This window comes from Mesorhizobium sp. Root157 (genome assembly GCF_001427385.1).
GTDB lineage: Bacteria > Pseudomonadota > Alphaproteobacteria > Rhizobiales > Rhizobiaceae > Mesorhizobium.
In genome coordinates this window covers 1-113,185 of the sequence record NZ_LMGJ01000004.1, presented here as the reverse complement: position 1 = coordinate 113,185, position 113,185 = coordinate 1, and the positions used below count along the sequence as shown (strand labels likewise).

General features: G+C 61.1%; 108 protein-coding genes, 4 tRNA genes, 2 pseudogenes and 1 riboswitch (1 of these 115 cut by a window edge). Of the genes and pseudogenes, 48 read left to right on the top strand and 66 right to left on the bottom strand.

Translation table 11 applies throughout. The features are described 5' to 3' along the window. Window positions 1-81, top strand: part of the annotated coding region (gene ruvX / locus ASD64_RS20460; protein WP_244480716.1) for a Holliday junction resolvase RuvX (this coding region is incomplete at its 5' end). The annotated region extends 297 nt beyond the left edge of the window; 81 of its 378 annotated nt are in view. Window positions 82-150: 69 nt separating this feature from the next. Here the strand turns inward: ruvX and ASD64_RS05430 are convergent. Both ASD64_RS05430 and ASD64_RS05425 read right to left on the bottom strand, forming a co-directional pair. Continuing rightward, window positions 151-369: pseudogene (locus ASD64_RS05430) on the bottom strand (DUF6105 family protein); the annotation flags it as partial. Between the two features lie 242 nt (window positions 370-611). Beyond that, on the bottom strand, window positions 612-2,270 hold the full coding sequence (locus ASD64_RS05425) for a DNA alkylation response protein (RefSeq protein ID WP_200957800.1): 1,659 nt from the start codon (window positions 2,268-2,270) through the stop codon (window positions 612-614). Window positions 2,271-2,417: 147 nt separating this feature from the next. Here ASD64_RS05425 and ASD64_RS05420 point away from each other — a divergent pair, with 147 nt between their 5' ends. The 4 genes from ASD64_RS05420 to dprA are packed head-to-tail and all read left to right on the top strand — an operon-like array spanning window position 2,418 to window position 6,417. Further along, window positions 2,418-3,377 carry an aspartate carbamoyltransferase catalytic subunit gene (locus ASD64_RS05420; RefSeq protein WP_056101953.1) on the top strand — a complete coding sequence of 320 codons (960 nt, stop codon included), beginning with the start codon at window positions 2,418-2,420 and terminating at the stop codon, window positions 3,375-3,377. Further along, window positions 3,377-4,663 (top strand): dihydroorotase, encoded by a 1,287-nt coding sequence (locus ASD64_RS05415; RefSeq protein WP_056101888.1) that lies wholly within the window; start codon window positions 3,377-3,379, stop codon window positions 4,661-4,663. The genes ASD64_RS05420 and ASD64_RS05415 overlap by 1 nt, the downstream gene beginning before the upstream one ends. A 33-nt stretch (window positions 4,664-4,696) precedes the next feature. After that, a complete protein-coding gene (plsY, locus tag ASD64_RS05410; RefSeq protein WP_056101885.1) occupies window positions 4,697-5,284 on the top strand; it encodes a glycerol-3-phosphate 1-O-acyltransferase PlsY in 588 nt (195 codons plus the stop codon). Continuing rightward, window positions 5,281-6,417, top strand: coding sequence for a DNA-processing protein DprA (gene dprA, locus ASD64_RS05405; protein WP_056101882.1), 1,137 nt, complete (start codon window positions 5,281-5,283; stop codon window positions 6,415-6,417). The genes plsY and dprA overlap by 4 nt, the downstream gene beginning before the upstream one ends. 46 nt (window positions 6,418-6,463) lie before the next feature. Here the strand turns inward: dprA and ASD64_RS05400 are convergent. Further along, window positions 6,464-6,538, bottom strand: a tRNA-Lys gene (locus ASD64_RS05400). Between the two features lie 372 nt (window positions 6,539-6,910). On the opposite strand from ASD64_RS05400, the gene ASD64_RS05395 reads away from it, so the two are divergent. Next, window positions 6,911-7,354: a BA14K family protein gene (locus ASD64_RS05395; protein WP_056101879.1), complete on the top strand. Its 444-nt coding sequence runs from the start codon at window positions 6,911-6,913 to the stop codon at window positions 7,352-7,354. 109 nt (window positions 7,355-7,463) lie between these two features. Here the strand turns inward: ASD64_RS05395 and ASD64_RS05390 are convergent, their stop codons facing one another. From ASD64_RS05390 to ASD64_RS05335, 12 genes are all read right to left on the bottom strand, one after another. Beyond that, entirely contained in the window at window positions 7,464-9,605 is a 2,142-nt protein-coding gene (locus ASD64_RS05390) for a sodium-translocating pyrophosphatase (protein WP_056101877.1), read from the bottom strand. A 248-nt stretch (window positions 9,606-9,853) separates the two neighbouring features. Continuing rightward, on the bottom strand, window positions 9,854-11,065 hold the full coding sequence (locus tag ASD64_RS05385; RefSeq protein WP_056101874.1) for an MFS transporter: 1,212 nt from the start codon (window positions 11,063-11,065) through the stop codon (window positions 9,854-9,856). After that, entirely contained in the window at window positions 11,062-11,556 is a 495-nt protein-coding gene (gene nusB, locus ASD64_RS05380; protein ID WP_413813580.1) for a transcription antitermination factor NusB, read from the bottom strand. Before nusB ends, ASD64_RS05385 begins: the two co-directional genes overlap by 4 nt. A gap of 17 nt (window positions 11,557-11,573) precedes the next feature. Next, complete coding sequence (locus ASD64_RS05375; RefSeq protein WP_056101869.1) at window positions 11,574-12,029, bottom strand: 6,7-dimethyl-8-ribityllumazine synthase; 456 nt, start codon at window positions 12,027-12,029, stop codon at window positions 11,574-11,576. 96 nt (window positions 12,030-12,125) lie between these two features. Beyond that, complete coding sequence (locus ASD64_RS05370) at window positions 12,126-12,743, bottom strand: riboflavin synthase (RefSeq protein ID WP_056101867.1); 618 nt, start codon at window positions 12,741-12,743, stop codon at window positions 12,126-12,128. Next, window positions 12,743-13,867: a bifunctional diaminohydroxyphosphoribosylaminopyrimidine deaminase/5-amino-6-(5-phosphoribosylamino)uracil reductase RibD gene (gene ribD / locus ASD64_RS05365; RefSeq protein WP_056101864.1), complete on the bottom strand. Its 1,125-nt coding sequence runs from the start codon at window positions 13,865-13,867 to the stop codon at window positions 12,743-12,745. The genes ASD64_RS05370 and ribD overlap by 1 nt, the downstream gene beginning before the upstream one ends. Before the next feature lie 3 nt (window positions 13,868-13,870). Continuing rightward, window positions 13,871-14,335, bottom strand: coding sequence for a transcriptional regulator NrdR (gene nrdR, locus ASD64_RS05360; RefSeq protein WP_056101860.1), 465 nt, complete (start codon window positions 14,333-14,335; stop codon window positions 13,871-13,873). Window positions 14,336-14,460: 125 nt separating this feature from the next. Next, window positions 14,461-15,774 carry a serine hydroxymethyltransferase gene (gene glyA, locus ASD64_RS05355; RefSeq protein ID WP_056101857.1) on the bottom strand — a complete coding sequence of 438 codons (1,314 nt, stop codon included), beginning with the start codon at window positions 15,772-15,774 and terminating at the stop codon, window positions 14,461-14,463. Between the two features lie 171 nt (window positions 15,775-15,945). Beyond that, entirely contained in the window at window positions 15,946-17,199 is a 1,254-nt protein-coding gene (locus ASD64_RS05350; RefSeq protein WP_056101855.1) for a L,D-transpeptidase family protein, read from the bottom strand. Window positions 17,200-17,512: 313 nt separating this feature from the next. After that, window positions 17,513-18,028, bottom strand: a complete 516-nt coding sequence (ldtR, locus tag ASD64_RS05345) for a transcriptional regulator LdtR (protein WP_056101852.1) — start codon at window positions 18,026-18,028, stop codon at window positions 17,513-17,515. A gap of 202 nt (window positions 18,029-18,230) precedes the next feature. After that, entirely contained in the window at window positions 18,231-18,653 is a 423-nt protein-coding gene (locus ASD64_RS05340; RefSeq protein WP_056101850.1) for a DUF6163 family protein, read from the bottom strand. Beyond that, window positions 18,650-19,693 carry an enoyl-CoA hydratase/isomerase family protein gene (locus ASD64_RS05335; protein ID WP_056101848.1) on the bottom strand — a complete coding sequence of 348 codons (1,044 nt, stop codon included), beginning with the start codon at window positions 19,691-19,693 and terminating at the stop codon, window positions 18,650-18,652. Before ASD64_RS05335 ends, ASD64_RS05340 begins: the two co-directional genes overlap by 4 nt. Before the next feature lie 220 nt (window positions 19,694-19,913). Here ASD64_RS05335 and hemB point away from each other — a divergent pair, with 220 nt between their 5' ends. The 8 genes from hemB to ASD64_RS05295 all read left to right on the top strand — a co-directional run bounded on the left by hemB (window position 19,914) and on the right by ASD64_RS05295 (window position 26,717). Beyond that, entirely contained in the window at window positions 19,914-20,945 is a 1,032-nt protein-coding gene (hemB, locus tag ASD64_RS05330) for a porphobilinogen synthase (RefSeq protein WP_056101844.1), read from the top strand. Window positions 20,946-21,073: 128 nt separating this feature from the next. Then, complete coding sequence (locus ASD64_RS05325) at window positions 21,074-22,123, top strand: aldo/keto reductase (RefSeq protein WP_056101842.1); 1,050 nt, start codon at window positions 21,074-21,076, stop codon at window positions 22,121-22,123. Window positions 22,124-22,135: 12 nt separating this feature from the next. Beyond that, window positions 22,136-23,380: an MFS transporter gene (locus ASD64_RS05320; RefSeq protein WP_056101839.1), complete on the top strand. Its 1,245-nt coding sequence runs from the start codon at window positions 22,136-22,138 to the stop codon at window positions 23,378-23,380. Then, window positions 23,377-23,721 (top strand): DUF423 domain-containing protein, encoded by a 345-nt coding sequence (locus tag ASD64_RS05315; protein ID WP_056101837.1) that lies wholly within the window; start codon window positions 23,377-23,379, stop codon window positions 23,719-23,721. Before ASD64_RS05320 ends, ASD64_RS05315 begins: the two co-directional genes overlap by 4 nt. Before the next feature lie 90 nt (window positions 23,722-23,811). After that, entirely contained in the window at window positions 23,812-24,291 is a 480-nt protein-coding gene (locus ASD64_RS05310) for an RDD family protein (RefSeq protein ID WP_056101835.1), read from the top strand. Window positions 24,292-24,314: 23 nt separating this feature from the next. Further along, a riboswitch (Fluoride riboswitch) is annotated at window positions 24,315-24,377 on the top strand. A gap of 77 nt (window positions 24,378-24,454) precedes the next feature. Continuing rightward, entirely contained in the window at window positions 24,455-24,907 is a 453-nt protein-coding gene (gene crcB, locus ASD64_RS05305; RefSeq protein ID WP_056101831.1) for a fluoride efflux transporter CrcB, read from the top strand. Window positions 24,908-24,962: 55 nt separating this feature from the next. Next, a complete protein-coding gene (locus ASD64_RS05300) occupies window positions 24,963-25,715 on the top strand; it encodes an arginyltransferase (RefSeq protein WP_056101828.1) in 753 nt (250 codons plus the stop codon). A 159-nt stretch (window positions 25,716-25,874) separates the two neighbouring features. Beyond that, the gene (locus tag ASD64_RS05295; protein WP_413813579.1) at window positions 25,875-26,717 is read left to right on the top strand and encodes a DMT family transporter; all 843 of its coding nucleotides are present in this window, start codon (window positions 25,875-25,877) and stop codon (window positions 26,715-26,717) included. Here ASD64_RS05295 and ASD64_RS05290 read toward each other — a convergent pair. Beyond that, window positions 26,705-27,919 carry an AI-2E family transporter gene (locus ASD64_RS05290; protein WP_244480715.1) on the bottom strand — a complete coding sequence of 405 codons (1,215 nt, stop codon included), beginning with the start codon at window positions 27,917-27,919 and terminating at the stop codon, window positions 26,705-26,707. The two genes, ASD64_RS05295 and ASD64_RS05290, sit on opposite strands and share 13 nt — an antisense overlap. A 137-nt stretch (window positions 27,920-28,056) precedes the next feature. Then, window positions 28,057-30,315, bottom strand: a complete 2,259-nt coding sequence (gene parC / locus ASD64_RS05285) for a DNA topoisomerase IV subunit A (RefSeq protein ID WP_056101823.1) — start codon at window positions 30,313-30,315, stop codon at window positions 28,057-28,059. Window positions 30,316-30,573: 258 nt separating this feature from the next. On the opposite strand from parC, the gene ASD64_RS05280 reads away from it, so the two are divergent. Further along, window positions 30,574-31,767, top strand: a complete 1,194-nt coding sequence (locus ASD64_RS05280) for a hypothetical protein (protein WP_056101819.1) — start codon at window positions 30,574-30,576, stop codon at window positions 31,765-31,767. A gap of 68 nt (window positions 31,768-31,835) precedes the next feature. On the opposite strand, the gene ASD64_RS05275 is transcribed toward ASD64_RS05280, so the two are convergent. Further along, window positions 31,836-32,387, bottom strand: a complete 552-nt coding sequence (locus ASD64_RS05275) for a GNAT family N-acetyltransferase (RefSeq protein ID WP_156460021.1) — start codon at window positions 32,385-32,387, stop codon at window positions 31,836-31,838. Between the two features lie 276 nt (window positions 32,388-32,663). Between ASD64_RS05275 and rirA the strand changes: the two genes are divergently transcribed. After that, window positions 32,664-33,125: an iron-responsive transcriptional regulator RirA gene (rirA, locus tag ASD64_RS05270; protein ID WP_056101945.1), complete on the top strand. Its 462-nt coding sequence runs from the start codon at window positions 32,664-32,666 to the stop codon at window positions 33,123-33,125. A gap of 108 nt (window positions 33,126-33,233) precedes the next feature. Here the strand turns inward: rirA and ASD64_RS05265 are convergent, their stop codons facing one another. The 5 genes from ASD64_RS05265 to hemP are packed head-to-tail and all read right to left on the bottom strand — an operon-like array spanning window position 33,234 to window position 37,354. Continuing rightward, window positions 33,234-34,022: a heme ABC transporter ATP-binding protein gene (locus tag ASD64_RS05265; protein ID WP_056101812.1), complete on the bottom strand. Its 789-nt coding sequence runs from the start codon at window positions 34,020-34,022 to the stop codon at window positions 33,234-33,236. Window positions 34,023-34,029: 7 nt separating this feature from the next. After that, a complete protein-coding gene (locus tag ASD64_RS05260; protein ID WP_056101808.1) occupies window positions 34,030-35,133 on the bottom strand; it encodes a FecCD family ABC transporter permease in 1,104 nt (367 codons plus the stop codon). A gap of 13 nt (window positions 35,134-35,146) precedes the next feature. Next, window positions 35,147-36,040 (bottom strand): heme/hemin ABC transporter substrate-binding protein, encoded by an 894-nt coding sequence (locus ASD64_RS05255; protein ID WP_056101804.1) that lies wholly within the window; start codon window positions 36,038-36,040, stop codon window positions 35,147-35,149. A gap of 10 nt (window positions 36,041-36,050) precedes the next feature. Beyond that, a complete protein-coding gene (locus tag ASD64_RS05250; protein ID WP_056101799.1) occupies window positions 36,051-37,109 on the bottom strand; it encodes a hemin-degrading factor in 1,059 nt (352 codons plus the stop codon). 35 nt (window positions 37,110-37,144) lie between these two features. Beyond that, window positions 37,145-37,354 carry a hemin uptake protein HemP gene (gene hemP, locus ASD64_RS05245; protein ID WP_056101796.1) on the bottom strand — a complete coding sequence of 70 codons (210 nt, stop codon included), beginning with the start codon at window positions 37,352-37,354 and terminating at the stop codon, window positions 37,145-37,147. A gap of 199 nt (window positions 37,355-37,553) precedes the next feature. On the opposite strand from hemP, the gene ASD64_RS05240 reads away from it, so the two are divergent. From ASD64_RS05240 to ASD64_RS05220, 5 genes are all read left to right on the top strand, one after another. Continuing rightward, a complete protein-coding gene (locus tag ASD64_RS05240) occupies window positions 37,554-39,743 on the top strand; it encodes a TonB-dependent receptor domain-containing protein (RefSeq protein WP_056101794.1) in 2,190 nt (729 codons plus the stop codon). 4 nt (window positions 39,744-39,747) lie between these two features. Continuing rightward, window positions 39,748-40,155, top strand: a complete 408-nt coding sequence (locus tag ASD64_RS05235; RefSeq protein WP_056101792.1) for a hypothetical protein — start codon at window positions 39,748-39,750, stop codon at window positions 40,153-40,155. A gap of 90 nt (window positions 40,156-40,245) precedes the next feature. Then, window positions 40,246-41,502, top strand: coding sequence for a TonB family protein (locus tag ASD64_RS05230; RefSeq protein WP_056101789.1), 1,257 nt, complete (start codon window positions 40,246-40,248; stop codon window positions 41,500-41,502). Window positions 41,503-41,550: 48 nt separating this feature from the next. Continuing rightward, window positions 41,551-41,865 (top strand): antibiotic biosynthesis monooxygenase family protein, encoded by a 315-nt coding sequence (locus ASD64_RS05225; RefSeq protein WP_056101786.1) that lies wholly within the window; start codon window positions 41,551-41,553, stop codon window positions 41,863-41,865. Between the two features lie 1,541 nt (window positions 41,866-43,406). Further along, window positions 43,407-45,290: an ABC transporter ATP-binding protein/permease gene (locus ASD64_RS05220; protein ID WP_056101782.1), complete on the top strand. Its 1,884-nt coding sequence runs from the start codon at window positions 43,407-43,409 to the stop codon at window positions 45,288-45,290. Window positions 45,291-45,570: 280 nt separating this feature from the next. On the opposite strand, the gene ASD64_RS05215 is transcribed toward ASD64_RS05220, so the two are convergent. The 4 genes from ASD64_RS05215 to rpiA all read right to left on the bottom strand — a co-directional run bounded on the left by ASD64_RS05215 (window position 45,571) and on the right by rpiA (window position 49,113). After that, entirely contained in the window at window positions 45,571-46,014 is a 444-nt protein-coding gene (locus tag ASD64_RS05215) for a MarR family winged helix-turn-helix transcriptional regulator (RefSeq protein ID WP_056101777.1), read from the bottom strand. Between the two features lie 192 nt (window positions 46,015-46,206). After that, entirely contained in the window at window positions 46,207-47,598 is a 1,392-nt protein-coding gene (gene gor / locus ASD64_RS05210) for a glutathione-disulfide reductase (RefSeq protein WP_056101774.1), read from the bottom strand. 214 nt (window positions 47,599-47,812) lie between these two features. Further along, complete coding sequence (locus tag ASD64_RS05205) at window positions 47,813-48,394, bottom strand: DUF2059 domain-containing protein (protein WP_056101770.1); 582 nt, start codon at window positions 48,392-48,394, stop codon at window positions 47,813-47,815. 20 nt (window positions 48,395-48,414) lie between these two features. Then, the gene (gene rpiA, locus ASD64_RS05200; RefSeq protein WP_056101769.1) at window positions 48,415-49,113 is read right to left on the bottom strand and encodes a ribose-5-phosphate isomerase RpiA; all 699 of its coding nucleotides are present in this window, start codon (window positions 49,111-49,113) and stop codon (window positions 48,415-48,417) included. Between the two features lie 153 nt (window positions 49,114-49,266). Between rpiA and ASD64_RS05195 the strand changes: the two genes are divergently transcribed. The 3 genes from ASD64_RS05195 (at window position 49,267) to ASD64_RS05185 (ending at window position 50,338) form a co-directional block, all read left to right on the top strand. Beyond that, window positions 49,267-49,947 (top strand): phosphoglycolate phosphatase, encoded by a 681-nt coding sequence (locus tag ASD64_RS05195; RefSeq protein WP_056101767.1) that lies wholly within the window; start codon window positions 49,267-49,269, stop codon window positions 49,945-49,947. A 104-nt stretch (window positions 49,948-50,051) separates the two neighbouring features. After that, a tRNA-Val gene (locus tag ASD64_RS05190) sits at window positions 50,052-50,126 on the top strand. Window positions 50,127-50,264: 138 nt separating this feature from the next. Continuing rightward, window positions 50,265-50,338 (top strand) — tRNA-Gln (locus ASD64_RS05185). Here the strand turns inward: ASD64_RS05185 and ASD64_RS05180 are convergent. Continuing rightward, window positions 50,339-51,154 (bottom strand): class I SAM-dependent methyltransferase, encoded by an 816-nt coding sequence (locus ASD64_RS05180; protein ID WP_056101765.1) that lies wholly within the window; start codon window positions 51,152-51,154, stop codon window positions 50,339-50,341. A gap of 372 nt (window positions 51,155-51,526) precedes the next feature. Here ASD64_RS05180 and ASD64_RS05175 point away from each other — a divergent pair, with 372 nt between their 5' ends. The 4 genes from ASD64_RS05175 (at window position 51,527) to ASD64_RS05160 (ending at window position 53,411) form a co-directional block, all read left to right on the top strand. Further along, a complete protein-coding gene (locus ASD64_RS05175; RefSeq protein WP_056101762.1) occupies window positions 51,527-51,715 on the top strand; it encodes a hypothetical protein in 189 nt (62 codons plus the stop codon). A 96-nt stretch (window positions 51,716-51,811) separates the two neighbouring features. Continuing rightward, complete coding sequence (locus ASD64_RS05170; protein WP_056101759.1) at window positions 51,812-51,997, top strand: hypothetical protein; 186 nt, start codon at window positions 51,812-51,814, stop codon at window positions 51,995-51,997. Window positions 51,998-52,638: 641 nt separating this feature from the next. Continuing rightward, complete coding sequence (locus tag ASD64_RS05165) at window positions 52,639-52,929, top strand: hypothetical protein (protein WP_056101756.1); 291 nt, start codon at window positions 52,639-52,641, stop codon at window positions 52,927-52,929. Window positions 52,930-53,216: 287 nt separating this feature from the next. Further along, a complete protein-coding gene (locus ASD64_RS05160; RefSeq protein ID WP_056101751.1) occupies window positions 53,217-53,411 on the top strand; it encodes a hypothetical protein in 195 nt (64 codons plus the stop codon). A 31-nt stretch (window positions 53,412-53,442) separates the two neighbouring features. Here the strand turns inward: ASD64_RS05160 and ASD64_RS05155 are convergent, their stop codons facing one another. Beyond that, the gene (locus ASD64_RS05155; protein WP_056101748.1) at window positions 53,443-55,299 is read right to left on the bottom strand and encodes a L,D-transpeptidase family protein; all 1,857 of its coding nucleotides are present in this window, start codon (window positions 55,297-55,299) and stop codon (window positions 53,443-53,445) included. 250 nt (window positions 55,300-55,549) lie between these two features. On the opposite strand from ASD64_RS05155, the gene ASD64_RS05150 reads away from it, so the two are divergent. Then, entirely contained in the window at window positions 55,550-55,942 is a 393-nt protein-coding gene (locus ASD64_RS05150; RefSeq protein ID WP_056101746.1) for a rhodanese-like domain-containing protein, read from the top strand. 4 nt (window positions 55,943-55,946) lie between these two features. On the opposite strand, the gene ASD64_RS05145 is transcribed toward ASD64_RS05150, so the two are convergent. After that, window positions 55,947-56,855, bottom strand: a complete 909-nt coding sequence (locus ASD64_RS05145) for an alpha/beta hydrolase (protein ID WP_056101744.1) — start codon at window positions 56,853-56,855, stop codon at window positions 55,947-55,949. A 48-nt stretch (window positions 56,856-56,903) separates the two neighbouring features. Between ASD64_RS05145 and ASD64_RS05140 the strand changes: the two genes are divergently transcribed. After that, window positions 56,904-57,356 (top strand): MarR family winged helix-turn-helix transcriptional regulator, encoded by a 453-nt coding sequence (locus tag ASD64_RS05140; protein ID WP_056101742.1) that lies wholly within the window; start codon window positions 56,904-56,906, stop codon window positions 57,354-57,356. A 74-nt stretch (window positions 57,357-57,430) separates the two neighbouring features. On the opposite strand, the gene ASD64_RS05135 is transcribed toward ASD64_RS05140, so the two are convergent. Beyond that, window positions 57,431-57,784 (bottom strand): gamma-butyrobetaine hydroxylase-like domain-containing protein, encoded by a 354-nt coding sequence (locus tag ASD64_RS05135; RefSeq protein WP_056101739.1) that lies wholly within the window; start codon window positions 57,782-57,784, stop codon window positions 57,431-57,433. A gap of 206 nt (window positions 57,785-57,990) precedes the next feature. Between ASD64_RS05135 and moaA the strand changes: the two genes are divergently transcribed. From moaA to ASD64_RS05100, 7 genes are all read left to right on the top strand, one after another. Further along, entirely contained in the window at window positions 57,991-58,995 is a 1,005-nt protein-coding gene (gene moaA / locus ASD64_RS05130) for a GTP 3',8-cyclase MoaA (protein WP_056101736.1), read from the top strand. A gap of 112 nt (window positions 58,996-59,107) precedes the next feature. Continuing rightward, window positions 59,108-60,028 (top strand): DMT family transporter, encoded by a 921-nt coding sequence (locus ASD64_RS05125; protein WP_056101734.1) that lies wholly within the window; start codon window positions 59,108-59,110, stop codon window positions 60,026-60,028. Window positions 60,029-60,080: 52 nt separating this feature from the next. Next, window positions 60,081-60,602 (top strand): molybdopterin-guanine dinucleotide biosynthesis protein B, encoded by a 522-nt coding sequence (gene mobB / locus ASD64_RS05120; protein WP_056101942.1) that lies wholly within the window; start codon window positions 60,081-60,083, stop codon window positions 60,600-60,602. Window positions 60,603-60,804: 202 nt separating this feature from the next. Further along, on the top strand, window positions 60,805-61,581 hold the full coding sequence (locus ASD64_RS05115; protein WP_056101730.1) for an ABC transporter substrate-binding protein: 777 nt from the start codon (window positions 60,805-60,807) through the stop codon (window positions 61,579-61,581). Window positions 61,582-61,696: 115 nt separating this feature from the next. Next, complete coding sequence (locus tag ASD64_RS05110) at window positions 61,697-62,410, top strand: ABC transporter permease (RefSeq protein ID WP_056101727.1); 714 nt, start codon at window positions 61,697-61,699, stop codon at window positions 62,408-62,410. Then, entirely contained in the window at window positions 62,407-63,237 is an 831-nt protein-coding gene (locus ASD64_RS05105) for an ABC transporter permease (protein ID WP_056101724.1), read from the top strand. The genes ASD64_RS05110 and ASD64_RS05105 overlap by 4 nt, the downstream gene beginning before the upstream one ends. A 78-nt stretch (window positions 63,238-63,315) precedes the next feature. Then, complete coding sequence (locus ASD64_RS05100) at window positions 63,316-64,212, top strand: NAD(P)-dependent oxidoreductase (protein WP_274533353.1); 897 nt, start codon at window positions 63,316-63,318, stop codon at window positions 64,210-64,212. Between the two features lie 46 nt (window positions 64,213-64,258). On the opposite strand, the gene dusA is transcribed toward ASD64_RS05100, so the two are convergent. Next, a complete protein-coding gene (dusA, locus tag ASD64_RS05095) occupies window positions 64,259-65,347 on the bottom strand; it encodes a tRNA dihydrouridine(20/20a) synthase DusA (protein WP_056101939.1) in 1,089 nt (362 codons plus the stop codon). 206 nt (window positions 65,348-65,553) lie between these two features. On the opposite strand from dusA, the gene ASD64_RS05090 reads away from it, so the two are divergent. Both ASD64_RS05090 and ASD64_RS05085 read left to right on the top strand, forming a co-directional pair. Then, window positions 65,554-66,312 carry a copper homeostasis protein CutC gene (locus ASD64_RS05090; protein WP_156460019.1) on the top strand — a complete coding sequence of 253 codons (759 nt, stop codon included), beginning with the start codon at window positions 65,554-65,556 and terminating at the stop codon, window positions 66,310-66,312. Further along, entirely contained in the window at window positions 66,309-66,812 is a 504-nt protein-coding gene (locus ASD64_RS05085) for a GNAT family N-acetyltransferase (RefSeq protein ID WP_056101718.1), read from the top strand. Before ASD64_RS05090 ends, ASD64_RS05085 begins: the two co-directional genes overlap by 4 nt. A 29-nt stretch (window positions 66,813-66,841) precedes the next feature. On the opposite strand, the gene ASD64_RS05080 is transcribed toward ASD64_RS05085, so the two are convergent. From ASD64_RS05080 to ASD64_RS05015, 15 genes are all read right to left on the bottom strand, one after another. Then, window positions 66,842-67,159 (bottom strand): DMT family transporter, encoded by a 318-nt coding sequence (locus tag ASD64_RS05080; RefSeq protein ID WP_056101715.1) that lies wholly within the window; start codon window positions 67,157-67,159, stop codon window positions 66,842-66,844. 238 nt (window positions 67,160-67,397) lie between these two features. Beyond that, window positions 67,398-67,520 (bottom strand): MFS transporter small subunit, encoded by a 123-nt coding sequence (locus ASD64_RS21790; RefSeq protein WP_274533352.1) that lies wholly within the window; start codon window positions 67,518-67,520, stop codon window positions 67,398-67,400. Window positions 67,521-67,539: 19 nt separating this feature from the next. Then, window positions 67,540-68,922 (bottom strand): OFA family MFS transporter, encoded by a 1,383-nt coding sequence (locus tag ASD64_RS05075; protein ID WP_056101712.1) that lies wholly within the window; start codon window positions 68,920-68,922, stop codon window positions 67,540-67,542. Window positions 68,923-69,149: 227 nt separating this feature from the next. After that, entirely contained in the window at window positions 69,150-69,944 is a 795-nt protein-coding gene (locus ASD64_RS05070) for an FAD binding domain-containing protein (protein ID WP_056101709.1), read from the bottom strand. Between the two features lie 14 nt (window positions 69,945-69,958). Further along, a complete protein-coding gene (locus ASD64_RS05065) occupies window positions 69,959-72,310 on the bottom strand; it encodes a xanthine dehydrogenase family protein molybdopterin-binding subunit (RefSeq protein WP_056101707.1) in 2,352 nt (783 codons plus the stop codon). A gap of 123 nt (window positions 72,311-72,433) precedes the next feature. Next, entirely contained in the window at window positions 72,434-72,934 is a 501-nt protein-coding gene (locus ASD64_RS05060; RefSeq protein ID WP_056101704.1) for a (2Fe-2S)-binding protein, read from the bottom strand. Window positions 72,935-73,112: 178 nt separating this feature from the next. Continuing rightward, window positions 73,113-73,970, bottom strand: a complete 858-nt coding sequence (gene tatC, locus ASD64_RS05055) for a twin-arginine translocase subunit TatC (RefSeq protein ID WP_056101700.1) — start codon at window positions 73,968-73,970, stop codon at window positions 73,113-73,115. Then, window positions 73,967-74,713, bottom strand: coding sequence for a Sec-independent protein translocase protein TatB (gene tatB / locus ASD64_RS05050; protein ID WP_056101696.1), 747 nt, complete (start codon window positions 74,711-74,713; stop codon window positions 73,967-73,969). Before tatB ends, tatC begins: the two co-directional genes overlap by 4 nt. A 32-nt stretch (window positions 74,714-74,745) precedes the next feature. Then, window positions 74,746-74,967: a twin-arginine translocase TatA/TatE family subunit gene (locus tag ASD64_RS05045; RefSeq protein WP_056101694.1), complete on the bottom strand. Its 222-nt coding sequence runs from the start codon at window positions 74,965-74,967 to the stop codon at window positions 74,746-74,748. A 167-nt stretch (window positions 74,968-75,134) separates the two neighbouring features. Next, window positions 75,135-75,878: an SMC-Scp complex subunit ScpB gene (scpB, locus tag ASD64_RS05040; protein WP_056101691.1), complete on the bottom strand. Its 744-nt coding sequence runs from the start codon at window positions 75,876-75,878 to the stop codon at window positions 75,135-75,137. Further along, window positions 75,878-76,675 (bottom strand): segregation and condensation protein A, encoded by a 798-nt coding sequence (locus tag ASD64_RS05035; protein ID WP_056101931.1) that lies wholly within the window; start codon window positions 76,673-76,675, stop codon window positions 75,878-75,880. Before ASD64_RS05035 ends, scpB begins: the two co-directional genes overlap by 1 nt. 165 nt (window positions 76,676-76,840) lie before the next feature. Then, window positions 76,841-77,860, bottom strand: a complete 1,020-nt coding sequence (nagZ, locus tag ASD64_RS05030; protein ID WP_056101689.1) for a beta-N-acetylhexosaminidase — start codon at window positions 77,858-77,860, stop codon at window positions 76,841-76,843. 123 nt (window positions 77,861-77,983) lie between these two features. Then, the gene (locus ASD64_RS05025; protein ID WP_056101686.1) at window positions 77,984-81,007 is read right to left on the bottom strand and encodes an SPOR domain-containing protein; all 3,024 of its coding nucleotides are present in this window, start codon (window positions 81,005-81,007) and stop codon (window positions 77,984-77,986) included. A gap of 103 nt (window positions 81,008-81,110) precedes the next feature. Next, entirely contained in the window at window positions 81,111-82,868 is a 1,758-nt protein-coding gene (argS, locus tag ASD64_RS05020; RefSeq protein WP_056101683.1) for an arginine--tRNA ligase, read from the bottom strand. Window positions 82,869-82,929: 61 nt separating this feature from the next. Next, window positions 82,930-84,159, bottom strand: coding sequence for a deoxyguanosinetriphosphate triphosphohydrolase (locus ASD64_RS05015; protein WP_056101928.1), 1,230 nt, complete (start codon window positions 84,157-84,159; stop codon window positions 82,930-82,932). 95 nt (window positions 84,160-84,254) lie between these two features. Between ASD64_RS05015 and erpA the strand changes: the two genes are divergently transcribed. Then, on the top strand, window positions 84,255-84,602 hold the full coding sequence (erpA, locus tag ASD64_RS05010) for an iron-sulfur cluster insertion protein ErpA (RefSeq protein ID WP_056101925.1): 348 nt from the start codon (window positions 84,255-84,257) through the stop codon (window positions 84,600-84,602). A 2-nt stretch (window positions 84,603-84,604) separates the two neighbouring features. After that, window positions 84,605-84,988 carry a VOC family protein gene (locus tag ASD64_RS05005; RefSeq protein WP_056101682.1) on the top strand — a complete coding sequence of 128 codons (384 nt, stop codon included), beginning with the start codon at window positions 84,605-84,607 and terminating at the stop codon, window positions 84,986-84,988. 49 nt (window positions 84,989-85,037) lie between these two features. Here ASD64_RS05005 and ASD64_RS05000 read toward each other — a convergent pair whose 3' ends face one another. Beyond that, window positions 85,038-86,522: a nucleobase:cation symporter-2 family protein gene (locus tag ASD64_RS05000; protein ID WP_056101679.1), complete on the bottom strand. Its 1,485-nt coding sequence runs from the start codon at window positions 86,520-86,522 to the stop codon at window positions 85,038-85,040. Window positions 86,523-86,648: 126 nt separating this feature from the next. On the opposite strand from ASD64_RS05000, the gene xth reads away from it, so the two are divergent. Further along, window positions 86,649-87,443: an exodeoxyribonuclease III gene (xth, locus tag ASD64_RS04995; protein WP_056101676.1), complete on the top strand. Its 795-nt coding sequence runs from the start codon at window positions 86,649-86,651 to the stop codon at window positions 87,441-87,443. Window positions 87,444-87,502: 59 nt separating this feature from the next. Here the strand turns inward: xth and nirK are convergent, their stop codons facing one another. The 5 genes from nirK to ASD64_RS04970 all read right to left on the bottom strand — a co-directional run bounded on the left by nirK (window position 87,503) and on the right by ASD64_RS04970 (window position 96,542). Beyond that, on the bottom strand, window positions 87,503-88,987 hold the full coding sequence (nirK, locus tag ASD64_RS04990; RefSeq protein WP_244480714.1) for a copper-containing nitrite reductase: 1,485 nt from the start codon (window positions 88,985-88,987) through the stop codon (window positions 87,503-87,505). 249 nt (window positions 88,988-89,236) lie between these two features. Beyond that, window positions 89,237-90,028 (bottom strand): tetratricopeptide repeat protein, encoded by a 792-nt coding sequence (locus ASD64_RS04985; RefSeq protein ID WP_056101922.1) that lies wholly within the window; start codon window positions 90,026-90,028, stop codon window positions 89,237-89,239. Window positions 90,029-90,451: 423 nt separating this feature from the next. Continuing rightward, window positions 90,452-91,693, bottom strand: a complete 1,242-nt coding sequence (locus ASD64_RS04980; RefSeq protein WP_056101671.1) for an OmpP1/FadL family transporter — start codon at window positions 91,691-91,693, stop codon at window positions 90,452-90,454. A 358-nt stretch (window positions 91,694-92,051) separates the two neighbouring features. Beyond that, a complete protein-coding gene (locus ASD64_RS04975) occupies window positions 92,052-94,958 on the bottom strand; it encodes a valine--tRNA ligase (RefSeq protein WP_056101668.1) in 2,907 nt (968 codons plus the stop codon). 63 nt (window positions 94,959-95,021) lie between these two features. Then, window positions 95,022-96,542 (bottom strand): bifunctional ADP-dependent NAD(P)H-hydrate dehydratase/NAD(P)H-hydrate epimerase, encoded by a 1,521-nt coding sequence (locus ASD64_RS04970; protein WP_056101919.1) that lies wholly within the window; start codon window positions 96,540-96,542, stop codon window positions 95,022-95,024. A gap of 369 nt (window positions 96,543-96,911) precedes the next feature. Here ASD64_RS04970 and ASD64_RS04965 point away from each other — a divergent pair, with 369 nt between their 5' ends. The 3 genes from ASD64_RS04965 (at window position 96,912) to ASD64_RS04955 (ending at window position 99,136) form a co-directional block, all read left to right on the top strand. Next, on the top strand, window positions 96,912-97,250 hold the full coding sequence (locus tag ASD64_RS04965; RefSeq protein ID WP_056101665.1) for a P-II family nitrogen regulator: 339 nt from the start codon (window positions 96,912-96,914) through the stop codon (window positions 97,248-97,250). A gap of 49 nt (window positions 97,251-97,299) precedes the next feature. Next, on the top strand, window positions 97,300-98,709 hold the full coding sequence (gene glnA, locus ASD64_RS04960; protein WP_056101662.1) for a type I glutamate--ammonia ligase: 1,410 nt from the start codon (window positions 97,300-97,302) through the stop codon (window positions 98,707-98,709). A 337-nt stretch (window positions 98,710-99,046) separates the two neighbouring features. Continuing rightward, a tRNA-Ser gene (locus tag ASD64_RS04955) sits at window positions 99,047-99,136 on the top strand. Between the two features lie 656 nt (window positions 99,137-99,792). On the opposite strand, the gene ASD64_RS20905 is transcribed toward ASD64_RS04955, so the two are convergent. Together ASD64_RS20905 and ASD64_RS04945 are read right to left on the bottom strand one after the other, a co-directional pair. Next, window positions 99,793-99,957 (bottom strand): hypothetical protein, encoded by a 165-nt coding sequence (locus tag ASD64_RS20905; RefSeq protein ID WP_156460018.1) that lies wholly within the window; start codon window positions 99,955-99,957, stop codon window positions 99,793-99,795. Beyond that, the gene (locus tag ASD64_RS04945) at window positions 99,954-100,241 is read right to left on the bottom strand and encodes a hypothetical protein (protein WP_156460017.1); all 288 of its coding nucleotides are present in this window, start codon (window positions 100,239-100,241) and stop codon (window positions 99,954-99,956) included. The genes ASD64_RS20905 and ASD64_RS04945 overlap by 4 nt, the downstream gene beginning before the upstream one ends. 498 nt (window positions 100,242-100,739) lie before the next feature. On the opposite strand from ASD64_RS04945, the gene ASD64_RS20900 reads away from it, so the two are divergent. Together ASD64_RS20900 and ASD64_RS04930 are read left to right on the top strand one after the other, a co-directional pair. Further along, window positions 100,740-100,976 carry a hypothetical protein gene (locus ASD64_RS20900; protein WP_156460016.1) on the top strand — a complete coding sequence of 79 codons (237 nt, stop codon included), beginning with the start codon at window positions 100,740-100,742 and terminating at the stop codon, window positions 100,974-100,976. 52 nt (window positions 100,977-101,028) lie between these two features. Further along, window positions 101,029-101,679, top strand: coding sequence for an exonuclease domain-containing protein (locus ASD64_RS04930; protein ID WP_056101915.1), 651 nt, complete (start codon window positions 101,029-101,031; stop codon window positions 101,677-101,679). A gap of 129 nt (window positions 101,680-101,808) precedes the next feature. On the opposite strand, the gene ASD64_RS04925 is transcribed toward ASD64_RS04930, so the two are convergent. Next, complete coding sequence (locus tag ASD64_RS04925) at window positions 101,809-102,273, bottom strand: hypothetical protein (RefSeq protein WP_056101647.1); 465 nt, start codon at window positions 102,271-102,273, stop codon at window positions 101,809-101,811. On the opposite strand from ASD64_RS04925, the gene ASD64_RS04915 reads away from it, so the two are divergent. Next, window positions 102,272-103,407 (top strand): IS3 family transposase gene (locus ASD64_RS04915; RefSeq protein ID WP_413813576.1). Its coding sequence is split into 2 segments (ribosomal slippage): window positions 102,272-102,542 and window positions 102,542-103,407, totalling 1,137 coding nucleotides; the frame shifts between segments, so codons are not numbered across the junction. The genes ASD64_RS04925 and ASD64_RS04915 overlap by 2 nt on opposite strands. Before the next feature lie 58 nt (window positions 103,408-103,465). Here ASD64_RS04915 and ASD64_RS21950 read toward each other — a convergent pair. The 10 genes and pseudogenes from ASD64_RS21950 to ASD64_RS04870 all read right to left on the bottom strand — a co-directional run bounded on the left by ASD64_RS21950 (window position 103,466) and on the right by ASD64_RS04870 (window position 113,147). Beyond that, window positions 103,466-104,476, bottom strand: coding sequence for an AAA family ATPase (locus ASD64_RS21950; RefSeq protein ID WP_413813578.1), 1,011 nt, complete (start codon window positions 104,474-104,476; stop codon window positions 103,466-103,468). Window positions 104,477-105,271: 795 nt separating this feature from the next. After that, window positions 105,272-105,423, bottom strand: a 152-nt coding sequence (locus ASD64_RS21575; RefSeq protein WP_413813577.1) for a DNA-primase RepB domain-containing protein, incomplete at its 3' end; no start/stop codon positions are given. Between the two features lie 157 nt (window positions 105,424-105,580). Then, window positions 105,581-105,901 (bottom strand): annotated as a pseudogene (locus tag ASD64_RS21470) (hypothetical protein); the annotation flags it as partial. Next, on the bottom strand, window positions 105,882-106,136 hold the full coding sequence (locus ASD64_RS04895; protein WP_056101621.1) for a hypothetical protein: 255 nt from the start codon (window positions 106,134-106,136) through the stop codon (window positions 105,882-105,884). The gene ASD64_RS04895 and the pseudogene ASD64_RS21470, both read right to left, overlap by 20 nt. A gap of 61 nt (window positions 106,137-106,197) precedes the next feature. After that, complete coding sequence (locus tag ASD64_RS04890; RefSeq protein ID WP_056101620.1) at window positions 106,198-107,415, bottom strand: DNA N-6-adenine-methyltransferase; 1,218 nt, start codon at window positions 107,413-107,415, stop codon at window positions 106,198-106,200. After that, complete coding sequence (locus tag ASD64_RS20450; RefSeq protein WP_082549858.1) at window positions 107,412-107,621, bottom strand: helix-turn-helix transcriptional regulator; 210 nt, start codon at window positions 107,619-107,621, stop codon at window positions 107,412-107,414. The genes ASD64_RS04890 and ASD64_RS20450 overlap by 4 nt, the downstream gene beginning before the upstream one ends. A gap of 214 nt (window positions 107,622-107,835) precedes the next feature. Further along, a complete protein-coding gene (locus ASD64_RS04885) occupies window positions 107,836-109,002 on the bottom strand; it encodes a tyrosine-type recombinase/integrase (RefSeq protein WP_244480712.1) in 1,167 nt (388 codons plus the stop codon). Between the two features lie 511 nt (window positions 109,003-109,513). Then, complete coding sequence (locus ASD64_RS04880; protein ID WP_056101613.1) at window positions 109,514-111,469, bottom strand: ATP-binding protein; 1,956 nt, start codon at window positions 111,467-111,469, stop codon at window positions 109,514-109,516. A 245-nt stretch (window positions 111,470-111,714) separates the two neighbouring features. Continuing rightward, window positions 111,715-112,104, bottom strand: coding sequence for a hypothetical protein (locus ASD64_RS04875; RefSeq protein ID WP_056101610.1), 390 nt, complete (start codon window positions 112,102-112,104; stop codon window positions 111,715-111,717). Beyond that, window positions 112,101-113,147 carry a recombinase family protein gene (locus ASD64_RS04870; RefSeq protein WP_156460013.1) on the bottom strand — a complete coding sequence of 349 codons (1,047 nt, stop codon included), beginning with the start codon at window positions 113,145-113,147 and terminating at the stop codon, window positions 112,101-112,103. The genes ASD64_RS04875 and ASD64_RS04870 overlap by 4 nt, the downstream gene beginning before the upstream one ends. Between the last annotated feature and the right edge of the window lie 38 nt (window positions 113,148-113,185).

The window sequence follows — 113,185 nt, the reverse complement described above, 5'->3', positions numbered from 1 at the left end:
GGCAAGATCGATTCGGCCGCCGCCGCCTTTATCCTGCAAGGCGCTCTCGACAGGCTCCGCCAGTTGCGGGTCCAGCCCTGACGAACCGGTCCCGTCCCGCTTGGCCTTGATCCAGGCCATGATCGCCTTGCGGCGGCGGAACGCCCAGAAGGCGAGCAGCAGCAACGTATCGACGATGCAAGCCTTGGCGACCATGCCCGGGATGATCGTGGGATCGATGCCGAGAATCTGGCCGTATATCTGAAACAGGAAATCGTGGAACTGCCGGCTCAGCATGACGTAGCCGAAGTTCATGTCGTTCAGCGAGACGAAAAACCATCCCCAGAACAGGACGAGCGGCGCAGCCCACAGCGCGAAAATGTAGCGCATCAGCAAGCCCCTTCCCGGAGGCTTCCACTGGCGTTCATTCGACGAATCCCGGGCAGTCGACAAACCCCGGGTGCCGAACGCTTGCACGATGAGATCGGGGATGAATGATGCCGGGTCAGCATGACGGTGTCCGTTCGAATAGCGTTAACACTGATCCTTGCCGATCGACGCTGCAATGGAAACCATTCGTTAAGGTTAACGCATATTCACAGGCCGCCCCACCCGCGCCTGCGTAGTTGTGGTCAGTTGGTTTGTGGATAAAGCGTGTCAACTATGAGGCGCGCATCGTGGCGGGAATCAAGCATGCCATAGGTCGTACGCCACTGACCGGCGAGACGCGTCTCCACGAATGCATCGGCGATTCGCCCAGCCCCCAGCCTGCGCAATTCGGCGGCGGCGGCTGCAAGCGCCAACTGCTCCGTAAGCAGCCGTGCCGAGCCTTCGTCGGTCGACGCAACTTGCATGGCAGCTTTCAGGACGCCGATGGTTCCCCTTGCGCTCGCACCCAGATCGCGTTCGATGCCGGACAGGACCTCGTCGAACAGGCCTGGAGCGCGATCGAGCACGCGCAGCACATCCAGCGCCATCACATTGCCCGAGCCTTCCCAGATCGCGTTGACCGGCGCCTCGCGATAGTAGCGCGCAAGGGGCGCCTCTTCGACGTAGCCGTTGCCGCCCAGGCATTCCATGGCTTCATAGAGCAAGCCAGGCGCGATCTTGCAGACCCAATATTTCACAACCGGCGTCATTGCTCGGGCAAAAGCCGCCTCGCCGCGGTCGCCGGCGGCCTCGTCGAACGAACGAGCCAAGCGGAACGAGAGTGCGGTGGCGGCGGCAACGTCGAGCGCCATATCGGCAAGAACGCGCTGCATCAGCGGCTGGTCGATCAGCTTTGCGCCGAACACCTGTCGATGGCGGACGTGATGGACGGCTTCCGCCAGTCCCGTGCGCATGAGGGCCGACGACGCGACGGCGCAATCGAGCCGCGTCAGCGTCACCATATCCATGATCGTCTTGATGCCGGCGCCGGGTTCTCCCACCATCTCGCCAATAGCGCCGTCGAATTCCACTTCAGAGGAGGCATTCGACCGGTTGCCGAGCTTGTCCTTCAGGCGCTGGAAGCGGAAGCCGTTCCCGGTTCCGTCACCCAGAATGCGGGGCACGAGGAAGCAGGACAGGCCTTCGGCGGCTTGCGCCAGTACGAGGAAGGCGTCCGACATCGGCGCCGACATGAACCATTTGTGGCCGCTCAGCCGATAAAAGCCGGTTGACCCGGCGCGCTCGGCGCGCGTGATGTTGGCGCGAACATCGGTGCCGCCCTGCTTTTCGGTCATGCCCATGCCGAGCGTTAGCCCGGTCTTCTCGACCGGCGGCTTCTGCCCCTGGTCGTATTTGCGCGTGGTGACGCGCGGCGCCCATTCGCGAAACAGCTTGCCATTGGCCATCAAGGCCGCGAGCGACGCACTGGTCATGGTGATCGGGCACAAGTGGCCGGCCTCGAGCTGCGCGGTCAGAAAGAAGCGGGCAGCTCGCACCTGATGCCGCCGGCCGATTTCGGCATCGCCGTTTTCCCAGATCGAGGAGTGCAGACCGTTGGCTACCGAACGGCGCATCAAGGCATGGTAAGCCGGATGATACTCGACCTGATCGAGCCGCCGCCCCTGCCTGTCATAGGTGCGAAGCTTCGGCGTCTCGGCATTGGCGAGCCGCGCAAGCTCTTGCGCCTCGTGCGTCAGCACGAAACGGCCAAGTCCATCAAGATCCTTGCGCACAGGCTCGGAAAACTGTTCGGCCAATTGAATGAGCAAGGGATCGCCCCGCCAGGCATTGGTGCCGGTCAGCGGCGGCGGCTGGTTCGTCACGTCGTCGGTCACGCGCTGTCCTTGTGATCTGCCCGCCATGGTCGAATCCACGGCAACAGCGGCTTTATAGACCATGGCGGCATGGGAACGCGACGAAAATACCGGGGAGAACCGGCACTGTCCAAAGGCAGTGCTTGCGGGGCCGATGCGTGCGCCCTATAGCACCGGCCAGAGATGGTCCAGCCGATGACAGACACCTCCCTGCCAATCTATCCGCACCGCCATTTGCTTGGCATAAGAGACCTTTCCTCGCCAGACATAGAGATATTGCTCGACCGCGCTGACCGCGCGGTGGCGATTTCGCGGCAATCGGAAAAGAAGACCTCGACGCTACGCGGGCGCACGCAGATCAATCTGTTCTACGAAGCCTCGACGCGGACGCAGTCGTCGTTCGAACTGGCCGGCAAGCGGCTTGGCGCCGACGTCATGAACATGTCGGTGGCAAGCTCGTCGGTCAAAAAGGGCGAAACGCTGATCGATACGGCGATGACGCTGAACGCCATGCGCCCCGACATCCTCATCATCCGCCATCAGTCGGCGGGTGCTGCGGCGCTGCTGGCACAGAAAGTCGGCTGTTCTGTCGTCAATGCCGGCGACGGCACGCACGAGCATCCAACGCAAGCATTGCTTGACGCACTGACCATCCGCCGCGCCAAGGGGCCACTGGACAAACTGATCGTGGCGATCTGCGGCGACATCCTGCATTCGCGCGTGGCGCGTTCCAATATCATCCTGCTCAACGCGCTTGGTGCGCAGGTGCGGGTCGTTGCCCCATCCACGCTGCTGCCGTCCGGTATCGAGCGCATGGGCGTCATCGTGGCGCGTTCGATGGCCGAAGGCCTGAAAGACGCCGACGTGGTGATGATGCTGCGCTTGCAGCGCGAACGCATGGCCGGCAGTTTCGTACCTTCGGTGCGAGAGTATTTTCGCTATTTCGGCCTCGATGCCGAAAAGCTGAAGGCCGCGAAGGACGACGCGCTGGTGATGCACCCCGGCCCGATGAACCGAGGCGTGGAGATCGCATCGGAGATCGCCGACGGGCCGCAAAGCGTGATCCAGGAACAGGTCGAGATGGGTGTTGCCGTGCGCATGGCGGTGATGGAAGCGCTGCTCGACCCGCGCCGCAACCCGGAGGGGCGCGGCTGATGGCCACGACAGTTTTCAGCCACGCGCGCATCGTCGATCCTTCGCGCGGCATCGATGAAATCGGCTCGGTGGTTGTCTATGGCAGGAAAATCGCAGCCGCCGGCAAGGACGCCCTGAACCAGGGCGCGCCCGAGGGTGCGACCGTCATCAACTGCGCCGGCAAGACCATCATTCCGGGACTGGTCGACAGCCGCGTCTTCATTGGCGAACCGGGTGGCGAACACCGCGAAACCATTGCTTCGGCCAGTGCTGCCGCCGCGGTCGGCGGCGTGACCTCGATCGTGATGATGCCGGACACCGACCCGGTGATCGACAATGTGGCGCTGGTGGAGTTCGTGTTGCGCACGGCGAAGGACACCGCAAGCGTCAATGTCTTTCCTGCGGCAGCCATCACCAAAGGCCTCGAAGGCCGCGAGATGACCGAGTTCGGCCTGCTGCGCGAGGCGGGAGCGGTGGCCTTCACCGACGGCCGTCATAGCCTCGCCAACTCATTGGTCATGCGCCGGGCATTGACGTATGCGCGCGACTTCGGCGCGGTGATTGCCCATGAAACGCAGGATGCCAACCTCGCCTCCGCAGGCGTGATGAACGAGGGGCTTTACGCAAGCTGGCTGGGTCTTCCAGGCATTCCGCGCGAGGCCGAGACGATCCCGCTCGAACGCGACCTCGCACTGGCGCGGCTGACACGCGGCTCCTATCACGCCGCCAAAATCTCGACCGCGATGGCGGCGGATGCCGTCAGTCGGGCCAAGGGCGACGGTGCAAACGTCACTGCCGGCGTCGCCATTCACAATCTTGCGCTCAATGAAAACGATGTCGGCGAATACCGCACCTTCTTCCGCCTGGCCCCACCGTTGCGGGCCGAGGAAGACCGGGTGGCGATGATCGAGGCGATCAAGGACGGCACGGTCGATCTTGTCGTTTCCTCGCACGATCCGCAGGATGTCGATACCAAGCGGCTGCCTTTTGCCGATGCTGCTGCCGGGGCGATCGGGCTGGAAACGCTGTTGGCGGTGGCGCTGCGGCTTCATCACAATGACGAAGTCCCGCTGCTCAGGCTTGTCGAAACGCTGTCGACGGCCCCTGCCCGGCTGTTCGGCCTGCCGGGAGGTTCGCTGAGGCCCGGCGCGCCGGCTGATCTTGCAGTGGTGGACCTTGATGCGCCATGGCTGGTAGCCGAAAGCGACATCCGCTCGCGCTGCAAGAATACCTGTTTCGAAGGCGCGCGCCTGCAAGGCAAGGTCTTGCAAACCATGGTTGCGGGCCGCACAGTATTTTCGGCCTAGATCGGTCGCCAAAACCGGTCGAGGGGGGGAAACATGACTTACCTTGCCATCACAGCGCTCGTCTTCGGCTACCTGTTGGGATCGATCCCGTTTGGGCTGCTTTTGACCCGCGCCGCCGGCCTGGGCGACGTGCGTTCCATCGGCTCGGGCAATATCGGTGCGACAAACGTGCTGCGCACCGGCAACAAGAAGCTTGCCGCCGCCACCCTGCTGCTGGATGCGTTGAAGGGCACTGCCGCAGTGCTGGTCGCCGGACACTATGGAGCGGAGTTCGGGCTTTACGCCGGCTTCGGCGCCTTTCTCGGCCATTTGTTTCCGATCTGGCTGGGGTTCAAGGGCGGCAAGGGTGTTGCAACCTATCTTGGCGTGCTGATCGGACTGGTGTGGCAGGTAGCGCTGATTTTTGCCGCCGTCTGGCTGGTGATGGCGATCCTATTCCGCTACTCATCGCTGGCAGCTCTAACGGCTGCGGTTATCGTTCCGATCGCGCTGTGGTTTGTCGCGACACCGGCAATTGCCGGCCTGTTTGCGGTGATGAGCGCCATCCTGTTCTTCAAGCATCGCGCCAACATCTCGCGTCTCATGGCCGGCACGGAAGGTCGGATCGGGGCCAAGGGGTGACACAGGCGCAGCCTGGGCCAAGGCTGAGCGAGCGCCAACGGCTCGCCTGGCTTCGGCTGATCCGTACGCCCAATGTCGGACCAGTCTCGTTTCGCGATCTCGTCAACAGATTCGGCTCGGCAGAAGCAGCGCTTGGAATGCTGCCTGAGTTGATGGCATCGGGCGGCGCCAGGCGAACGGTGCGCATTCCAAGCATCGCAGATGCGCAAGCGGAGATGGACTCTGCGAGCCGATTTGGCGCGCGGTTCGTCTGCATCGGCGAACCCGACTATCCGCCGCTTCTCAAAGTCATCGACCATCCGCCGCCATTGCTGGCAATTGTCGGCGATGCGTCGGTTTTCAGGCTGCCGGCAATCGCCATCGTCGGGGCGCGCAATGCCTCTCTGGCCGGCATCAAGATGGCAAGGACGCTTGCCGGCGAGATTGGCCGCGAAGGCTACAGCGTCGTATCCGGCCTCGCTCGGGGTATCGACACGGCCGCGCATCAGGGAAGCCTCGCGACGGGAACCATCGGCGTGCTCGCCGGGGGACTTGATATGCCCTATCCTCCGGAAAACACCGGCCTCTGCCGCGAGATCGCAGAGCATGGCGGCGCCGTCGTTTCGGAGATGCCGTTCGGCTGGCAACCACGCGCGCAGGATTTTCCCCGGCGCAACCGGCTCGTTGCCGGGATGACTCTCGGGCTTGTCGTGGTCGAAGCGGCGAAACGCTCAGGCTCGCTGATCAGCGCAAGATTGGCCGGAGAAATGGGTCGGCTGGTGTTCGCCGTGCCCGGCTCGCCGCTTGATCCGCGCGCCGGGGGGACCAACGGATTGCTGAAAGACGGCGCGACCCTTGTCACGGAAGCTGCGGACGTGCTTGGCGCGGTAGCCCCTCTTTCCGCCCGGCCGAGGTCGCCCGACCTGCCGCTCGAAGAGCCGCCCGACCTGTCAATCGGCCCGCCTCACGGTGACGACGAGCGCGGCCTGATCATCGAAGCGCTGGGGCCAGTTCCGGTCGAAATCGATGAGATTATTGCACATACCGGCCTACATGCGGCGCAGGTCGCGATGGTGCTCCTGGAACTCGACCTTGCCGGTCGTCTCGAGCGCCACACCGGCGGTAGCGTATCGCTGGTTTTTCCAGATCCGTAGAAACCGATTGACACGCGCTTCGGCCGTCATTCAACGACCAACTGGATGGTGAGCCGGGAGGGGATCGAACCCTCGACCACATGATTAAAAGTCACGTGCTCTACCGCTGAGCTACCGGCCCATCCAGACACTTCGGACCTCGGTCCAAAACGCCCTACCCTTCGGGTCTTTCCAAAGGAGACTTGCGTCGCGCGGACCAAGACACGACCGCAGCGCTTCAGAGGCGCGATGAGCCCCCGAATTGCGGCGGAACATAGGGAGGGAGTTCCAACCGGTCAACCGGAAAAAAGGGATGATCTCAACCTGTCCTTGTTTCATGGCAGGCGGACCGGCCGTCCCGATTCTCAGGCCCCCCAATACCCGCTCGGAATGGGCTGAAAGAACCCATCCCGACCTTTGCAGGCAGGTATGCCGATACTCTCGAATGGAACAATTTTGCCGAATTTTCGTTGGGCAACCAAAGGGACATGGCTCGTTACATTAGGAGAAGATCATGAAAAGGATTCTTACAGCTCTGCTGGCTTCGGTTCTGTCGGCGTCATTTATGGCGGCGGAGCTTCTGCCAGCTACCGCAGCGCCAGTTTACTTGCCTCAAGCTCAATCTGTTCCTTCCCAGGTTCAAGATATCGACTACAAACCCTGGCTGAGACGCGGCGTCCATCGGCGCGATGGCGCTGTCTACTACAACGGCCATCGCGGCTATCGCGAATACCGCCGTGGCTATCGGCGTCACGGCGACTTCTGGTTCCCGCTGGCTGCGTTTGCGGCAGGCGCGATTATTTCAGGCGCGATAGCCAATGATAGGCCCCCGGCCTATGCCAGCGGAAACGCACATGTGAGTTGGTGCTATGACCGTTATCGCAGCTACCGTGCCTACGACAACACCTTCCAGCCGTATAACGGTCCGCGCCGCCAGTGCTACTCGCCCTATCGTTAAGGTGAAACAGCAAACCATCGAGGCCTGACTGGCAAAGAAAAACCCGCGGGACTGCTCCCGCGGGTTTTGTCATTCTTGTCGCAGCTTCCCCTCTTGCCGGGAATTGCCTTTAGCTGTGGGCGAGAACCGCCAGCAGCAGAAGCGCCACGATGTTGGTGATCTTAATTGCCGGGTTGACGGCCGGGCCAGCGGTGTCCTTGTAGGGATCGCCGACTGTGTCGCCCGTCACCGAAGCCTTGTGAGCCTCGGAACCCTTGAGGTGCTTGACGCCGTCCTTGTCGGTGAAACCGTCTTCGAACGACTTCTTCGCGTTGTCCCACGCACCGCCGCCCGACGTCATCGAGATGGCAACGAACAGGCCGTTGACGATAACGCCGAGCAGAGAAGCACCGAGCGCAGCAAAGGCGGAAGCCTTCGAACCCGAGATCAGCAGGACGCCGTAATAAACGACTAGCGGAGCAAGTACCGGCAGCAGCGAAGGAATGATCATTTCCTTGATCGCCGCCTTGGTCAGGATATCGACCGCGCGGGCATAGTTCGGCTTGGAAGTACCCTGCATGATGCCCGGATCTTCGCGGAACTGCTTGCGCACTTCCTCGACGATGGAACCGGCTGCACGACCCACCGCCGTCATGGCAATGCCGCCGAACAGGTACGGGATCAGGCCGCCGAAGATCAGGCCGGCGACGACATACGGGTTCGACAGGTCGAACGACACGGTGCCGAGATCGGCGAAGTAAGGATACTGCGCGCCATTCGCCGCGAAGTACTGCAGGTCGTTGGAATAAGCCGCAAACAGCACCAGCGCACCTAGACCGGCCGAGCCGATCGCGTAGCCCTTGGTCACCGCCTTGGTGGTGTTGCCGACCGCGTCAAGCGCATCGGTGGAGTGACGCACTTCCTTCGGCAGGCCCGCCATTTCGGCAATGCCGCCGGCATTGTCGGTGACAGGGCCGAAAGCGTCGAGGGCCACGATCATGCCGGCAAGGCCGAGCATGGTGGTGACGGCGATCGCCGTACCGAAGAGACCAGCCAGTTGGTAGGTGGAGATGATGCCGCCGACGATGACGATGGCTGGCAGCGCCGTCGATTCCAGCGAGACCGCGAGGCCCTGGATGACGTTGGTGCCATGGCCGGTGACCGAGGCCTGGGCAATCGAGTTGACCGGGCGCTTGTTGGTGCCGGTGTAGTACTCGGTGATCACAACGATCAGCGCCGTCACCACAAGACCGATCAGGCCGCAGGCGAACAGGTTGGTGCCGGTCAGCGTCATGCCGTTGGCGGTGCCCACATCGCCCCAGCCGATGGTGAACTGGTTGGCGATGGCAAGACCGCCAATCGACAGGATGCCGGTGACGATCAGACCCTTGTAAAGCGCGCCCATGATCGAGCCGTTAGAGCCGAGCTTGACGAAGAAGGTGCCGACGATGGAGGTGATGATGCAGACACCGCAGATGGCGAGCGGATAAAGCATCATCTCAGCCAGATTCGGGGCGGTGCCGAAGAAGATGGCGGCCAGAACCATGGTCGCGACAACCGTCACGGCATAGGTCTCGAACAGGTCGGCGGCCATGCCGGCGCAGTCGCCGACGTTGTCGCCAACGTTGTCGGCAATGGTTGCCGGGTTGCGCGGATCATCCTCTGGAATGCCTGCCTCGACTTTGCCGACGAGGTCGCCGCCAACGTCCGCACCCTTGGTGAAGATGCCGCCGCCGAGACGGGCAAAGATCGAGATCAGCGATGCGCCGAAGCCGAGCGCGACGAGCGAGTCGACAACTTCACGGCTGGCGGGTGCGTGGCCGAGGGGACCGGTGAGGACCCAATAGTAGACTGACACACCGAGCAGCGCGAGGCCGGCGACCAGCATGCCTGTGATCGCACCGGACTTGAAGGCGATGTCGAGGCCGGCAGCAAGGCTTTTCGAAGCAGCCTGGGCGGTGCGCACATTGGCGCGAACCGAGACATGCATGCCGATGAAGCCGGCAGCACCGGACAAAACGGCGCCGATCAGGAAACCGAATGCGGCGACGGCCGAGAGCAGCCACCAAGCCAGAAGAAACACGACAACACCGACAATGGCGATGGTGGTGTACTGGCGCGCCAGATAGGCCTGGGCACCTTCGCGAATGGCTGCGGAGATTTCCTGCATGCGTGCATTGCCCTGGTCGGCAGCAAGCACCGACTGTGTCGCCCAAATGGCGTATAGGACAGAGAGCAGACCGCAGGCGATGACGACGTATAGTATGGTCATTGCCAGATTTTCCTCGAATGATGGCCCGAAAAACCCCTCTCCAGGCCGATGGATACGAAACCGGAACCGATTGCGGAATCCGATCGTTCGCAGCGGCTTATGCGAAACAGGGTAACGAACGTCAAGATATTGTTCGGTTTTTGCCCCGTTTTCGCCCTAAAGGATAACAGGACGGTACGGCTGGCCATACCGCCAGCCGATTTGATCGATTGAAATCGGCCCGACGAGTCGGGCCAAGGATCGAGGAGCTAAGCCGCCTGCCGCTGTCCAGTCAGTTGAAGCATGCCGAGAAGCACCAGACAAAGTACAGCCACGGGCAACACGATCCAGGCCAGCATGTTCCAGCCCCATGCATTGTAGACCGCACCCGACATCAGCGAGGCAAAAGCCACGCTGGAGAACAGGACGAAGTCGTGGAAACCCTGCGCCTTGCCCTTCTCTTCGGACCGGTAGCATTCGGCCACGATTGCCGTCGAGCCGATGAAACCGAAGTTCCAGCCAAGGCCGAGCAGGATCAGCGCAGTCCAGAATTGCCAGAGCTGAATGCCCGACAAGGCGACCAGCCCGCAGCCGATCAACAACGCAAAACCGACGGCAACGATGGTCGGCGCGCCGAAGCGGTGGATCAGCCTGCCGGTGAAGAAGCTGGGTGCGAACATCGCCATCACGTGCCACGAAATGCCGAGCGTCGCTTCGTCCGAAGTGAAACCGCAACCGACCATGGCAAGCGGCGCGCCCGTCATGACGAAGGTCATGAGGGCGTAGGACCCGACCGCGCACAGCAAAGCAATTGCGAAACGTGGCTGGGTGACGATTTCGCGGAGCGACCGGCCGGACCCGGTGCTGGTTTGCGCTGCTTTGACCGCAGGCTTGGCGCGCAGGAACATCAGGATCGCCCCGCCAATCGCGGACAGCACGATAAGGGCGGCGAACGCACCGGCGAACATCACTGGCGCCAATAGGTCCTTGGTGAAAATGACGACCTGCGGACCGAGTACAGCGGTGACCACTCCACCGGCAAGAACGAAAGAGATGGCGCGCGCCTTGAATTCAGGCGGAGCGTTGTCGGCTGCCGCGAAGCGAAACTGCTGCACGAAAGACCCGCCGATGCCGACCAACAGTAATCCGAAGGCAAACCCCCAGAAACTGGACTGGAACAGCGCGATGGTAGCCGCCAACCCGCCCAATGCGGTGATGCCGGTGCCGGTCAGGAAGCCGTCGCGCTGGCCGAGTTTGCGAATGATCGCCGCCGCGGGCAGCGCGCCCAACGCAACGCCGACGTTGAACCCGGTGAGCGGCGCTGTCGCCAGCGACTTGTCGGCGCCCAGCATATGGTGCCCGGCGAGTGCACCCAGCGCGAAGCAGATCGGCCCGGCCGACCCGATGATTGCCTGCGCCGCGGACAGGATTAGCGCTGTACGCCGTGCTTCTTGCGCGGCTTCAGCATGCCCTATCGTCATGAAATGTCCTTACCTTTGCCCCGTCCCTCGCCGCGCACACGGCGCGACACGCGATCCAATACCGCGTTGACGAGCTTTGGCTCGTCCTCATCATAGAACGCTTTGGCAATGTCGATATATTCCGAGACGATGACGGCAACCGGAACTTCTTCGCGCCGCATCAATTCGTAGGTGCCTGCCCGCAGGATTGCCCGCAGCGTGGAATCGAGGCGCGACAGCGGCCAATCTTCGGTGAGCGCCTGGCGGATGATCGGGTCGAGCGTCTTCTGGTTTTCAACGACGCCGGCCAGTATGCCGCGAAACCATTGCGCGTCGGCCTCGCGGTAGAGCGCGCCGTCGACTTCCTTGCCGAGCCTAAAGGCTTCGTATTCCGCCGTGATCTCAAGGAGCCCGCTGCCGGCGACATCCATCTGATACAGCGCCTGCACGGCCGCAAGGCGGGCCGCTCCACGCTTGTTGGCTTGTCTTACCGGCGGCTGGTTGCTGCCCATTGGATCAGTCACTTGGTTCAGGCTCCGAATTGCTTGCGAAGGGAAATCATGGTCAGGGCCGCCCGCGCGGCAAAACCGCCCTTGTCACCTTCGGAGCGCTTGGCGCGCGCCCAGGCCTGTTCATCGTTCTCTGTCGTCAGGATGCCGTTGCCGACACAAATCGATTCCTGCACTGAAAGGTCCATCAGTGCACGTGCCGATTCGTTGGCGACGATGTCGAAATGATGCGTCTCGCCGCGGATCACCGTGCCAAGAGCCACATAGCCGTCATAGCCCTTGCCGCCCTCAGCTTCCGCATCGAGCGCAAACGAGATGACGGCCGGGATTTCCAACGCGCCGGGGACGGTGACCACGTCATATTTTGCGCCAGCCTCATCGAGCGCCGCCTTGGTGCCGTCCAGCAGCGCATCCGCCAGATCGTCATAGAAGCGTGCTTCGACGATCAGAAGCTTGAGTTTCTTGTCCTTGGCCATGTTCTTGCGTCTCCGGAGGAGCCGGTCAATTAGGCCGAAGCGCGACCGACCGCAAGCCTTAGAGCAGGCCAATCGGGCAATCATGCGAAGTTGCTGTTACAGTCCCTGCGCGGATGCCTCGACAAGGCGTGCGGCGTAGCGGGCCATGGTGTCGACCTCGAAGTTGACGCGGTCGCCGACCTTGCGTTCTCCCCATGTCGTGACGGCCAGAGAGTGTTGGATCAACAGCACGTCGAAGCGCTGGCCCTCCACCTTGTTGACGGTGAGCGAGGTGCCATCCAGTGCAACCGACCCTTTCGGCGCGATGAACTTCGCAAGCGCGCGCGGCGCTTCGAGGGTCAAGCGCACCGCATCGCCCTCGTCCCGACGTGCCACGATATCGGCCATGCCGTCGATATGGCCGGAAACGATGTGGCCGCCCAATTCGTCACCGATCTTGAGCGCACGCTCCAGATTGATGCGGCTGCCGGCCTGCCAATCCGATGCCGTCGTAAGCCGCAACGCCTCCTCCCAGGCCTCGACTTCGAACCAGCGGGCATTGGCGTTCTTTTCCGGCAGCGCCGTGACGGTGAGGCATACGCCAGCACAGGCAATTGAAGCGCCGATAGCTATGGTTTCGGGGTCGTAAGCCGTATCGATGCGAAGCCCAACCCCCTCCTTCAACGGCTTGACCGCAGCGACCGTGCCGACATCGGTGACGATACCCGTAAACATCAAAAATCCCTCGCCCACTCGGCATAACTGTCTTCGCCAAGTCGCATCTCGCGCAGCTTGCGGAAGCCAGGCGGTATATGGTCAGGATCGATCGGCGTCGCAATACCGGCCGGCCCGATCTCGCCAGGACCGTGAAACAGCACGATGCGATCGACAAGGCCATCGTCGAGAAAAGCACGCGCGACCGCAGCACCACCCTCGACCAGGACGCTGGCCATACCCAGAGCGGCCAAATCCTCCATCAACTCCGGCAGGGCAATGCGGCCGCCATAAGCTTCCGTGCCGATGAAGCGGACGCCTCGGCGCTCGAGCGCTGCCTTCTTGTGCTGATCCGCCAAGGGATCCGCCGCGATATAAAGCGGTATCCGATCGGCTCCGGCAACCAGTTTGGAGGATTCCGGCAAGCGGATCTCACGGTCGAGCACGATACGGGCGGGCGAACGGTTCTCCAAACCGGGCAGACGCACTGTGAGCGCAGGGTCATCCTCCATCGCGGTGCCAATGCCGATCAGGACCGCGTCGGCCTCAGCCCGCATCAGGTGCACTTCGCGCCGTGCCGCTTCACCGGTAATGGCAATCTGCCCCTGCCCTACGGTTCCGATTTTTCTATCTGCTGAAATCGCAATCTTTAGAATGACTTCAGGCCTCTTGTTCAATGATCGAATCAGGTAACCGGCCATCTGCTCCGAAGCCTCGGCCGAGAGCAGGCGTTCGATCACCTCGATACCGGCCTCACGCAGGATCGCGTAGCCCTTGCCGGAGACGCGCGTATCCGGGTCGCTGGCGGCACCGACCACACGCGCTATTCCGGCAGTGACCAGGGCACTAGCGCAGGGCGGGGTGCGACCATGATGGGCGCACGGCTCGAGCGTCACATAGGCCGTGGCCCCACGCGCCAGTTCACCGGCCTGAGCGAGCGCTTCCGTCTCGGCGTGGGGGCGCCCTCCGATCGCCGTGATCCCGGTGCCGACAATCATAGGTCCGGCGCCGTCGTCACGCACGATGATCGTTCCGACTGCGGGGTTGGTAGAGGTACGGCCGGCATTGCGCCGCGACAACCGCAGCGCCGCTGCCATATAGCGACGGTCCTGCCGTTCCTGCGCGGTCACACCCGGCTCATCCATAACTCAGGCGCCGTCCTCGTCGCCTTTCAATTCGCCGAGCACATCGTGGAAATCCTTGGCTTCGCGAAAATTGCGGTAGACCGAGGCGAAGCGCACATAGGCAACGTCATCGAGCGACTTGAGCGCGTCCATGACCAACCTGCCAACCTCCGCGGAAGGGATTTCGGTTTCGCCCGAACTTTCCAGCTGACGCACGATGCCGGTTACGGCGCGGTCGATGCGCTCAGGATCGACATTGCGCTTGCGCACCGCGATCTCCACGGAGCGCAGCAGTTTGTCACGGTCGAAGGGCACCTTGCGGCCCGATTTCTTGACCACAACGAGATCGCGAAGCTGCACCCGCTCGAAAGTCGTGAAACGGCCGCCACAGTCGGGGCATACGCGTCGCCTGCGGATGGCGGACCCTTCTTCGGCGGGCCGCGAATCCTTCACCTGGGTATCTTCGGACTGGCAATAAGGGCAGCGCATAGTCGATGTTGCCTCGCGATTCTGATCAAGGAGAAGGCTTAAAGCCTTTCTGCGCGAGTGCAAACATGCAGACGGCCTCGCCATCAGGAGATAGCGAGGCCGCGCAGAAATTTCTATGCCGGCGATCAGCCCAGATATGGATACATCGGGAAACGGTCGGTCAGCGCCACGACCTTCTTCTTGACGGCTGCTTCCACGGCAGCGTTGCCTTCGTCGGAATTAGCGGCCTTCAGCCCATCCAGAACCTCGGCAATCAGATGGCCGATTTCACGGAATTCGGCCTCGCCGAAACCGCGCGTGGTGCCGGCCGGCGTGCCGAGGCGAACGCCCGACGTGACGAACGGCTTTTCCGGGTCGAAGGGAATGCCGTTCTTGTTGCAGGTGATGTTGGCGCGGCCCAGCGCCTGTTCGGCACGCTTGCCGGTGGCGTTCTTGGGGCGCAGGTCTACCAGCATCAGATGGTTGTCGGTGCCGCCGGAAACGATGTCGAGGCCCGTCTCCTTCAGGCCAGCGGCCAGTATCTTGGCGTTGGCCGCGACGTTTTGCGCATAAAGCTTGAAATCCGGCTTCAACGCTTCGCCCAGCGCCACGGCCTTGGCGGCGATGACGTGCATCAACGGGCCGCCCTGCAGGCCGGGAAACACTGCCGAATTCATCTTCTTGGCGATGGCTTCGTCGTTGCACAGGATCATGCCGCCGCGCGGGCCGCGCAGCGACTTGTGCGTGGTGGTTGTGACGACGTGGGCATGCGGAAGCGGTGAAGGATGAACACCGCCGGCAACGAGGCCTGCAATGTGGGCCATGTCCACCATCAGGTAAGCGCCGACCGCATCGGCGATCTCGCGGAACCGCTTCCAGTCCCATACGCGCGAATAGGCGGTGCCGCCAGCCAGGATCAGCTTCGGCTTCGTTTCATGCGCCTGCTTCTCGATGGCGTCCATGTCGAGCAGATGGTCGTCCTGGCGCACGCCGTAGGAGACGACCTTGAACCACTTGCCACTCATGTTGACGGGCGAACCGTGTGTCAGATGCCCACCCGAATTGAGGTCGAGGCCCATGAAGGTGTCGCCCGGCTGCAGCAGCGCCAGGAATACGGCCTGGTTCATCTGGCTGCCCGAGTTCGGCTGCACATTGGCGAAATTGCATCCGAACAGCTTCTTGGCACGTTCGATCGCCAGTTCTTCAGCGACGTCCACGAACTGACAGCCACCATAGTAGCGTTTGCCCGGATAGCCTTCGGCATATTTGTTGGTCATGATCGAGCCCTGCGCCTCCAGAACGGCGCGCGAGACGATGTTTTCCGAGGCGATCAATTCGATCTCGTGGCGTTGGCGACCAAGTTCGTTGCGGATCGAGCCGAAAATCTCGGGATCGACCTCGGCAAGGGGTGTTTCGAAGAAAGAATTGAAGTGGTTGGAGGGGGCCGACTGTGTTGTCATGGCGTGAAACTTCCTTGCGTCCAGAGGTCTGGGCGCGCCATTAACATACTTGCCCAACGGTCGCCACGTACAGCGAACGAAATTTGCTGGCGCAAATGCGGCAAGACGCCACTGGCAACAAAAAGGCCGCCCTGCGGAGCGGCCTTTCCGAATTCGTCAAGTCGTTCGGTCCTACAGCGCGGACGTGATCTGCAATTCGTCGACGCCGTCCCAGCCATAGACGTCGTCGCGGAATTGCACGACACCATCGCCGGTTGACCATGCGGAAACATACAGGAAATGCACGGGCACTGGATTGGTCACGGCAACCGGCTGGTTCTCGCCCGCCTTGATGGCAGCCTCGAAATGCTGGCGATCCCAGCCGGGGGTGTCGCGCAGGATCCAGGTCACCAGGTCGCGCACGTTCTGGACGCGCACGCAGCCGGAAGAATCGAACCGCATGAGCTTGTTGAACAGGCTTTGCTGCGGCGTGTCGTGCATGTAGACGCCGTCCGGGCTCGGGAAATTGATCTTGACCGAAGCCATGGCATTGTTGCTGCCGGGGTCCTGGCGGAAGCGATACTTGGCTGCTTCTTCCGTTGACCAGTCGACGTTCAGCGGGTCGACCTCGCTGCCGTCGGGAGCGAACATGCGAATATTGCTGTCCTTGAGGTAGTTGGGATCCTTGCGCATCAAGGGAATGATATCCTTGCGCACGATGGACACCGGCGAAGTCCAGTACGGATTGACGATGATCTCGTTGATCCTGGAATTGACGATCGGCGTCTGGCGGTCGATCTTGCCGACGATTGCCGTGTGGCGCAGCACGACGCGCCCGTTCTCCACCGCCTCGATCTGAGCGGCAGGGATGTTGACCAAAACGTAGCGATCACCGAGCGTGCCGGCTTTTTCCCGCAGACGGCCAAGATTGGTTTCCAACTGCCCTAGCCGGGTCTGCGCGGCGATGTTCATCGCCAGATAGGAATATTTGCCGAGAACGCCGTCTTCAGGAAGACCGTGGCGCGCCTGAAAGCGCTTGACCGCCGCATCGACGTAAGAATCGAACGATTCCGACAGCCCAGCGCTCTGTGGAAGATCGCCCGAGACCATCAGCCGCCTGCGTAGCGGCACGACATCCGGATCGATGACGCCGAGTTTCAGCTTCTTCGTTGCCGGCACCTGTTCCCAGCCACCCCGCGACACGATCCCCTGATACTGCGCAATGGCCTGTTCGCTATAGGCAATCGTCTGCGGGCTGAAGATGGGCAGCGTCGAGGCCACCTTGCCGCGGCCGCTGGCTCGCGCATCGAATGTATCGTCCCAGTTGCCGCGCCCCGCGGCCTTGAGGATATCGTCGACGGCGTTCTGCGCACTGGCCCCGCCAGCAATCATGGATGCTGCGAGCGCGGACGCTCCGGACAGAAACAAACGGCGGCTGGTCTTCATGGGTGTTCCAGACATTCTTCCAGTCAATGTTCAGGCGATACGGCCCGGCACTCTAGGTTGGCCGACCTTAACAATTCGCCAACCATACCGGCATCACGTCGACGACAAAAACGCGCCGCGCCGAAACGGGTTCCAGTCGGTCCAAGGCATTCCCGCCCCGACTTTGATCACCCTTCGCTTTCATTTGAATATGGCGGCAACGTGGCGCAGCGCTCATTCCGCCCCTGCCCCCAGGCACAAACAAGGGGCCAGTGCTTTTTCTGCACCGGCCCCGTTGGACGGAAAGGCGTTCGCCCGCAGGCGCACCAATCTGTTACATGCGATAGGCGATGGTGTCGTTCCAGAACCTGTCGAGGCGCTGCAGCGCGCGGTTCATCTGCTTGAACTCGTCGGTATTGATGCCGCCCACATGTTCGATGGAACCGATGTGGCGCTCATAGAGGCCCGCCACGACCTCCGCGACTTCGGCACCCTTGTCCGTCAGGCTGACACGGACCGACCGGCGGTCGATGCGCGAACGCTGATGGTTGATGAAGCCGAGGTCGACCAGTTTCTTCAGGTTGTAGGAAACGTTCGATCCCAGATAGTAGCCACGCGAGCGCAACTCGCCGGCCGTCAGTTCCGCATTGCCGATGTTGAACAAAAGCAGCGCCTGGATGGCGTTGATATCGGAACGGCCGTTGCGGTCGAATTCATCCTTGATGACGTCAAGAAGGCGGCGGTGCAACCGCTCGACGAGCTGGAGCGATTCCATGTAGAGCGAACGGATCGCCTCGCGGCGGTCGTCGGATACGTTTGCGGACTTCGCCGCAGGACGCGGGTTGTTCATTGTCTTTGCCTCTCGTTTGTCGCCCGGTGATTTTTTTGTTTTTCTCACCTTGATTGCGACACTATCGAATACTCATAAAATTCGACTTAAACGCCAAGGCTAACAAGAGCTTACCAGTAACAGGTCGCTAAGAGGCTTAATGAATGGTCACGTCAATTCTGAAAGTTAACCTAAACGTTTACTGAACGAGTGGGCAGGGGACCTAGTGGGATGCTTGCCGCTTTTGCAGGTGCATAACCAACCTGAGCGCAAGATAGAGCAGCGCCACGGCGGCATGAGAGAATACGATCAGCGGCCGCGCGCCGAAATACTGCGGAAAGCCGACATACATCGCGCTCTCGGCCGCGGCACACAAAAACCAGATCACCGGGGCCCAGGACGCAAGCATCCACAGTCCGGCCGCAGCGATCGGAAACAGAACTGCAAGCGCGGAAGCCGCGACCTGCCAGTGGACCGGCATCAGGTCGAAACGGAACAGCGATCCCGGATAAAAGCCGATCAACCGGATCCAGTACAGGACACCGAACAGCAGGCAATAAGCACCAACAATACGCATGAACCACGTGAAGGCGACTTCCGCTGTCGTCGGCTGAAGTGCCGCCCGTTTCGAAACGGGGTCGATCACAGAATCAGTTCCCGATCGCCGAGCGAAGCGAAATAGGCATCGATCTCGGCATCGCCGACCGCGTCCAGGCTTGCCGGTTGCCAGACAGGCTTCGATCCCTTGTCGATGAGGGCGGCGCGGATGCCTTCGTAGAAGTCGTGCCCGGCAAGCATGCGGTTGAGAATACGGAACTCCATGCGCATGCATTCATCCATCGACAGTTCGCCTCCCGCCCCGATCTGGCGCCAGGCCACCTTCAGGCTGGTGGGAGAGCGCGACAGCATCGTTGCCAGTGTCTTTGCTGCGAATTCATCCAATGGCCCTGCCCGATCGAGGCTGCCGAGAACCGCTTCCAACGAACCAGCCGAGAAATGGCAATGGATGGCCTTGAGCGTCTCGGCATCCGTTTCGCCAGGCACCCGCACATGAAAACGGGCCAGCACCTCGTCCGGATCGTCTCCGACCACCAGAGCCTTGACGATTTCGCCCTGATCCTCAGCCTTGACCGTGTGCGTTGCAAGCCCCGAAGCCAGCGCATCGCCATACCTGATGCGGTTGCCGGTCAGGCCGAGATACATGCCGAAACTGTCGGCAAGGCGTGGCAGGATGTGGCTGCCTCCGACGTCGGGGAAAAAGCCGATGCCCACTTCCGGCATGGCGAAGACGGCATTCTCGGTCAAGACGCGATACGAGCCGTGAAAGGACACGCCGAACCCGCCGCCCATGACGATCCCGTCGATGAGCGCGACATACGGCTTTGCGAAACGCGCTATCAGGGCGTTCAGACGATATTCGTCGGCGAAAAAATCGACAGGCAGCTTTCCGGCCCTGCCCGCCTCGTAGACCTGGAGAATGTCGCCGCCGGCAGAAAACGCCCTGCCCTCGCCCCGGATCAGGACCAGCTTAACGCGGTCGTCGTCCTGCCACGCCTCCAAGGCATTGGCGAGCGCGTTCACCATCTGGTGTGTGACGGCATTGAGGGCCTTGGGCCGGTTCAGCGTGACGACGCCTGCCTGCCCCTCGATCTCCAAACGGATTTCATCGCCGCCGCCAAAATCCATATGCAAAGATTCCCCATCAACTGCAATTCAATGAAACTGCTAAGGGTGGCGCACGGACGCGTCAATGCCGGCACAACGATGTCGCATTGGTCCGCGGCAGCCATCATGCTAAAAGCCGTTGCGGAGCACCAACACGGGAATAGCCTCGACCGTTTTTCCGTTTTGGTGGCATAGACGAAAGACCCGGGCGAAATCGGCGTCGCTCGAGCGGAGTTTAGACATGAACAGGTTCGCACCCACCAAAGCGGCAGGCGCAATGAGCGTAGACGAAACCACCAACTCGCGGCGGCTGAGGCGCATGCGCAAGGCCCCCTGGTCGCGACGCCTGGTTCAGGAAAACCACCTCACCGTCGATGATTTGATCTGGCCGATGTTCATCGTGGAAGGCGCCAATGTGCGCCAGCCGATCGAAGCGATGCCCGGCGTGTTCCGCTATTCGCCCGATATTGCGGTCAAGGAAGCAGAGCGTGCCGCCAAACTCGGCATTCCGGCCATCGCCACTTTTCCCAAGGTCGACCTCAGCCTGCGCGACGAGACAGGTTCGCAAATCCTCGACCCGGACAACCTCATCAACCGCACAACGCGCGCGATCAAGGCGGCGGTGCCAGAGATCGGCGTCATCACCGATGCCGCGCTCGATCCGTTCACCAGCCACGGCCATGACGGCATCCTGCGCGACGGCATCATCGTGAATGACGAGAGCGTCGAGCAGATCACTGCAGCAGCCGTGCTGCAGGCTGCGGCAGGCTCGGACATCATTGCACCATCGGATATGATGGACGGCCGCATCGGAGTGATCCGCGCGGCGCTCGACGCCAACGGTTTCCAGGACGTCGCCATCATGTCCTATGCGACCAAGTTCGATTCCGCCTTTTACGGGCCTTATCGCGACGCGATCGGCACCGCCGGCCTGCTCCAGGGCGACAAGAAGACCTACTACATCAACGCCGCAAATTCAGCCGAGGCCATACGCGAGGCCGAGCAGGACATCGTCGAAGGTGCCGACATGATCATGGTCAAGCCCGGCCTGCCCTATCTCGACATCGTGCGCCTGCTAAAGGACCAGTTCGCGATGCCGACCTTCGCCTACCAGGTGTCAGGCGAATATTCGATGATCAAGGCGGCGGCTGCCAACGGCTGGATCGACGGCGACCGGGCGATGCTGGAAAGCCTGCTTGCCCTCAAGCGGGCGGGCTGCGACGGCATCTTCACCTATTTCGCGCCGACGGTTGCACAGATGTTGAAGAAATAGCGGCAATCCTGACAGGTTTGTGTTCGGGCCTTCATATCGGGATATGATATGCTGGCCAGTAGCCGGTTTGGTCGACAGCAGATTTTGCCTGTACAACCGGCCACCGCGAACCAGTCGGGAAATTTGACATGGAATACCGCTATCTCGGCCGCTCCGGCCTGAAAGTTTCGACCCTCACCATGGGGACCATGACCTTCGGCGGCGCCGGCAAATTCGCTGCAGTCGGCAAGACCGATGTTGCCGACGCCCGCCGTCTGATCGACCTCTGCCTCGACGCGGGCATCAACCTGATCGACACGGCCAACGTCTATTCCAACGGAATGTCGGAAGAGATTATCGGCGAAGTGCTGGGCGGCAAGCGCAAGAACGACGTGCTGATCGCCTCCAAGGCGCGCATGAAGGTCGGGCCTGGCCCGAATGACGAAGGTCTTTCGCGCCATCATCTGATCCGCGAATGCGAACGCAGCCTGAAACGACTCAACACCGATGTGATCGACATCTATTTCCTGCACGAGTGGGATGGGCGCACGCCGCTTGAAGAGACGATGGCCGCGCTTGATGCGCTGGTCGCGCAAGGCAAGGTCCGCTATGTCGGCTGCTCCAATTTTTCCGGCTGGCACATCATGAAGGCGCTCGGCATTGCCGAGCGGCACAACCATCCGCGTTTCATAACTCAACAGATTCATTACACGCTCGAAGCGCGTGAGGCGGAATACGAGTTGCTGCCAGTCTCGGTCGACCAGGGACTCGGCGTCATGGTGTGGAGCCCGCTGGCCGGCGGCCTGCTTTCAGGCAAATACAGCCGCGACCAGGAAACGGCGCGGCAATTGTCCGGCTGGCACGAGCCGCCGATCCGCGACGAAGACCGGCTTTGGCGCATTGTCGATGCGCTCAATTCAATTGCCAAAGAACGCAACGTGTCTTCTGCACAGATTGCGCTTGCTTGGCTGCTTGGCCGCCCTGCTGTGTCGACGCTTGTCATCGGTGGACGCAACGAGGCCCAGTTCAAGGACAATATCGCGGCAGCCAGCCTTGCGCTGAGCGAGGACGAGCGCAAGCGGCTTGATGCCGTCAGCCTGCCGCCGGTGATCTACCCATACTGGCATCAGCAAGCCACCGCCCACAGGAGCTTCGGCGAAGCGGATTTGGTTCTGGACCGAACCAGCCCGAGAAGCTGAGACCAGTTTCCTGTGACGACCGCTACCGGTGCGACTGACGACGCGATAAACATCCACTGGCGGCGAAATCTCGCCGTCTGCTTCCTTGGCTCGTTCACCACAATCGTGGCGATGACGCTGTTGCTGCCGTTCCTGCCACTTTATATCGAGGAACTGGGCGCTGAAGGCCACGCCGCCATCGTCCAGTGGTCCGGCATAGCCTATGCCGCGACCTTTCTGGCCGCGGCCCTTGTCGCGCCCTTGTGGGGTCGACTCGGCGACCGCTACGGCCGCAAGCTGATGCTGGTGCGCGCCAGCCTCGGCATGGCTGTCTGCATGTCCTTGATGGGCATGGTGCAGAGCGTGGAGCAACTCGTGGTGTTGCGCTTGATGATCGGCTTTGCCGGCGGCTACTCTTCCGGCTCGACAATCCTGGTTGCCATGCAGACGCCGAGGCACCGCTCCGGCTGGGCGCTCGGCATCCTGTCGGCCGGCATAATGGGAGGCAATCTTGTCGGCCCCCTGATCGGTGGCGGGCTGCCGCCGCTGATCGGCATTCGTGCCACCTTTCTTTTATCCGGCGGCATCATCTTCCTTGCCTTCCTTGCGACCAGCTTCCTCATCAAGGAGGGGTCGCACGCCTCAACGAAAACGAAGTCGAAACAGGAAGGCGCATGGCAGGCCATCCCCGACAAGCGCCCGGTCATTGCCATGCTGGTCACGGGCATGCTGCTGATGTTCGCCAACATGTCGATCGAGCCGATCATCGCGGTCTATGTGGCGCAACTGGTCAAAGACCAAGCCCGCGTGACGCTTGTTGCCGGTGTCGTGATGTCCGCAGCGGCGCTAGGCAGCATCGTCTCTGCCTCCCGGCTTGGCCGGCTTGGGGATCGCGTCGGCCACTGGAATGTCGTCACGGCGGCGCTTGCCGTCTCCGCGCTACTGCTCGTTCCACAAGCCTTCGTCACCGAAAGCTGGCAACTGGTGGCCTTGCGCTTTCTCATGGGGCTGGCGCTGGGCGCCCTCCTGCCGTCGATCACCAGCGTCATCCGCCACAACGTGCCCGATCACGTTGGCGGCAATGTGCTTGGCTACTCGATTTCTGCCCAATATGCCGGACAGGTTGCCGGCCCGCTGCTCGGCGGGTTCGTGGGAGGCCACTTCGGCATGCAGGCCGTATTCCTCGGCACCTGCGTACTCATGGCAATCGGCGCTGCCTACAACTGGCTGGCCCAGGCACGCCGCAATCAACGATCAGTTGGAGACGAATCGATATGAGCCGAGTTCTTGTTTCGGCCGCGGGATTATGCGGCGCGGCCGGTGTTGTGCTTTCCGCTGCAGCGTCACATCGCGGCGGCGCCTTCATCGGCACCGCAGCATCTTTCCTGCTCATGCATTCACCGGTCTTCCTTGCCGCAGGCTTGTTGAGCGCAAATCGCATTCTGCGCGCAGGATGCCTCGTCCTGCTTGCCGGGCTCATCCTGTTCAGCGGCGACCTCCTTGCGCGCGACTTCGTCGGCTCGCGGCTTTTTCCGTTTGCGGCACCCATCGGCGGCACGCTGCTGATCGCGGGATGGCTCGCAATTGCGCTCTCGGCATTGCAGCCGTCCGCCAGATAGATGGTGACCGCCGAATCTTGAAATGGCGCTCGTATTCACCATCTGATGCATGACGGCTCCATCGAACCAGCCGAACCGTAAGGGATAACCATGAACGCCCGCGTTCTCGACGGTGATATCATCACGAATCGACTGGATGACGTGCGCGCCTATGACGGCGTTCGCACCCGCCGCATCCTGGCCTTTGCCATCGACTATCTGATCGTCGGGCTGTTGACGATCCCGTTCGCTATCCTCGTACTGGTGCTCGGCTTGCTGACGTTTGGTATTGGCTGGGCGTTGTTCGGCATCCTCGTGCCGGCGGTCGCCATCCTCTACATCTGGAACACGCTGGGCGGCACCGCCCAGGCAACAACCGGCATGAAGATGATGAACCTCCGCCTCGACCGCCTCGACGGCCGGCGCATAGACGGGCTCACCGCCGTGGTGCATTCCGTGCTGTTTTGGGCAGGCAACGTCATTCTGACGCCGCTGGTCTTGCTGGTCACGCTGTTTTCCGACCGCAAGCGCACGCTGCACGATCTGTTGCTGGGCACGGCGGTCTCGCGCACCGATCGAGCGGACTTGTGAAAATCCTCGTCGCCGGATAAATTAGCCGCGATGGGGATGGAGTTCCCCCGAAACTGCCCGCAAGGGCTGATGACTCCTACCGCAACCAACCGCGGTAGAGGTGTGTCTTGGAAACCCCGCCGCAAGCGGGGTTTTTTATGCCCGCTCTCCGAAGGGATGCCACATGTCCTTTACCACTTGCCTGGCCGTCATGATCGGAGGCGCAGCCGGTAGCCTGGCCCGATATCTGCTGTCGGTTTTGGCACTGCCGATCTCCGGCTCGCTGCCATGGGGAACCATACTGATCAATGTCGGAGGCTCGTTCATCATCGGGCTGTTCGGCACCCTGACTCTGGCTGACGGGCGCTATCCGGCTTCCGAAAGCGCGCGTCTGTTCGTGATGATCGGACTTTGCGGCGGCTTCACCACCTTTTCCTCTTTCAGCCTGCAAACACTGGAGTTGTTGCGCAGCGGCGCAATCGTGCGTGCTTCGGTCAATGTCGCCGCGTCGGTGATCCTGTGCGTCGGCGCAGTGGCCGTCGGCCACCTCATTGCAACGCACTTCAACCGAGACATCCGCATTGCCCAGATTGCCATCGAGGAGGAAGGCAGTCCTGTACCACCGCAAAACTCTTGAATTTTTTGCAGACAACGCCAAGGTAGAGAGAGTCGCGGAGTTCCTTTTTGGCTAGATGACGCACCATCCGACCCAGTCGCCGCAATTTTTCCTGACAGCGCCGTCGCCCTGCCCGTATCTCGATGGCCAGTTCGAGCGCAAGGTCTTCACCCATCTTGTCGGCGACAAGGCGCCGGAGATGAACGATCTTCTCACGCAAGGCGGTTTCCGGCGCTCGCAGAACATCGCCTACCGTCCGGCTTGTGAAACCTGTCGCGCCTGTGTTTCGGTCCGCATAGTCGCCGACGAGTTCGTGCCTAGCCGCAACATGCGCCGCGTCCTACAAGAGAATGACGATCTGGTCGGCTCCATGCACGCGGCCGAACCGTCGACCGAGCAATATTCGCTGTTTCGTGCCTACCTGGATGCCCGCCATCGCCGCGGCGGCATGTCGGACATGACCGTGCTCGACTACGCCATGATGGTCGAAGACACGCACGTCGATACCAAGATCATCGAGTATCGCCGGCGCGGCCCCGACACCTTCATCACCGGCAAGGGTCACGGCGAACTGATCGCTGTGGCGCTGACCGACAAGATGGCCGACGGCCTGTCGATGGTCTATTCCTACTTCAACCCCGAACTGGACAGCCGTTCGCTCGGCACGTTCATGATCCTCGACCACATCACCCGCGCCAAGGCGATGGGGTTGCCCCATGTCTATCTCGGCTACTGGGTCAACGGCTCGCGCAAAATGAACTATAAAATGCGCTTCCAACCCCAGGAGCATCTTGGCCCGAAAGGCTGGGAGCGTTATTCGGGCACGTGACGTGGCAGCCTGACCCGGATAGGGTGCCGGCCAAATAGTCCAGCCAGGCTGACTTTCTTCAAGTAGATCTGGATGCCATCCCATCCGCCAGCCGGGGACTTTGCATTGTCTTTAACCAATCACCACACAAAGGGCCTCATACTGACCGCCATAGGCGGCATGGCGCTGACGGTCGATATCCCGCTGATCCGTCTCGCTGACGGCGAAGCATGGTCGATCCTCATGATTCGCAGCGGCACGACATTCCTGGCGGCGCTAATAGTCTGGGCGGTGTGGCGATGGCTGACGCCCAAGGCGCCACAACTCATACCGGGACGTGCCGGTTTGGTGGTAGCAACCCTCTACGGCATCGGCTCGATCACCTTCATCACCGCGGTGTTTCACACGTCGACGGCTGATCTCGTTTTCATTCTCGCGTTCAACACGATGTTTGCCGCACTTTTGTCGTGGCTGTTCCTGCGCGAGCGGCCACGCCCGGCAACGCTCGTTGCCATGGCTTTGATGATCTTCGGCGTAATGATCATCGTCAGCAATTCGCTTGGAACCGGAAACCTGTTCGGCAACATGATGGCGCTGGCGTCCGCGTTCTGCATTGCCTCGGCGATCACCATTTCGCGCGCCAGCGGCAAGGACATGGGGTTCACCGCGCTGGTCGGCGTGATCTTTCCGTTCGCTATCGCCGCCTTCATGGTTTCCGACATCGGCTTCAAGGTGAACGAACCGTGGTGGATCATCTTCAACGGCGCAGTGGTCATGCCGATTTCGTTCTTCTGCCTCGCCAACGGCCCGAAATACATTTCCGGACCGGAGGTTGCGATGTTCTACCTGTTGGAAACCGTACTCGCACCGGTCTGGGTCTGGATGATCTTTTCGGAAGTGCCGACGCGCAACAGCCTGATCGGCGGAACGATCCTGATCGTCACGCTCGTCGCCCATTCCACCTGGCAGTTGATGGAAGGACGCAAGCGGCGAGCCGCGTCTGTAGTGCGTCAACCAGCCTGAGTCGTTCGCGACGTTGGCTCTTCCTCGATGGAAAGCGTCGCCGCTTCCTGCTCGACCACCACCGAGGAGATCGGGATCACCTCGGTCACTTCGGTTTCATGCAGCCATTCGCGCCATATCGCGACCAGCAAGGCCATCAGCACCGGGCCGACGAACAGGCCGACGAAGCCCATCGTCTTGACGCCGCCGACGAGGCCGAAAAAGGTCGGCAGAAACGGCAGCTTGATCGGCCCTCCGACCAGTTTGGGACGCAGCGTCTTGTCGACTATGAACAGTTCCACCGTGCCCCACAGGAACAGCGCCACGCCGGCAAAGGGCGATCCGCTCGCTACCAGATAAAGCGAGACCAGGGTGAAGGATAGCGGCGCACCGCCGGGAATCAATGCCATCAGCCCGGTAAGCGCCCCAAGCGTGACTGGCGAAGGCACGCCGGCCAGCCAATAGGCCGTGCCCAGAACGACGCCCTCGCCTATGGCTATCAATGTCATGCCCGTAACCGTCGAACTGATCGTGGCCGGCACGACGCGCGAGATACGCTCCCACCGCGTCGGCAGGATACGCTCCCCGAGACGATCGATCTGGGCTGCAAAGGCCTCGCCGTCGCGATAGGTGAAAAACAGCGCGATCAGCATGAAAAGCAGCGCCAGGAGCAGACTGAAGGCGCTGCCGCCCGCAGCCACGACGCCCCGATAGATGCTGCCAATATTGGCGCCGCTGACCAGTTGGATCAGTTCGCCGATGCCGCCCGGGTGGTTGAGAGTGAGCCCCCACTGCTCGTCCAGCCATTCGCCGACGACCGGAAGTGCCACGATCCAATGTGGCGTCGGAGCGCCCACCCTGTTGGCTTCGACTGCCCAGACCACCCATTCATGGATTTCGTTGAAGGCATAGGTGCCGGCAAAGGCTATCGGCACGATAAGGAATGCCAGGATAAGCAGGATTGCACAGGTCGCTGCTACGGTGCGGCTTCCGCCAACCGCCGTCAGCAGCCGCCGATAGAGCGGCCAACTGGCAAAGGCGATGATCAGCGCGGCCAGAACCGGCACCAGAAAGCCGTGGAAAAAGTAGACGCCCGCCGCAACGATGAGAATGAGAAGCCAGCGCGCGGCCGAAAGCGGCTGGACCACTGCAGCGCGTATCGGTGCAGCACGGCCAAGCAAGCGCAGTTCACGCTTGTTCTTGTGGCCTTCCTGTTCGTTCAAACGCTGGTACTCCAAGCCCGAGACGAAATATGTAGTCTGCTCACCTAACGCACTATGGATCGGCATAGTGCAGCAATCGTTACAGCAAGCCAATCAACGTGGCGGAAGTTTGCCTGTCCACACCGATCCGGCTTGCCTCAAGCGAACTTGCCGGTTCGGGGGAATCCCTTCGGCACCATACGGCCTGCCGAAGCCCGCGCCCCGACCCATTCCGTCAGTTCGGTCTGCGACCTGGTGAAGGTACGATCCGCCGAGTCTTGCCAAGAAAGGCCGGCCTCCATGGCAAATGTCTTGAGGTCGAGTACGCCGCCGTCTTTGTATTTCTGCAAACGCACGCCCTTACCGCGCGCCATTTCCGGGATTTCGGCCAGCGGGAAGACCAGCATCTTGCGGTTCTCGCCAACGATCGCGAGATGATCGCCGGTGACCGGAATGCAAGACTTTGCTTCATCCGGCGCCTTCACGTTCATCACCTGCTTACCCTTGCGGGTGTTGGCGACAACTTCATCTTCCATGACCACGAAGCCATTGCCTTGATACGAAGCAAGCAGGAGCTTGCGCTTCGGTTCATGAACGAAGGCGGTGACGATGTCCTGGTCGTTCTCCATGTCCACAATGATGCGGATCGGCTCGCCATGCCCACGCCCGCCCGGCAAGCGATCGGCGCCGATGGTGTAGAACTTTCCGCCGGTGGTGAAGACCAGGATCTTGTCCGTGGTTTGGGCATTGAAGGCGAGCTTAAGGCTGTCGCCTTCCTTGAAGCCCAGTTGCGAATGATCGGTCAGATGACCCTTCATCGCACGCAGCCAGCCCTTTTCGGAGACGACGACGGTAACCGGCTCTTTGTCGATCATCGCCTGGGCGATATCGGTGAGATCGTGGTCGGGAGCGTCGGCAAATTTCGTGCGGCGTGGACCGAGTTCCTTATTCTCTTCCGGCCCGAAATCCCGGCGTATCTTCTGGATCTCCCAGGCAATTGTCTTCCACTGCTTGTCCACGGAAGCAAGCAGCGCCTCAATCTGCTTCTTCTCTTCCGTCAGTCCATCGAATTCCTTGCGGATTTCGAATTCTTCAAGCTTGCGAAGGGCCCGCAGCCGCATGTTGAGGATGGCTTCTGCCTGTGTGTCGGTCAGCGACCACCGCGCCATCATCACAGACTTGGGTTCATCTTCCTCGCGGATAATCCTGATCACCTCATCGATGTTGAGATAGGCGATCAGATAGCCGGCGAGGATTTCCAGACGCCGCTCGATTTCACCAAGGCGATGGCGCGAACGGCGCACAAGCACGTCGCGACGATGGTCCAGCCATTCCTTGAGGACGCTTTTCAGCGACAGCACGTTCGGCACCTTGCCGCGCGACAGCACGTTCATGTTGAGCGAGAAACGGCTCTCAAGCTCGGTGAGCTTGAACAGGGATTCCATCAGGATGCCGGGATCGACCGTACGGCTTTTGGGAACCAGCACGACGCGGATATCTTCGGCACTTTCGTCGCGAATATCGTCGAGCAGCGGCAGCTTTCGCGCTATCAACAATTCGGCAATCTTTTCGATCAGCCGCGATTTCTGTACGCCATAGGGAATTTCGGTGACCGCAATCGCCCAGGTTCCCCTGCCCTGGTCTTCCTGATGCCACTTCGCTCTGACGCGGAAACTTCCGCGGCCTGTCTTGTAGGCCTCGAGGATGGTGGCCCGGCTGTCGATGACGATGCCGCCGGTCGGGAAATCGGGGCCCTGGACAAAGTCCATAAGCTTTTCGTCCGACGCGTCCGGATGGTCGATGAGATGAAGTGCAGCGTCGCACAACTCGGCCGCATTGTGGGGCGGGATCGAGGTTGCCATGCCGACAGCGATGCCGGACGAGCCGTTGGCGAGCAGGTTGGGGAATGCGCCGGGCAACACGACCGGCTCTTCGTCTTCTTCGTTGTAGGTCGGGCGGTAGTCGACGGCATCTTCGGTAATGCCGAACAGCAATTCGCTTGCCACTTCGGTCATGCGCGCTTCAGTGTAGCGCATGGCCGCGGCGTTATCGCCATCGATGTTGCCGAAGTTGCCCTGCCCGTCCACCAACGGGTAGCGCATGGAAAAGTCCTGCGCCAAGCGCACCAGCGCGTCGTAAATCGACTGGTCGCCGTGCGGGTGGAACTTGCCCATCACCTCGCCGACGATACGTGCGCATTTGGCGAAGCCCTGGTCCGGATTGAGGCGCAACAGCCGCATGGCGTGCATGATGCGCCGATGGACGGGCTTCAGGCCGTCGCGCACATCCGGCAAGGCACGATGCATTATGGTCGACAGCGCATAGGCAAGATAGCGCTCTTCCAGCGCCTTCTTCAGATCGACCGGTTCGATATTGTCACCGCCACCCTTGTCAGGTGGCAAAAGGCTCTTTCCCATAAGTTTGGACTATCCGAGGCACTGATTCGCGGCAAGGGCAAGACGCAATCGCCACAATCCACGCCCCAGTTTTCATGGGTCGGCCAATGCGGGGTCAGGACCTGTTAAACAACAGACAAAGCGGGGTTTGCCTGCAATTGCCTTTTTCCGCGAATTTGGGCCAATGTGTCTGCGACTGCCTTGCTCCGGTCCAGTTCTTTTCGGACTGAGGCAAGGCAATTGAGATTCCACCAGCCTCAGGCACTTTTGGAGCCCGCGATGACTATCCACCGCTCGACTTTTCAGAAACTGGCCTTTTCGACATTCCTTTTCAGCCTTTCCCTGAATTCGGCATTGGCCCAAGACACCGCCGCAGTCGCCGACCGGTTGAAGTCGGTACTCGCCAACCAGGGTATCGAAATCAATTGGGCCGGGGTTTCCGGCGACACGTCGAGCATGGTGCTTGAAGGCGTGATCGTAAAGCCGGTTGCCGAAAAGGACGGGCTGGAGATCGGCGACGTTACGCTGGAAGGCGTCAGCGAATCGAACGGAAGCTTCGTGGTCGATACGGTTTCGACGAAGGCATTCTCCAAAACCGAGGGGGGCACCACTGTCGACGTCAGCCCCGTTGTCATGCATGGCGTGACGCTCGGCACCGAAGGCAGCACGGACCCGATGGCCTCTCTTCTGATCTACAAATCAGCCGAAATTGCCAGCCTCACCGTCAAGGTGGCCGACAAGACAGCATTTTCCATGGAAAACATGTCTGTGGACGTGACCCCGCCGGCCGACGGTCAGGCGATGGCCTTCACGGGTTCGGCCGAAGAATTCACCGTCGACCTGTCGCTGGTCGAGGATCCGAAATCCCGCGAAGTGATCGACGCCTTGGGCTACCAGACGATTTCGGGAAGCATGGGGCTTGCCGGTTCCTGGCAGCCGTCCGACGGCAGGATGGAACTGTCGCAATACGACATCACCGTGGATGACGCCGGCACCTTCGGCATGACCTTCGACCTCAGCGGCTACACGCTCGATTTCTTCAAATCGATGCAAGAGATGCAGAAGAAGATAGCCGAACAACCGGAAGGAGCCGACAAATCCGCCCAGGGCATGGCCATGCTCGGCCTCATGCAGCAACTGTCTTTCAGCGGAGCTTCCATCCGCTTCGAAGACGATTCGCTGACCAACAGGTTGCTGGAATACTTCGGCAAGCAGCAAGGCATGTCAGCCAAGGACATTGCCAACCAGGCAAAGGCCATCGTTCCGTTCGGTCTTGCCCAACTGAACAATCCCGAACTGACGGCGCAGGCATCCGCCGCCGTCAATCAGTACCTCGACGATCCCAAAAGCATCGTGATCTCGGCGCGACCGGCTTCGCCCGTGCCGTTCGCGCTAATCATGGCGGATGCAATGTCGAACCCGCTCAACCTCACCAAGACCCTGGGCGTAGCGGTCAAGGCGAACGACAACTGACATCGAATTCAACAGGGCCGCGTCGGCAACGGCGCGGCCTTCGCCTTTCCAAGAAAAGCAGGATGCGTTTAGCCGAACCGAAGCGGCTGTTTCGGGACGGCGCCCGCGGCAATCAGACCGACCGGCGTCAACGGATCAAGATGGATCGTGCCGACTGTCTCGCCGTCTACGAACACCAAAGCAGCATTGTAACGCCGAGCCAAAGCGCGCATCGCGCCGTTCTGCGGGTGGGTCGTAACGCGCAACTGGGCGTAGCCAAGGCCCCTGGCCTGCATGATCAGCCGCTCGAACAGTCTTCCGCCGATGCCCTTGTCCTGAAGGTGCCGCTCGACGCTGAAGGCAATCTCTGCCGTCGGTTGGCTCTCTTCGGCGCGCTCATGTAACTCAGCCGCCCCCAGCACTTCATCGTCTTCGACGTAGCCGATGACAGTGGTGCCTTGGGCGAACGAGCGTCCAGCATAATCCACAATGAAACTATCGTCGGTGATGCCGTTGAAACGATCACGCCGGCTCTCCGGATCGAGCCTGAGAAGATGCTCGCGAAAACGCAGCATATCTGACGGTCTCAGTTGGCGGACCGTCCCCATCAAGGGAACGGTTCCTTGCAAGTCCTGTTGCATGTCGCACTCCTCGTGGGTTCCTCCCCGAGTCGCTCTTCGACAGAGTCAATATTGTGCGATGCAGCATGATTTTCAAGGCGCTTGCGAGCAGCCGGGCATGGAGAAATCAAATAGCTGGCATGACGGTAGGAAATGCCTATGCCCATCATTTATAGGCGCGATGCTCGTCAAATTCGATATAAGGTGACAAATTAATTCACCTATCCTGTTTCGACTTGTCTAGAATGATTCCAAGGTATACCCCATATCCGGCAAGCATTTTTGCGAGGAATGATCATGCGGCTTACGCGCCAGACCAACTACGCCATGCGCATCCTTATGTATTGCGGAACCAACAAGGACCAGTTGAGCCGCATTCCCGAAATTGCTGCAGCCTATTCGGTTTCGGAACTGTTCCTGTTCAAGATTCTCCAGCCTTTGGTGGAGAACAAGCTTGTGGAGACTGTGCGCGGCCGTAACGGCGGTGTGCGGCTTGGCCGACCGGCCGAAGAGATCACGCTGTTCGACGTGGTGCGCGTCACCGAAGACAGTTTCTCGATGGCCGAATGCTTTGACAATGACGCAACCGAATGCCCGCTCGTCGATAGCTGTGGGCTCAATTCGGCGCTGCGCGAGGCTCTTGGCGCCTTCTTCGCCGTGCTTGAGCGCCACACAGTTGCCGACCTGATTGCGGCACGCCCCAACATGCGCGTAGCGTTGGGCATCGATCACCTCGACCGGCGCGCGCCAGCCGCCTGAATTGCTACAGCGCGTCGCGCTCAAACGGATTCATGCGGCGCGCTTCAAGTCTCTGGTTTAACGCATGTCGTGATCCCGAAACCGGCTCCCACTTTCGGGCCGCATGCTTCAGAGCGCGGACTGCGGCAACACGAAGGGCGCGTTGCCAGCCGGCAAGGCTCCCACCCGCAACCGGCACCCGAACACCTGTTCGATCAACCTATCCCTGAGAACCTCGTGCGGCGTTCCGGCAGCGGCCAGAGTGCCGCGATGCATGACGTAGATCCGGTCCGCGAACATCGCGGTCAGGTTCAGATCGTGAAGAATTGCGACAACGCCCCCACCACGCCGAGCAAAGTCGCGGGCGATGTTCATGATGATCAACTGATGCTTGATGTCGAGACTGGACACTGGTTCGTCCAGAAACAGGTAGCGTGGCTGCCCGTCGATGATTGGCGTCCACACCTGGCACAACACGCGCGCAAGCTGCACCCGCTGTTGTTCGCCGCCGGAAAGCTCTTGGTAGAAGCGGCCGGCAAAGCCCTCGAGATCGACCTTTGCGAGTGCCCGTTCCGGCAGACGCTCTGCTTCGCCGGGCATTACACCCGAACGACCGCCGACAAGACCCAGCTTGACGATCTCGCGAACGGTAAAGGGAAAGGACAGCGTCGTTGCCTGTGGCAACACCGCCCGCAAGCCGGCAGCCTGTGCCGGCGCCATAGCGGCAAGATCGCGCCCGTTGACGGCGACATGACCCGTATAGGCATGTTCGCCTGACAGTGCCTTGAGAAACGTGGTCTTGCCCGATCCATTGGGGCCGACCATCGTGGCGATCTCGCCGGGCCGGGCCTCGAAATCGATATCCGAGACGATGCACTTCTTGCCGATCGATACCGATACGCCGCGAGCTTCAATCATCAATAGCTCACAAATCGACTATGCCACGCTTGCGCAGCAATATCCAAAGGAAGAACGGCGCCCCGGCCAGCGCGGTGACGATGCCGATCGGCAATTCCGCGGGCGATACGATGGTGCGCGCCACCGCGTCGGCAAGCAACAGCAGCGCTGCTCCAAGCAAGGCGGAAGCCGGCAACAGATAGCGGTTGTCCGGGCCGATCAGCAGCCGTAACAGATGCGGAACGACGATGCCGACGAAGCCGATGCCGCCGCTAACCGCAACGGCAGCGCCGACCGCAGCCGAAACGCTCAGGATGGCGATGTATTTCAGCCGCTGCACAGATATGCCCAAATGGCTGGCCGTCGCTTCGCCAAGCGCCAGCGCGTTCAAGCCGCGCGCCGTGAACGGCATCGCCAGCATAGCCGCCAGAATAATCGGTCCAACAGCGCCGATCTTTTGCCATGTGGCCCCGGCCAGAGAACCGAGTTGCCAAAAGGTCAGGTCTCGCAACTGGCGGTCGTCTGCCATGAAGATCAGGACGCCAGTGAGCGCCATGGCGAGCGCCGCAAGCGCGATGCCGGCCAAAAGCATGGTCGCGACCGAAGTGCGGCCTTGCCTGGTCGCCACTTGATAGAGCACCAGCGTGGTCACGAGCCCGCCGAAGAATGCGGCAAGCGGCAGCGTGAACGTGCCAAACACCGCCGATAGCGGCGCAAGCATCGTGCCCCCCAGAACGATAATCGAGACCGCGCCGAGGCTGGCGCCGGCCGAAACGCCTATCAGGCCGGGATCCGCCAGGGGGTTGCGAAACAGCCCTTGCATGACGGCGCCGGATACGGCCAAGGCCGCACCGACAAGCGCCCCCAGCACCACGCGCGGCAAGCGGATATCGTAGACAATTATGCTGTCGCGCACGCTGAGCGCTTCAGTGCCTGCGGCTGCACCAAGCAACCAGTTGCGCACGACACTGGCTGCCGATGCATCCGAGGCCCCTGACGCGAGGCTGAACAGCATGGTGATCACCAGTGCAACCCCCAACAGGCAGATGACGAGACGAGCCCGCGACGAGCGGTCGCCCGCGGCCATCATCCTCGATATGCCCGGCATGCCGGCGATAGTCTGATCGGCCATGTCCGGCGTCCATTCAATCGGTGATCTTGTCGCCGTACAGCGATACGGCAAGTTCATGAATGGCGTCGGCGGTGCGTGGGCCGAAACCAAGCAGGTAGCTTCCGTCCATACGCAGAACCTTGCGCGCCTCGCCCGCTGGAGTCGGCGCGATGGCCGGATGCTTGAACAAATCGGCGTCTGCCGCAGCATGATCCCCGCTGCGGTCCATCATCAGGATGACGTCCGGACGCGACGAGATAACGGCCTCGTCCGCCAACTGCTTGTAGCCGGAAAAACCTTCGACTGCGTTCACGCCGCCTGCCAGCCGGATGATGCCATCAGCCGCGGTATCGGAGCCCGACGCCATTATCTTGCCGCCCTGCATCGACAGGACGAACAGGATACGCTTTCGCTCTTTGATCGAAGCAGTCTGTGCTTCGGCCTTTTTCAGCTTGCTGTCGACTTCGGCAACAAGTGCGGCGGACTTTTCCTGCACGCCCAAAACCGCGCCGACGGCCCGAATTTTTTCGAGTATGCCTTCGTGATCGAACGTCTCGGGCACCTCGATGTAAGGCACGCTGGCCTTCTTCAGTACATCGATAGCTTCCTGCGGGCCACTGCCTTCCAAGGCCAGAATGCCGCCTGGATTGACCGACAGCACACCCTCCGGCGACAACTGCCGCATATAGCCGACGTCAGGCAACTTCAATGCAGCTTCTGGAAATAGGCTCGTTGAATCGCGCGCGACAAGACGATCCTGTTCGCCTAGTGCGTAGACGATCTCGGTGATCGAGCCACCGATTGCAACGATCTTCGAGATGTCCTTGAAGGTGGCGACGGCCTCGTCGGCAACAGAAGGCGCGACCGCCGCCAGCATCATCGAAAGCCCGACAGTCGCCCTTACGGCAAACCGGGAAAAAACTAACATATCGGTATCCTTAGACCACCTTGAGGGTGGAAACTTTCGGCGGGTTTTCCGCCAGGAAGCGCCAATCAGCACGCTCGGTTTCGCCTTCATGGCGTTCGCCAAAGAACTGGATGATAATCCTGCCTTGCGCGTCATACGCCTCGACGGATGTAACGAACCCGTCCTTGGTCGGCTTGCGTACTCCCCAGACCTCATCGATGTGATCGAGGCGCAGATGCAGATGGAAGGTCTCATCGAGCACGTTCAGCCACGGCCCCATCGGTTTGATCGTCTTGATCGGGCCAGAGTGAATCTGGATGCAACCTCGATTGCCGACAAAGCACATGATCGGCATCGCTTCGGCGGCGGCATGATGCATCAATGCGGCCACAGCCTCATTGTCCACCTTCCACGCATAATCGTCCCCCACCATGCGCACTGCCTGGCGGCGGTTCAACTTCAGTGTCTTCAGCATGCCGAAGAACTGGTGGACGTCGGTCAGTTTGCTCCAGCGGTCGCGTAGGTCCTCAGCCCCGGGTGCTTCCGCCGACGTTTCATTGTCCGTCACAGCCTGCGGAATCACATCGATAGTCGGGTCCTGATTCGCGGACTGGAGGTCAGCCACCAACTTCTGGAACGCATAGAGGTTCGATGCCGGGCGCAGGTGCACCTTATGGACGGCTTCGCCTGCCGCGTCGAAAAACTGCAAGCTGTGGCGAACCTCACCCTCGCTGCGCTTTTCCACGGCAAACCCATGCACCCATGTCTTCGGGAAGATGCGCAAATCTATGTCGTAATTCAGCACGATGGCATTGTGTTCACCGGCCGAGATCTTGTCGTAGACGCCGATCTTTTCGTGAACCGCGCTCTCGTTGCGCGTCAGTGCCATGACCTCGCCGACTGCGGTCAAGCCATTGAGAACGGCGCTGACGCGCGGATCGATCCGCACCACACCCTCACCGCAATGGGCAGCGACCAACTCGGCTTCAGAAATACCGAGTTGAACGGAGAGATCGCGCTCACGCATCTTGGGGTTGTCGGATCTGGCCCTACGAATTTCATGCGGGCTGGGTTTTACGCGCTGGTCCATTTTACCTGCTTTCGCGACACTAAATGCCGAAGGTTTTACTTATTGAGGATGAGCTTGCCCTGGCGGGTGATCTTCAGCCGGTAAAGCGCACCGTGGTGCTCGATGCCGATTTCATGATCGCCCTGGAACAGGCTGTTGCTGGACAGCGTTCTCACCGACAACGGCGCGCGCTCGATCCGGACTGGCGCACCCTGGTCAGGACGGCGGAAGCGATAACGGAAGTCATTGGGATTATGAGCATTCATTGGTCTCGGTCCCTCTCGTTGGACAGCCACAGGCAACTCGGAAATGACGAATTCATTTCTTGACTCGAATAATCATGTTTATTAGTCAGTGCAATACCGGACCAAATGAGTCAACATTTAAGGTGCGGTGAATGATCAAAAATGCCAGCGAGCACACGCGAGCCAGCCATGTATGGACTTGAAAGCCAGGAGTTGGGACATGGGGCTGGTGGCTCGCAATACGGCTGTTCTGCTGGGCGGAGCGGCGTTAACGGTTCTTGTGGGAGTGCACACCTCGCTTGCACAACAAACGAACGAAGCTGAGAAGAAACCTCGGGTTACTCTGCTTCAGCGCCTGATCCTGGGTGCGGGCGCCGAGAAGGTCGCCATCGATGCGCCGCAGGCGGTGAGCGTGATCGAACAGGAAGATCTGGACAGTGACCAGCCGGCGACGATCGGCGACGTGATCCGCGAAATTCCGGGCGTCAACGTCACCGGCTCGGATCGACTGCTTGGCCAGAACTTCAACATCCGAGGCATCGGCGCTCCAGAGACGACGGGCGACGGCGGCCGCATCATCGTCAATGTCGACGGCGTCCAGAAATTCTACGAGCAATATCGCCTTGGTTCGTTCTTCTCCGATCCGGAACTCTACAAACGGGTTGAGGTGCTGCGCGGTCCGGCATCGTCGACGCTTTACGGATCCGGCGCGCTAGGCGGCGTCATCAATTTCGAGACCAAGGACGCGTCGGATTTCATCGCGGAGGGCCAAAACGGTGCGCTGCGCCTCAAGGCGCATTACGAGAGCAACGGCGATAGCGCGCTGTTTTCCACCGTCCTGGCGCAGCGCATGGGCGAAAATGCCGAATTCCTGCTGACCGGCAATTACCGCTTTGCCGATCCCTTCGAGAGCGGCAACGGGACCGAGGTGGTCGGAACGAATTTCCGCGCATGGTCGGGCCTCGCCAAGGGCACATTCAAGGTCGGCGATGAAGGCGCGCTTCGCCTATCGTATCAGCGTTGGGATTCAGATCTTGATCGCCAATACCTGTCACAGACGAGCACGGATGCCATGTTTGGCTTGGTCGACCGTCACGTCGTGGACGAAACGGCCATTGCCTCCTACGAGAACCCGTTCTCGGATAACAACCTGCTCGACCTGAAGATATCGGCGTCCTATTCGAACACAGCGAACACGCAGCGCAACGCCGATCTTCGGGCATTCTGCAGCCCCGGCACCTACGCGATCGGCTGCGACTCCAATTACTTTTATCGCACATGGCAATTGAACGCCCAGAACACGATGGAATGGAGGGGCGACCAGTGGGAGAACTATCTGACGTTCGGGTCGCAGACGTCGTTCCAGACGCGCTCGGCCGAAGCCTTCCTCAATGCAGGCCCGCAGTTCCCCGTCACCTTCCATCCCCAGGGAACGGACCTGAAGACCGGCATTTTTGTGCAAAACGAGTTCATCTGGAACGAGCGCCTGACCCTCATTCCCGGCGTGCGTCTCGACTGGCACCGCCTGACGCCTGACAACGACGTAACCGACCCGTCGACCGGCGCGACGCCAAACGGAGACGATGACACGGCCATCTCGCCCAAGCTCGCCGCGCTCTACAAATTCAACGATAGCTTCTCGGTGTTTGGCTCGATAGCGCATACGGAACGCTTCCCGACGATCGATGAAGTCTACTCGACGTCAGGTTCATCGACGTCGTTCAATCCCAGCGTCGGTCTCCGTAAGGAACGCTCGAACAACTTCGAGGCAGGCTTCGCGGTATCGGGCTACGACATAGTCCAGCCGGGCGACGCAGGCGCGATCAAAGTCACCGGCTTCTACAACGACGTGACGGATCTGATCGCGCTCAATCCGGCGCTCGTCGGCCCTCCCCCCGGACCTCCGGGACCCCCCGTCTACAACAACTTGCCAGGCTACGTTAACGTCAGAAACGCGGAGATCTACGGTTTCGAGGTCGAGTCGTCGTATGACGCCGACTACTTCTTCGCCAACGCCGCCTACTCGCATGTGATCGGCCGCGACAAGAACAGCGGCGCCTATCTGACGACACTGGCGCCACACGAACTGGCGCTGACAATCGGCGGCAAGGTGCCGCAGCACGATCTGCGGTTTGGCTGGAAGGCGCGATTTGTCGCGGGCCCACAGGATTCCGCGCGCAACGGGCAGGTCCCGCCCCTGACCGATCCCCGTTCGACCCGGTATGCCCGCTCGTTCGACACGCACGACGTTTTCCTGAGTTGGACGCCCAGCGAGGGCAACCTGGCGGGATGGGAAGCGCATCTCGGCGTCGATAATATCTTCAACCGTCAGTATAAGGAGTTCCTGATGAACGACGCCGCCAAGGGTCGTACCTTCAAGGTTTCCTTGTCCAAGCAGATCGGCTGGTAGGACAATGCGTGACGCAGCAAGGATAGCACTCACCCTAGGCTCGGTGCTGTTCTGTGCTGCAGCGCAGGCCCAGGAAGCTGTTCAGTTCCCTGCCCTTTCGCTTGAACTCAACGGTGCGCAGCCCTCCGACAAGGGCTGCCGCCTTACCTTCGTGGTCAACAACGGGTTGGGGGCCGATCTGTCCAAGGCCGCGTATGAAATCGCACTGTTCAATGAGGCCGGGGTCGTCGACCGCCTGAGCGTACTCGACTTCAAGGAACTTCCGTCCGGCAAGACCAAGGTTGTCCGTTTCGACCTTTCCGGTATGGATTGCACCAGGATTTCGCGGGCTCTGGTCAACAATTCCACCGATTGCACGGGTGCCGGCATCGAGCCGGCAATTTGCATGGAACGGTTGAAGACCAGCATGTAGACGGGCATTGCCTTCGGCGCATGATCTTGGGGTGTTGTGACGTTGGGTCTGGAACCGGCATTTTCGCGTAGCACGACGGCGGTCTGGCCAATGGCCGGACTGGCTGTCTTGCAGCCCGAGCCGGACGATCCCGGTTTCGCCATCCCGCGCGGCTCGCTCCGGATCGGCGTACGCGACAAGTCCGAACAGGCAACGCTTGCCGGGACCAATGCGGAATTGGTGTCGGCTGCAATGGAGCCGCTCGATCCCGGCCGCGCCAAGCCCGGCGCACGCGGCCGCAAATGGAAGGCGTCGCTGATCGCATCGTGCGTCTTCCATGCCGCGGTCGCCTTTGCTTTCATCGCCTCCGGCTCGGATGAAATTCTCATCGAAGGTGGAGAGGAGGCCGGCCTGATGTTGCTTGGCAACGCGCCTGACGATCAGCGCGCGGCTGGCGACATCGCCACTGAGGCGGATGTCACCAAGGTGACCATCATTCCCTTGTCCGAAGCCAAACCGGTCGAGACGGTCGAGGCCAAACCGGTGCAAGCCGCAGAGACGGTGGAGCCGCTGGACGAGATAACCCCGCAAGTGACCGTCGAGGACACCGTGCAGCCGTTCGAGGACCACACGCCGCAGGCGGCGACGGTTCCCGACAAGGTCGATCCGGTGCCGGACGAAGCAGGGCAAGTGGCGGTGGCAACGCCGATGCCCGAGGTGCTTACGGCAACGACGGTTACGCCAGAGATCACCGAAAACGTCGTCGCATCTGCCGTGGAAGCGATTGAGCCTGAAACTCCCGAGATCGTGGAAGCGGTGCCGGAACCAAGGCCCGACCCTGTGACGGCTGAGGCCGAGCCTGAACCAAAGCCGTCAGAGGTCAACAAGCCGGGGTCGGCGAAAAAGGCTGCGAAGAAGCCGCAGGAGAAAAAGACCCCCGCAAAGACGCCGGCCAAGGAAGAGACAGCGGCCGGTTCGGGCGGCAAGAACCAGGCCGACAGCAAACGCGGCGTGGTCGATGGCGATGCGCAAGGCAAGAGCGCCAGTGCCGCGAAGAAGGGCGCCAGTTCCAGCGCCGGCAATGCCGCCGTTTCCAACTATCCGGGCAAGGTCGCCGCCAAGCTGCGCCGCGCCGTGCGTTCCATCTCCCGTTCGGCCCGCTCCAAGGCCAGCCGCGACGTGCATGTGGCCTTTGTCGTCAATGCCGGCGGCAGCGTGGGCGGCGTCAGCGTCGTGCATAGTTCCGGGTCGCCCGAACTCGACCAGGCGGCAATCGCCATGGTGCGGCGCGCCGCGCCCTTCCCGCCAATCCCGCCCGAAGCCGGGCGTTCGAATTGGGCCTTCACATTGCCACTCGGCGTTCGCTGAGGGGCCAAATTTCAACAGCCATCAGGCACAATCCAAGAGGATACCACCATGTATATCGCCATGAACCGCTTCAAGGTCGTAAGGGGCAAGGAAGAGGAGTTCGAAAACGTATGGAAGAACCGCAACTCGACGCTGAAAGAGATGCAGGGCTTCCAGCAGTTTCATCTCTTGCGCAGCGCATTCAACGAGGAAGAAAACTACACGCTGTTTGCCTCCCACACCGTGTGGGCAAGCGAGGCCGACTTCGTCGCCTGGACCAAATCGGAGAACTTCCGCGCCTCGCACAAGAACGCCGGCACCAGCAAGCTGACCACTTTCGGCCACCCGCAGTTCGAAGGCTTCTCGGCAGTCGAAGGCGCATAAGCCGAAGCTGGCGGACACATCGCATCCCCTTTTTCCTCGGTGCAGAAGGGAAGCGCGAGCCCTCCGTACTTCGTCGTCCTCGGGCAAGCATGAGCGCAGCGAAAGGCGCGACCCGAGGATCCATGCCGCGACGGCGGCCGTAAGGTATAAGGCGGTGCAGAATGGGGCCTTGTGCACCGTATCGCGCTGCCGCCTGGTCACGGCATGGATCCCAGGGTCTGCGCGACGGCCTTCGGCCTGCTCCGCCCTAGGATGACGAAGGGATAGGTATGCCTATTCATTGCCACGCCCGGCATTTGCCGTCTGGGAGTCTTTGCCCCGCCTTTAAGCTCGCTCGCTGCGCTCGTCGCTGGCGGGGACCCCGACGAATGGGCGGACGGCTGACCAAGGTCGCACTTTATCATTGCCACGCCCGGCGAAAGCCGTCTGGCCATTGTCAAAGAACTGACCTCGCTTGAGAGGTCGGGAAGACGGGCGGCCGTTTGGACGCTCGTTTAAGTAAGTAATGCGACCTTGCGGCCGCCCGTCCGGTGGCTTCCCTCAACCGGCACACCGGCCATGCGGTTTCCCGCCGGCACACGATGCCCGGTTCGAGGGCCGAACTTGGGGGCTCATCACCCAGCCGCCCACCGTGGACGACCAGCCCGGCACCGTCGCCCTTCCCTGATACCCGGTGCGCACCAGGTCTCCCGCAAGAGCGATGGGGTGAGTATGCAAGCGGTGGCGAGGGGTGTGGAAAAGAATCTTGTCGAAGTGAAATGGATCAACGGGTTGGCGGGGTGAAGGAGAGAGGTTGATCCACGATTAGACCTCACGAAAGACCCTCATCCGACCTCGCTTCGCTCGGCCGGCGGATGACGGTGTTGCGTCCAATGTCGACCCTGCCCGCGAGTACGCTGCCGAAAAGTCACGGGATAGATACCGGCTCGCCCTCGCTTTGCCAGGGTCAGGACCTGTTAATTTGACTGGAATGGCGAAGTCTACTTTGCCGCTGCGCTACCTGCGAGGTAGCGCAGTTTCAACGCTTCGGTCCCGTTTCCTCAACGCGATGACGGCCCCGCCCGGCAGGGATGGCGCATGAGTAGCGCGCAGCGGAGCGGGTTGGCATTCTCGACCCGGTGAGAAGAGTTCCGGCAGCGAATCAAATGCACGACGAGATCGAGGCGGCCGCTTTCGCGACCTGAAAACGAAGCGTCATCCGAAAGGCAAGCGAAAGCGCCCGCAGCCACCGTTAACGTTACGGAAACCAGAATTTTTACTGATGCCATCCTCCCAATTGATTGAATCCATTTGACGATCGGCCGCCGGGGTAGCGCCGGGCTACGCCAATCGGCCTGTTGCAACAGCGCAACGTAGGAACCTTGGCGCGCTTCGGAGCGTCAATAAAGTAATTGAAAATGATCAATTGGTGTTACCCTTCGTAACAATAGAAAAAGAGGTTTGGGCAAAGCGTGATTCGGGTCGGTAGACCGCGACACTCAATATCGGGAAAATCGCATAGCGGCGCAGTGAGGCCGACTTACCCGACGCCGGTTTCGTCGATGCGAAACTTCTGGGGCCTGATGCGGGCCTACTGGTTCTCCGACAAATGGAAGGAAGCCTGGACGCTGACGCTGGTGGTGGCCTTCTTCACCGCGCTTTCCAGCAAGGCGGGCGTGTGGTTTGCGGAAGCCTCGGGCGAACTCTTCAATTCGATCGCCTACTATCACGACGCGGCCAACAAAAATCCACTTGAGGCGCTGCTGATCAATGCCGGAATCCTCGTGGCGCTCGTCGTATTCAAGGATGCGGGCATCACCGGGACAAAGGCCTTCGTGTCGGCAACTCTGCACCGACGCTGGCGCGGCTGGCTGGACAGCAGGTTCAACGATGCCCTGCTCGACGACAACCACACCCATTTCCATGCGCAGAACGGGTCCGACACGGTACCTGACAACATCGACCAGCGTGTGCAGGAATCGATCAAGGGCATGACCGGCGGCGCAATCGGCCTCGCCATGGGCGTCATCGCGGTTGCCAGTTCGCTGTTCTTCGTGGGGCAGAAGCTGCTCGAAACCTCGACCGAAGTCCATGGGCTGGAGTTCCTTGGCGATTACGGCAGCGCCGTTCTGGCGTTCGTGGTGGTTGTCGCCTACGTCCCGGTCAACACCTATATCGCGATAAAGCTTGGCGGCATGCTGGAACGGCTGTCGATCCGCATGCAGAAGGCCGAGGGCAGTTACCGCGGCGAACTGACGACATTCCTGCGCCGCAGCTTCCATGTCGCCGCATCGCGTGGCGAAAACGTGCAGAAGGCAATGCACGGGCGGCTCTACGTCGATATCGACCGGACCTGGGGCAAGCTCAACTGGGTGAATGCCAGCTACGATTCGTTCGAGCGCATCTACAATTTCGTCGGCGCAAGGGTCGTGGCCTATGCGCCGGGCCTGATACCGTTCGTCCACAATCGCATCGACCTCAAGGGCTACATTACCGGGGCCGAACTGGTGAACTCGCTGATCAGCCAGTGCTCGTGGTTCATCCATGTCATGCCGGCGATCGCCACGCTGCGCGCCAACTCAAGGCGCGTCATGGACCTCGCCGAGGCGATCGAGAACGTGCAGAAGCCGGCGGAGTTCTACCGCCAGACGGGCCAGTCGGATTTCCGCTACACGACGCAGAACCCGGTGTTCGGCCTGACCATCCAGAACCTGCAACTCAACCATCAAGGCCATCGGGCCGAACCGTTCCTGGTCAGCGAAAGGCTGCGCTTCCGGCGCGGCGAGTGGACTTTCCTGAAGGGCGAATCCGGCTGCGGCAAGACTTCGCTGATCAAGGCCCTGAACGGGCTGTGGCCTCATGGCGGCGGCACCATCGTCTTCCCGGAGGGGATCACGACGTTTTATGCGGCACAGGAGGTCAAGCTGCCGCAGGTGACGCTGAAGGAACTTGTCTGCCTGCCGCAAGGAGCGGCCCAGCACTCCGACGCCAGCGCCGCCGCTGCCCTGCACAAGGCGGGCCTCGGCGACTTCATCGAGTTCATGGGCGAGGAAACGCGCACCGGCAAGACGTGGGACCAGCTTCTATCGGGCGGGCAGAAGCAGAAGCTGGTCGTGGCCCGCATCCTGCTCCACCAGCCGGGGCTGCTATTCCTCGATGAGGCAACCGGCGCGCTCGATCCTGAAGGCAAGGTCGCCTTCCACCAGGCGATCAAGGACAATTGCCCCGGTGTCACCGTCATCAGCGTGATGCACGAAGCGGTGCCGCCGCGTTCGGCAAGCGGCGAGGAATTCTATCACAGCGTTCTCACCATCGCCGACGGGGCAACTTCGAAGAAACCGCTGGCACCTACCCTGCCGGTCGAACTCACCACCATCCTGGCCAATCCCGAGCCGGTCAACGACGGCTGGCTGCGCCTGCCGCGCATCAGGCAACGGCAGAAATAACGGCTCATGCTGCAGCGCGGAACCGGGCTGCTGTTTTAGAGCGCGTCGCGATCTTTCGGATTCGCTGGCGCGCTCCAAGTATTTGCTTTTATGCACGTCGTTATCCCGAAACCGATTCCCACTTTCGGGCGACATGCATCAAGTACCTGTTTTCATGCATGTCGTTATCCCGAAACCGGTTCCCACTTTCGAGCGACATGCATCAAGTACCTGTTTTCATGCATGTCGTTATCCCGAAACCGGTTCCCACTTTCGGGCGACATGCATTGGGCGACATGCGCTACTTCTTGTTGTTTTCGCGCACCGGTATGCGCTTCAGCAGCGGGCCGATGCGTGACAATTCATCGAGATGGATGTGCGACAGCCTGGCTAGAAAATCGTCGGCCTTGTCGGTCAGGACCAGGAAGACGCGGCGCTGGTCCTCGGGGTCGGGTTCCCTGACGACAAGCTCAGCTTCGCACAAACGGTCCACCAGTTCGACGGCGCTGTGATGGAGGATGCGGAGGCGCTCCGCCAGGTCGCCGATGGTAACGGACCGGTCTTCGGGAAAACCCTTGATGGCAAGGATAGCCTGATGCTGGCGCGGTTGCAGACCGACGCCGCGCGCCGCCTTCTGGCTGAATTCGAGAAATCTCCGCAGCAGATAGCGAAACTCGGAAAGCGCGCGATAGTCCTCACGCGTGATTGCCGAAAGCGGCAAGTCAGGTGGTGTCTTGTTGCCCATCTCTCCCCCGCTTCCTGACGACGGATCGGCATCTGCGAAACGCCTGACACCGTTCCATCGAACGCAAAGCGTCCTGTCCACCCCATACCATAGTTGAATGAGGGAATTTTCCGAAGGGCGAAGTTTCCGACTGCGACACTCTACACCAGGCACCCGGCAGGGAGCGTATCGGCCCCTGCAAGCCAACAAGGCTCAGTCGATCCGCTTGCCGTTCTTCACCCGGTAGGTCGGCTTGTACATCGTGACCAGTTCCTCGGCTGCGGTCGGGTGGACTGCCATGGTGCGGTCGAAATCGTCCTTGCTGGAGCCGGCCTTGAGCGGAATGCCCAACAGTTGCGCCATCTCGCCGGCATCAGGCCCGAGGATATGTGCGCCCAGCACCTTGCGCGTCTCGCCATCGACAACCAGCTTCATCAGCATCTTCTCGTCACGGCCGGACAGGGTGTGGCGCATCGGGCGGAACGCGGCGCGGTAGATTTCGAGGTCGGGGAAATGCTTCGCCGCATCGTCTTCGGACAGGCCTACCGTGCCGATCTCCGGCTGCGAGAATACGGCCGTGGCGATGACGTCGTGATCGGGCGCGGTCGGGTTGTCCTTGAAGGCGGTCTCGATGAAACACATCGCCTCATGGATCGCCACCGGGGTCAGTTGGACGCGATTGGTGACGTCACCGATCGCCCAGATATTGTCGAGATTGGTGCGCGACCAGGCATCGACAACGATGGCGCCGTTCTTGGCCATATCGACGCCTGCGGCCTCCAGTCCGAGGTTCTCGGTGTTCGGCACCCGGCCGATGGCAAGCATGACCTGATCGGCAAGGAGCACCTCGCCTCCGGTGACGCGCACCTCCAGCCGGCCATCCGCGCGGCGGCTGACATCTTCCGATACCGCGTGGCACAGGATCCTGATGCCCTTCTTTTCCATCGTCTGGTGCAAAGCCTGCCGCAAATCCATGTCGAAGCGGCTCAGGATTTCAGTTCCCCGATAGACGAGCGTCGTTTCGACGCCGAGGCCGTGGAAGATATTGGCGAACTCGACGGCAATGTAGCCGCCGCCCTCGATGACGATTGCCTTGGGCAGTTCGGCAAGATGGAAGGCTTCGTTCGAGGTGATGCAATATTCGCTGCCGGGCAGTGCCGGATGCAGCGCCGGGCGACCGCCGGTCGCGACCAGGATCTGGTCGGCGGTGACCGTACGGTCTTCGGCCTCGAGACGGATGGTGTGCCGGTCGACCAGCACGGCGCGCGACTGGAACGTCTCGCCGCCCGCATTGGCGACGTTCTTCTGGTAGATCGCTTCCAGCCGCGCGATCTCGCGGTCCTTGTTGGCGATCAGCGTCGGCCAATCGAAAGCCGCCCGCGGTACGGTCCAGCCATAGCCGGCGGCATCCTCGAAATGCTCGGGAAACTGCGAGGCGTAGACGAACAGCTTCTTCGGGACGCAGCCGCGGATGACGCAGGTGCCGCCGAAACGAAATTCTTCAGCGATGCCGACACGCTTGCCGAGACTTGCCGCGACTCGCGCCGCGCGCACGCCGCCGGATCCGCCGCCAATGACGAAAAGATCGTAATCGTAAGCGGCCATGTCAAAGTGTCCTTGCAGTGGAACGTTGCAGCCGGACAGGTAGGCCGGCAGGGGTCAAAAGAAAAGCCCGGACGAACCGGGCTTTCTCAAACGTAGAGCATCGGACCGAAAAGTGTACTCGGTTTTCGGATTATTCCGATGCTCATTCAAAGTGCTAGAGCGTCCCTTGTGCGTCTGAAAGGACGCACGGCGCTCATGCGCAGGCGATGTCGCGTCAGTTGCCGCTCGGCGCGGGTGCGGCGCCATCGACCGGAGGCGTGGCCGCATCGGCCGGCGTCACGGCCGGGGCCTTGGCGCCCATTGCCGCCTGCATCGACTCGCCGACCTTCTGGGCCAGATCGCGTGCAATGCCGTTTTGCCAGATCTCGGCGGCCTTCACCAACTCGCGCGAGACGATCGGCCCGCTTTCGAGCAGTTTCTTGCCGGCTTCGGAGCTATAGAAAGTGGCGATATCGTTGAGTTCCTGTTCGGAAAACACCTTGGCGTAGGCGGTGGCGGCTTCCTTCTCGAGGTCGGCGCGACGCGGCGCCAGCGCCAGCGCCTGGGCCGAGACCGTGCTGCCGATCAATTCCTCGAGGTCCGGATTCTTCTGGATCATCGACGATTCCAGCGCGACCGCGGCCTGCGGCAGGATGTTGTCGAACGAATCCGTGGCATGAATGGCAGCGACTGCCGTCTTGGCGGCCTTGAGGTGCGATTCGGAAATTTCCTGCGCGAAGGACGGCATGGCGAAGCCAACTACGGCCGCAGCCGCCAGAGCTACGGCAAAGCGATGGATTCGGTTGTTCGACTTCATGATTGGCAGGACTCCCTGATTTACCGGGCGGCGTGGATTGTCTCGATGCCGCCGTCACCAGCGATGATCGCCGCAGACGCCAGCCCGATGAAGAAACCGTGCTCGACCACGCCGGGAATGGCGTGAAGAGCAGCAGATAGCGCTCTTGTATCCGGAATGCGGCCAAAAGATGCATCCAGGATCAAATGACCGCCGTCTGTAACAAATGGCTGGCCGTCCGTCATCCGCAATGTGAGCGGGCCGGAAAGTCCGAGATTGCGGGCGGCGGCGCCAATGGCCAACTCCGTGGCGCGCAAGCCGAACCTGTTCACTTCGATCGGCAAGGGAAAGCGGCCAAGCGTTTCGACCAGCTTGGAACGGTCGGCAATCACGATCATGCTGGCAGACGCCGCCGCAACGATCTTTTCGCGCAGCAACGCGCCGCCGCCGCCCTTGACCAGAGTGAGTTCCGGGTCGATCTCGTCGGCACCGTCGATGGTGAGGTCGAGCTCCGGCGTTTCCTCGAGCGTCGAAAGCCGCACGCCCAGTTCCCTGCACAGCGCCGCAGTCCGCTCCGAAGTGGGAACGCCGACGACGTCGAGGCCGGTCGCGACCTTGGCGGCCAGCAGGCGCACAAATTCCTCGGCCGTGGAACCGGTGCCGATGCCCAGCCGCATGCCGCCCGCGACATGTGCCAATGCCGCGCGCGCGGCCTCGATCTTCAACTGCCTGGCATCCATGACGGTCAATCTATTCCCGCGCCGATTTCGATTTCGGCTCCCTAACATTTTTGATCGTCGGGTCAAAGGGCGTCGTGGCGGCCCGTAACGCGGCTTGCACAGCCGTTATCCGCGGGCTATCGCCTCCATCGACAACAATAGGACAAAATCGCCATGGCACGCCCGATCATCGTTTTCGACCTCGACGGCACGTTGATCGATACCGCGCCCGACCTGATGGACAGCCTCAACCACAGCCTGAGCGCAGCCGCCCTGCCCGCCGTCGATGGCCCGGCATTCCGGCGCTATGTCGGCAATGGCGGCCGTGTGATGATCGAGCGCGCCTTCGCGGCCAACAACAAGCCCCTGCCCGGCGACGAACACGACCGGCTGCTCGACCTGTTCCTCGATTCCTACACCAAGAGCATTCCGGGCAAATCGAAACCCTACCCCGGCGTGCTGGATGCGATCGCCAGGTTCGAGGCCGAGGGCTATGTGCTGGCGATCTGCACCAACAAATACGAGGCGAATTCCTTGGCCCTGATCGAAGCGCTGGGGCTGGCCAAGCATTTCGCCGCCAATTGCGGACAGGACACGTTCCCCTTCCGCAAGCCCGATCCGCGCCATCTGCTTGAAACCATCAAACGGGCGGGCGGCGATCCTGCCAAAGCGCTCATGGTCGGCGATTCGCAAACCGATATCGACACCGCCAAGGCGGCGGGCATTCCAGTTGCCGCAGTCGATTTCGGCTACACGGACCGCCACGTGCGGGAGTTCGAACCATCGGTGGTGATTTCGCATTTCGACGAATTGACGCTCGACCTTGCCGGCCGATTGATCCGCGCAGCAAATTAGAGCGCCAGGCGTTCCAGTTTCCGGGAACAGGGGCCTTGGAAGCGGTTGACTTCAACGGCACGGCTCCCTTATATCGCGGCGCGCTTGGCCTTCGGGCAACGAGCGGGCGATTAGCTCAGCGGGAGAGCACACCCTTCACACGGGTGGGGTCGCAGGTTCAATCCCTGCATCGCCCACCATCAATCTGTCTGAAAACATTGATAGATTTGGCGAAGTGCGAGATTATCCCCCATTTCAGCCCAAGGCTCGACGATATTCATCCGGAGCGGCTTATCGAAAGCTCAAAACGTCGCTATGGTCGCCGTCACTTGCAGCGATCCCTCTTCGTCTAACGGTAGGACATCGGCCTTTGACGCCGTGAATCGTGGTTCGAATCCACGGGAGGGAACCACTACGCGCGGCGGGTATCCGCAACAACACCCCGGCAGGCCCAGGCGACATTCGCGAAAGACCTCGGCCCGTCGGGCCGCCCGGCCTCATAGGCATCACGCACAGCCGCATCGGTGCGGGTCCGCTCTGCCGCGTCCAGCGTGGCCATATATTTGCCCAGCGGCCCTTCGCCCGCAGCGATGGGCGCCCAGTAGTCGTCGAAATCCTGATAGTCCATGCGGATCATCAGTTCGGTTTCGGTAACGTCAGAGAGCCCCTGTTCGACAAAAGTCCGCTTCATCTCGCCGGGCTGCATCATCGGCTGGAAGCAATAGCGGCTGCGTAGCTGACGCCCGCCTTCGCTGAGGGCTGCCACCGTATCAACCATCATGCGCATGCCAGGCATGCCGCCGAGGTGATCCCACACCACAGCGGCGACGACGCCGCCCGGCCGTACGACGCGGCGCATTTCGGCGACAGCCTTTCCCGCTTCCGGCACAAAGTGAAGTACCAGCAGCGCCATTGCGCGGTCGAACGTGCCGTCTTCATACGGCAATGCGCAGGCGTCGCCCTGCCGGATGTTTATGCGCGGGTCGGTGTTGCGTCGCTGGGCTGCTTCGACGAAGACTGGCGAATAGTCGATGGCATCGATCGTGCCGAGATGAGCTGACTTGGCCAGCGCAAAGGTGAGGCTGCCAGTGCCGCAGCCGACGTCGAGAACCTTTTCACCCTTGGCAAGCCCGGCAAAACCGATGAACAGGGGCGCCAGTCTTTGACTCCATCGGCCCATGAGTTGCTCATAGCCGGCCGCGTCATGAACGTTGAAGCTTGATGTCATCGAAGTCTCCTACGCTGTAGGCATGATAAACTGCGATCGAGAAGCCAACAAGGCGTGACGCGACCGACCGATGGACAGTCCCTCCATCGCCTCAGCCTTCTCCCGGCGGATTTTTATTCCCCTGACGAGACGATGCGTGTAAATTGCCTTTGTGCAACCCTTCGTGGTGGCATGAATCAGAGCAACCTTGGCCTCGCTTCGGCGGGGCTTTTTTGTGCGCCACAACTGCGATGGCGTTGCAGCAACGGAAATTGCCGCCTACTCCCTATATCGGGACCGCCACAAAATCGAACGGCACCTCATCGCCCATCCTCGCTTGCCGGTTAGAGGCCCCGGCGGTTAAGGTCAGCTTGGACAGGCAAGGAAGACGGCATGGCAAAGCTGGGACGTTTCATCCTCTGGCTGTTCATTGCACCGGGCGACATAATCTCCGATCGCCTGGGCATTACCGAGGACCAAAACCGCGACCTTGTCCGCATGCTTTTGAACTCGATCTTCTGGGTGTTCATCGCCATTATCGGCCTGATGATCTGGACATCAAGAATGCCGGAGTTCCAATAGAGGCCGATGCAATCGATCACTACAGGACCACGGAGGGGTGGGTGGATATGGGCGGCTCCACTTGAGCCAAAACCGTCATGGAGATATACGGGCCTCATGACCAATGATGATAAGTCTCTTTTGCAAGATCTGTCCCGCGCGCTCCGGAAGGAGCAATCCGCGTTGCTTATGTCCGCCGCGAAAAGCAGGGCGCTTCCAAGCAACAGCACGATCCAGCGCGTTGCCTATCTCGAACTGAATATTGCGGCCATCGAAAACACGATGGCCGATCCGGTCGTTTGATCCCTCCCCTTTCGACAACCGGTTGCCAGGTGGCAAGCCGCGGACCCGGCGTTTGACCTTGTCGGCTGGAGGCATTGGCACTATGGCATCGGGGAATAAATCGTAGCGTCTGCAGGTTGCCAACCAACGACAGCAAAGGACACTCATGGCCAGAGCACCAAACTACGACCAGGAACGCAAAGAGCGCGATCGTGCGAAAGCGGCAAAGAAGGCTGAAAAGCTGGCCGCAAGGATTTCGGCCAAAGAGCAAGGCAAACCACGTGAAGGTGGCGAGTCTGCACCACCCCACGGGACTGAATCGACGGATTGAGTTGCGCTCACGGTGCCGGTTTCCCACGCTCGGCCAGCACTATGGCCAAATGTCCGTGGCCCCGCATCGCTGTGGTCGTTGAGGGCGCGCATTCGGCAAGTCGAATCGCCTCGGTGACAGAGTAGGTAAGCCTGACCTCCGAGCGTCTTGCAGCATGCAAGACCGGCCGTCGAGCCCCGGGCCTTTGGAAGCGGCCTCCTTGCCACCCAGCACCCGGCTTATTGCTGCCGATGCGGTCAGATCAGCCGCCCGTATTAACGACGAAAAGAGATGAGACGCGCAGGAACGCATGCGTGGTGTATCATGGCCATGGGGGCGATAGGAGACAGCCATGAGCGTTTGTCCTATCTGCTGCGGCACCAGAAGAATCGTTCTTCCCGTTCGTGGCGACGATGCCCTGGTAGCGCATGAAACCCATCGCGAATATGCGTGCCCCGAATGCGGACAAGCCCATATCGATGCGGAAGAGGTGGCTGTGGCCGCCGTCCTGGAGATCAGCTTCGGCGCTTCATGCGACCCCGACGACGAGGGCAACATATCCAAAGGACAGGCAGTCGATGCCGTCATGGACGCGCTGAGGTTGGTGATCGAGCAGTACAGGCCTCGACAAGAGGCGGCTTGAACCGGGGATCCATTCAATCCAGCAATCCACGCTGCCACGATTGGAAAGGCTGCGGCTTGGCCGCGCGCGAAGGTTCGAATCCCGATTTGATACAGGCCTGGGTTCAGCCTAAAATATCAAGCCTTATCAACAGGTAACGAGTCGATAGGCGATCAGTTGTCCACGCCAGTCACAAGCTATCAACAAGTCCTGTTGGCAACTCTAAAAGTGCAATTGCATGAGGGGGGCCTTTAGCCTATCTGCCGATACATCGGCATCTACTCATATTCCGATGGGGGGTACCCAGCATGAGCATACCGGTTGCGGTTACACTCACGATCTCGACGGCTGTCGACACGGAGTACTCCGCCGACGATCACATCCACGACATTGTTGCCAACGCGCAGAGCATGTTTTGTTCCTGCGACGTGAAGGTCGTGGATTTTCAAGTCGGCGAAGCGGATGAAACACCCGGATCGGCGGCAAGCAAGCTGGCCTCCTGACCGGCCCGCACCGGAGCTGGAGCGGGCGTCGTCAGCTTGCAGGCGCGCGCACCGCTTCAGTCGCATCGAGCGCCTGTCTCAGACGGACATCGCGGTCGTAGACATCGCCGAAATATTCGACCGTGCCCGTCATGTCCGGCCAGGCGGTGAAATAGGCGACGTAGACCGGGATCTTGCGGGTCACCTTTTCCGTCGAATGCCCCTGTTTCAGCTTCTGCGCGATGTGGTCGACTGACGTGCCGAGCACAGCAGCCGCCATGCCGCGCGGATCCTGCAGGCGCACGCAACCATGGCTCAGCGCCCGGTTGTCGCGCTGGAAAAACGCCTTCTGCGGCGTGTCGTGCATGTAGATCGCATGCTTGTTGGGAAAGAGGATCTTCAACTCACCCAGCGCATTGGCTTCGCTCGGAGCCTGCCGCACGTTGAAAGGCACCTTGCCGCCATACTGGCTCCAGTCAATCGAGGAGGAAGGGATGCGGCGGCCTTTTGCGTCGCTTACCTCATAGCCCGACCGGTCGAGATAGCCCGGATCGTTGCGCAATCTGGGCAGCATCTCGTTGACGATGATGGACTGCGGCACGCCCCAATAGGGATTGTAGTCGACCTGCTCGATCTCATCGTAGAAGAAGCTGGTCTGGTTCGACGTCTTGCCGATGACGACACGGGTCTTCAGCTTTTCCTCGCCACCGTCGATGTAGCTGGCGGAGTAGGCCGGCTGGTTGATGAAAACGCGCGGACTGCCAAGGTCGGAGGGCAGCCAGCGCAACTGCTCCAGCGCGATCTTGACCTTCTCCAGCCGATCCGCCTTCGAGTTGCCGGCAAGGGCCGCGACGGTGCGCGGGCCGACGACACCGTCGGGCTTCAGGCCGGCTTTCTTTTGGGCCGCCTCGATCACCGGGACCAGTTCGGGAACATAGGCGTCGCTGGCGTTGAGGCGTGCCAGCGTCTCGCCGAAGTCGGCGCCCATTTCATCATCGAGGTCGCGGGCGATTAGGGAAAGCAGCTTCGGCAACTCCGTGCTGGTCTCGCCCGGTTTCAGGAGCAACTTGGGGTCGACGACGATGTCGTTTTCGGCGCTTGCTTCCAGTGCTTCCAGTTCGACCCGAAGCGCCTGGTATTCGGGATTCTGCGGATGGCGAGATTCCAGATAGGCCCTCGCCTCCTGCGTGTGGGCCAAGGTCTTGAGCACGGCCGGCATGTCGAGCGGCTTGGCCGGGAAATCATAGTAGCCGGATATGCGGTTCGGCTCGATGCGGCCTTGCTGGGCATCGTGCACATAACGCAGCACGCGAGCCGACAATGCCATCTCGAAGCGGATGAGGTCTTGCAGGCGGCCGGCGGTTTCGTCGGTCGAATAACCCGCGGCCGGCGCCGAAACCGAATAGTCGGAAGGTTCCAGGCCATGGCTTGCCGCCTCGCCAAGCACACGCACCGCCTCCTGGCCGCGGCCGTTGACGGAGGTGCCAGATACCCAGATGAAGTCCGGATTGGCGGAATAGTAGGCGACAAGCGCCTTGGCCACCGAGGGCTCGGCCATCAGGTCGAACGCCTCAAGCCCACTCAGCGCCTCGCGGAATGCGGTGCCGGTCAGCGAGGGCGCGAAAGCCGCATTCTGCGGCGTCGAAGAGAGCGCCGAAAAATCGACGCGGACCAGCCGGTCGGGCTTGTAGGTGTTGTAGGTCGGGCTTGAAATCCTGGTTACGGCGACGGGCTTCTTGGGCTTGGGCGGTGGCGGAAACTCTCCCTGCAAGCGGGTGCCATGACGCGGCGGGCCACCGAACAGCATGTCGAACAGGCCTTGCGCGCCAGAAGGCTGAACGCCCATCGCCAGGGTCGCCGTGAGCGCGGCCAACGGCAACATGACGGATTTTCTTCGAAATGATTGCATGGATCACCCGCTCCGGAGTTCGTCCGGACCCCGTTTGTTGCCCGTCGAGACTTTCAGCCCCGTGGGTGGCGCATGTAAGGCGTAGATATACTGATTCACCCCGATTTGGTTAAGCTTTGATGAATTTCGCGGCGCTGTTGCACATTGGCTGCACCAACAATTGCCCTTGATTTGTCTCCTTCGTCGAATGGCGGGGCAGCCTGCGATGTGCAACTTATCGTGAAGCGTGGAGAGTCGAGAGGCGTCTGAAATGAGAAGAGGTTTTCGCGAAATGCTCGATGAGGCGAACGCCGAGATCGAGGCAGTTTCGCCGGACGAGGCAGCCGCGCTGCTCGATGACGAGGGCACGATATTCGTCGACCTGCGCGACCCGCGCGAGATCGAACGCGACGGCAATATTCCGGGCGCCAGGCACTGTACGCGCGGCATGCTGGAGTTCTGGATCGATCCGGAAAGCCCGTACCACAAGCCGTTCTTCGCATCGGGAAAATCGTTCGTGTTCTTCTGCGCCGGCGGCTGGCGCTCGGCCCTTGCCACCAAGACAGCGCAAGACATGGGGCTGGAGCCGGTCAAGCATATCCTCGGCGGCTTCACCGCATGGAAGGAAGCGGGCCTGCCCATCGAACCGGCCAAGAAGAAGTGACGCTTCAGTGAAGCACAGCCTTCGCCGCCGGCTGGACAAAGGCCACGGCGCGCTCGACCACGGCAGGGTCGGAAAGGATGCGGCGATGGCCGAGTCCCTTGGCCCAATACAGCTCTACATGCTCACCTGCCGCGGCATAGAGCCTGGCCTGCTCGGCAGACACTTCACGATCATCCGGCGCGTGGATCACCAGCGTCGGAAGGGACGAACCGGCAAGTTGGCGGTCGCCCAGGAAATCGGACAGAGGCCGCCCGGAAATGCGCTCAACGCGCCCGGCCATAACGGTTTGCGAGCGCGGCCCGACATTGAGCATCTGGCTGAAGCCGTCAAACACCTTGGGCAGCGAACTTGGAGCCGCAACAAGGACCAGGCGCTTGGTGGCCAACGGCGCCAGCCCGGGGATCGACCCGACGGCAGCGTTCACCGCAACCGCACCGCCAAAGGAATGGCCGACCACCGCCTCGAACGGGCCGAACCAGTCTGCGACAAGGCAAACAGCCTCGACCGCGTTGACCACGGTCAGGCGGCGGCCGGCAGACTGACCATGACCAGGCAGATCGAGCGAGACGACCTTGTAGCCGGCCTCGCGATAGCCTTCGATCAAGGCGCGCATATATTCGGTGCGCGAGCGCCAGCCGTGAAGGACCAAAATGGTGCCGCCGCGCGCCCTGCCCGGCTGCGGGCGGAATTCATGCGCCACGATGCAGCCGGCCCTGGTTTTGAGACGGTGGTGGCGCGCTTCGGTCATGAAGTCTGACGCACTCAGGACGGCGCGGCGCTCGCCCAGTGTGAGACGCTTGACGCTTGGCGTACGGCAGAACAATGCGAAGGCGGCGCGGCCGGTGAGCGACGGCGCAACGCGCTCGCCGACGCCGAACATGCCGCGGATGACCTTCAATCGAAACGGTGTCATAGTGCGGATCCCTGAAACTCGTTCAGCAGTGAACATATTAGTTCAAACATGAACAATAAACAAGACTTGCCGTGGGACAATCCGCGCTTTCGCAACTGGGTGGCGGTGGCGCGCGCTTGCCATGCGCTGGAGCGCACGCTGGCGGCGAAGCTTGCACCGCTGGATTTGAAGCCGGCGCAACTCGACGTGCTGATGAACCTTTACCGGCATCCCGGCATGTCGCAGCACGAGCTTGCGCGCAAGCTTCTGGTCGGGCGCTCCAACATCACCATGCTGTTGCCGCAACTGGAAAAGCGCGGACTCGTGCTGCGCGAGAGCGACGCCAAGGACAAGCGCATCCTCAGGCTTGCACTGACCGAGACCGGCACGGCGCTTTTGATGGACGCGCTGAAGATCCATTCCGAGTTGATCGAGGTGGCGATGAGCCAGTCGACGCCCGATCAATGCGACCTGATCGGCGACCATATGCGCAAGGTTTCCGAAGCGCTGAACGGAAGCTGAAGCGCGTCAACCACGCTCTTACATTGAGTCAGGACGAGTATCCAACCTATTGTTCTAGCAGAACAATTCTGGTTTCAATGATCGCGGCCCAAGCCTTTTTCCTGCAACTCTGAGAGATAGCCTTGCCAGCGCTCGTCCTTCTCGTGACCGAGCGTGTGGAGGTAATCCCAGGTGAAGATGCCGGTGTCGTGGAAATCGTCGAAAGTGATGCGCACGGCGTAGTTGCCGACCGGATCGATCTTGCGGATCGCAACGTTGCGCTTGCCGGGCACGGTGACGCGCTGTTCGGGTGAATGGCCCTGCACCTCCGCCGACGGCGACAATACGCGCAGCATCTCCGCCGGCAATTCCATCGCCTGGTGGCCCGGGAAGGTCACCGTGAGCAGCTTGCGGTCCTTGGAGACCCTGAGTTCAGTGGGTGCAGTCATGGCAAAAGGTCCGGATTCGTGTGGGTCCTACGCTCCTTTTCCGGCGAAGGAAAGGCTCGTCCAACGCTGCCGCTTCCCTGGAACAACGACAATATGACGCTTCTGCGCCAGGAAACTATCTTGAACGGCATGGCGGTTCGTATCACATAGGCATATACAACGCTTATTGCACGTTCGCGCCTGCCGACGTGACGCGGAGGCCGGAAATGCCGCAAACGGACATGATCGACCCTTTTGGTCGTACCATCAGCTACCTGAGGGTGTCAGTCACCGACCGGTGCGATTTCCGCTGCGTCTACTGCATGTCGGAAGACATGGCGTTCCTGCCGAAGAAGGATCTTCTTTCGCTTGAGGAGTTGGATCGGCTCTGCACCGTCTTCATCGAAAAGGGCGTGCGCAGGCTGCGCCTGACCGGCGGCGAGCCGCTGGTGCGCAAGAACATCATGCATCTTGTGCATGAACTGTCGCGGCATCTCAAAAGCGGCGCCTTGGAAGAACTGACGCTGACCACCAACGGCTCGCAACTCGCACGCTACGCCGACGAGTTGGCCGATGCCGGCGTGAAGCGCATCAACGTCTCGCTGGATACGCTCGATGCCGACAAGTTCCATGCGATCACCCGCTGGGGCCATCTGGACAAGGTGATGGCCGGCATCGATGCGGCTCAGGCGGCAGGGCTGAAGGTGAAGCTCAATGCCGTGGCGCTCAAGGGCTTCAACGATATCGAACTGCCTGACATGCTGCGCTGGGCGCATGGGCGCGGCATGGATTTGACCGTCATCGAAACCATGCCGATGGGCGAGATCGACGAGGACCGAACCGACCAGTACCTGCCGTTGTCGCTCCTGAGGGCCGACCTCGAAAAGCAGTTCACGCTGAAGGACATTCCCTACAAGACCGGCGGCCCTGCCCGTTATGTCGAGGTGGCCGAGACCGGCGGACGACTGGGCTTCATCACCCCGATGACGCACAATTTCTGCGAAAGCTGCAATCGCGTGCGCCTCACCTGCACCGGTACGCTCTATATGTGCCTCGGCCAGGAGGATGCGGCGGACCTGCGCGCGCCGCTGCGCGCCTCGGAGGGCAACGCACTTGTCGCCGCAGCCATCGACGAGGCGATCGGCCGCAAGCCCAAGGGCCACGACTTCGTCATAGACAGGCGCACCAATCGCCCGTCGGTGTCGCGCCACATGAGCGTGACCGGCGGCTGATTTTCCGCATTCGATTTGTGCAAGCCGGCGCCGCCTGCTGGTCCAGCCGTTTGGCATTGCTGTTTTTTGCGTAGCTGCTACAGCCTCCGAGGCTGAAGAATGAGGACATCTCTTGCCCTTATCCCCGAACCTGCGCGGCGCCGTGTTCATGGTCGTCTCCATGATCGCCTTCACGAGCAATGACGCGATCACCAAGTTCTCGTCGGAATCGATGAACATGGCACAAGTGATGGTCGTGCGCGGCCTCTTCGCAACGCTGTTCGTCTGCATTCTTGCCTGGCGTAACGGTGCGTTCGCCAATCCTCGCCTGACCATGCAGCCTATCGTAGCGGTCCGCGCGGCCTGTGAAGCGGCTGCGACGGTCTCCTTTCTCATCGCGCTCGCGCACCTGCCGATCGCCAACGTTTCAGCTGTGCTGCAGGCCTTGCCTCTGACCATCACCATGGGAGCGGCGATGTTCCTGGGCGAAGGGGTTGGCTGGCGGCGCTGGCTGGCGATCATGGCGGGGTTCGTCGGCGTCCTCATCATCGTGCGGCCGGGTTTCGAGGGCTTCAGCGCCTATTCGCTCATGGCCTTGCTGTGCGTCGGCTTCTGCACGATCCGCGACCTGATCACGTCCAAGCTGCCATCCAACATTCCGACGTTGCTGGTCTCATTCGTGACGTCCATCGCCGTGACCCTCACAGGCATTGCGCTGGTTTCTCCGATGGGCGGCTGGACGCCGATGACCACGAGCAGCACGTTGTACCTGATGCTCGCGGCGATACTGCTGCTGTTCGGCTATCACTTCATCATCATGGCCACGCGAACCGGTGAAATGTCGTTCATCGCGCCGTTCCGCTACACGTCCCTGCTGTGGTCCATCGTGCTTGGCATCGTGATCTTTTCCGAGATCCCCGATCTGCCGATGATTGCAGGTGCGATCTTCATCGTGGCATCCGGCCTCTATACGCTTTATCGCGAACGGGTGGTGGGCAAGCACCGGACCGCCGCCGAGAGCACTGGACCGAGCATGGCGCCGGACGGCATATAGGCTCCGACCAGCACCATCGATGGGCGGAGAGACGATTGGAAAGCCGCAGTTCATGACCCAACGCGTTTTCGGCATCACCGGCTGGAAAAACTCCGGCAAGACGACACTGACGGAACGCCTTGTCACGGAACTGGTGTCGCGCGGCTGGAAGGTGGCCACGGTCAAGCATGCCCACCACGACTTCGACATCGACAAGGAAGGCACAGACAGCTTTCGCCACCGCAAGGCGGGAGCTTCGGAAGTGGCCATCGTTTCGGGCCGCCGCTGGGCGCTGATGCACGAATTGGGATCGGAAACCGAGCCGGCGCTGGGCACCATCCTGGCGCGGCTTGCACCGAGCGACATCGTGCTGGTCGAGGGCTACAAGCGCGAGACCCATCTCAAGATCGAGGCCCGGCGGCTGCAAGGCAAGGACCGGACGCCGCTGGCGGACAATGACCCTCACATCGTGGCGGTCGCCGCCGACCATCCGCAACCGCAAGAGAGGCTGCCGGTGTTCGACCTCGACGACATCACGTCGATAGCCGACTTCGTCGAACAGGCCAGCGGCTTGAAGGGCGCTCGGAGCGCCTGAAGCTTCCCTTACGGCACCTGCTCGCCCGGCCATTTGCGCCCTTCACGATCATTGGCAAAGCGGTTCAAGGGTATTGGCAGATCGGTTTTGCAGTTGCTTTCCTGCTGAAAACAATGGGAGTATCCGCCCAGCGGGCGGTCGGGAGGATCGCCCCAAGGGAAGTCGGTTCACGACATCCTGGTTTCAGGCAGAGAGGACTACTATGCGTATTGCAATGCGTATCGCACTTGCGGCATCCGCCGCGCTGCTGGCCCTGGGCACAGCCCAGGCCCAGGAAAAAGTTGTCAAGATCGGCACGGAAGGCGCCTATCCCCCATTCAACAACCTGACCGCAGACGGCAAGCTGGAAGGCTTCGACGTCGATATCGCACAGGCGCTGTGCGACGAGATGAAGGTCAAGTGCGAGTTCATCGCGCAGGATTGGGACGGCATCATTCCAGCGCTCCAGGCCGGCAAGTTCGACGCCATCATCGCATCCATGTCGATCACGCCAGAACGCAAGGAAAAGGTCGACTTCACCAACAAGTACTACAACACCCCGCCGGCCATCGCGGCACCGAAGGACAGCGACCTGAAGGGCGTTACCAAGGAAGACCTCGCCGGCAAGACCATCGGGGTGCAGGCTTCGACCACCCACTTCAACTATTCGTCGGCGACCTATACCGACAGCACCGTCAAGCCCTATCCGACAGCGCAGGAATACCAGCTCGACCTCGCCAACGGACGCCTCGACGCCGTCAATGACGATATCGTGGTGCTCTCCCAGTGGCTGGATTCTCCGGACGGCGCCTGCTGCAAGCTGGTGGGAACGATCACGCCTGTCGAAGATATCCACGGCCCCGGCGCCGGCATCGCCATCCGCAAGGGCGAGACCGAACTTCGCGACCAGTTCAACGCGGCAATCGACGCCATCCGCGCGAACGGAAAATACAAGGAAATCAACGACAAATACTTCAAGTTCGACGTTTACGGCGGTTAAGCCGAAGGAAAGGCGAGCGGCGGGAATTTCCCGCCGTTCGCACAATAACAATAACCACGCGCGCCTGACGGCACAGCGTGGCTCGGGATGATCATCGGGGGAGGACGGCCGACCAATGCAGAGCGTTTGGACGCTGCTTAGCTGGGGATCGGAAGGGTGGCTGGATGATATCGCCTATGGCGCGTTCATCACCGTTTGTCTGGCGCTCGCCACCTTACCCGTCGGCTTGCTCATCGGATTCCTGATCGCACTGTCCAAGCAGTCGAACGAACGTTCGCTCCGGTTGGCAGGCGACATCTACACGACCATTTTTCGCGGCCTGCCGGAGCTTCTCACGCTGTTTCTTGTCTTCTACGGCGCCCAGATCGGCATTCAGCAAGTTGTGCGGCTGTTCAATCCCGACGCGGCGATAGAGGTAAACAGCTTCGTCTCGGGCATGATTGCGCTCGGCGTGGTGTTTTCCTCCTACGCCAGCGAAGTGTTTCTCTCGGCCTTCAGGGCCATTCCGCACGGACAGTATGAAGGCGGCTTCGCGGTGGGCCTTTCCAAAGCCCAGACCATGCGCCTGGTGGTGCTGCCGCAGTTGATCCGCATCGCGCTTCCCGGCCTTGCCAATCTGTGGCTGATCCTGCTCAAGGACACGTCGCTGGTTTCAGCAATCGGGCTGACCGACATATTGCGGCAGGCCGGCGTCGCAGCGCGCGTGACCAAGCATGCCTTCCTGTTCTTCGGCATCGCCGCCCTCATCTATCTCGGCCTGGCGATCCTGTCGTCGATCGGCATCAACGCCATCGAACGATGGGTGGGCAAGCAGGAGGTGCAGCGATGAGCGCCTCGACGCAAACCGCCGACAGCGTCGAGCGCCCGCCCCTGCCGCCGCACGGGTGGTCGCGCCAGCGCGTTCTCGGCACTGCCCTGGTCGCGCTGTGGGCGCTGCTGGGCGTCGGGCTTGTCGCCTATCTCGTTTCGGCGTGGAACACCGAAATGTTCCAGAAATACGCTCCGGGCTACGTTTCCGGCGTCGGCATCACGATTTCGCTGGTCGCCATTTCCATCGTGGCCGGGGCCATATTGTCGGTTCCCGTCGCTTATGGCCGCATGTCGCGCAACCCGGTCGTAGCCAGCCTCGCCTACGCCTATGTCTATTTCTTCCGCGGCACGCCGCTGTTGGCGCAAGCCTTCCTCGTCTATTACGGCTTCGGCTCGTTCCGCCCGCAACTGGACGCCATCGGCCTGTGGAGCTTCTTCCGAGAGGCCTTCAACTGCGCGATCTTCGCCTTCTCCCTCAATACCGCCGCCTACCAGGCCGAAATCCTGCGCGGCGCCATCCAGGCCGTGCCGAAGGGCCAGTGGGAGGGGGCTGCCTCGCTCGGCCTGCACAAGATACAGACGCTGCGCAAGATCATCCTGCCGCAGGCGCTGATCGTGGCGTTGCGACCCTATGGCAACGAAGTCATCCTGATGATCAAGGGATCGGCCATCGTCGCCATCATCACGGTCTACGACCTGATGGGCATCACCCGCCTCACCTATTCACGCACCTTCGACTTCCAGTCCTATCTGTGGGCGGCCATCATCTATCTTCTGATCGTGGAAACGCTGCGCCATGGCATCGACTGGATCGAACGGCGCATCACCCGGCACCTGAAGCGATAAAACGCCTTCCCACCTATCGTGGGCCAACGAACGTAGTCTTGACGAATTCGCGCCAATGCCTAGACCTCTCGTCAAGAAATCCGACGTTCGAAAGGCAATTTAAAAATGGCAGTAGTGGCTTTCCTCGGTCTTGGTGTGATGGGCTATCCGATGGCCGCGCACCTGAAAAACAAGGGTGGCCACGATGTCACCGTGTATAACCGCACCACGGCCAAGTCCGAGCAATGGGTTGCCCAGCACGGCGGCAAGCTGGCGGTCACGCCGGCGGCGGCAGCCGAGGGCAAGGACTTCGTGTTTTCCTGCGTCGGCAATGACGACGACCTTCGCTCGGTGACGAGCGGCCCCGACGGCGCCTTCAAGTCCATGAAGAAGGGGGCTATCTTCATCGACAACACCACCGCTTCCGCCGAGGTGGCGCGCGAATTGGGCCAAAAGGCTGAGGGAGCCGGCTTTTCCTTTCTCGACGCGCCGGTTTCGGGCGGCCAGGCCGGTGCGGAGAACGGCGTGCTCACCGTCATGGTGGGCGGCAAACAGGATGCCTTCGACAAGGCCAAGCCGGTGATCGACGCCTATGCGCGCATGGTCGGCCTGATGGGGCCGACAGGCTCTGGCCAACTCACCAAGATGATCAACCAGATTGCGATCGCAGGGCTGGTGCAGGGCCTCTCCGAAGGCATCCATTTCGGCAAGAAGGCCGGGCTGGACATCGAAAAGGTGGTCGAAGTCATCTCCAAGGGTGCAGCCGGTTCCTGGCAGATGGAAAACCGCCACAAGACCATGAACGCCGGCAAGTATGACTATGGTTTTGCCGTGGACTGGATGCGCAAGGACCTCGGCATCTGCCTGGCCGAAGCCGACCGCAATGGTGCGTTGCTGCCGGTGACGGCGTTGGTCGACCAGTTCTACAAGGAAGTGCAGTCCATGGGCGGCAACCGCTGGGATACCTCATCGCTGCTGGCGCGACTGGAGCGGTAGGGAAACCCCGCCGGCCACTTGAGCGGCAAAGGGCGCGGTCTTGAGCCTACGCCGCTTGGTCGGCGCGCGTGAGGTCGACTTGGGCGAAGGCGGCGTGCACTATTTCCGGCCCAGCGCCAGGCCGGGCCGCCTCGGTGGACAGGATCTGCCGCCAGCGTCTGGCGCCGGGCAGACCGTGAAACAGTCCGACCATATGGCGGGTGACGTGACCGAGCCGCCCGCCTCGCTCAATGTGCCGTGCGGCATAGCCGGCCATCGTATCGATCAGCGCTGCGAAATCGAAGTCAGCGGCTGGCTGGCTGGCAAGAGCATTTCCGTTTGTCGCTGAGTCACGAAAATGCTCTATCTCCTTGTTTTTGCCTAGCAACTCATCGACGCCCGCCAGAATTCCCGGCGTGTGATAGGCGGCTCTACCAAGCATGACGCCATCGACCTTGCGCAGATGATCAGCGGACTCATCCAGAGTCTGAATCCCGCCGTTGATACCGATGAAACGATTGGGGGTTTTCGCCTTGAGGCGGTAGACGCGCTGATAGTCGAGCGGCGGAATATCGCGGTTTTCCTTCGGGCTCAGTCCCTCCAGCCAGGCCTTGCGCGCATGGACCCACAGGCCGTCCGCGCCGGCGGCAAAGACGCCGTCGGCCAATGCATCAAGGGCGGGTTCCGGGTCCTGCTCATCGACGCCGATGCGGCACTTGACCGTGACCGGCACCTTCACCGCCGCCTTCATCGCGCCGACGCAATCGGCCACCAGCGCCGGCGTCTTCATCAGGCAAGCACCGAACGTGCCGGATTGCACGCGGTCGGACGGGCAACCGACATTGAGATTGATCTCGGCATAACCGAACGATTCGCCGATGCGCGCCGCCTCGGCGAGCTTGGAGGGGTCGGAGCCGCCAAGTTGCAGAGCCACCGGCTGCTCTGCCGGATCGAAGCCGAGCAGCCGTTCGCGCGCACCGTGGATCGCAGCGTCGGCCACCACCATTTCGGTGTAGAGCAGCGCCTTGCCCGTCAACTGGCGATGGAGAAAGCGGCAGTGACGGTCGGTCCAGTCCATCATGGGGGCGATGGCGACGATGGGCGCACAGGTGACCGCGTCGTAGTCCGGCCGGTTCTGTTGCGGCTTGTCCGTCATCGTCCCTGTGCTTTCGCGGCGCGCCCGATCCGGCGCCAAACGTCCATATAGGTGCTGCATAGCCTGTTGCCACGGTGGGTCGCAAGCGGCGGCGGTTGGTTGCAACCTTCCTTGTGGACGCTGCTTTGGACCAACAAGGCTCGCTTTTGCCATCATGCTGGCAATGGTAGGGTTCGGTCCCGCGCAATTACGAATGGACCTCCCACTTGAGCGACACTGCACCCCTGCCGCTGATTGAAATCTGCGTCGAAGGCATAGACGGACTGATTGCCGCGCAAAATGCCGGAGCGGACCGCGTGGAACTGTGCGCCAGCCTGGTCGAAGGCGGCATTACGCCCAGCCTCGGCACGGTGCGGGCAGCGCTGGAGGTGGCAAAAATCCCGTTTCATGTCATCGTGCGGCCGCGCGGCGGCGACTTCCTCTACAGCGAAGCCGAATTCCGCTCGATGGTCGCGGATGTGCGGGCGCTTGCCGGCCTCGGCGTGGCCGGCGTGGTGGTCGGCTGCCTGCGCGGGGACGGCACGATCGATGAGGAGCGCATGAGCGAACTGGCCGAGGCGGCAGGCACGCTCAACGTGACGTGCCACCGGGCCTTCGACATGACCCGCAACCCCGCCGAGGCGCTGGAAGCGCTGATCCGCTGCAAGGTCGGGCGCGTGCTGACCAGCGGTCAGCGCGATACGGCAACGGAAGGCGCTAAACTTCTGGCAGAACTGGTGAAACAGGCGGCAGGCCGCATCATCATTCTTGGCTGCGGCGCGCTTGATCCCGCCAATATCGGCGCAGTTCGCCGCAAGGCGGGGCTCACCGAAATGCACTTCGCCGCGCTCAAGGATGTGCCGAGCGCCATGGCCTATCGCAATCCGCATGTCGGCATGGGTGGCACCGACCTCGACCGGGAATATCGCAACACGGTGACCGACGAGGCCTTGGTCGCGGCAACCATAGCAGCGGCACGTGCATGACAAGCGAGGTGAATCTGCTCCCGATCGAAGCCGTCGCGCCCGCCGACAACGCCGCCATCCTTGCACTCAACAACCGCCATGCACAGGAATTGTCTTGGCTGGAGGCAGAGCGGCTGAACTTCCTGCTTGGCCAGGCCTTCTATACCCGCCGCATTGGTGCGGTCGAAGCCTTCATCATGACCTTCGACCAGGATGCTGACTATGACAGCCCCAATTTCCTGTGGCTCAGGCAGCGCTATCCGCGTTTCGTCTATGTCGACCGCGTCGTGGTCGACGAAGCGGCGCGCGGGCGCGGTCATGCCCGACGCTTCTACGAAGACCTGTTCGAGCATGCCAGGCGCGCCGGCCATAGCGTGGTGACGTGCGAGGTCAATGCCGAGCCGCCGAACCCGGCTTCCGACGCCTTTCACATCAGGCTCGGCTTTCACGAGGTGGGTACGGCCGCCATCCACGGCGGGAAGAAGACGGTACGCTATTTCGTGCGGCAGATTTTGAGCTGACTATTGCGGGCGGAGCGCCGCTCGCTTTTTTAGTCGCTCGACAGCTTCATCAACACCAAGCCGGAAACGATCAGAACGGCGGCGAACACCCGCATCGGCGTCGCCGATTCGCCTAGAACGATGACACCGACCACAAATGCGCCGACGGCCCCGATGCCGGTCCAGATCGTGTAGGCGGTGCCGAGCGGCAGTGCCTTCATCGAGATCGACAACAGGGCGAAGCTGGCGATCATCGTGATAATGGTGATGACCGAAGGCGTCAGGAGCGTGAAGCCTTCCGACTTCTTCATGTAAAAAGCCCAGACGACTTCGAGAAATCCGGCAACAACGAGATAGACCCAAGCCATGGAGCGGCACTCCTTTTTCAAGGCCGGGCCGTCCCGGACATTTTTCCCATTATGGGGAGGTCGTTCCTCTTGCGGCTAGATTTATGCGATTCAGGCGGGCAAGCAAGTCAGGCAGATGCATAACTGCCGTGCTGTTGCGCCGTCGCAACCATCGCCGTGGAGGATTGCGGCTTGACCAAACGAAAGCGGCGGCCGGACAGGTCCGGCCGCCGCTTCCCCCAAGTGCCCTTCGCCCGTTCTACTGGAACAATTGCAAGGCGTTGAGGAGTGTCTGCGAGACGCCCAGCAGCAAGGGGATTCCTACGAAACCCCAAGCAAGGACGAGTTGCAGCGTCGTTGTCGGCTTTTGTTCATGTTCCATTACGATCTCCTCCAACCGCTCAAGCTGCAGCCGGCGACGCAACCGCGCCGTCGACCCTCATGTGGTAGCGTTCATTGACCGCCTTGACGAAGAAGTTGCAGACGAAGCCGAGCACGAACAGACCCGCCATGATGTACATGGTGGTGTTATAGGCATCCGCCTTCGCGACGTTGTGGGTGACGTTGTACTCGCGGATGTAGTTCACCAGCACCGGCCCGAAGATGCCGGCTGCCGACCATGCGGTGAGCAGCAAGCCGTGGATGGCGCCGACATAGCGCGTGCCGAACATGTCGCGCAGATAGGCCGGCACGGTCGAGAACCCGCCGCCATACATCGAGATGATGATGCAGAAGCAAATCGCGAAACCGGCGACGCTGCCCGCGGCGCCCGTTAGCGGCACCAGGCAGTAGAGAATGAACCCTAGCGTCATGAACACGAAGTAAGTGTTGCGGCGCCCCAGATAGTCGGACGTCGTCGCCCACGCGAATCGTCCGCCCATGTTGAACAGGCTCATCAAGCCGACGAGGCCCGCTGCGGCGACCGGGGTGATGTGGCCGGGGAACATTTCCTGGCTCATCGCCGACGCCTGGCCGAGCACGCCGATGCCCGCCGTGGTGTTGACGCACAGCACCACCCAGATCAGCCAGAACTGCGGCGTCTTCAGTGCGTCATAGACATAGACGTTGTTGCTGGAGATCAGCTTGTTTGCCTTGGGCGCGACATAGCCTTCCGGCTTCCAGTCGTCCGGCGGCACCCGCACGATGATGGAGCCGACGATCATGAAGATGAAATAGACGACGCCCAGCACGACAAATGTTTCCATCACGCCGATATGGGTTTCGGTGGTGAACTGCCTCATCAGCCATACCGAAAGCGGCGAAGCGATGAAGGCGCCGCCGCCGAAGCCCATGATGGCCATGCCGGTTGCCATGCCGGGGCGATCTGGAAACCATTTGATCAGTGTCGAGACCGGCGAGATGTAGCCGATGCCGAGAGCGATGCCGCCCAGCACGCCATAGCCGAGATAGATGAGCCACAGGCTGTGGGTCGCCACGCCGACAGCGGAGATGAGGAAGCCCCCCGCCCAGCAGCAGGCGGCGGTGAACATCGCCTTGCGAGGTCCGCCCTCCTCGACCCAGCGGCCAAAAACCGCCGAAGCCACGCCGAGGAAGAAAATGGCGATTGAGAATATCCAGCCAAGCTCGGTCAGCTTCCAGTCGCCCGGAGCCGACTCAGTGATGCCGATGAGTTTTGTCATCGGCAGATTGAACACGCTGTAGGCGTACGCCTGACCAATACACAAATGAACACAAAGTGCGGCTGGCGGCACCATCCACCGGCTGTAGCCAGGCCGCGCCACTGTGCGCGACCGGCTAAACCAATTCTCGGCCTGCGTTGCCATGCTTCCCTCCCAAATGATTTTTGCTTTCTCAGAAGCGACGCACGATCTGACCAGGGCCGCGAGCCGCAATCGGTCGCGTCACGATATGCTCGCGCTACGATACGATCGTATAACGATATAATCGTGCCAAATTGCCGCAATACGACGATGGTTCAATTTAGAGTGTGCTAAAAAGAACAAAGGCCGGCGTCACCGCCGGCCTTTTTGCAACTCAAAAGTTGGGCGAATCAGGCGTTGGCTGCAGCCACCGCACGGCGCGTCATGACCACGATCAAGTGGGCGCGGTAGTCGGCCGAAGCATGCATGTCGCTCATCAGGGTTTTCGCCGGCACCTTGGCCGAAGCGAGTGCCGCCGCGTCGAACTGCTTGGCAAGCGCCGCTTCCAGTTCCTTGGAGCGGAACACGCCATCGTCGCCTGCGCCGGTCACGGCTACGCGAACCCCGCCCGCGCCCTTGGCCACGAACACGCCGACGATGGCGTAGCGCGAGGCCGGGTTGCGGAACTTCTCGTATGCCGCCTTGGCCGGCGCGGTGAAGGTGACGGAAGTGACGATCTCGCCTTCCTTCAGCGCCGTCTCGAACAAAACCTTGAAGAACTTGTCCGCCGCGATCTCACGCTTGTTGGTGACGATGGTGGCGCCCAGCGCCAGCATGGCCGAGGGATAGTCGGCGGCCGGATCGTTGTTGGCGATCGAACCGCCGATCGTGCCCCTGTGGCGCACGGCCGGATCGCCGATCATCGAGGCAAGATGCGAGAGAGCCGGGCACACTTTCGCCAGCTTGTCGCTGGTGGCAACCTCGTAATGCGTGGTCCCCGCGCCGATGGTGACTGTCTTGCCCGACACCTTGATGCCCTTGAGCGCATCGATGCGGGAAATATCGACAAGATCCGACGGTGCCGCCAGGCGGGTCTTCATGGCCGGGATCAGCGTCATGCCGCCCGAGACGAGCTTGGCTTCCCCCTTGGCCAGCTTTGCCGCTTCGGCAACGGAGGCGGCGCGATGATAACTGACTGAATACATGATCCTGCCTCCCCTTAATGTTTCACCGACCGGATCGCCGCCCACACCTTTTGCGGTGTGGCCGGCATCGTCAGGTTCTCGGTGCCGATGGCGTCGGTGATGGCATTGATGACGGCCGGCGGCGCGCCGATCGCGCCCGCCTCGCCGCAGCCCTTGAGGCCGAGCGGATTGGACGGGGACGGCGTGTTCGACGTCGACAGTTTGTAGAATGGAACATCGCCGGCGCGCGGCATGGTGTAGTCCATGTAACTCGCCGTCAGGAGTTGGCCGCTCCCAGCGTCATAATTCGCCCCTTCCAGAAGCGCCTGCCCGATGCCTTGCGTGACACCGCCATGCACCTGGCCCTCGACGATCATCGGGTTGATGATATTGCCGAAATCGTCCGCCGCCACGAACTGGACGATGTCGGTCTGGCCGGTTTCAGGATCGACCTCGACCTCGCAGATGTAGCAGCCGGCCGGGAAAGTGAAGTTGGCCGGATCGTAGAAGGCGGTTTCCTTCAGGCCGGGTTCCATGCCGCCGGGCAGATTGTGGGCCGTATAGGCGGCAAGTGCCATCTGGAACCACGGCACGCTCTTGTCGGTGCCGGCAACCTTCAAGGTGCCGTTCTCGATGACGATGTCGGCCTCGTCGGCTTCCATCAGATGAGCGGCGATCTTCTTTGCCTTGACCTCGACCTTGTCGAGCGCCTTGGAAATGGCCGACATGCCGACCGCGCCGGAACGCGATCCGTAAGTGCCCATGCCCATCTGCACCTTGTCGGTGTCGCCATGAACGATGGAGACGGAGTCCAGCGGCACGGACAGACGCTGCGCCACCAATTGGGCGAAGGTCGTCTCATGCCCCTGGCCGTGGCTGTGCGAACCGGTGAGCACCTCGATGGTGCCGACGGCATTGACGCGCACCTCGGCAGATTCCCACAGGCCCACACCGGCGCCGAGCGAACCGACCGCCGCCGACGGCGCAATGCCGCAGGCTTCGATATAGCAGGAGAAGCCGATGCCGCGCAGTTTGCCGGCCTTCTTCGCCTTGTCGCGACGCTTCTCGAAACCGGCATAGTCCGCCGCCTTCAGCGCCATATCCAGCGAAGTCGCGAAATCGCCTGCGTCATAATTCATGATGACCGGCGTCTGGTGCGGGAACGAGGTGATGAAGTTCTTGCGGCGCAATTCCGCCGGCGACAGGCCGAACTGACGGGCCGACACTTCCAGCATGCGCTCGACCAGGAATGCGGCTTCGGGACGCCCTGCCCCGCGATAGGCATCGACGGGCGAGGTGTTGGTGTAGATCGCCTTGACGTTGGCGTGGATAGCCGGAATGTCGTACTGGCCCGACAGCAACGTCGCGTAGAGATAGGTCGGCGTAGCCGACGAAAACAGCGACATGTAGGCGCCGAGATTGGCCTTGGTCTCGACCTTGAACCCGGTAATCTTGTGGTTCTTGTCGAAGGCCATTTCGGCATGGGTGTGATGGTCGCGGCCATGCGCATCGGAAAGGAAGCTTTCGGTGCGGTCGGCCACCCATTTGACCGGCACGCCGGTCTTCTTCGACGCCCACAGGCAGACGATCTCTTCCGGGTAGATGTAAATCTTCGAGCCGAAGCCGCCGCCGACGTCAGGTGCGATGACGCGCAGCTTGTTTTCAGGAGCGACGTTGTAGAAGGCGCTCATGACCAGGCGCGCCACATGCGGGTTCTGCGAGGTCGTCCAGCAGGTGTAGTGATCTTCGGCCTTGTCGTAGTGGCCAAGTGCTGCGCGCGGCTCCATGGCATTGGGAACGAGACGGTTGTTGACGACATCCATCTTGACGACATGGGCAGCCTTCTTGAAGGCGGCCGCAGTCTCATCGGCATTGCCGATGTCCCAATCGAAGATGAGGTTGTTGTCGGCCTCCGGATGGAGTTGCGGCGCACCCTTGTCCATGGCCCTGGAAGCGTCGGTGACGGCCTTCAATTCCTTGTAGGTGATGTCGACGGCCTCGGCCGCGTCGCGCGCCTGGCTCTTGGTGTCGGCCACGACGATCACCACCGCGTCGCCGACATAGCGAACCCTGTCGACCGCAAGCGGCGCCCAGGCGCCCATCTTCATCGGCGTGCCGTCCTTGGAATGGATCATCCAGCCGCAGATGAGGTTGCCGATGCCATCGGCCTTGAGTTCCTTGCCTGTCAACACGCCAATGACGCCGGGCATCGCCTGTGCGGCCTTGACGTCGATCTTCTTGATCTGCGCATGCGCATGCGGGCTGCGCACGAACATGGCGTGCTTCATGCCCGGCACCACCATGTCGTCGACATAGCGGCCGGCACCGGTGATGAACCTCTTGTCTTCCTTGCGCGCGACCCGCGCCCCAACGCCTTCAATACCCATCAGAGTTCTCCTCCAGAAATTGCAAAAGCGAACAGCGAATAGTGAACAGCGGGCTGGGAACAAAAGCGCCGGCGGATCGGGATCGAAATTTCCCTATTCGCCATTCCCTCTTCGCCCGCTTTCTCACGCAGCTTTTTTCGCCTTGCCCTTCGATGCCTTGGACATGGTTTTCGATGCGGCAAGAACCGCCTTGACGATGTTGTGGTAGCCGGTGCAGCGGCAGATGTTGCCTTCAAGCTCTTCCCGAACCGTCGCCTCGTCCAACCCTTCGGGGTGGCGCGCGATCATGTCGACGGTGGTCATGATCATGCCGGGCGTGCAAAAACCGCACTGCAGGCCATGATGTTCCTTGAAAGCGGCTTGCACGGGGTGCAGATCGCCGCCATTGGCGATGCCTTCGATGGTGATCACGTCGGAGCCGGATGCCTGCGCTGCAAGCATGGAGCAGGACTTCATCGCCTTGCCGTCGACATGGACGACGCAGGCGCCGCACTGCGAGGTGTCGCAGCCGACATGGGTGCCGGTAAGGCCCAGATGCTCCCGCAGGAAATGAACAAGAAGCGTTCGGTCTTCGACGGACGCGCTGACCCGCCTCCCGTTTACCGTCAACGAAATTTCCGACATGGAGCCTCCCTGGGTGCTTAACCTTGGTACACGGCGTCCGACTAAAACGCCGGTGGAGCGTTATTCTTATACCCAATAACGCCCACGACAATAGCTGTCGTTCGCTGCAAACGCGAACTTGAGTTGTTCCAAAGTCTAATACTGGAGGTTGCAGCCAGCGCGAACCGCGAGGCTGGCGCTATACGGAGGTTTCCGCTGGCGAATCGCCAGGCTTTTCTTCGGCGGCCGCTGCATCTTCGTCGGCTGCCTGTTCCTTGGCGCGCGAACGCTCGATCATGCGTGCTGTCCAGATCGATATTTCGTAGAGGATGATGGTAGGCAATGCGAGGCCGATCTGGCTGAGCGGATCGGGCGGGGTGAGCACCGCTGCGACCACGAAGGCGCTGACGATCGCCCATTTGCGTTTGTCGGCAAGCGCCTGGGAACTCAAAATTCCGACGCGTGTCATGAGGCTGGTTACAACCGGCAACTGGAAAACGAGGCCGAAGGAAAAGATCAGCGTCATGATCAGACTGAGATATTCCGAAACCTTCGGCAACAGGGAAATCTGCACCTGATCGGCGCTGCCCGATTGCTGCATGGCCAGGAAGAACCACATCACCATCGGCGTGAAGAAGAAATAGACCAGCGAGGCGCCGAGCAGGAACAGGATCGGCGAAGCGATCAGGAACGGCAGGAAGGCCGCGCGCTCGTTCTTGTAGAGACCCGGCGCGATGAACTTGTAGATCTGCGTGGCAATCAGCGGAAAGGCGATGACCATACCGCCGAACATGGCCAGCTTGACCTGGGTAAAGAAGAATTCCTGCGGCGCGGTGTAAATCAGTTCGACCTTCTGCGGGTCGAGCCCCGCCCAACTGGTCGCCCACTTGAAGGGGACCACAAGAAGATTGAACAGCGGCTTGGCGAAGAAAAAGCAGATCAGAAATGCAACGAAGAAGCCGCCGATCGACCACATCAGCCGCGTGCGCAACTCCATCAGATGCTCGACGAGCGGCGCCGACGACTTCTCGATATCGTCCTTGTCAGTCACGCTCACTTCGGCGCCCTCGCGGGTTTCCTGGCAGGCTGGGCAGCCTTGGCGGCAGTCTTGGCCGGAGCGGCAGCCCTGGCTGGAGCGGCTTTGGCGGCGGCAGGGCTTCCGGCCTTGGTCAACGGCGGTTTTTGCGCAGCTTTCGGTGCAACGTTCACTTTGGCGGGGACCGGCACACTGGCCTTTGCGGGCGCAGCTTTAGCCGATGCTGCGGTCGCAGCCTTCGCAGGCTTGGTCGGCTTTGCAACCCGCTTCGCTTTTGGCGCGGCGGCCGACACCGACGCTGTCGCCGACGCGTCCGTCATTGCCGGGAATGTCGGTGGAGCCGGCATGGCTTCAGGCCCACCGGGAATGGCGGCGGCACCCTTGAGCGGCTCACCGGGCTTGGCCTCGGTCTCCACCGTTGCAGGCGTTTCGGCCTGCGTTGCCGATGCAGCCGGCTTGGGCTTCATGGCGCTATCGATGCCGGCACGCAGGTCGGCCCCGGCCTTCTCGAACGGGTTCAACTGCTTGCGGATTTCTGCCGCCGGATTGAGGCTGCGCAGCGAATCGACCGACTTCTTGACGTCGTCCAGTTCGGCCTCCTTCAAGGCCTCGTTGAACTGCTTCTGGAAATCATTGGCCATGCCGCGCATCTTGGTCATCATGCGACCGATGGTGCGCAGCATCTGGGGCAAATCCTTCGGCCCGACGACCACGATCATGACAATCGCGATCACCAGCATTTCGGACCAGCCGACATCAAGCATAGCTATTCAACCTGACTAGCGCCGAGACAAGATCAGCTTTTGCTGGTCTTTTCCTTGGAAGGCGAAACGGTCTCGTCAGTGCGGTGCTCGACCGTGTGCTTGTCGTCCGCGACCTCGTCGTCAGCCATGCCCTTCTTGAAGCTCTTGATGCCTTTGGCCATGTCGCCCATCAGCTCGGGAATCTTGCCGCGGCCAAAGACCAGCAACACGATCACCAGCACGATCAACCAGTGCCAAATCGAAAACGAACCCATTGCACTCTCTCTCGAATGTTTTCCCAGATGTTGATCTATGCGTTTTCGTGTCGGGATTCAAACACAACTACCGCAGTCTTCACGAATGGTTGGTCGATGTCACGCAGTTTCGAAACCGGCCCGTGCTGTAAATCGCCGCAGCGCCGATTCCGCTACGGCATTGCGCCTCAATCGTCGGTAACGCGCGGCGTGAGCAGACCCAGTTCCTCAAGGTCGATGTCGGTCAGCGCATCCTCGTCCTCGGTCAGCGCATCGGCATCGGTTGGCGGCAGCGGAATGGAGAAATTCGCAGGCATGCGGGTGGAAAGCATGCCGGCGCCCTTCAATTCGTCGATGCCCGGCAAATCACGCAGTTCCTCAAGGGAGAAGTGATCGAGAAACGCATCGGTGGTGCCGTAAGTGACGGGACGGCCGGGTGTGCGGCGGCGACCGCGCATGCGCACCCATTCGGTCTCCATCAGCGTATCCAGCGTCCCCTTGGAGGTCTCGACACCGCGAATATCCTCGATCTCGGCGCGTGTGACCGGCTGGTGGTAAGCGATAATGGCCAACACTTCGAGCGCCGCGCGCGACAGCTTCCTCTGCTGAACGGCGTCCCGGCTCATCAGGAAAGCGAGATCGCCGGCGGTGCGAAATGCCCACGAGCCGGCCACGTTGACCAGATTGACGCCACGGCGCGAATAAATCTGCTGCAATTCGCGCATCGCCGCTTCAACGTCGGCACCTTCGGGCAGGCGGGCGGCAAGCTGCCTTTCGCTAACCGGTTCGGCGCTGGCAAAGACGATGGCCTCGGCCATGCGCACCAGTTCGGCCATGTGCAGGCGCGCCGCCGGGTTCCCGACCGGCGCTGCTTCGCCCATATCGTCGCCGAGCTTGAACGGGATGATCGATGCGTTGGCGCTGTCGTTCATCATGCCACCTCGACTGCCTTGGCGCCTGGGGCGCGGCCACGGAGATAGATCGGCGCGAATGCCTCTTGCTGGCGCACTTCCAATTTGCCTTCCCGGACCAGTTCCAGCGAGGCGGCAAAGGAACTGGCGACAGCGGTGCGCTTGTCTGCGGGCGTTGCCAGATAGTCGATGAGGAAGCTGTCCAGCACCGTCCAGTCCTGCAGCGAGCCGACGAGACGGGTGAGGATGTCGCGCGCCTGCTTGAGCGACCAGACACCGCGCTGGGCGATCTGGACGTTGGTGATGGCCTGCCGCTGGCGCTGCGTGGCATAGGCCGTCAAAAGATCGTAGAGGGACGCGGAAAAGCGGTTGCGCTTTTCAACGATCACCAGTTCAGGCAGCCCGCGCGCAAACACATCGCGGCCAAGGCGGTTGCGGTTGACCAGCCGCGCGGCGGCCTCGCGCATCGCTTCCAGCCGGCGCAAGCGGAACTGCAAAACGGCGGCCAGTTCCTCGCCACTCTCGCCCTCTTCTCCCGGTTGCTTGGGGATCAGGAGCTTGGACTTGAGGAAGGCAAGCCATGCGGCCATGACCAGATAGTCGGCGGCCAGTTCCAGCCGCACGGCGCGCACCTTGTCGATGAAGGCCAGATATTGTTCGACCAGGGCAAGGACGGAAATGCGCGCCAGATCGACCTTCTGGTTGCGGGCCAGATGCAGCAACAGGTCGAGCGGACCTTCGAAGCCGTCGACATCGACCACCAGTTCGGGATCGCCGGTCAACCGCGATTCGGCGTCTTCCGCCCACAGACGGTCCATGGGCGCAGCCTTCTCAGCCCTCTGTTCCGCTTTCTGCGCCACTACCCTGTTGCTCCTTGCGGTTAACCGCTGCCGAGATTTCGGTTTGAACCCTGACCCGCTGCAATTTGTTGTTTCTACGCAATTCCGGATGGAAAACCGGTTCCCGCTTTTCCTGGATTTGCTTTACGCTACCGCCTCGAAATACTGCTCGAACTCGGCGCGTAGATCCGCCTCGTCGGCCTTGTCCTGCCCGTCGACCGAAGCCAGTGCCCGTTCGGCCCGCTTCAGCGCCTCGCCTTCCAGAGGACGCGCCCGCGAGGCGATCCCCCTCATCTCTTCCATCTCCCCGTTGCAGTGAAGGACGAGATCGACGCCGGCTGCAAGGATCGACGCCGCCTTTGTCGGGAAATCCCCAGAAAGTGCCTTCATGGAGGTGTCGTCGCTCACCAGGAGCCCGTCGAAGCCGATCTCGCCGCGGATGATCTCCTCAACCACCTTGCCCGAAGTCGTTGCCGGCGCATCCGGGTCGATGGCGCTGAAAACGACATGCGCGGTCATGGCGATCGGCAAGTCGTTCAACGCCTTGAAGGGGGCGAAATCGTGTCTGCGCAACTCCTCGAGCCGCGTATGGACGGTCGGCAGTTCGAAATGGGTGTCGGCCACCGCTCGACCGTGGCCGGGAATGTGCTTCATGACCGGCAGCACCCCGCCCGACATCAGCCCTTCGGCGACGGCACGACCGAGGGCGGCCACGATCGAAGGCTCCTTGCCATAGGCGCGCGCGCCGATGACGTCGCTGGCGCCCTCCACCGGCACGTCGAGGACCGGCAGGCAGTCGGCATTGATGCCATAGCGCAAAAGATCAAAGGCATGCAGCCGGGCAAGCAGCCAGGCGGCGCGCAGGCCGGCTTCCTCGTCGTCGCGATAGAGCGCGCCGAGTGCCGCTCCGGCGGGATAGTTCGGCGCCAGCGGAGGGCGCAGGCGCTGCACCCTGCCCCCTTCCTGATCGATGAAGACCGGCGCATCGGGACGATCGACGCTGTCGCGCATGGAAGCGACGAGATCGCGGATCTGCTCAGGCTCGCTGACGTTGCGCGCGAACAGGATGAACCCCCAAGGGCGCTCCCCCCGGTAAAACGAGATTTCCTCGCGGGTCAACGACCTTCCGGCACAACCCAGGATGAGTGTTTGTGATTCGCTCATGACGGGATTCTAGAGTGTTCCGGCTGGAAAGGGAATCGCGACCATTTCAATGAAGAAGCGGCTCGCAAAAACGACGAAGCCGGCGCGAGGCGCCGGCTCCTGCCGAATTCAAAAGCCTCGGGCCTACTTCGACACGAAGCAGTTGCCGCCGGCTGCCTTGTAGTTTTCGCACAGGCTGATGGCCTCATTGCGCGAATTGGCGGCGACACGAACGCGGTAGAAGGTGCCCTTGCCCGCCACCTCTGCCTTGACGATGTTGACGCTGCGGCCCTCAAGCACGCTGGAATAGCGCCGCGCCAGATCCTGATAGGTCGACTGGGCGCTTTCCACGCTGGGCTGCGAGGCGATCTGCATCGACCACGAGCCGGATGCGGCAACCGCACTGGCCGGATTGACGGCTGCGACCTGATCCGGCTTCACCTCGCCGACGATATCGACGGGCTGTTCGGCCGGACGCTGCGGAGCGACAGGCGCGAGGGCGGGCGTGACCGCCGACTGCGCCGACGGTTGCGCGGCCTGCGGCTGAGCCGCCACTGCCAGGGCAGTTTCGGAGGCGGGTGCGGCTGCGATCGGTGACTGGTCCGCCTGCGTTTCTGTTGCCGGCGCCACCGCGCCAGTCTGTTCGTCGGCAGTCGGGTTCACCACAAGCTGCGGCGCCGGATCGGCAGGCTCGGTGGCAGCGACCTGCGCTGCGGCAGGTTGCGGCTCCTCGCGCGGCACCAGCGAACCGTCAGGCTTGACGATCATCGTGCGCACCTTGCGCGGCGTCACCAGGGCGACATCCGATTGACCTTCGGCTTCAGGCTGCACGGCTGCCGGCATGATGCGCTCTTCCGATTTGCCGGAAGGCTGCGCTGCGGCGGCATCGGCTTCAGCCGGGGCCGGTTCCACGACGCGCATCTCGGGAGCCTTTGCGATAACGTCAACCGGCTCTTCGGCGTCGGTCACCAGCTCCTCCTGGACGGGAGCGGCTGGCTTGGCGCCGTTCGCCACCATGTCGTAGACCTTGTTGTCCTGGTTCGGGATGACCGTACCGCCGGGGTTTTCCGGCTTGACCTTGATCGGGTTGTCATCGGCCTTGACCAGCACCGGAGCGCCTGAACCATCGCCTCCGCCAAAGGACAAGGCAAAGGCGCCGATACCGCCGATCAGAGCCACAACGCCGACAAGGGCTGCGACCATCACAACCCGATTGCGCGGCTGGCGTGCAACCGCCGCCGCGGCAGGATCGGGGAGCGACATTTCCTCATCGAAATCAGGATCGAAGGCGAGATCGTCGTCTGCGATCGCCTGGCGACCTTCGAGCGGCCGGCTGCCCGGCAGATCGTCGACGTCGAAGCCGGCTAGCTCCTGATCGTCATAGTCGTCGCCAACAGTCGCCGTCTGGGTGTTTTGCCGAGGATTGCCATAGGCCGATGCAGCGGACCCATCTCGCCCGAACCCTGCCCCATAGGCATCGTCCTCATAAGCGGCAGGCTGGGCGGCAACGTTAGCCGGCTCGCTGGTGTTCATCTCGGTGAGCAGCGTCGTGAACTCTGCCTCGAGATCGTCATAGAGCGGCTTTTCGGCATCTTCGCTCTGGTAAGGAACATCGGGAATATCGAGGTCGTCGGCCAGCGCGACAACACGCTCGGGCACATCGACCGTCTCGATATCAGGTACTTCCTCATAGGCGGGAGCGGCAACGGCCGGCTCTGCGGCTTCATATGCCTCGTCGGCGATTTCAACCTCGGCTTCGCCGGAAATCACCGGGTCCACATCGTCTAAGGCAACGTCATAGGCAGCCGGAATTTCGTAAGCCGACTGATCGGCAGAAAAGGCTTCCGGTTCGGCAGGCTCAGTGCTGGCGATGGGCTGCGCGGATGTCTGCTGAGGCTGGATATAGGGCGTACCCCGACTCCAGATGCGGCTCGACGCAACGGCATCCGCCACCGGCTTGGCCGCCAGCCATTGCAGCGCCTCGATGGGATCCTGGAGGGCAGCAACCGGCTGTTCCGAAGCGGCTGCTTCCTCTTCGAGAGGTTCGATATCCATCTCGGCCGTCAACGCGGCATCAAAGGTAGAATGATCAAAGTCGATCCCGGCGGCTTCGAGCGCCTCGCCTTCGTCAGCGGCAGAGGCTGTCTCGGCTTCAAGCTCCTCGACAAGATCGGCATCGAGATCGTCCGACGGCAAATAGCTCGTCGTGTCCTGCTCTGGCGCGACGGGCGCTTCATCCTGGGACCAGCCGGCATCGCCAGCCGCAGCATGATCCGCTGGGGCGGCTTCTTCATGCGGCTGCACCGCCAGAGGACGCGCCGACATCTGATTGAGCAGCGCGCTCAGTTCGTCCTCAAGGCTGGCGCCCTGAGCCGCGACCGGCTCCACGACTGGTTCGCCGGCATGGCTGGGCTCTTCGTATGCGGCTGAATCCAGAACCGGTTCGTCTTCGACATCAGCCGTTGAGGCAGCCTCGTCAGCGACGGCGAGTTCCTCGAATTCGGGCAGATCGAATTCCTGTCCGGCGGCCGCGCCGGCTTCAGTCGGGCGGGCCTCGAAATCCATATCGACGTCGGCCATGGCCCTGTCGAAATCAGCGTCAAAATCGCCTGTCGAAACAACTCCGGCCGGAGCGACATCTTCCTCGCCAGCTTCCGTCAGTTCGAAATCCAAGGCATCGAAGGCGCCATAAGCTTCGTCGTCGCGCTCGTCGTACTCGCGAGCATCGGACTGCAGTTCCACTTCGGCGGGCTTGTCGTCGGCTACCGGCACCTGCTTTTCTTCAAAAACAGGCGCGGCTTCGCCGGCAAGTTCGGCCTCGTCAAAGACCACGTCGTCCTCGAATTCGAAATCCTGGTCCAGCGCGGCAGCAATATCGTCCTCGAACCTGGGAGCCACCTCGGCCTCTCCCTCGACGCTGTAGCGGGGACCGGCTGAGGCTGCATGGAGGGAGGCAGGGTCGGTCTCGTCCGCAGCGCCGAACTCCCCCATCAATTCCTTTTCGAGGTCGATTGCGAAATCCTCGGCGGCATCCGCCTGCGGCTGCGCCGTGTCCTGCTTGACTGAAACACGCGGGTCAAAGCCCATGATACGGGTCAGTTCTGCAAACGGATCGTCTTCAGAGATCTGATCGCGATCCGTCGTCCTCAGTTGGGTTCTCTCTGCCATCGTCGTTCCCGAACTCGCACTCTGTCGGACGCCATCGACGTCGCGTAAGGTTGGCCCCTACCAGCGCAATGTGGGCAAAAGGTGACAGGTGTTTTAGCGAAGCCTAACGCATTTCCTTCGGCGCGTCCGCGCCAATAAGCGTTAGACCGGACACCAAAACGTCCGATACAGCCTGCACCAGCCCCAGTCTGGCATACGTCAATTGTGGGTCGTTAACCTTAACAAACCGTAAGTCGGGGTTTTCGGTACCTCTATTCCAGTGTGCGTGGAACGAACTGGCCAGATCGTACATGTAAAACGCCAACCTGTGCGGCTCGAGCACAAGGGCCGCCTGCTCGATCAACCTGGGATATTCCGCCAGTTTCCTGATGAGGCCAATCTCGCCTTCATCCTTGAGGCCGGCAACGGCGGCGGCAAGCCTGGCGCGGTCGAAATCGGCAACGCCCAACTGCTCGCGCGCCTGACGGAAGACCGAATGGCAGCGCGCCGAAGCGTACTGGACATAGAAGACCGGGTTGTCCTTCGACTGCTCGGTGACCTTGGCAAAATCGAAATCGAGCGGCGCATCGCTCTTGCGATACAGCATCATGAAGCGAATCGGGTCGCGGCCGACCTCCTCCACCGCCTCGCGCAAGGTGACGAAGTCGCCCGAGCGCTTGGACATGCGCACCGGTTCGCCGTTGCGGTAAAGCTTCACCAACTGGCACAACAGCACGGTGAGTTTCACCTTTTCGCCGGCAATGGCGCGCGCCAGCGCCTCCAGCCGTTTCACATAGCCGCCGTGGTCGGCACCCAGCACATAGATGAGATCGACGAAGCCGCGATCCACCTTGTCCTTCAGATAGGCAACGTCCGCCGCGAAATAGGTGAACGAACCGTCCGACTTGACCAGCGGCCGGTCGAGATCGTCGCCCACGGCGGTGGAGCGGAACAGGGTCTGCTCGCGGTCTTCCCAGTCGTCCGGCCTCTCGCCCTTCGGCGGCGGCAGCTTGCCCTTGTAGATGTGGCCCTTCAGCGTCAGGTCGCTGATGGCCGAGCGGATCGCCCTGGCGTTGTCGGCATGCAGCGTGCGCTCGGAAAAGAATATGTCGTGATGGACATTGAGGAGGGCGAGATCGCCCTTGATGATGGCCATCATGGCGTCGATGGTGCGATCCTTGACGATGGCCAGCGCCTCGTCTTCCGGCATCTGCAACAGCCCGCGCCCGAACTCGCCGGCAAGCGCCTGCCCGACCGGCACCAGATAGTCGCCCGGATAGAGACCGGGCGGAATCTCGCCGATGTCGTCGCCAAGCGCCTCGCGATAGCGCAGCATGGCCGAACGGCCGAGCACGTCGATCTGCGCGCCGGCGTCGTTGATGATGTATTCCTTGGTGACGGCGTAGCCGGCAAACGCCATCAGGTTGGCGAGCGCATCGCCCACCACAGCGCCGCGGCAATGGCCGACATGCATCGGGCCGGTCGGGTTGGCCGAGACATACTCGACATTGACCTTGCGGCCCTGGCCGACCTTTGAGCGGCCATAGTCGGTGCCCTCGGCCAGAAGCCCTCTCAGATGCGCCTGCCAGAATGCATCGGTGAGGCGCAGATTGACGAAGCCCGGCCCGGCAACTTCGGCGCTGGCGATGTCGGCATCGGTGCGCAGCGCTGCCACGAGGCTTTCGGCCAGCACGCGCGGATTCTGCCCCGTCGGCTTGGCCAGCACCATCGCCGCGTTGGTGGCGAGATCGCCGTGGCTGGGGTCGCGCGGCGGCTCGACGGCAATGCGCGACAGATCGGGCACACCGCCTTCTTTGTCTTTCAGACCAATGGCTTGTACGGCTTTTATAATCCGCGCGTTGAAATCGGCGAAGATGTTCATGGGAAAAGCTCTGACAGCGTGTAAGGAAACCGGCCAATTCGCCGGCAAAATCGCGTTCGGCCTAGCTTAAATCGGGCGTACGGTCAAACAGGCGCTGATATTCCTTCACGGCATAGGTGTCGGTCATTCCGGCCAGGAAATCGGCGACGTGCCTGGCCTTGATGCGGTCTTCGGCACGGTCGAGCCCTTCGCGCCAACCGTCGGGCATGGCGCGGGGATCGGCGAAATAGACGTCGAACAGGTCGCGAACGACCTTCTCGGCCTCGACGCGCACCCGCATGACCTCCGGATGCCGGTAAAGATGCGCATAGAGAAACGCCTTCAGTTCCTTCTCCTGCTCGGCCATACCGGCTGAGAAGGTCACGATGGCCTGGCCGGCCGCCCGCACGGCGTCCGCGCTGTCCGGCTTCAACCGGGCGAGATTGGCGTTGGCGGCGGAAATCACGTCCTCGACCATCAAGGTGATCTGGCGGCGCATCAACTCGTGGCCGGTGCGGACTGCATCCAGCGTTGGATAGCGCTCGCGCACGGCCTTCAGGATCGAGCCGGACAAGGCGATGGGCTCCAGCATCTCAAGGCTGAGCAATCCGGCCCGCAGGCCATCGTCTATGTCATGGGTGTTGTAGGCGATGTCGTCGGCAATGGCCGCGCATTGCGCCTCGATGCCGGCAAAGCGGTCGAGTTCCAGATCGTGCAATTCGTTGTAGGCCCTGATCGTCGGGGGAATCGGCCCGTGCAGGCCGCCACCCTTGCCATCGGCGAGCGGGCCGTTGTGCTTGACCAGGCCCTCCAGCGTTTCCCAGGCAAGGTTCAACCCGTCGAACTCGGCGTAGCGGCGCTCCAGCCGGGTAACGATACGCAACGACTGGGCATTGTGGTCGAAACCGCCCCAGCCGGCCATCTTGTCGTTGAGCGCTTCCTCGCCGGTATGCCCGAACGGAGTGTGGCCGAAATCATGGACCAGGGCTACGCCTTCGGCCAGATCCTCGTCGCCGCGCAAGGCGCGCGCCAGGGCCCGCGCGATCTGCGCCACTTCGATCGAATGGGTGAGCCTTGTTCGGTAGTGGTCGCCCTCGTGGGCGATGAAGACCTGCGTCTTATGCTTGAGACGACGGAAGGCGGTGGAATGGATGATGCGGTCGCGGTCGCGCTGGAAAGGCGTGCGGGTCGGGCTTTCCACCTCTGGGAACAGACGTCCGCGCGAGCGGGCCGGATCGGTGGCATAGGGAGCGCGCGGCCGGTAGCCGAAACCGATATCGCCGAGTCCCTGCCCGGCCTGCCGCTCGTTCATGTCGTCACCATCGTGCCGCCCGGGCTTGCCAACTTGTTGACTTGGCGGCAAGAGCTTCATACCTATCAGTGAGATTGAAACGCAAGGTGACGCCGATGAGTGCGAACGCCGCAAACGTCCCAAATGTCCAGGTAACCGAGGCTGCCGCCAAACGGATCACACGCATCATGAGCGGCGATCCGGGCAAGATCGCGCTGCGCGTCTCCGTCGAAGGCGGCGGCTGCTCGGGCTTTTCCTACAAGTTCGACCTGGTCGAGGACCGCAACGACGACGATGTGGCCATCGAAAGAGACGGCGCAACCGTGCTGATCGACGATATGTCGATCGTCTATATGGGTGGGTCGGTGATCGATTTCGTCGACGACCTGATGGGCCAGTCGTTCCAGATCAAGAACCCCAACGCCGTTGCCTCCTGCGGCTGCGGCACCAGCTTTTCCGTCTAGCCATGCCGGCGATCGGCGCGGTCCGGCAGGTCGCGCTATCATCGGGGCGCGACCTCGACGCGACACTGGTTTTCTGGCGCGATATCCTTGGCCTTGCGGTCCATGCGCGCTTCGACCCACCCGGTATCGCCTTCATCATGGCCGACGGTGTGCGGCTGTTCTTTACCGATGGAGTGCCGCCGGGCACCGTCTATCTCGACATGAGCGAGCTTGAAGCCTTCCACGCGGCCGCGAATGCCGCCGGGGTTCCCTTTACCGCCCCGCCCGCGCTCGTCCACCTGGACAAGGAAGGCCAGTTCGGTCCTGCCGGCGAAAGCGAATGGATGGCGTTCCTGAAGGATCCCGCCGGCAACACGATCGGCCTCGTCGAGCGCCGTCAGACATGAAAAGGCCGCCTCGCGGCGGCCTTCTCGCATTGACGTGGTCTGCGGCCCTTTATGCCTCGGTGGACATTGCCGCCTCGCGCAGGCTTTCCGCATCGCCTGAGGCGCCGTTGAAGACGAGGTTGAGGGCGACCGACGCAATCGACGCCAGCAGGATGCCCGAATCGACCAGCGGGCCGATCGTCTTCGGCAGCCACATGTGGAAGTCGGGCGCAACGACCGGGATCATGCCAAACCCGAGCGCAATGGCAACGATGAAGAGGTTGTTGCGATTGCCCTTGAAATCGACGGCCGCGAGGATGCGGATGCCGGTCGCAGCCACCATGCCGAACATGACGATGCCGGCACCCCCAAGCACCACCGTCGGCAAGGCTTCGACCAGCGCTCCCATCTTGGGGATGAGCCCGAGCACGACCATGATCGCCCCGCCGGCGACGCAGACGAAGCGGCTGCGGATGCCAGTCACGCCAACGAGCCCGACGTTCTGCGAGAAGCTGGTATAGGGAAAGGTGTTGAAGATACCACCCAGCATGGTGCCCAGACCATCCATCCTGAGGCCCGCCGATAGCATCGGCCGGGTGATCTTCTTGTCGGTCATGTCCCCCAAAGCCAGGAACATGCCGGTCGATTCGATCATCACCACGATCATCACCAGCACCATGGTCAAGATGAGAATCGGATCGAAGATCGGCGCACCGAAATGAAACGGCATGATCGGCGCGAACCATGCGGCATTGGCGATCTTCTCGAAGTGCATCATGCCCAGCGATGCGGCGATCACGCCGCCAACGACGATGCCGATGAGCACCGCGATGTTCGACAAAAAGCCCTTGGTGTAGCGGGCAACACCGATGATGACGGCCAAGACGACCAACGACAGGACGATGTGGGAAACCGGCGCATAGCCGGCATTCGGCACGGTCGGCGCGAGCGAAAGACCGGCAGGCAGAGCCGGAACGGTGGACCCGGCGGCGGTCGCGGCTTCGGTTATGGATTTCAGCCACGCCGCATGTTCGGGATTGACGATCTTCGGCGCGGTCGGGCCGACAGGCAGACCGAAAATCCAGTTGATGCCGATCTTCATCAGCGACACGCCAATGACCAGAATGATGGTTCCCGTCACCACCGGCGGAAACAGCTTCAGCATGCGGCTGACGAACGGCGCGATCAAAATGGTGATGATGCCCGCACCTATGATGGCGCCGAAAATCATGCGCGCGCCGTCAATGCCGGGGTTGACCACCGCCATGGAAACCATCGGCCCGACGGCGGCAAAGGTCACGCCCATCATGACCGGAAGCTTGATGCCGAACCATTGCGTGGCACCGAGCGATTGCAGGATCGAAACAATGCCGCACACGAACAGATCGGCGGAAATCAGGAATGCGACGTCTGCCGGTTCGAGTTGCAGCGCCCTTCCCACGATGAGCGGGACGGCGATGGCGCCGGCATACATGACCAGAACATGCTGTAGGCCGAGCGTGAAAAGCCGCGGCGCAGGCAGTATCTCGTCGACGGGATGCGTCGATGATGACATTTTATTCTCCTCCCCTTCGCGCCGCACCTCAAGAATCGAGTTCCATAGACTGCGGCGATAGTGCAGGATCGACTCATTCCCGCTTTTGCACCATCAAGGATTATTTGAAATAGTCGTGAGATTTTCATGAAGATCGTCACCTGGAACATCAACGGCGTTCGCGCCCGTATCGGCAACCTCACCCATTGGCTCGGCGAAAGCGCGCCGGACATCGTTTGCCTGCAGGAAATCAAGTCCGTCGACGAGCAATTTCCGCGCGCCGAGATCGAGGCGCTCGGCTACAACGTCGAAACGCACGGGCAGAAAGGCTTCAACGGCGTCGCCATCCTGTCCAAGCTGCGCTTCGACGAGGTCAATCGCGGCCTGCCGGGTGACGACGCCGATGAACAGGCGCGCTTTATCGAGGGCGTGTTCTCGACCGACCATGGTGCGCTCCGCGTCGTCTCGCTCTATTTGCCCAACGGCAACCCGATCGAGGATCCGGTGAAGTTTCCCTACAAGCTGGCGTGGATGGAGCGGCTGGAGCGCTGGGCGAGCGAGCGGCTGGCGCTGGAGGAAGCCTTGGTGCTTGCCGGCGACTACAACGTCATCCCCGAGCCGACCGACGCCAGACATCCCGAGAACTGGCTGGGCGATGCCCTGTTCCAGCCACAAACGCGCCAGGCATTCCGGCGGCTGAAGAACCTCGGCTTTACCGAGGCCCTGCGGGCGACGACCGATGCGCCGGACGTTTATACGTTCTGGGACTATCAGGCCGGCGCATGGCAGAAGAACAACGGCATTCGCATCGACCACCTGCTTTTGTCACCAGAAGCCGCCAACCGCTTCGGCTCGGCATCGTTGGAAAAGCATGTGCGGGCCTGGGAAAAGCCTTCGGACCATGTGCCGGTCACGATCGACCTCCGTCTGGAAGCAGCTTGACGGAAACGGCCCGGAACCGCTGTTCCGGGCCGTTATGCCGATTTGCAAAGCTCTGAAGCTTACTGCTTTGCCGGCCCCTTGTGCATGATGGCGTCTTCGTCGGGGCCGTCCACGATCAGGTAGCCGGCAAGTCCGCGTTCGGCCCGCGACAGGGCATGGTCGACCAGCACATAGTGTCCGCCACGATCGATCTTGAAGTCGACGATTGTGGCTCCGCCGGGCGGAACGGTGATCGTCTGCACCCCTGTCAGCGGCGGCGAGGTGATGCTGCCCAGCGTATAGACGTGGTCGAAGATCTCGCCGATGACATGGAACGACGAGGTGAAGTTCGGTCCGCCGACGCCGAAGAAGATGCGCACTGTCTCACCGGCATTGGCATAGAGCGGGTGCGATTTGGTCAGCGCGCCGACAGAGCCGTTGAAGAGGAAATATTCGGGCCGCTCGGAGATCAGCTTGTCGTAGTCCATCTCCATCTCACCCTGCGTGCCGAAGGGATCGACGGTGTAAAGCTCGCCTTGCATGACATAGAATTCGCGGTCGACCTGCGGCAACCCGCCCTCCGGCTCGACGAGAATCAACCCGTACATGCCGCTGGTGATGTGGTGGGCAACGCTCGGCGTGGCGCAATGATAGACATAGATGCCGGGCTTAAGCGCCTGGAAGGTCAGAACGGCTTCCTCGCCGGGCGCGATCTGCGTGAAGTCGGCGCCGCCGCCAGGGCCGGTTGCCGCATGGAAATCGACCGAATGCATCATCACGCTGTCGGCGGCATTCCTTATATGAACCTCGACCGTATCGCCGACGCGCACCCGGACGAAGGGGCCAGGAACCTTGCGATCGAACGTCCAGTAGACATAGGTGGTGCCGTCATCCAGCCTGCCGGTCAGTTCCACGGTTTCCAGGTCCACACGCACGACCTGTGCGGGCCGCTGGCCGATGGGCCCCGGCAGATCGGCTGGATCGCGCACGATGTCGGCGGCATCGGAATCCATGGCCGAGCGCGGCCCCGCCATCACATGGATGAGCCCTTCCATACCGGCGGCCCGGTGGCCGGCGATTGAGCAGAAATAGGCGAACTCGCCAACCTTGCTGGCGACGAAGGAGAATGTCGAGGACGCATTCTTGCCGACAATGATGGCCGATCGTGCGGCATACTGGTCGAGCACGATGTCATGCTCCGCACCCTCGCCGTTGATCAGGTTGATCTGGACCAGTTCACCCTGATGCACCATCAAGGTGGGATTGACCTGGCCTTCGATGTCGCCGCCGACGCCGATATAGACCATGCGGCCATTGGCTATGCCGGTCTTGAGCGTGAAGGTGGTGGGCGCATGATAACTGACGACCGGGGCGGCGGCAGGTTCCGACTGTCCGGGCGCTGCGGGCTCGGCCTGGGCCTGGTCGGTTTCGGCGGCCGTTGCATGATCATGGCTCTGCGCTTCAGCCGACACCGCGGCAAAAGCGAAGAAAGCCAGGGCGAACATTGCCATGCCGACGAGGCGGTGCGCTCTTGGCAGGGTCCAGTTCCGCTGTCCTTGAAACATAAGTGAATCCCTCATTCGTTGGACGTGCACCGACGCGGCTTGACCGGGCGCGGTCAGCTTCGGTTCAACGGCCCCGCGAAAATAACCTGCGAGACCGCACAGACGTTTACTTGCGGCTTTTTCTTTAGCCGAGCATGCCGGAGCCAACGTTGTTGTGGCGCAAACCAACTGAAAATGATGAAATCATCGCCGCCAAACCCCAAGAGCCTGGCAGAGGGCGCGATCAGCGCCCTTAGGCAACCGGAATGGCTACTGGGCTATGCCCTTGGTCAGCATGTCGTCGGCAAGGGCAATGGCCGTGCGGCGGTCGGCTTCGGGAGCCAGCGCAAAGGCTTCTTCCTGCATGCCGCGAATCCAGGGCTGATCGACGGGTGCCGCCCGTTCCAGCGCCGCGGTCATCATGGCCAGGCCACGCACGACCCGGCCGCTGTGGAAAAGAAGGTTGCCGAGTGTTGCCTGGGCGCCGGCATGGCCCTTTTCAGCGGCAAGCTGCAACCAGCGTCCGGCCTGCTTGGCGCTGGCCTTTACTCCGCCCTCGCCGTTAAGAAACATCTTGCCCATTTCGTACTGGGCGTTCGGATTGCGGTAGGTCGCGGCGGCACGCATGAAATATTCCTGCGCCGCAACCGGATCGGCACCCACGGGACTGCCGGGAATACCGCTTTTCAGATAGTCGCCCAGCGCAACCAGAGCATCGGAGACATAGCTTTCCTCGGGCGAGCCGAGTTCCACATCCTGGTTCGCGATCTCGCTGAAGAACTTGTAGGCCTCATAGTCGTTGCGGGCGACACCATCGCCTTCGGCATACATGCGCGCAAGCTTCCAGGTGGCGCCGATCTGGCCCTTTTCGGCGGCGTATTTATAGGCCTCGACAGCCTGCTCCTTGTGGCCGCTCTTGTAGGCAGAAAAACCGAACTGGAAAACCGCCCACGGGCTCGACTGCGGCCTTACGCCGGTCTTGTCGTCGAACACCTTTTCATCGAAGGCCAGCGCCTGCTCGACTGCGGCAAAGCTCGTGCAAGCCACGAATGCCGACAACATGCAGGAGCGGACAAGGCCGGGCAGGCGCGAAAAAGCCCGAGAGAGTGCCCGGCGCGGCAGACGGCGCACGACGACCGGGCCTTCGTTTGCCCGAAGGATCGCCAGATCTGCGCGAGAACCCACCGTGACTTCCATACTCTTCCTTGCCGCACGATCGCGGCCTGCCTTCGCCTCTAGCCAGCCTAAAATTGCCAGCCCTATCGAAGTGCTCCGGGTTTATGGCGGGAAGTGGGCGATTGCCATGGGCCACGGGTCAGCCGCATGGGATCAAAGACGCCTGTTGCAGAAACGTCACATTTGTGACGGGGCGGACGCCGTTCTGGCTGCTACGGCACTCGTCATTGGCAAAACTGGCTTGCAGGCATCTCTTCCAGACCAAAAAAGCCGGGCAGTACCCGGCCTTTTTTATTCAAGTTCAACAGTTTAGAACTTGACCTTTAAAGACGTCGAAAGTGCCGTGACAAGGTCGTTGTCGAAGTCGTAGCTGACATCGCTACCAGCCACGTAACCGTCCTTTCCGACAACCACGCCGGAATGGCCACTCGTCAGCACGCCGATCGCGCCGCCCACCCGCCACTCGATGTTCTCGGTCGGAGTATAGGAAAGGCCGCCGCCAAAGGCCCAAGTATCGGTCTGGGTGCCGAAGCCCTGCGAGGTGCCGCGATCCCAGGATATCTGGGCTGCACCACTCCATTGGTCGTTGAACTTGTGGCCTACGCCAGCGGTGATCGTCCAGCCGTCCCGGTACATCAGGTCAAGCGATGTGATTCGACCTAGGCCGGTCGGCGTGCAGAGCGCACTTGGTGTACCGACGGGGCAGATAGCGATGCTCTGCAGTTGGCTCCAATCCACCCACTTGATCGAACCGAAAGCCAGCCAGCCGGGCGCAATGCCGGACTGGAGCTTCAGTTCAACCGAATCCGGCATCGCTGCTTCGGCACCATAGATCGGAATGACGCCAGAACCGACATTAGTCAGGTCGAGCGCTCCGGAAATGTTGTCGAGCTTAACCTGCGAGTTGTAGACTAGACTCGCGCGCAGCGCGATGTCCGGGATTTCATAGGCAACGCCGGCGCGCCAACCCCAGCCGCTGCCTTCCAGATCGACACGGCCGGTGCCACCAAAGGCAGGCACCAGTGGCGAAACCAAGCGCTCCTTGAAACCGGAAAGCTCCTGATAGAATACGCCGCCGATGAAACGCATCTGCCCCTTGCCCATGTCCATCTTGTAGGAGCAGGTGCCGGCATAGTTGTTGCTAGTAATTTTGGTCTCGATGTTGTTGTTTGCACCGGCCCAAAGGCCTGGGTTGGAGTGCGCGCCCCATGGCTGCGAATAATCTGCCATGCAGTCGACACTCTGACCGACAGAGGCCTTGAAGCCGACGCGAGGTACGATATAGCTCGTGGTATCGCTGACATCGTTGGAAGGCAGGTTGAACGGCGCGGCGCCGAGGTTTCCATCGACCGCATTGGTATCGTTGACGTTCTTTAGTTTTCGCTGCGGCATGACATAGGTGGCGGAGACATCGCCAGTCACCTGCGCGGGGTCAAACAGCAGATCGATGTTGTAACCCCCGCGCTCCAAGCCGCCGGCATGCACCATGCTGACCGTTGCAAGCGAAAGTGCGGTTGCTCCCAGAAGCGTTTTGGCGCGCATCTTGTTCATGATTCTGTCTCCCCGAAATCACTCGAGTATTAGCTAGAACCAATTCAAGTTAACGGTGCAATAACGATCTTTGGGGCGTACAAGTACGGTTTCGGCGACCGCAACCTACAGTGTGCCGTCGCTCACATAGTGCGTCGAAAAAACGGCTGATCTCGCCGCTGAGGCAGCGAAATTCCGAGCAAAACTGCCTCAGCAAGCGAGAAAACTCGAAATTCGGGCCGTTTTGGCCGTCATTGTCACATTAAGGCAACAATGAGGCCAAAACTTCCGTTTACGTCAATTTGACGTTGCGGCATGCCTTTGGGGAAAGCGGCACCAGCGTCGGAAATACAGTGAAGTCGGAGCGAATCCCGTCCCGTCAGCCTGCATCGCGAACCCGCTCCAAAGCCACCGACAAACGCTGCTGCGTTTCCTTATAGTCCGAAAGTTTTTCGCGCTCGGCCGCGACCACGTCATCCGGCGCATTGGCGACGAACTTTTCGTTCGACAGCTTCTTGGCGAGACGGGCGATCTCTTCCGTGACCTTGGCCAATTCCTTCTGCAGGCGCGCCGCCTCCGCCTTGAGGTCGATGAGGCTGCCCAGCGGTAGGCAGACGGTGGCTTCGTTGAGCACGATCTGCGCCGCACCCTTCGGAGCGGCGCCCTCGACCGAAACCTCGCCGATGCGCGCCAACCGCTTGATGGCCGTGTCGTGGCGCTCAAGCCGCTCGCGGGTGCCGGCGTTGGCGCCGACCACGACGAGAGGCGCGATCGCCGCCGGCGGCACGTTCATTTCCGACCGCACCGAACGGATGCCCGAAACGAGATCGACCAGCCAGTTGATGTCGGCGGCGGCTTCGGCGTCCTCGAAATCCGGCGACGGCCATGCAGCGTGGCACAGAAGCGACGGGCGCTCCTGCCCCTCGCCTGCCGTCTCGGCCCACAGTTCCTCGGTCATGAACGGCATCATCGGGTGAAGCAGCTTGTAGATCTCGTCCAGCACGAAGGCGAAGCAGGCGCGGCTTTCGGCCTTGGCGGCTTCGTCATCGCCCATGAAGACAGGCTTCAGAAGTTCGACATACCAGTCGCAAACGAGGTTCCAGACAAAGCGGTAGGCAGTGCTTGCCGCATCGTTGAAGCGATAGGACGTGATGCCGTTGGTGATCTCGCGGGCCGCACGGGTCAGTTCGGTCAAAACCCAGCGGTTGACGGCAAGCTTGGCGTCGCCCAGCCAGAACTCGTCATTGCGCGCCACACCGTTCATCTCGGCAAAGCGGGTGGCGTTCCAAAGCTTGGTGCCGAAATTGCGATAACCGGCGATGCGGGCCGGATCGAGCTTTACGTCGCGGCCCTGCGCAGCCATCACCGAGAGGGTGAAGCGCAGAGCGTCGGCACCGTACTCGTCGATCAGTTCGAGCGGGTCGATGACGTTGCCCTTCGACTTCGACATCTTCTGTCCGTTCTTGTCGCGCACCAGCGCATGCACATAGACGGTGTGGAACGGCTCCTCGTCCATGAAGTGCAGACCCATCATCATCATGCGGGCGACCCAGAAGAAGATGATGTCGAAGCCGGTCACCAGCACATCTGTCTGGTAATAGGTTTTCAGTTCCGGCGTCTTGTCCGGCCAGCCGAGTGTCGAAAACGGCCACAGCGCCGACGAAAACCAGGTGTCGAGAACGTCCTCGTCACGAGTGAGGATTTCGCCCGGCTTGAAGTTCTCCAGCTTTTCCTCGACCCAGGCCTTCCATGGCCCTTCATGGGCCAGGTAATGCTGGACGGCGGCTTCAAGTGCCGCCTCCTCGGACTTTTCAACAAAAATATGCCCATCCGGACCATACCAGGCCGGAATCTGGTGACCCCACCAGAGCTGGCGGGAGATCGTCCAAGGCTGGATGTTCTCCATCCACTCGAAATAGGTCTTTTCCCAATTCTTCGGCACGAAGTTGGTACGGCCTTCGCGTACTGAGGCGATGGCCGGCTGGGCAAGCGTTGCCGCGTCAGCGAACCATTGGTCGGTCAGCATCGGCTCGATCACGACGCCGGAACGATCGCCGAAAGGCTGCATGATCTTCTTGTTCTCGACGAGGGCCACATCGTTACCTTCGGCATCCTTGACCGTGACAGCCAGCCCTTCGGCGCTGATGGACGCCACGATAAGCTTGCGGGCTTCATAGCGGTCGAGCCCGCGATATTCTTCCGGGACGAGATTGATCTCGTCCACGTCCGCCTCGCTCGGCAACTCGCCTGTACGGGCGATTCCCACGGCCCGCGCGGCGCAAACGGCGTAAGGTTCGCCGTCGGTGCGCATCGTCGCCGTACCATCCATAAGACGATAGAGCGGAATGCCGTTGCGGCGAGCAACCTGATAGTCGTTGAAATCATGCGCGCCGGTTATCTTGACGGCGCCCGACCCGAAGGCCGCATCGGGGTACTCGTCCGTGATGATCGGAATCAGCCGCCGATGCTCCTTTGGCCCAACGGGAATCTCGCACAGCTTGCCGACGATCGGCGCGTAGCGCTCGTCGGAGGGATGAACCGCGACCGCGCCGTCGCCAAGCATGGTTTCGGGACGGGTGGTGGCTATGGAGATGTAGTTTCTCTCCTCCTGGAAAGTGACTTTGCCGTCCTCATCCTTTTCCACGTAGGTATAGGTTTCGCCGTCGGCCAAGGGATACTTGAAGTGCCACATATGGCCTTCAACCTCGCGGCTCTCCACCTCGAGATCGGAAATGGCCGTCTCGAACTTCGGGTCCCAGTTGACCAGCCGCTTGCCGCGATAGATCAGGCCTTGCTTGTAGAGTGTGACGAAGACCTCGAGAACGGCTCTGGACAGGCCCTCGTCCATAGTGAAGCGCTCGCGCGACCAATCGCAGGAGGCGCCGAGCCGCTTCAACTGGTTGAAGATGGCGCCGCCGGATTCGGCCTTCCACTCCCACACCTTCTCGATGAAGGCTTCACGGCCAATGCCGTGACGGCGAATGTTCTTTTCCGCCAGCTTGCGCTCGACCACCATTTGCGTGGCGATGCCGGCATGATCCATGCCCGGCTGCCACAAGACGTTCTTGCCGCGCATGCGCTCAAAGCGCACCAGAATGTCCTGAAGCGTGTTGTTGAGCGCGTGGCCCATATGCAGGGAGCCGGTGACGTTCGGCGGCGGGATGACGATGGTAAAGGCTTCCGCACCTTCCTCGGCGCCCGCACCGGCACGGAAGGCATCCGCCTCTTCCCAGATTTTGGCGATTTTCGGCTCGACGGCTTTGGCGTCGTAGGTTTTTTCAAGCATAGGAAGGGGTGTCCGCGCTGTCGGGATTTTGCGGTCACGGTAAATCGGAAGGGGGTTCGCGAGTCAACCGCGACCCGCGGTCACGAGTTCCTGCAACAGCGGGACGAGCGCTTGCGGCAGGTCTTCCGCGATCAGGCCCGGTCCAAAGCGACTGCCGGCCTCGGCATGCATCCAGACCGCCGCGCAGGACGCCTCGAAGGCCGGCACGCCTTGAGCGATCAGGCCGGCGATGAGACCCGCAAGCACATCGCCGGAGCCTGCGGTCGCCAACCACGGTGTGCCATTGGCGTTGATCGCCGCGCGGCCATCGGGCGCCGCAATGACCGTATCGGCGCCCTTGTAGACGACGACGCCATGCGAGCGCGCCGCCGCGTTGCGGGCCTTGTCGAGCTTCGACAGCGATTGATCCGCCGCAAGTCCGGAAAACAGCCGGGCGAATTCGCCTTCATGCGGGGTCAGCACAAGTGCCGCGGCATCGCGGGCTCCAGCGGCGATGAACAGGGAGGCTGGCGCATCGCGAAACGAGGTGATGCCGTCGGCGTCCAGCACCAGCGCTTCGACACCTTCGGCGCGGCCCTTGCCGTCCCCCAGAATCGCCAACGCAAGCTCACGGGTTTTTTCTCCGATGCCAAAGCCTGGGCCAAGGACGAAAGCGGCTGGACGCCTCTCCTCGATGAAGGCCTGCAATCCTTCAGCATCGTCCAGCTTGCGCAGCATGATGGAGGTGAGATGGGCAGCGTTGACCATCAGCGCGTTGGCCGGCGACAGTACCGTGACCGCCCCTGCCCCGCTGCGGGCCGCAGCAAGTGCCGACAGGCGCGCCGCACCGGTCGAGGTCGGGCCGCCGGAAAAGACGCCGACATGGCCGCGCTCATACTTGTGGGCATCGACGGCAGGCGACGGCAGCATACCGCGCCAAAGCGCCGGCGTATTCTCGAAGGTGTTGGCTCGCACCGCGTCAACGACCGCATCATTGATACCGATATCGGCGACAATGACCTCGCCGCACAATTGCCGTCCCGGCAGCAGGAGATGCCCCGGCTTCCTGCGTGCGAAGGTGACCGTCACCTCGGCCCGGAAGGCGCTGCCCATCATCCGCCCGCTTTCCCCCGACACACCGGAAGGCAGGTCGACTGCAATAACCGGAAGATTGAGGCGGGTCACTTTGCCTATGGCGCGTTCGGCATCACCTTCGATTGGCTTCGACAAACCGGCCCCATAGAGCGCGTCGACCACGATAGAACCCAGCCCCGGCGCGAAATCGGCTAACGGCAAGGCGGCAAGCGGACAATCCGCGGCAGCCATGGCCGCATCGCTGCCGCCCCGCGGCGTGCCCGACGCCCATAGCGAGACGGCAACGCCGCTTTCGCCCAGCAAGCGCGCCGCGACATAGCCGTCGCCGCCATTGTTGCCCGGCCCTGCCAGCACATGAACCCTGGCGGCATAGGGATAGCACTCCAGCACGATGGCCGCGACAGCGGCGCCGGCATTGCGCATCAAGCCGATACCGTCGAACGGGCCGCCGGCGATCGCTGCCCTGTCAGCTTCGGCCATCTCGGAAGGAGAAAGAAGTTCGTTGCCCATCAGTTCGTCGTTCCGCTGTGCCGGCCTGCCCTGCAGCCGACAATTGGCCAGTTTTCGTTCCAGCGCAAATGCCGATGCAGCAAGCCTGGAAGCGCACATCGTTCGGGACGATGGGGCCGCAGGTTAGAGCGCTGCCCACGAAATGGCGCGCTTGCCTAATTTATGTGCAGACCATTTCGCCAAGGCCAGCTAAGCTTTCCTGCAGGCTGCCGCAGCGGGCGCGCAAAGCCGGCCGAATCGGCCGTTTTGCGTCTTACAACGACGAAATTCGGCAGCTGCGCAACGTCCACTCCAACTGGCACGGATCATGCTTGAGGTGGCGCGAGCGGATCATAACCCGTGAATTTGGCAGTGGAGGCCTCAGTTGGCATGAAAAAGATCGAAGCGATCATCAAACCGTTCAAGCTCGACGAAGTGAAGGAAGCGCTTCAGGAAGCAGGGCTGCAAGGCATAACCGTTATCGAAGCCAAGGGCTTTGGGCGACAGAAGGGCCATACCGAGCTTTATCGCGGCGCCGAATACGTGGTGGATTTCCTGCCCAAGGTGAAGATCGAACTGGTGCTGGGCGACGATTCCGTCGAAGCGGCTGTCGATGCCATCCGCAATGCCGCCCAGACCGGCCGCATCGGCGACGGCAAGATCTTCGTGTCCAACATCGAAGAGGTCGTGCGCATCCGCACCGGCGAGACCGGCATCGACGCAATCTGATTTCGCAACTCCCAAGACAGCACCAACGTCACCACACAGGAAACATGACATGACGACAGCCGCCGATATCTTGAAGCAGATCCAGGACAACGACGTGAAGTTCGTCGACCTGCGCTTTACCGACCCCAAGGGCAAGCTACAGCACGTGACGATGGACGTGGCGGAAGTCGAGGAAGACATGTTCGCCGACGGTGTCATGTTCGATGGCTCGTCGATCGCCGGCTGGAAGGCCATCAACGAGTCCGACATGGTGCTGATGCCCGATCCGGAGACGGTTCACATGGACCCGTTCTTCGCCCAGTCCACCATGGTCATCCTGTGCGACATCCTCGATCCGGTTTCGGGCGAGGCCTACAACCGCGACCCACGCGGCATCGCCAAGAAGGCGGAAGCCTATATGAAGGCCGAAGGCATCGGCGACACCATCTATGTCGGCCCGGAAGCCGAGTTCTTCGTGTTCGACGACGTCAAGTACAAGGCCGACCCCTACAATACCGGTTTCAAGCTCGATTCGACCGAACTGCCGTCCAACGACGACACCGACTACGAAACCGGAAACCTTGGCCACCGGCCCCGCGTCAAGGGCGGTTATTTCCCGGTTCCACCGATCGATTCGTGCCAGGACATGCGCTCCGAAATGCTGACCGTGCTCACCGAAATGGGCGTGCGCGTGGAAAAGCACCACCACGAAGTGGCCGCGGCCCAGCACGAACTGGGCATCAAGTTCGATGCGCTGGTGCGCAACGCCGACAAGATGCTGCTCTACAAGTATGTCGTGCACCAGGTCGCCAACGCCTACGGCAAGACCGCAACCTTCATGCCCAAGCCGATCTTCGGCGACAATGGTTCGGGCATGCATGTGCATATGTCGATCTGGAAGGGCGGCAAGCCGACATTTGCCGGCAACGAATATGCCGGCCTGTCGGAAAGCTGCCTGTATTTCATCGGCGGCATCATCAAGCACGCCAGGGCCATCAACGCCTTCACCAATCCGCTCACCAACTCCTACAAGCGGCTGGTGCCCGGCTATGAGGCGCCGGTGCTTCTGGCGTATTCCGCGCGCAACCGCTCGGCTTCCTGCCGCATCCCGTTCGGCTCCTCGCCGAAGTCGAAGCGTCTCGAGGTCCGCTTCCCGGATCCGGGCGCCAATCCCTACCTCGCCTTCGCCGCGCTTTTGATGGCCGGCCTGGATGGCATCAAGAACAAGATTCATCCCGGCCAGCCGATGGACAAGGATCTCTACGACCTGCCGCCGAAGGAGCTGAAGAAAATCCCGACCGTATCGAGTTCGCTGCGCGAGGCGCTGCAGAACCTCGACAAGGACCGCGCCTTCCTCAAGGCCGGCGGCGTGTTCGACGACGACCAGATCGATAGCTATATCGAGCTGAAGATGGCCGAAGTGATGCGCTACGAAATGACCCCTCATCCGGTCGAATACGACATGTATTATTCGGTCTGATCCAAACAGTTCCTGCCCAGCAAGACCCCGGTGGCGACACCGGGGTCTTGTGCTTTTGGCCACGGATACGCGTTCGTTTCTAGCGTCACCGATCAATCGGACTGCGCGCGCGTCATTTCGCCAGCCGATCAATCGCCGCAACGCGGATTGTTTGTCGGTTATGGCTTGGCATTCGCCGCCGGATCGACTAGATGAGCCCCGCGCCCGTTGCTTTGTTCAACGCGCGCGACGGACGGATTGCCCGCTGGTTGAGGGCACCCAGGGTAAAGTCCAAAAGGGAAATGCGATCTCCCCCAACCAGTGCGTGGCAAAACCGGCCGCCGCAAATCGCATGGACGGAGAGGTGGCCGAGTGGTTGAAGGCGCACGCCTGGAAAGTGTGTATACGGGGAACCGTATCGCGGGTTCGAATCCCGCTCTCTCCGCCATTATCCTTGATTTCATTGACTTTTCTGACTTGTTTTGCAGGATGCCATAACCTGAAGAAAGCCCGCCGCCGTTTCCAGCAGCGGCTTGTGTCACACGCTTACACGCTAAGGCAGTTGCTCCTCCGGTACAAACCATGCTTCCACGCCCATATCTCCCGTGCAAAGCTCGAACCGGCGACTCATCTCGCGGATGACTTCACCGCCAAGCCGTCCGGTTCCGCGCCGCCATGCCCCGCTTTCCTTAGAGCAGACCTCACTCGGCGAACGGAACCCGCCCAGCGACGTCATAGCGTATGCAGTGCCCATAGACGCTAGTATGCTGCCGACAAGGATTCCCGCGACCAGTTCCTTAGTTACAATCTTCATTCCTTGCACCCCCGGCCGATCCTTCGACCAATACCATTCATCGTAAGCCCGCATAAGCATAGCACTATGCCCGGAAGCGCTGAAAAAACCCCTGCCGTTTCCGGCAAGGGTCGCTCCGTGTTGGTAAACTTGGAGCCCGCGGCGGGCCACGATCCCGCATCTTCCCTCCAATTACGCTTTCCGATTTAGAAGATCGGGGCGGTACGCGGGCAGTAGGCTCGCGCCCGATGGGTGGTGCGGCAGCGTCGCGAGCCAGCGGCGGATCAAGCCGCGTTGTGTGGGCGAACTCGTTACCGACCTTCGATGATGTCGGTATAAATCCGAACCGACTCGATCAGCAGTTCGCGCATCTTCCCCTCTGCATAAGGCAATCGCAGCAGGGCGACCTGGCGACGTATCTTGATAAAGGTGGTGTCGCGGAAGTCCTCGGCCTTCAAATAGGGGTGGATGGTCATAGCGCGCCGTCCCAGGCTCGGGTCACGCCGCCGCGCGTGCGGGTGTGGTACGGCGTCTTGCTGCTGCTCCGGCTTACCGATGTTAAGCCGCAGTCGTGATCGACAATCGACCACCATTGCCCGCCATGCATGGCAACTAAGGCATCCTGAAGTTCCTTCATGGCCCGTTCGATCCGCTCCTCCGGCGAGACGGCAGCAACGGCCGGCAACGTGGCGAGAGGCGACAAGCCGATGGCGGTTAGGATCGTGCGGCGCGTGGTCATGGTCGTGATGTTGTTAAGCATTTCGCGGGCTCCTCGTTGCGTTTCAGTCATCAACCGAATATGTTGATAGGACAGACGCAACGCCGCGTCAACAGAAAATGTTGATAGAATGACACCAGCACAATGCCGCGCCGCAAGAGCGCTTCTGGATTGGACCCAGCCAGCGCTCGCCGCTTCGGCTGGACTCGGCTTGTCCACGATTGTTGATTTCGAAAAGATGCGTCGGAAAACTATATCGCCAGATGCAGTCGCCGCCATCCGAGCCGCCCTCGAATCAGCCGGCGTCATTTTCATCGCTTCGAACGGCGACGGGCCTGGCGTGCGGCTGCGGGATCGATCGTGAACGGAAGCCCGCCCCTCATCCGTCTAGCCTACAGAGATGAAGACGGCGAACTCCAACTCATGGGAACGCATGAGATTTCTATATTCGGGTGCGTTCCGCAGCCGGGAGACGTTATCCGAGACACATTGGTGGAATGGTGTGAGCCCTACAGGGTTCGGCGACGCATATTTATCCCCATGACCGCTGAGCCAGATATTTGGTGGCTAATGGTCGATCGAATGGCTGATGACCGAGAGGTAGAGGATATCGTCACCTTCGATGCGGAAATGCGGGCTGAGTTTAAAGAGCTTGACGAAGAAATCCGACGCGAACAGTCAAAAGAATTCTCCGCCAGTCTTCGTAAATTGACACTTCAAAAATCAAAGCGACCATCCGCAAAGAAGTTGCTCAAGGAAGAATTCGGCGAGGATTGACTTCCCTCCCACCCAAGCGCGATGCTGACGGTGGGTCTTGGGATAAATGGGCATGGATGCTCCCGCAGTTCATACGCGCGCTAAGCGGATTATCGTCCTCGACACTGAAACCACTGGTGTTCAGCGATATGACCGCATTGTGACGCTTGGCGCCGTGCGGCTCGAAGGGAATGAGATCGGTCGAGCATTGCACCTAGTGTTCGATCCACGGCAAGACAGTCACCCGCAGGCATACGCTGTCCACGGCTGGTGCGATTGGACGACACGGTTTCAGGATCTGTTCGCCGATTGGGCACCACGCATTTTCGAGTGGCTTTCATGGGCAGATGAGATTGTCGCCCATAACGCAGCGTTCGACATGCATTACGTCCAACGAGAGTTGCGCAAGGCCGAGGTCGGTCAGCTATCTCAGCCCGCAATCTGTACGATGGAAATGTCGCGCACGAAATGGCGAGGGCAATCAGCCAAGCTTGATGATTGCCTCGGTCGCGTCGGTCTTCGTAGGGTGGGGCAGCAGCATGGCGCGCTGGAGGATGCCGTGCTTACGGCTGGCCTTCTCTTGAATATTACAGGCCAGAATTCCAGGCTGATAGAAATGCTGAAAACTGCGAAGCGATGGCCAGGACCGACGAATGTGAGGTTAGCGCCACCTAGGCCCGATGGCGCGTTGCCGCGAAGGGCACCTAAGCGGGCATTGCGCTGACCCCAAAGCTGGGGCAGTGCTTTGCTCCTTAATTTTGGGGAGCAAGCAGACAGGTGGTCGGAAAATGGGTCCGCAGCACAAGCCAAGTTTCGCCGCCCAGATTGCCGCAATAACAGGCGAGTGGCGTTGCTACTGCTGATTGCTCGGGGTGATGGCTTCCAAGCTCATCACCCGATACCCAAAGAGGGCGCTATTCACTTGCTCACGGCGGATACCCGCCTGCTCAAATTTAGCAGAAACTGCCGCATCTGCGGGAAATGCCCATACTGATCCGTCATAGACGGCGGCATCGAATACCTCGTTCGGCTTTGCAATTCCAAGCTTGGCAATAACGGCGCCAAGATCAATCGAGGATGCATCAATGTGAGTGCTAATTTTAGACATTGATTGATCTAGCACGTCGAAGCGCTTCATCACTGCGTCTTCCAGTCGTGAGATGGCGGCGTCTACACCATTTAGCCTTTCTGTATGTTCACCAAGCGTACCAGCCTGGCCTAGCATCTGAGTGAAGATAGCGGCGGCAATTTGAGGTGGTGCCGGTTTCTGAGACAAGGGCATAAGGTGGGTCGCCCGATGAAAAGGACGATCCAGCATGAAGACACGCAGACGGTTTACGGCCGAGTTCAAGGCCAAGGTTGCGCTTGAGGCGATCCGCGGGGAGCGGACGATCTCGGACCTGGCGACGAAGCATCAGCTTCACCCGAACCAGATCACGCAGTGGAAACGGCAGGCCATCGAGAATCTGGCCAAGGCGTTTGACGACAAGGCTGCGGATGCGCAGGTCGGCCGGGAAGCCGAGGTGACCAAGCTGCACGCGAAGATCGGCCAGCTTGTCGTCGAGCGGGATTTTTTGGCCAAGGCCTTCGATCGCTGAGCCTGGATCGGAGGAGAATGATGATTGATCCCGATCACAACCGGCTCTCGATCCGCCGCCAGTGCGAACTGATTTCGATCTCGCGGGCGTCGTTCTACCGACAGCCCGCCGGTGAGACGCCTGAGAACCTCGAACTGATGCGCGTCATCGACGAGGCTTTCATGGAAATGCCCTGGTATGGCTCAAGGCAGATGGCGCGGCACCTACGGCGTCAGGGCTGGTGCGTGGGCCGCAAACGGGTTCGTCGGCTGATGCGCAAGATCGGTCTGTCGGCGATCTATCAGGCGCCGAAGACCAGCGCGCCGCATCCGCAGCATCGTATCTATCCCTACCTGCTTCGGCACCTGGCGATTGAGCGGCCGGATCAGGTCTGGTGTGCCGACGTGACCTACATCCCGATGCGGCGTGGCTTCCTCTATCTCGTTGCCATCATGGACTGGTTCAGCCGCAAGGTGCTGGCCTGGCGGCTGTCGAACACGATGGATGTCGACTTCTGTGTCGCTGCTCTGGAAGAGGCGATCGCTCGGCACGGCAGGCCCGATATCTTTAACACGGATCAGGGAAGCCAGTTCACCAGCTTCGCCTTCACGACGACGCTGAAGGACGCCGGCATCCGCATTTCTATGGACGGGCGCGGCCGCTGGATGGACAACGTCTTCATCGAGCGGCTGTGGCGCAGCCTTAAATATGAGTGCGTCTTCCTCAGCGCATTCGAAACGGGAAGCGAAGCCCGCAGCGGCATCGGTTCCTGGATAGACTATTACAACCAGCGACGCCCACACTCGACCTTCGGCGGCAGGACGCCCGACGAAGTCTATGCTATGGCGGAAATGACGGAGCAGTTGGCGGCGTAGAAACAACCCCGATCCACCTTAGCCAAGCCGCCAAACTGTCTCAGCAGGCGGGTCCACCTCAGTCATCGCCGTACCGCCTTTTTGCCTTGGCCACAAAAGCCTCTATCGCCTCCGCACTGTGCCTGTCGGCGGCAGCCTCAGTGGCTGCTTCTTCGCCCGGTTTGGACAATTTCCATCCGTTGCGGGCGTAGGTGACGAGTTTGTCACGCTTCAGTTTGTCGGATGCGTACGAGACGCGCCGCTTGTCCGGCTCGCCATCCTTCATCCAGCCAAGACTCTCAGCCATGGACTTGAGCGACTGTTTGCCATCACGCCTGATTTCCAGAAGTACGAAATCCTCGTCCCTGCGGGCGGTTGCAGCGTTGGCCCGAGCGTCCGAGGACGTTAACGACCTCGCCATCACCGTGGGGATTTGCCTGCCCTTACTGTCGACAAGCTGCGGTGCCGACACCGTTGCGAGTTCGAACTGTATGGGGTCGAACTCGACGCCGCGGTGCTTTCCCTGCCAGTGCATCCGCGCGCCACCGGGTGCCTTGGCCAAGGTCAGATTGCCGTCCACCTCGTTCAGGAATGCGCCGCCGCCGCGCGGTAACAGGTTATCGGCCCCCGCATTCTTCACCGGGTGCGCGGCCGTGAATACGCAAGGCGCGCCGGGTAGTTCCGTCAGTGCGCGCATGTCGCGGGCGTGCTTGCCGTTCTGGACGTTGGAGTTTTCGTCGTCGCCCTGAAAGAACGCGGCGCTGGTGTCGATGATGATAAGGTCGACGCCGCCCATCGCCGCGGCCGCTTTCTTTATTTCGCCAATCGACTCCGGGATATTGTAGGTACCGGCGATAAAATGAACGTCGATATTTTCGGGGTCGAAGCCAAGCTCGGCCGCCATGGCGATCCACCGCATTTGGACGTCAACGGGGTTCTCGCCAGCGCTGTAGATGACCTTGCCTTTACGGACGTCGCGGTCACCCAGGCGCTTTCCCAAGGCGGTGCAATAGGCAATGAGCAGCAGTACGGCAGTCTTGCCGGCGCCCGTCATTCCCGTCAGCGAATAGAAGAAAGCGGCCTGCGCAATGCCGTCGATGNGCGGTGCAATAGGCAATGAGCAGCAGTACGGCAGTCTTGCCGGCGCCCGTCATTCCCGTCAGCGAATAGAAGAAAGCGGCCTGCGCAATGCCGTCGATGTGATAATCAGGCGGCACGAAGTCGCGCACGAAGTCACCGCTCGATTGCACACCTGGAAAGCGCTTCTTCTCAGGCTTCCGATTGTCATTTGCAGGTACAGGTGGTTCACGTTTCGGCTTCGGTGCGGTGAGTGCAGCGATGGCGCTAGTTGCGACGGGCGTTTGCTCTTGGCCGAATTTCCCCCACAGCCTCGCGAAGTCGGTGCGGGCTGCTTGTTCGGCAGGATAACGCCCGAGCCAATCACCGGTGGCTGACAGGAATAGCGCTGCAGCAACTTCCGCTGTGTGCCCATCGAATGCGAGTTGTTCGACTACACGGGCAGCATGTGACGACCGGTCGCCGACATTATCTGCGCCAAGCAACGCGGCAGCCTCCTGTGACACCTCGACACCGTCGACGTCTGGAAGGTCGCCCAAAACCACAGGTGGTGCATCTACCTTGCCAGCGAATTGCGACACGGAAACTGCGAATGCGGTAGAGTCGGTAAACGTGCCGTCCCAAGGCTCAGCTACTACAACGGTGACCGGTTCCGGTGATCTCCCGCGCGCCAACTTCGCCCCGTTGGGCCAGTTCATCGTACCTGGCACGCGCCAGACGTGCGTGATGTCAGCGGTACCGTGGTCGGACCCTGTGGCTGTCTTCAGGGACTTTGCGACGGCCTTGGCGACAGATGGAGCGAGCGGCNACGCGCCAGACGTGCGTGATGTCAGCGGTACCGTGGTCGGACCCTGTGGCTGTCTTCAGGGACTTTGCGACGGCCTTGGCGACAGATGGAGCGAGCGGTCGGTCAAAGAGCCAGAACGGTTGCCGATTACCTGGAGACGTTTCCAGCACCATGTTAGGCGGCATAGGATAACTGCCACCGTCCTTGCCGGTGTCCGCGTCCATGTCAGCAACAAGGCCGAGCACCGCGACAATGTCGGACTCGGTGCCGCGCTTGGCACGTGCCAGGTCGGGGCGCATGACCTGAAGGCCGACATATACATTGGCGCCNCACAAGGCCGAGCACCGCGACAATGTCGGACTCGGTGCCGCGCTTGGCACGTGCCAGGTCGGGGCGCATGACCTGAAGGCCGACATATACATTGGCGCCGGGCGTGTTGCCGTGCGCCTCGATAGCACCCACCATGCCGTCAACGTCCCCGATCGCATGGTGGGTGACTGTGCCGGGTACGTCCTTGGCACCTGTTACCGACGCGTGAAACACGGAGACGACAAGAACGCCGGTTACACCCTCGGCTAGCGAATGCAGCATCTCGACATGCGTGCGGACCGGGTCGACAAGTCCATCGGATTTAAGCTGCGGTGCGGTCATTGGCGCATAGCTCCATAAGTGCCGCGAGAGCGGCGTCGGTGATTTTGTCGACTAGCGGCTGGGAAAAGGTCACAACACGGACACCGCCAGCTTGCGGTGCGTAGACGCGATAGGTGCCGTCTTGTTTCCGGTGCAGGCGGGCGTTGAAAATCCGAACGTCGTCATCGAGCGCAACATTGAATGTCGCGACCGCGGACGCGCCCGGTGGGCACGGATTGAGGCTGAAGATGCGCACGGGCGTCTCCTCCTGTTCTGGTGGGGTGGCAGTCAGTGATGGCCGTTGATCGGCTCTTTTTCTAAGCAGCGTCGTCCTGTTCCCAATCCCGGCCCGTGGGCGTTCGGATGGGCGGGGCGAAGTCTCGAACGGCAGACGCTTGCCGCACCATGTTGACGACATTCCCCACCTCGGAAAACACTTCGGCAAACCGCTCCGGGTTAGGCCCGAAATAGGTGAATGCCTGCCCCATGGCAGGAGCGGCCTTCTCGCCTTCCGGGCTTTCAAAGCGAATACGCCCCGTTGTGAAGCAGATGGCGTCGGCGTTTTTGAACAGCATGTCGAACCAGGCCGTGTCGGTGCTGTTGTGCGTCAGGACGATGGCTTCTGTGCAGCAGCCTACCTGGTACTCGGCAATGGCCTTCACGATGAAGTGGACAATATCCGGCTGGCTGTAAGGCGGGTTCATCCAGACCTTGCCATGCCATTCTTTATCCAAGCCGTTGGTCTCTTGCGTGTAGTACGTCGCGGCTTTCACGGTCTTTTGCGCGTGGTCATTGCTGGCGGGGTCGACGTCGATTTGGCCCATTACCGTTCGCGCAAGCTCGACATAGCGTGCTGGAGTATACCATTCATTATTGCCGGTGAAGCTGGTGCGGTAGGTGGCTGGACCGGGGGCGTTCTGGTTCGCGGCGACAATAATCTCCGGCTCGGGATGTTCGGGAATGTCGACCTGCACTAGTTTGCCCGAATCGGTATCCACGACATAGTGTGACTGCCCTGCAGGCTTCCCTATGTTGCCGGTCTGCATGGTGGCGACTGTGCCATGCTTCGTGGTGTAGGTGCGCTCCGTCTGTGGTTCAGCAACAGTGACGGACTTCCGCAGGCGCGAGACGAAGCTGTTATCGACACCACAGCGTCTAGATATCTCCCGGTCACTCCACCCCGACCATTCGACGTCATCGAGCAGCATCATCACCGCACGGCGCTTGTCCTCATTCGTGCGGCGCAAGCCATGGCTGGCATTGGCGCCAACAGAATAAAGGACGGCATCGCGGCGTGTGCCCTGCCGGACGTCAGCCTCAATATTCACCAGCTTTCTTGCCATATGGGCGTGGACACGATGGAAGCCATCGGCAAGCCAGTAGTGCTCGCCGTCATGGTAGACTATGACGGGCGGGAATGTGGCGTCGTCCTGAAGAGCATCGCGGTAATCGTTGATGGTATCCTGATCGAGTGAGGCGCGGGTTTGCGTGCCGCCCGTAAGGTTGATTTTCGCAATGGGCAGAAGGTTGCTCATGCCGCTGCCCTCGCCGCGATGCGTTGGTCCACCCAGGAAATAACTTCTTGGCGGACATAGGCGGTGCGCCGCAAAGTCAATTGAACGGGTTTGGGGAACTCTCCCGCGTCCGCCAACATTGAAAGCAGTGTGCGGGAAAGGCTGGTTATCGCTGCCGCTTCTTTTGGACTCATAAGCGGTGGCAGGTTGTCGTTATCTGGTGACATGAATGCTCCTCTCGACGCCGGACGGAATCCAGACGCGGTTCAACTCGATTGAAAAATGTGGGTTGGGTTACGTGACGCTTTGCGCCGCTGCCTTCGGGGCAACTACCCGGCGGGAGAACCCGCAGCATGTAGACTCACTGGGTGCTTGGCACCACGTCCCCCAAAGGGAGCGACTCGGAATCTGATGTCAATAAGGAAAACACGACTAGTGTTTTCACTTTGCACTGGCGCAGTATTTACACCAATCGTCCATCAATTCGCGCCGCTTCTCCAGCGCGTCCGACCGACGATAGGCCGCCTCCGTCTTGTCTTTCAGAATGTGCGCCAGCGCGGTTTCGATCGTTTCGCGGGAATGGCTGGACATATCGCCAGCCCAGTCTCGGAAGCTCGACCGGAGTCCATGCAGCGTAGAATCGTCACCAGACGCCAGCCTCAGAGCCTTCACCATGGCCGTGTCGCTGATCGGCCTTCCCTCCACGCCGCCCTCAAAAACCAAAACGCCCGTAGCCCGCTGATGCTGTGCGCGCAGGATCGTCACGGCACGCTCGCACAACGGCACGCGGTGTTCGCGGCCAGCTTTCATTCTCTCTGGCGGCACCGTCCAGATATTCTCGTCAAAAGATATTTCCGACCACGTAGCGCTGCGCACCTCATTCGACCGCCCGGCTGTCAGGCAGGCAAACTCGACCGCACGCGCAGAGACACCCACCGAAGCCCGCAGGCGCTTGATGGCGGCTGGAAGGCTCTTGTAATCCAGTGCAGCGTGATGGCCCCGCGTAAGCTTCTGGCGGGCAGGCAATAGCTCCTTCAAGCCGCCTCGCCAGTCTGCAGGATTATCGCCGACGTACAGCCCGCGCGCCTTGGCGTGATCCATCACCGCGGCAATCCGCTGCCGTGTCCGGTCGGCCGTTTCGGGTATCTTGCTCCAAATAGGTTTCAACGTCTCGACGATCATGTCGCGGGTGATATCGGCTATCGGCTTTTTGTGGAGCGGCTTGGCGTAGACGTCGAGTGTCATGCGCCATTGCGCCCGATGCTTCTCGTTCCTGAAGCTGGCCTGCTTGACATCGAGCACGTCGTCCATCACGTCCGCGAAAGTCTTGCAGGTGGAAAGCTCATCGCCCCGCGCAAGGCGCTCGCGGATTGCGTCAGCCTTCTCTCGTGCCAACACCAGCGAAACCGGCGCGGTGCCCTGCCCATGCCCACCCAGGCCGATCTCTGTACGCTCCCCTGCGCGCTTGTATATAAAGACGAACTGTCGACTGCCTCCGGTGCGGACGCGAAGATATAGGCCATCGCCGTCCGAATGGATGCCGACCGGAAGGGTTCGAATCCGCGTTTCCGACAGTTTGTTGCGAGCCATCCCGATTCCCCTTGCCATAACCGACCTAGTGAAAATAGGGAAAATACGACCAAAAGCAAGTTATGGCGTCAACAATATCAATATGTTACGCGGACAGGCGGGCGCTCTCTCCGCCACTATCAAATTGCAAACTCCCTACATGCTGCTCGGAGAGGCGAAATTCCTTTTGGTTTCAAAGGGGGGTTAGCGGTCCCGACCGAACCTCCGAGACTACCTAAATCGCAATTGTCAGTCTCTGAATGGCTTTCGTCTCAAACCGAGCGAACCTCCTCTGAATTGGTTCGGTCAACAAAAACGACATAACTTCAATGCGTTATGGATTTCGCGCTGCGCCGCAGTTTGGGCGGGTACTTCCACCAACCATGCCGAACAGAGACACCAGAGGTAGGCGTTGCTAAGCGGAATGGAGCGCAGTGCAACGGGGGTAAGTTCGCATTGCCAGCTCCATTGGTCCTTAAAGGGTGGAAAGCGGCGAGGCGTTTTTTCGCCAACTACCCTTTCCAACGCTGGGCTCGTGACCTTCATTCGACTAGACGCGCGCAATCCGCTCATCAAGCCACTGCAATGCCCTTCGATGCATTGCAATGTCACTGGGCTCAAGCTGCTTAGCGTGCGCGTCAGGTCGATCGTTCACAATCTCCGCATTTCGGTTAAAGACGCTTTTGTCGCCGAAAACACGTTCGAAGAGGAGCCAATGTTTGCTGATGATCGTGACGAGCTCAAGCCAGTATAATCTTTCAGCAATCAGATCCAGATTGAACGGCTCGAGCTCAGCACGCCGCTTCTCGCCGACTGCGGCGAGTAGTGTCGCTTTAGCAGTTGCGCTGCCCTTCGAAGAGAGGGCGGAAACACGAAGAAAGTTGATCACGATGGACCGTAGAGAACGCTCCATCATGTTTCGGCGGTAGGATATTGCCGCAAGCTCCTCAGCCCATTCACTGATGAGAGGCCGCGCTTCGCCCTCCGGCTGAGCAGGCAATTCATTGATCACTGGCTGCTCTTCCGCGATCATCACGAGTGCCATACGCATCATAGTGCCCGAAATTGCGCCATTAGCCGCAGCGATGCCGTAGCGTGTCAGCGTGCGTTGCAGGCTGGGTGGTAGTGCGCGTCCTTCATCGAGTAGTGACAGAGCAGGACCTCTGAGCTCTGGATAAACCCGGAATAGGTGCTGAAGTGCTACCTTTGCCAGGGCTGCACCTTCGTCCCTGCCATAGTCCTCCAGCATCGTTGAGACTGTCGCAACCGACAGCGTGATTGGCCGTGCAGCGATCTCGATCTTTCCGTGCAACGAGGAACACGTTTTGCGAATCCAGAAAGGCATGTCCGAGCAGAACGAGGAGATCGCCTCTAGTGCATCTTCATCAAACTGCAGCCCGGCCATCGCTCCGATACTCTTGATCATCGCGTTCGCTGCTCCACGAGGAAGGGGACTTAGGTATTCCTCCGGAATGAAGGCGAGTGCAGCGTTTTCGATGCCATCGATGGATTCAACCGAAAACCAGCGGCTTGAAACGCCGCTCACCAGCAACGATACTTTTCGGTCCGCGCGCGCAGCCGCGTGGTAGGCGGCGCGAACATTGCGCCAGAACTCAACGAAGCCGTGACGCCATTGCACGGCACTTCCATTGCTAGGAGTGATGTAGTCGATCTCGTCGAACGCCAGAATGACAGGAACATTGAACTGCTCCAGCACCGCTTGAAAACGGTTAGTCGCCTCCGCCGTAGTGCCTGTAAAAGGCGTGGCATTAACCTCGGCGTAGCTTTGCCCGGTCTCCCGCATGCCGCGTAAGGACTGCTCAACGGAATAGAGAAGCCCCGCAGCATCGAGATTGAAAACGTCGTCGCGCTGGCAGTCGATGAACAGCGTGGCGGCATCGTAGCTATTCTTTATTTCGGCAAGCACCCGATGGAGTATAGAGGTCTTGCCTATCTTGCGGATACCGAAACAGGAGCGGATGTGCCCGAGCTGCAGTTTTCGGGCCAATTCTTGGGCCTCGGTACGCCGCCCAAAAAACTGTGCGTCACTGGCCACGGGTCCGGTGACGTCGAAAGGATCTTGTGTGAAGAACTCATAGGAGAGCAGCCGCTCCAACTCTTGGCCGCGCGGCAAAATGCCTGTGGAAGTGTAAATTGGAATAATGGCGAGCCCGTTTTCGCGCCCCCAACGCTTCAGCTTGGTATTTCCGCGTCCATCTTGGTGAACGATTACACATAGCGTTGACTCAAGTCTCCCATCCGACTCATTGATGATGCGACGGGCAAATCGTACCGACCTCGCCTGCTGGTCGGCGTAGACATTCCCCAAGATCAAGATCTCTCGCTCGATTCCGAGGATATTTTGAACGCGTTTCGATCCGCGACCAAAGAGAACAAAATATTCGCCTGTTTCGAATTGGCGTATGGTCTCGGTGGTAATGACGAAGAGCTGCGACAGCGCCGATTGGGTTTCGGCTGACAGCTTCTCGAGTTCATATTTCGCCATTTCAGTTTTTCCCCTGGCCCTAAGCACTGCCAACGTAGACGGGTGGCGGGGAAAAAGACAAGAACCTACGGCAGTTCTCCTTAACTCGTGGCGTAAACGACATGCGTAGCTCGCCACTTGAAGGTAGCTTCGGGATTAGGTGCGCCGGCGCATGGACGTCTGCTCTATGTACGTGGCTTGCCGATGAGCTTCACTGAGCGAAAGAAGAAAATGGACGAAGTCTGCCCTACGGCAAACGGCGTTTTTCAGGATGCACCGAACACCGCGTCAAGCTGCTCGGCCCATGGCAACTCGGCGACCGCGACCAAATCATTGAGCGACAACGCTGGCGGAATGCGATGGATCAGCAATTTCTCCAGCACGTCCGGGGCGAGATAAGCCAACCGCATCATGCGGCTGACGAAGCGATCGGTAATCTTTTCCACGTCCGCGATATCCTGAAGGGTGGATACCTCGCCGCGCTCCAGTTTACGCCGCCAGTTCCATGCGCGGGCGATAGCACGCAGCACATGTGGGTCCTGCATTCTCTGCTCCACGGGATCCATGTCGGCCGGCGGCAGGATCTTCGGGCGGCCGTTCTTCGTGCGAATGGTCAGAGGGATGACCACGCGGATGGTGTTGGTGTCGCTCGTCATTCGGCAGCCTCCATAACCTGCGGTGCCATCATTCCTCGGACCAGCGATTTGATCCCATCATGACGCAGGTCGATGGCCAATCCTGCAGTGCCCACCGTGACGCGGGCTACCAGAAGCTGGACAATGCGCGCCTGCTCAGCAGGAAACAGCGATGCCCAGAGCGCGTCGAATTCGCCGAGCGCGGCAATGACGGACTTTCCGTCAATGTCCGGCATATCGGATTTCAGCGCAGTGATCGCCCGCGCCCGGACCTCGGGCGTGGCGATCATGCGGCGGATTTCGCCGACGACCGCATCTTCGACCATGCCGGCGGGCAAGCGCTGCGGTCCTGCGGCATCCGTGACGCGGTTTCGGATCAGGTCCATCGAGGTGTAGTAACGGTAGAGCTTGCTCCCCTTCTTCGTGGCCGTCGGCGTCATCGCCGTGCCGGTCTCAGTAAAGATCAGCCCTTTCAGCATCGCAGGTGTCTGGGAGCGCGTATTGCTGGCGCGCAACCGCGGGCTTGTCTGTAAGATGGCGTGCACCTTGTCCCACAGCGCACGGTCAATGATCGCCTCGTGCTCGCCGGGATAGCTGGTGCCCTTGTGCACCGCCTCGCCAATATAAACTCGGTTGTTGATGAGTTTGTAGAGAAAGCCCTTGTCGACCAACCGGCCACGGCGGGTGCGTACTTCTTTGGCCGCGAGTGCTTTGGCCAACACGGTGGCTGATCCAATGGTGACAAACCGCTCAAAGATCATGCGCACGATCGCCGCCTCCGATTCTTCAATGAGCAATTTCCGATTCTCGACGCGATAGCCGAGCGGCACAAAGCCACCCATCCACATGCCCTTCTTTCGGGAGGCAGCGAACTTATCTCGGATGCGCTCGCCAATCACCTCGCGCTCGAACTGGGCGAAGGACAACAGGATGTTGAGCGTCAGCCGGCCCATCGACGTGGTAGTGTTGAAGGACTGGGTGATGGACACGAAAGTGACGTTGTGTTGGTTTCCACGCGGAACTGAGCCGGTTTTTCCACCGAGAAGTGAGCCACCTCTGAGTATGGTTTTCTGATCAGGGTTTGGTCAAGGGATTGGCCTTT

What these genes read in the sequence shown, in the direction of transcription:
- ASD64_RS05180 (WP_056101765.1), bottom strand. Translation starts at nt 51,154, where the DNA reads ATGACATCAAGCTTCAACGTTCATGACGCGGCCGGCTATGAGCAACTC.
- ribD (WP_056101864.1), bottom strand. Translation starts at nt 13,867, where the DNA reads ATGGATGAGCCGGGTGTGACCGCGCAGGAACGGCAGGACCGTCGCTAT.
- ASD64_RS04875 (WP_056101610.1), bottom strand. Translation starts at nt 112,104, where the DNA reads ATGACGAGCGACACCAACACCATCCGCGTGGTCATCCCTCTGACCATT.
- ASD64_RS05065 (WP_056101707.1), bottom strand. Translation starts at nt 72,310, where the DNA reads ATGGGTATTGAAGGCGTTGGGGCGCGGGTCGCGCGCAAGGAAGACAAG.
- ASD64_RS05220 (WP_056101782.1), top strand. Translation starts at nt 43,407, where the DNA reads ATGCGAAACTTCTGGGGCCTGATGCGGGCCTACTGGTTCTCCGACAAA.
- ASD64_RS05060 (WP_056101704.1), bottom strand. Translation starts at nt 72,934, where the DNA reads ATGTCGGAAATTTCGTTGACGGTAAACGGGAGGCGGGTCAGCGCGTCC.
- ASD64_RS20905 (WP_156460018.1), bottom strand. Translation starts at nt 99,957, where the DNA reads ATGACCATCCACCCCTATTTGAAGGCCGAGGACTTCCGCGACACCACC.
- nirK (WP_244480714.1), bottom strand. Translation starts at nt 88,987, where the DNA reads ATGTTTCAAGGACAGCGGAACTGGACCCTGCCAAGAGCGCACCGCCTC.
- ASD64_RS05390 (WP_056101877.1), bottom strand. Translation starts at nt 9,605, where the DNA reads ATGACCATACTATACGTCGTCATCGCCTGCGGTCTGCTCTCTGTCCTA.
- ASD64_RS05135 (WP_056101739.1), bottom strand. Translation starts at nt 57,784, where the DNA reads ATGACTGCACCCACTGAACTCAGGGTCTCCAAGGACCGCAAGCTGCTC.
- ASD64_RS05275 (WP_156460021.1), bottom strand. Translation starts at nt 32,387, where the DNA reads ATGCAACAGGACTTGCAAGGAACCGTTCCCTTGATGGGGACGGTCCGC.
- ASD64_RS05035 (WP_056101931.1), bottom strand. Translation starts at nt 76,675, where the DNA reads ATGGACCGTCTGTGGGCGGAAGACGCCGAATCGCGGTTGACCGGCGAT.
- ASD64_RS05045 (WP_056101694.1), bottom strand. Translation starts at nt 74,967, where the DNA reads ATGGGTTCGTTTTCGATTTGGCACTGGTTGATCGTGCTGGTGATCGTG.
- hemP (WP_056101796.1), bottom strand. Translation starts at nt 37,354, where the DNA reads ATGAATGCTCATAATCCCAATGACTTCCGTTATCGCTTCCGCCGTCCT.
- ASD64_RS05255 (WP_056101804.1), bottom strand. Translation starts at nt 36,040, where the DNA reads ATGTTAGTTTTTTCCCGGTTTGCCGTAAGGGCGACTGTCGGGCTTTCG.
- ASD64_RS05295 (WP_413813579.1), top strand. Translation starts at nt 25,875, where the DNA reads ATGGCGCTGACGGTCGATATCCCGCTGATCCGTCTCGCTGACGGCGAA.
- ASD64_RS20900 (WP_156460016.1), top strand. Translation starts at nt 100,740, where the DNA reads ATGACCGCTGAGCCAGATATTTGGTGGCTAATGGTCGATCGAATGGCT.
- ASD64_RS04965 (WP_056101665.1), top strand. Translation starts at nt 96,912, where the DNA reads ATGAAAAAGATCGAAGCGATCATCAAACCGTTCAAGCTCGACGAAGTG.
- ASD64_RS05420 (WP_056101953.1), top strand. Translation starts at nt 2,418, where the DNA reads ATGACAGACACCTCCCTGCCAATCTATCCGCACCGCCATTTGCTTGGC.
- tatB (WP_056101696.1), bottom strand. Translation starts at nt 74,713, where the DNA reads ATGCTTGATGTCGGCTGGTCCGAAATGCTGGTGATCGCGATTGTCATG.
- ASD64_RS05350 (WP_056101855.1), bottom strand. Translation starts at nt 17,199, where the DNA reads ATGAAGACCAGCCGCCGTTTGTTTCTGTCCGGAGCGTCCGCGCTCGCA.
- ASD64_RS05150 (WP_056101746.1), top strand. Translation starts at nt 55,550, where the DNA reads ATGAGAAGAGGTTTTCGCGAAATGCTCGATGAGGCGAACGCCGAGATC.
- ASD64_RS05155 (WP_056101748.1), bottom strand. Translation starts at nt 55,299, where the DNA reads ATGCAATCATTTCGAAGAAAATCCGTCATGTTGCCGTTGGCCGCGCTC.
- ASD64_RS05075 (WP_056101712.1), bottom strand. Translation starts at nt 68,922, where the DNA reads ATGGCAACGCAGGCCGAGAATTGGTTTAGCCGGTCGCGCACAGTGGCG.
- ASD64_RS20450 (WP_082549858.1), bottom strand. Translation starts at nt 107,621, where the DNA reads ATGTCACCAGATAACGACAACCTGCCACCGCTTATGAGTCCAAAAGAA.
- erpA (WP_056101925.1), top strand. Translation starts at nt 84,255, where the DNA reads ATGAGTGCGAACGCCGCAAACGTCCCAAATGTCCAGGTAACCGAGGCT.
- dusA (WP_056101939.1), bottom strand. Translation starts at nt 65,347, where the DNA reads ATGACGGACAAGCCGCAACAGAACCGGCCGGACTACGACGCGGTCACC.
- ASD64_RS05195 (WP_056101767.1), top strand. Translation starts at nt 49,267, where the DNA reads ATGGCACGCCCGATCATCGTTTTCGACCTCGACGGCACGTTGATCGAT.
- ASD64_RS04885 (WP_244480712.1), bottom strand. Translation starts at nt 109,002, where the DNA reads ATGGCAAGGGGAATCGGGATGGCTCGCAACAAACTGTCGGAAACGCGG.
- argS (WP_056101683.1), bottom strand. Translation starts at nt 82,868, where the DNA reads ATGAACATCTTCGCCGATTTCAACGCGCGGATTATAAAAGCCGTACAA.
- glyA (WP_056101857.1), bottom strand. Translation starts at nt 15,774, where the DNA reads ATGACAACACAGTCGGCCCCCTCCAACCACTTCAATTCTTTCTTCGAA.
- ASD64_RS05160 (WP_056101751.1), top strand. Translation starts at nt 53,217, where the DNA reads ATGAGCATACCGGTTGCGGTTACACTCACGATCTCGACGGCTGTCGAC.
- ASD64_RS04930 (WP_056101915.1), top strand. Translation starts at nt 101,029, where the DNA reads ATGGATGCTCCCGCAGTTCATACGCGCGCTAAGCGGATTATCGTCCTC.
- ASD64_RS05335 (WP_056101848.1), bottom strand. Translation starts at nt 19,693, where the DNA reads ATGGATTTTGGCGGCGGCGATGAAATCCGTTTGGAGATCGAGGGGCAG.
- ASD64_RS05425 (WP_200957800.1), bottom strand. Translation starts at nt 2,270, where the DNA reads ATGGCGGGCAGATCACAAGGACAGCGCGTGACCGACGACGTGACGAAC.
- ldtR (WP_056101852.1), bottom strand. Translation starts at nt 18,028, where the DNA reads ATGAACAACCCGCGTCCTGCGGCGAAGTCCGCAAACGTATCCGACGAC.
- ASD64_RS04925 (WP_056101647.1), bottom strand. Translation starts at nt 102,273, where the DNA reads ATGCTGGATCGTCCTTTTCATCGGGCGACCCACCTTATGCCCTTGTCT.
- ASD64_RS05415 (WP_056101888.1), top strand. Translation starts at nt 3,377, where the DNA reads ATGGCCACGACAGTTTTCAGCCACGCGCGCATCGTCGATCCTTCGCGC.
- ASD64_RS05140 (WP_056101742.1), top strand. Translation starts at nt 56,904, where the DNA reads ATGAACAATAAACAAGACTTGCCGTGGGACAATCCGCGCTTTCGCAAC.
- ASD64_RS04970 (WP_056101919.1), bottom strand. Translation starts at nt 96,542, where the DNA reads ATGGGCAACGAACTTCTTTCTCCTTCCGAGATGGCCGAAGCTGACAGG.
- ASD64_RS05145 (WP_056101744.1), bottom strand. Translation starts at nt 56,855, where the DNA reads ATGACACCGTTTCGATTGAAGGTCATCCGCGGCATGTTCGGCGTCGGC.
- ASD64_RS05315 (WP_056101837.1), top strand. Translation starts at nt 23,377, where the DNA reads ATGAGCCGAGTTCTTGTTTCGGCCGCGGGATTATGCGGCGCGGCCGGT.
- ASD64_RS05375 (WP_056101869.1), bottom strand. Translation starts at nt 12,029, where the DNA reads ATGGCCAAGGACAAGAAACTCAAGCTTCTGATCGTCGAAGCACGCTTC.
- ASD64_RS05170 (WP_056101759.1), top strand. Translation starts at nt 51,812, where the DNA reads ATGACCAATGATGATAAGTCTCTTTTGCAAGATCTGTCCCGCGCGCTC.
- mobB (WP_056101942.1), top strand. Translation starts at nt 60,081, where the DNA reads ATGACCCAACGCGTTTTCGGCATCACCGGCTGGAAAAACTCCGGCAAG.
- ASD64_RS05235 (WP_056101792.1), top strand. Translation starts at nt 39,748, where the DNA reads ATGCGTGACGCAGCAAGGATAGCACTCACCCTAGGCTCGGTGCTGTTC.
- ASD64_RS05240 (WP_056101794.1), top strand. Translation starts at nt 37,554, where the DNA reads ATGGGGCTGGTGGCTCGCAATACGGCTGTTCTGCTGGGCGGAGCGGCG.
- scpB (WP_056101691.1), bottom strand. Translation starts at nt 75,878, where the DNA reads ATGAACGACAGCGCCAACGCATCGATCATCCCGTTCAAGCTCGGCGAC.
- ASD64_RS05230 (WP_056101789.1), top strand. Translation starts at nt 40,246, where the DNA reads ATGGCCGGACTGGCTGTCTTGCAGCCCGAGCCGGACGATCCCGGTTTC.
- ASD64_RS05370 (WP_056101867.1), bottom strand. Translation starts at nt 12,743, where the DNA reads ATGTTTACGGGTATCGTCACCGATGTCGGCACGGTCGCTGCGGTCAAG.
- ASD64_RS05310 (WP_056101835.1), top strand. Translation starts at nt 23,812, where the DNA reads ATGAACGCCCGCGTTCTCGACGGTGATATCATCACGAATCGACTGGAT.
- nagZ (WP_056101689.1), bottom strand. Translation starts at nt 77,860, where the DNA reads ATGAGCGAATCACAAACACTCATCCTGGGTTGTGCCGGAAGGTCGTTG.
- nusB (WP_413813580.1), bottom strand. Translation starts at nt 11,556, where the DNA reads ATGGGCAGCAACCAGCCGCCGGTAAGACAAGCCAACAAGCGTGGAGCG.
- ASD64_RS05205 (WP_056101770.1), bottom strand. Translation starts at nt 48,394, where the DNA reads ATGAAGTCGAACAACCGAATCCATCGCTTTGCCGTAGCTCTGGCGGCT.
- ASD64_RS05175 (WP_056101762.1), top strand. Translation starts at nt 51,527, where the DNA reads ATGGCAAAGCTGGGACGTTTCATCCTCTGGCTGTTCATTGCACCGGGC.
- ASD64_RS05395 (WP_056101879.1), top strand. Translation starts at nt 6,911, where the DNA reads ATGAAAAGGATTCTTACAGCTCTGCTGGCTTCGGTTCTGTCGGCGTCA.
- gor (WP_056101774.1), bottom strand. Translation starts at nt 47,598, where the DNA reads ATGGCCGCTTACGATTACGATCTTTTCGTCATTGGCGGCGGATCCGGC.
- ASD64_RS05165 (WP_056101756.1), top strand. Translation starts at nt 52,639, where the DNA reads ATGAGCGTTTGTCCTATCTGCTGCGGCACCAGAAGAATCGTTCTTCCC.
- ASD64_RS05225 (WP_056101786.1), top strand. Translation starts at nt 41,551, where the DNA reads ATGTATATCGCCATGAACCGCTTCAAGGTCGTAAGGGGCAAGGAAGAG.
- ASD64_RS05280 (WP_056101819.1), top strand. Translation starts at nt 30,574, where the DNA reads ATGACTATCCACCGCTCGACTTTTCAGAAACTGGCCTTTTCGACATTC.
- ASD64_RS05300 (WP_056101828.1), top strand. Translation starts at nt 24,963, where the DNA reads ATGACGCACCATCCGACCCAGTCGCCGCAATTTTTCCTGACAGCGCCG.
- ASD64_RS04980 (WP_056101671.1), bottom strand. Translation starts at nt 91,693, where the DNA reads ATGAACAAGATGCGCGCCAAAACGCTTCTGGGAGCAACCGCACTTTCG.
- ASD64_RS21790 (WP_274533352.1), bottom strand. Translation starts at nt 67,520, where the DNA reads ATGGAACATGAACAAAAGCCGACAACGACGCTGCAACTCGTCCTTGCT.
- ASD64_RS05260 (WP_056101808.1), bottom strand. Translation starts at nt 35,133, where the DNA reads ATGGCCGATCAGACTATCGCCGGCATGCCGGGCATATCGAGGATGATG.
- moaA (WP_056101736.1), top strand. Translation starts at nt 57,991, where the DNA reads ATGCCGCAAACGGACATGATCGACCCTTTTGGTCGTACCATCAGCTAC.
- ASD64_RS04985 (WP_056101922.1), bottom strand. Translation starts at nt 90,028, where the DNA reads ATGTTGTCGGCATTCGTGGCTTGCACGAGCTTTGCCGCAGTCGAGCAG.
- ASD64_RS05015 (WP_056101928.1), bottom strand. Translation starts at nt 84,159, where the DNA reads ATGAACGAGCGGCAGGCCGGGCAGGGACTCGGCGATATCGGTTTCGGC.
- crcB (WP_056101831.1), top strand. Translation starts at nt 24,455, where the DNA reads ATGTCCTTTACCACTTGCCTGGCCGTCATGATCGGAGGCGCAGCCGGT.
- ASD64_RS05025 (WP_056101686.1), bottom strand. Translation starts at nt 81,007, where the DNA reads ATGGCAGAGAGAACCCAACTGAGGACGACGGATCGCGATCAGATCTCT.
- hemB (WP_056101844.1), top strand. Translation starts at nt 19,914, where the DNA reads ATGAACAGGTTCGCACCCACCAAAGCGGCAGGCGCAATGAGCGTAGAC.
- ASD64_RS05080 (WP_056101715.1), bottom strand. Translation starts at nt 67,159, where the DNA reads ATGGCTTGGGTCTATCTCGTTGTTGCCGGATTTCTCGAAGTCGTCTGG.
- ASD64_RS04945 (WP_156460017.1), bottom strand. Translation starts at nt 100,241, where the DNA reads ATGCTTAACAACATCACGACCATGACCACGCGCCGCACGATCCTAACC.
- ASD64_RS04975 (WP_056101668.1), bottom strand. Translation starts at nt 94,958, where the DNA reads ATGCTTGAAAAAACCTACGACGCCAAAGCCGTCGAGCCGAAAATCGCC.
- ASD64_RS05085 (WP_056101718.1), top strand. Translation starts at nt 66,309, where the DNA reads ATGACAAGCGAGGTGAATCTGCTCCCGATCGAAGCCGTCGCGCCCGCC.
- ASD64_RS04890 (WP_056101620.1), bottom strand. Translation starts at nt 107,415, where the DNA reads ATGAGCAACCTTCTGCCCATTGCGAAAATCAACCTTACGGGCGGCACG.
- ASD64_RS05115 (WP_056101730.1), top strand. Translation starts at nt 60,805, where the DNA reads ATGCGTATTGCAATGCGTATCGCACTTGCGGCATCCGCCGCGCTGCTG.
- ASD64_RS05265 (WP_056101812.1), bottom strand. Translation starts at nt 34,022, where the DNA reads ATGATTGAAGCTCGCGGCGTATCGGTATCGATCGGCAAGAAGTGCATC.
- ASD64_RS05000 (WP_056101679.1), bottom strand. Translation starts at nt 86,522, where the DNA reads ATGTCATCATCGACGCATCCCGTCGACGAGATACTGCCTGCGCCGCGG.
- xth (WP_056101676.1), top strand. Translation starts at nt 86,649, where the DNA reads ATGAAGATCGTCACCTGGAACATCAACGGCGTTCGCGCCCGTATCGGC.
- ASD64_RS05385 (WP_056101874.1), bottom strand. Translation starts at nt 11,065, where the DNA reads ATGACGATAGGGCATGCTGAAGCCGCGCAAGAAGCACGGCGTACAGCG.
- nrdR (WP_056101860.1), bottom strand. Translation starts at nt 14,335, where the DNA reads ATGCGCTGCCCTTATTGCCAGTCCGAAGATACCCAGGTGAAGGATTCG.
- parC (WP_056101823.1), bottom strand. Translation starts at nt 30,315, where the DNA reads ATGGGAAAGAGCCTTTTGCCACCTGACAAGGGTGGCGGTGACAATATC.
- ASD64_RS05110 (WP_056101727.1), top strand. Translation starts at nt 61,697, where the DNA reads ATGCAGAGCGTTTGGACGCTGCTTAGCTGGGGATCGGAAGGGTGGCTG.
- rpiA (WP_056101769.1), bottom strand. Translation starts at nt 49,113, where the DNA reads ATGGATGCCAGGCAGTTGAAGATCGAGGCCGCGCGCGCGGCATTGGCA.
- ASD64_RS05325 (WP_056101842.1), top strand. Translation starts at nt 21,074, where the DNA reads ATGGAATACCGCTATCTCGGCCGCTCCGGCCTGAAAGTTTCGACCCTC.
- ASD64_RS05250 (WP_056101799.1), bottom strand. Translation starts at nt 37,109, where the DNA reads ATGGACCAGCGCGTAAAACCCAGCCCGCATGAAATTCGTAGGGCCAGA.
- ASD64_RS04880 (WP_056101613.1), bottom strand. Translation starts at nt 111,469, where the DNA reads ATGGCGAAATATGAACTCGAGAAGCTGTCAGCCGAAACCCAATCGGCG.
- ASD64_RS05070 (WP_056101709.1), bottom strand. Translation starts at nt 69,944, where the DNA reads ATGTATTCAGTCAGTTATCATCGCGCCGCCTCCGTTGCCGAAGCGGCA.
- ASD64_RS05105 (WP_056101724.1), top strand. Translation starts at nt 62,407, where the DNA reads ATGAGCGCCTCGACGCAAACCGCCGACAGCGTCGAGCGCCCGCCCCTG.
- plsY (WP_056101885.1), top strand. Translation starts at nt 4,697, where the DNA reads ATGACTTACCTTGCCATCACAGCGCTCGTCTTCGGCTACCTGTTGGGA.
- rirA (WP_056101945.1), top strand. Translation starts at nt 32,664, where the DNA reads ATGCGGCTTACGCGCCAGACCAACTACGCCATGCGCATCCTTATGTAT.
- ASD64_RS05215 (WP_056101777.1), bottom strand. Translation starts at nt 46,014, where the DNA reads ATGGGCAACAAGACACCACCTGACTTGCCGCTTTCGGCAATCACGCGT.
- ASD64_RS05005 (WP_056101682.1), top strand. Translation starts at nt 84,605, where the DNA reads ATGCCGGCGATCGGCGCGGTCCGGCAGGTCGCGCTATCATCGGGGCGC.
- glnA (WP_056101662.1), top strand. Translation starts at nt 97,300, where the DNA reads ATGACGACAGCCGCCGATATCTTGAAGCAGATCCAGGACAACGACGTG.